Raw genomic sequence first — 109,511 nt, 5'->3', positions numbered from 1 at the left:
GTCCTCAAGACGAAGGCCGGACCGGACTGGGAACACGACGTCGAGCGCATCAAGGCGATGCACGACGCGACCGACGGGGCGTTGCAGTTCCGGATCGACCCCAATCAGGGCTGGGCCTTCGAGGAGGCAGTTCGCGCGGGTGCGACACTCGAAGACGCGGGGATCTACCTCCAGTATCTCGAACAGCCCTGTCGCATCGACAGCTTCGGCACCTACGAGCGACTCCGCGAACGGCTTCGCCAGCCAATCGCCGTCAACGAGGACACCTACTTCCCGCGGAATCTCTACTACATCTGTGAGCGGTCGGCCGCCGACGTGGCCTGTGTCGACCTGGTTCCGGCTGGCGGCCTGACCGCCGTCAGAGACCAGATTGCCGTCGCGAGCGAGGCCGGACTCTCCGTCAGCCACCACAACGGCTTCGATCTGGGCATCAAACAGGCCGCCGTGTTGCACCTCTACGCGAGTACGCCCGCGCTGAATCTCCCCCCGGATTCGGTCTACTACGGCTGGGCGGACCACATCCTGACCGACCCGCTCGAAGTCGCCGACGGAAGTATCGACGTTCCCGACGGTCCCGGACTCGGCGTCGACGTCGACCCACAGCAGGTCGAGAAATATCGTATTGGTTAATATTTTCTGTGATCTGCTCCTGTCTGTCTCCGTGAGGGAGTCCGCAGTCTATCGGTCAGAAACAAGGGACGGGACTGTCAACGATCACGGCTATCCCCCAACATATTACTTCCGTAGGCACTCACTCAGCGTATGGCTATCGAGTGGCATTACAACGTCGCGGGCTGTTTTCGGTCGCCGATGGAGGACATCGAACTCGCCGAGTACGCGGTCGATACCGGGTTCGAGGGCGTCTGGATCGGGGACCACTTCGTCCCGTGGCTGGACAATCGCCCCTACACGCATCACATCCTGCCCTGGATGGGCGCACTCATGGAACGCGTCCCCGACGTGACGGTCGGCACCTGCGTGAGTTGTCCGACGGTCCGGTATCATCCACCGGTGCTCGCACAGGCGCTCGCGACGCTCGACAACATGTACCCCGGTCGTCTGGAGTTCGGCGTCGGTACCGGCGAGGCGCTCAACGAGGCGCGGTTCTACGACGGCGAGTGGCCCGACTGGGGGACGCTCGCGGGCATGCTCATCGAGGCGCTCGGCCTGATGGACAAGTGCTGGGAGCGCGAGGAGTACTTCTCACACGACGGGGAGTACTACCAGTACGACGACCTGAAGCTATACACCAAGCCCGACTCGTCCATCCCGCTGTCCTGGGCGGCGTGGGGGCCACAGTCTGCGAATCTCGCGGGCAAGTACGCGGGCAACCTGATCACTGCCGGTGACGCCGACCTCGTCGAGAACACGCTGAACGACGCCTTCACCGACGGCCTCGACGACCATCGACGCGACCTGACGCCAGCGGGGACGGTGTCGGCACAGCTCTCGGCCCACATCGGTGACCCGGACGAACTCGTCGCACAGCTCAGAGAGCGCGGAGAGTACACCCCTCACGAGGAACTCGACACCGCCGACCCCCGGGAGATACAGGACATCGCGAACGACCACCTGACAGATGTGTCCGACGAGGAACTCAAAGAATTGAACAACGTCACCGACGATGCGACCGACCTCGTCCCGACGGTGCGGCGACTCGCGGAGGCCGGTGTCGACCGGATCATCCTCGTCTCGAAGGTCGGCGATCCGCGAGAGACAATCGACGCCATCCAAGCGGACGTGATGGGCGAGATATAGAGACAACAAGCGAGCGTTTGCGAATCAGCGAGATTACCGGACGACGGTGACCGAAACCGGCGAGCGCCTGACGACGGTTTCGGCGACGCTCCCGAGGAGCAACCTCGCCAGTCCGTCCCGACCGCTCGAACCCATCACGACGTGGTCGGAATCGTGCTCCTCGACGTACTCGACTATCGACTGCGACGGCTTCCCGCCAGTGCTTTCGGTCTCGATGACCCGGTCGTGGTCGGCGGCAATCGACGACGCCGAGTCGAGGGTCTGTTCGATGTGTTCCTCGAACCCCTCGTTCCAGACCGAGGCTTCGTCGCTTTCGTCGCCCGATTCGAGCTGTTCGACTGTCGGGTGAACGACGTACAGCGCGGTCACGGAGGTGTCGGGAAACTGCGTCAGCGCGTGTTCGAGCGCGCGACGGGACTGGGAAGAGGCGTCGTAGGGAACGAGCACCGAATCGACGGCAGCGCCATCTGCTCTGACGACAGTCACCGGAACCGGTGACCGCCGAACGACTGTCTCGGCGACGCTTCCCAGCAGGAGCCGCGCGGCCCCGTCCCGGCCGTGACTGCCCATCACGATCTGGTCGACGTCGTTTTCCTCGACGTATTCGAGAATCTCGTGAATCGGTCTGCCGTACGAGACGTCTCGCTCGACGTCGTCCGGGTCTCGGTCGATCTGTGCATCGTCGATGAGTGCGGTGATGGTGTCCGACAGACTCTCCCGCACGTTTTCGACCACCTCCTCGGAGTAGTTTGCGGCGTACCCGCCTGCACCAGTGTACTCAGCGAAGGGTTCGACCGACCGGAAGACCGTCACCGTCGCATCGGGAAACGTTTCGAGTGTGTACACGAGTGCATCGTCTGACTGTTCGGACCCGTCGTGGGGGACCAGTACGTGGCGAACCATGTGAGCGCGGATACACGGGCCGAACATATATTTCCTGTCAGCCTCGACAGCGCAGGCGTCGGTCGTAATCTACAGAACGGGCGAGCACATTTGGTGCTCGCGACCCAAGTGTGGATATGCACGTCGCCGTACTGGGCGCCGGATACGCGGGCGTCTCGCTCGTCCAGCAACTCGAATCCTCCCTGCCCGACGAGACCGAGCTCACGCTCGTCGACGAACGCGACATCCACCTCGTCCAGCATCTGCTCCACCGACTGATTCGCAAGCCACACCTCGAAGAGCGGATTACCATCCCTATCGACGATCTGCTCACGCGAGCGCAGTTCCGGCAGGCCCGCGTGACAGGTGTCGACCCCGACGCGGGCCGTGTCGAGTTGTCCGACGGGGAGCTATCCTACGACGTCGGTGCCGTCTGTCTGGGCGCACAGACTGCGTTCTACGGGCTCCCGGGCGTCACCGAGCACGCGACGCCGCTGAAGCGCGTCGAGCACGCTCGACAGATCCGAACGGGGTTCGAGGCAGTCCAGACGGAGGGCGGCCGCGCTGTCGTCTGCGGCGCCGGACTCTCGGGGATTCAGGTCGCCGGTGAACTCGCTGAACTCGCCCGGGAGGCCGAAACGAACCCCTCGGTCGTACTGCTCGAACAGAAAAGCGACATCGCGCCGTCGTTTCCTGCGCAGTTTCAGGACGCTGTTCGCGAGGAACTCCTCGACCGAGGCGTCGAGATCAGAACTGATACGAGCGTCTCGGGCGCAGACGAAGCGGCGCTCGAACTCGGCGCTGACCGACTCGCGTACGACCAGCTAATCTGGACCGGCGGGCTGACAGGGCAGGACGCACTCGGTGACAGACCGCAGGTTCGCGCGACGCTCAGGTACGGCGACCGGACGTTCGCCGTCGGTGATGCGGCCCGCGTCATCGACGCGGACGGGAACCAAACGCCTGCGACCGCACAGACAGCCGTGCGGCAGGCGTCTGTCGCGGCGACGAACATCGAACGGCTGTCTCGTCATCAGGAGAAAAGCGAGGGGTTCGAGCCACAGTTGAAGCGCTATCGGTACAGGCCGCTCGGATGGCTCGTCAGCGTCGGGGATGGGTCCGTCGCGCAGGTCGGCCCCAGCGTCGTCCGCGGCCGGGCGGCCGAAGCGCTCAAGACCACCGTCGGGGCGGGCTATCTCACGAGCGTCGGTGCCGTCAGAGACGCCGCCCAGTACGTCCGCGGCGAGTTTTCGGGGAGTGACTGACCAGTCGCGGCCGGGGCTGGCGAGCCACCGCGAACGCCGGTAGCGTCACCATTATTATCGAGATGACAGTACCGGAGTGTATGTTTGGAACCAGCGGCATCCGCGGCTCGGTCGGTGAGGAGGTGACCGGACAGGTCGCGCTGTCTGTCGGCCGCGCGCTCGGCATCGAAACCGACCGCGTCGTCGTCGGCCGTGACGCCCGCGAGAGTGGGCACGCTTTGACCGACGCGTTCGCGGCTGGACTGTGTGAATCCGGCGTCGACGTGGTCGACGTCGGGCGCGCCGCGACACCGACGGTCGCACGCGGCGTCGCCTGGACCGACGCCGACGCTGGCGTCGTCATCACGGCCTCGCACAACCCACCGACCGACAACGGGATCAAACTCTGGCAGCCGAGCGGCCAGGCCTTCGACGCTCCCCGCCGAGAGCGGATCACCGAACGCGTCCGGAGCGGCGAAACGGCACTCGCTGACTGGGACGAGATGGGAACCCGAACGCGGGACTCGCTGTCCGACCGCCACCGCCGGGAACTCGTCGAGAGCGTCACGCTCTCGGAACCGCTGGAGGTGGTCGTCGACGTGGGCAATGGCGTCGGAGGGGTCACCGCCGACGCGCTCGACGAACTCGGCTGTCACGTCCAGACGCTGAACGCCCAGCAGGACGGCTCCTTCCCCGGACGGCCGAGCGAACCGACAGCCGAGAACTGTGAGTCGCTCTCGACGCTCGTCGCCGAGACGGACGCCGACCTCGGAATCGCACACGACGGCGACGCAGACCGGATGCGCGCTGTCGCCGCCGACGGCACCTTCCTCTCGGGGGACGTGCTGCTCGCTATCTTCGCTCGCGCAACCGCAGGCGAGGGCGACGCCGTCGCGATGCCGGTCGACACGAGTCTCGCGGTTGCTGACGCACTCGCAGAACGGGGAATCGAAGCTACGTACACCCCCGTCGGCGACGTCTACGTCGCGGCAGCGGCGAGTGATCCGGGCGTCGCCTTCGGCGGCGAACCGAGCGGCGCGTGGATCTGGCCCGAGGAGACGCTGTGTCCCGACGGGCCACTCGCGGCCTGCAAACTGGCCGAACTCACCGCATCGGAACCACTCGCGGACCGGGCGGCCACAGTAGCGGCGTATCCCATCGTCCGGGACAGCGTCAGCGTCTCCGAAAAAACCGCCGTCATGGACCGCGTGCGGGAACTGGTCAGCGAGCGATACGACGACTTCTCGACGCTCGATGGCGTCCGCGTCGAGCGCGACGACGCCTGGTTCCTGCTGCGCGCGAGCGGCACCGAACCGCTCGTGCGCGTCACAGCGGAGGCGCGCGAGCGGTCGCGCGCACAGCAGGTCTTCGAGGAAGCGACCAACCTGCTCGATGAAGGGATTTGAGAGCGCAGACACGTTCGAGGCTGACGCGGTGCTAGTCGATCAGCACACGCAGAACAGAGGTAATCAACCGGAATAGACGTTACCCACGGCGGGTCGAGCGGGCTTTTCTGACGTCCGCACCGTCGCGAATCTTGTCCTCACACTGTGGACAGACTCTCGGTTTTTCGACGCCGTTCGGTGTGAATACACGTGCGTAGTCGGCGGTTACGAAGGCACCGCAGTTCTGACATTCCGGCATACAAGTTCATCTCATGTACTGACCCATCTTAATCTTTGGTGATATTACTCGGCTGTCAGGTTCTGGGGTCCGTCAGAGCGAACTCGTCAGCGAGCCGGTTTCGTCGAGTTCGAGCGTGCCGTCGAACAGGTCACGGAACTCGTCGACGACCGCGTCGTCGTGAACGCCAGCGGCGAGATGAAAGAGCCCGACTGCGTCGTATTCATCGAGCAGTTCGAGAATCTCCGCGATGGCGTCGCGGGTCTGTTCGTGGTCGGCGTAGTAGATCATCTCCGTGACCGAATCGAGACTCACGCGGCGCTTTCCGTCGGACTGGCTGAGAAATCGCTCGGTCTCGGCGATCAGGTCCGCGAAGTTGTCGGGTGCGGAGAGATACCGAACCTGGTCGCTCTGTCTGCGGGTGTATCCCCGCTCGACGGAGATTGCATCGAGGATGGTCGCCTTCTGTTCGTCGACCTCGTAGTGTTCGAGTTTCTGTCTGACCTCTCGTGCAGTCGTCCGCGTCGAGATGACCAGCAGGTGGTCGGTGTCGGTCTTCAGAAACTGGGTGTCGATGCGGTCAGTCTCGACGGTGCTCGGATGGACGAGCAAGAGTCCAGTCCCACCGGAAACGGTCTCCGGCGCATTTTCGATAGCGAGCGTATACTCCATGTGGGTGATGAGCGGCCCATGTCGCTTAAGCGTGCGGCTTTCAGGTCCGTCCCCCCCTGTGGTCACCGTTCGAGAATTTCCTCAGTACGTACGCCCTCGAATTCGAGCAACTCCACGAATTCATCCCCGTCGAGGACAGTCACGTCGAGTTCGCTCGCTCTCGTGCGGGCGGCATCAGTGAGAGACCCCGTCGTGACGAGCGCCGCTTCGTCGGCACCGTTGCTGCTTTCGCGCGCCGTCGCACAGCGGTCGATCCGCGTCGAACCGACCGCCTCATCGCCGGGAATAGCCCAGATCAGAAGTTTCTCGTCGGGATTCTCGCGCGTGGCGACGATATCGTACACGGCCGCCGCCGTCGTAAACACCGTCGTCAGCCACCCGCGGGCCTCCCAGACTCTCGCGACGAACTCGACGAACTCGTCTTCGTCGAGCGCACGGAGCGTCGAGAGTGACAGATCCGTCGGTTGCGTGCCCTCAGCGCCCTCGGCAGCGTTCCCCAGTTGGGTACTGGCACTCGTCTCGTCGGGAGACGGCGAGCGACCGGAACTCGCTGCAGTCGCCCCGCCCGCCTCCACTGTCGCCGTCGTGTCCGTCTGGTATGTCCCGTCTGCGGTAGTCTCTTTCTCCGGGCGGTCTCGAATCCGGTCCAGAACTGACCGCTCCGCGTCGTCCGGGTCTGGTCCCGGCGCTGCGTCGCTTGCGTTCAGATCTGACTCACTCGACTCCGCCTTCGACGCGTCCGCCTCTGACCCCTGCTCTGTGACTCGTTCCGACGCTGGTTCCATCCCGGCAGTGTCAGTCAATCGCTGGTCGACCGTTTCGAGTGCGCGTTCGAGTTCGTCGACGCGGTCGGGGCGTACCTCGCTCGCGAGTTCGTGCGCACGACGATACTGCTCGCGAGCGCGCTCGTACACCCGCGTCGCCTGCTCCGGTCGTCCCGCCGCGGCCAGGTCGTCGCCGGAATCGAGCCAGGACTGCCCCGCCCGAGCGTGGTCCTCGATGGCGTCGTCCGCGACGGCGGTCGTCTGCTCTCGGATCCGCGCTCTGTCGACGACGAACGACCGGGTGTCCTGTCCCCAGTCGAGGCCGAGCATGTCCCGGTATCCGTCGAGCGCTTCCGTCCAGAGCTGTGCGGCAGTTTCGGGGTCGTCGGTCTGGTCGGCCCGCCGCCGTGCCGTATTGGCGTCGACTCGGGGCCACACCCGCAAAAGCTCACGTTCGGACAGCGCCCGTCTGAGTCCACGTGCGAGGGACTCTCCGTCCGCATCCAGGTCACTGCCCGCATCAGAACCCGTCGCGTCGCGCACTGTCGCCCCCCGGATGGTATCGATCGCCTCCTCGTAGGCTGTCACGGCCGTCTCGTAAGCCGTCGCCGCCTGCTCGTATTCGCTGTCGCGCCAGTGGTGTCGCGCGTTCGCGTGTTGGGATCTGGCGCGCCGGGCCTGTATCACCCGCTCCAGGCGCTCGATCTCCGGGCGCAGTTCCTCTGCCCTGTCTCCGATCTCTGCGCCCGCGCGTTCACCGAGCGCCTCGGCGCGGTCCACAGCGTGCTCGATGATATCTCCTGTACCAGCAAGTGTCGCTGCAGCGGTTCCGTGCTCGCCCACGTCGAGGTGACTCGTCGCAGCCTCGATGTTCGTCTCGGCATCGGTGAGCAGGCGAGTCACGTTCGCCCAGGTCTGGATCGCTCTATCGGCGTACTCGACCACTGTGGAGACATCCCCCTTGAAGGGGAACTCCCACCGGCCCCCGTCGAGCATCTCGACGACCAGTGACTGCGTTCGGAATCCGGCGTCCTCCGCGCGCGCCTCGACGGCGTCGACGTACGGGAGTGATTCGTGTTCGTCGCCGTCGGGTGCCCCCGCGACTACCAGCAAGCGGACATCCGTACAGAGTGCCAGCGCGCGATATCCGTCTCCGGGTTCGATGGCTCGCGTGCCCGCAGCATCGGTGAGACTGAGTCCGGACTGCTTGTTCCACAAGAGATATCTCGGCTCCTCCCCGTCACGGAGATACGTTTCGAGCGGTCGGTCCGCGAGATACTGGCGATTGAGCAACCCGCTCGAACCCGTCTTCGAGAGAATATCGTGGTTCGCGTCTCCGTTCGTGAAATCAATTGCGTCTGGCATCCCCCATATCCCCGTTTGCTCCGAGTTCGCACCCGGTGACAGTAAAGACTTCGCCGATCTGTTGGTCGAATGGCGTCTCCAACGTGAACGCGCGGGCCAAGCGCTTAAGCGCCCGTCGTGTCTACAGGTTGGTGTGTATCGCGCCAGCGACGAGCGAAACAACCAACAGTGGCTCGCTGACCTGGATGCAGCAGCCGACCGTCTCGGTCTCGGAGCGACGGCGCGGACGCGCGCACAGGACGTGTTTCTCTCGACGGTTCCGGCCTCAGAGCGGTCGAAACAGGCCGCGCTCGCTGCCTCGCTGTACGTCGGTGCGCTAGTCGCGGGTGAGCAGCGCTCACAGGGTGCCGTGGCAGATGCTGTCGGCGTCTCACGGCTCTCCGTACAGCAACGGTGGAAGGATCAGCTAGAGGCTGCTGGGCTGCAACCGCCCGACTGGTAACTCGGTCCTGACACCTACTCGCGTCGAGGTTGTCGTCCGTCGCGGTCAGGCGTCAACTGTCCGTGTTCGTCTATCTCGCCGCGGACAATCCGCGTCGAGGAGATCTTCTCGCCGTCCGCGGCGAGGACGTGGTCGACGACCTCGATCTCGAGGGAGTCTCGTCCAGCTTCCCGACGGATCTCGTTGATGCGTTTGCCGCCAGTTTCGGTCTCCGGGGAGACGACGAGTGCGTCGAACTGCGGTTCGGTCGCGATCCCTGTCGGCTCGGTCAGTTTTCGGATCGTGTACTCCCGACCGGCGGCCGCGGCGTACTCGGCAAGTTCTGCGGCAAGTTCCTCGCGGCGGGTCGCGTAGGAACGGATCGCACGGTCCTCCTGTCGGGTTTTCGGCGCGAGTTCGTCGCTCGTGAGACCGACGGTCACATCCCCCAGTTCGAATGCACGCTCGAACAATTTGCGATGCCCATCGTGAATGGGATCGAACGTGCCCCCGAGCGCTACCTGCATACTCCACATCTGGATGTATTCATGTTTAGTGGCTTCGACTTGGCCAGAGACGTGTTCTGATTTCAGAACGTCAGAGAGAGTGACAGCGCCGTTAGCTCCCCGACTCGTCCGTGGCTCCGCTCTCGCTCTCTTCGGTGACGGTGATTGTCACAGATTCGGTGTCTGGTTCACTGGCACTGCCGAGCTGACAGTCCAGATTGAACACGGCGTTGAGTTGACTCTGGACATCGTCGACGGCATCCGACACCAGATCGCTTGGCGAGATCGCGCTGTACTCGTAGGGGTTGTTCCCCGCGCCGTCGCTCTCGCGCTTGCGGCGCGTGACCGTCCCTTCCGCGTGAAGCTGTGCGAGCGCTTCTCTGACGGTACTCGGATACAACCCCGTCTCGTCTGCGACCTCCTCGCTCGTGCTGTCCGGGTGCTGTCGCAGTGCGATATAAATTCGAGCTCGCGTCTCCGTATCGAGGATCCAGGACAGCAAGTCGACGATGCTCTCGTCGAACTGTTCGATGGCCCTGTCTGCCTCCTGTTCCAGCCGATCCCGGACGTCGCCTGTCGAGTCCTCGGAGTCGAGAGGCGCTGGCTCGTCGTTAGATGGATCGTCTGCAGACATACGTTGTTTCTAGAAGGACGAAAGCGACTGCCTATTATAAACCCTTGCCTCTCCGTGCAGGGGGCGCCCGCCCCCGTTTTAATCCCCTCATATATCCGGTGTCGTGTTACGGTATCTCCGTTCGTGCGACTGGGCCAGTTTCCCCGTCGACCGTGACGGTCACGACGACTTCATCGCCCTCGGGATCGACTCTCACGTACAGTGAATTTATTGCGCCCACGTCTGCGGTGGAGATTTCGCCGCCAGCCTCGACAGATTGCACCGCGACTCGCTCGGCCTCGAACTCCTTGACGAGATCGACGCGGACGCGTCGTTGCTCCTCGTTGTAGGAGAACTCGAACGCGCCGTCGGGGACTGCATTCTCGACTTCCGGCGGCGTCTCACCGAACTGGTCGTCGTCAGACCCGTCACCGCTTTCGGAGAACTCGATGTCGAGCACGTCCGTGCTGTAGGTTCCCGAAACAGACACACGCTGGCTGTCGAACTCGATCTCACGGTCGTCGCTTTCCGTCCCGAGCCGCGCGTCCAGCCGGTCCCGTTTTTCCCCGTCGAGGTCGGAATCCCGCAACGCGAAGTCGGCCGTCATCTCGTCGTCGTCGACAGCGAAGGTCACAGACGAACAGCAGTCGTCCTGCTGTGTGACGAGTTCGGCCCCGGGCCGGTTCCCCACGTCCCCGAAGTAGAAGTCCGCGAGATTCGCCGGGCCCGTCCATCCGACCACGAAGTGACCCGCCCCGGCCGTCTCCACCAGCCACTCGAATACGGCCAGATTGTCGGTGGCACGCCCGTGGTCACCGCGCTCTGTGTCGATCACTGTCCGAAGTGCATCGCGAGTTCGGCCGACGAGAACTGCATCCTCGCTCACCGCGATGATCGCATCGGTATCTCCCGTCGTTGGCTGGTAGATTGTGAAATCGCGGTGCTCGTCGACGACCTCGAAGGACATCTGACCGAACGCGTCTTCGGTACCGGATTTGAGCCGTTCGTCGGCGCGCTGTGTGTCGATATCACCCGTTCCGACGACGACGTCGTTCGCCACGAAGAGTTCGTCCGTACCCTGTGTCGGCCGCTCGGGATCGACGAGATACCCCAGTCCCGAGGCCGCGATGCTCAACACGGCCCCACCCATGACCCGCCCACCGACCTCCAGTGGAACCGTGAGACAGAGGTCGTCGGTCTCGTCCAGCCCGGAGACAGTCGGAACGAACTCCGCGTCGTCGCTCTGTCCCGTCGAGGGGAACATCAAGGGAAGCAGCTGGCTCGCCTCCTCCGACTCCGTCGAGATAGCGAAATCGGCGTATGCCGTGAGCAACCCGTCGTCTGCTGTCGGGATCCAGTCGGTGTAGGACCGCTTCTCGTCCGTTCCGAGACAGCCAGCGAGTGCCGTGGCTGTCGCCGCTGCGCTCAACTGGAGGAACCGTCGGCGTTCGAGCGGGGGCATGGCTGGTCTTCGATCCCGGGTAATCGCCGCTCGCTGTTTTGGTCTTCGATCGACACAGGCTGAAAGGCACGTCTCTCGAAGGAAGTGCTATCCCTCACAGTTGGCCGACAGTATCACACGTCGGGGGACTCGTCGTCCAGACGCGACTCCGGAGGTGCTTGCCGCCGGAAGAACGCGTAGGCTGTCACTGCGATCAGGACGATACCGGCCGCGAGTTTGGTTCGTGAGCGCATACGTTTAGTTCCGGGCGGTAGATGCCTAAATCGGCATCCACCGTTTCTGGCTCAGAAACACCCTGCGGTCGCTGACGCCAGCGTTTCTCTGCCGGAAACGCTCGCCCCGTCTCTTTTATCGGGACGAACGGTTGGGATCGATAATGAGCAGTTCAGACGGGACTCACGGGATGGCGCAGTCGCTCGGGAACGCCCTCGGCATCGTCACGGAGCGACAGACCTACTCGAACCTGCTGTATCTGGGTCTCGCGTTCCCGCTCGGGGTGGTGTATCAGAGTCTGGTCGTGTTCGGACTGGTCGCTGGCATTCTCCTCAGCGTCGTGCTGGTCGGAATTGGCATCCTGTTCGTGACGCTGCTTGGGGTCAGGGCAATCGCGGGCTTCGAGCGCAGACTGGCGAACAGGCTGCTCGGGACCGAGATAGCCGACCCGGACGACCTACAAACTGACCGGGCGGGGGTGTTCGGGACGGTCAAACTGTATCTCAAAGCCGCCTCGACCTGGCGGTCGGTCGGCTTTCTCATGGTGAAGTTCTGGGTCGGCGTCGTCGCGTTCGTGTTGCTCACGTTCACGCTCGGCATCGCGGTGGAGTTGCTGACAGCGCCGCTCGGTGCCGACGTCGTCGAAATCTCCATCAACTCGGACGAAGTCACCTTCGACACGGTTCCGGCGTACGTCGCGATGCCACTCGGTGCGGTGCTCGCCGTCGGTTCCCTGCACGTCAGCAACGCCTTCGCCTACGTGAACGCCCAGATCGCGGAGGGGCTGTTGAGCTAATCTTTTGCTGTGGATCCCGGAGAGGCTGTTGGGCTAGTCGTGTTCCCGACTGGAACGGAGCGACACAGACAACGAGACGTGGAACGGGTCTGAGCGTCAGAACTGACTGATAAACCCGAGTGCAAACTGCCAGAGTGAAGTCGCCTGGTCACCGAGGAAGCGGTCGTCAATTTCGCCGTCGCGGTTCTGATCCTCCGGGATCCAGATGCGACTGGTTTCGTCGGAGCCGGTGTCCGATCCGATCCGGTCGCCTGCATCGTCCGAATCAGCGTCGTTGCAGGGCGAATCCGCACCGACGACGCAGATCCCAGCGTCGGCAGACGTCTCGTCATCGCCGGTGAACCGGTCGTCGATTTCGCCGTCGCGGTTCTGATCCTCTGGGATCCAGATCTGACCACTCCCGTCCGAATCGTTCGATCCGATCCGCTCTGACCCTTTGTCTGATCTGTGGTCAGTATCATCTCCGATCCGCTCTGTGCCGTTGTCGGACGCGTCGTTACAGGGAGAATCCGCGCCGACGACGCAGACCCCCACGTCGGCGCCGTCGTCTGTCGTGTTGTCCGGTTGGTCGTCAGATATCGCAGTTCCGCTTTCGATCGCTGCCGCACCGCCGACGGCCACGAGCATCACTGCGAGGGCCGCCAGGAGGGCGAGTACAGTTCGTTGCATTACATCAAGGTCTACAAACCCACCCACAAAAAGGGCAAAACAGAGTCAAATGGTGATTTGAGTCGAGGGCGTGGTAAACATCGTGAAAGAACCGACTGGAGAGCGTTCTAACGGCTGTTCGCTACGTATCACGGAAACCGCGTTCAGTTCCCCTCGATGGCGTCGATAACCATCGCGGCAGCGAGGACTGGCTCTTTCGGCACGGTTTCCGTATCAGTTAGCTCGATCTCGTAGCGGTCTTTCATCGAGAGTTCCCCCGAGATTGTACCGACGTGACCGCCGTCAGCGTCCGTGATCTCGTACTTGTGTGGGATCAGATTCCCGAGCAGACCGGTTCGGACGAGCCCGACAAACTTTCGGGAAGTGATCTCGGCAATAAGCGCGTCCGTCTCGGCGTCGCGAATCTTCCACGTGATCCCCTTGACCTGCTCGAGCAGGGAATAGTCGTGCTCCAGAACGACGAGCGCCTCGCCGGACTGAGATTCAGAGAGGACGTACTCACCCTCGTAGTCTCTGATCTGCTGAGCCTGGACCGTGAACACTTCCTCACCGTCGGCGTTGAGAAATGGGAAGCGTTCCTTCAGCGTGAACGTCTCCTGTTTCCCCCTGAGAACGGTGTTCCCGTCGGCGTCGAGGGCCTCGTATTTGTTCCGGACCAGGTTCTGTTCGACGGTGTAGCGATCATCTGAGAGGTCGATGTTCGGGATATCGTGTGTCATCGGTCAGTTCCGTGGGTTCAGTGGTCGAACGGTCGTCAGAGTGCGGGGACGGCACCGCATGACTCACGCAGGAGTAGCAAGAGCAGAGTGAAGAACCCGAAGCCAGCGTTTCGCCCAGTGAAACACGCGGTCTGCCAGCGACGTCAGTAGTCGGTGAGCGAGCGCTGTCCGCACCCCAGTTCGTCATCGTCGCCGCCGGTCGAACTCGACACACTCTCGCTCGCATGATCCTGATCGGGTGCGGGAGACTGCTCCCCCTCGAAGGCGGTGAGCGCAGGCTGGTCGTCGCCGTCAGAGAGCTTCGAGAGACGAACGCCAAGCTTTCGGACCCGGTCGCCCGCAAATTCCGCAAAGAGGTCGAGTGCAACCTCCTCGACGAGGTCGGCGTCGGAGACCGGTCCCGGGAGCGACCGGGCGCGGGTCTGCACCTCGAAGGGCGGCGAAACGACCTTCACCCCGATGGTCTGATAGAGCAGTTCCTTACGGTTTGCGCGGTCAGCAACCGCGCTCGCGAGTTCGCGGATTCGCACTCGCTGTCGCTGCTCGTCCCGCGTCGTCTCCGAGAAGGCGGACTCCCGGGAGAGGCTCTTTGGCTGACCCATCGGCTCGACCTGTCGGTCGTCGTCGCCCCGTGCGTAGCGGTGGATCTGAACGCCGCGTTCCCCGAACCGGTCGTCGAGGTTCGCCGGGTCTGCACGAGCGAGGTCGCCAGCCGTCTCGATACCCAACTCCGCCAACTCGCGAGCGGTCACCGGGCCGACGCCGTGGACGTCCTCGACGGGGAGGTCAGCAAAGAACGACCGAACGTCTCCGGGTTCGACCACGACGTGTCCGTCGGGCTTCTCGCGGTCGCTCGCGACCTTCGCCGCGCTCATCGTCGGCGCGACGCCGACGCTCGCAATCACGCCGACCGACTCCTCGATCGCAGTCCGGATCTGACCCGTGTACGCGCGAACGTCTTCGCCCCAGGAACACCGGTCGGTCAGGTCGAGATACGCCTCGTCGATGCTCACCTCGCGGACGGTGTCTGCCCGCTCGTGCAGTATCTCTCTGATAGCCGCTGCGACCGACTCGTAGTACTCCATATCGACGGGGCGATAGAATCCTGCTTCCTCGACGGACAGGGAGTCGTCGTTTGCCGCGTCGATCTTTCGGGGTAGTTCCGTCAGTGCGGTAGAGATGGCCTGTGCGCTCTCGACACCGAACTCGCGTGCCTCGTAGCTCGCGGTTGCGACAGCACCATCGCTGCCTCCAGGTTCATAGCCCATGCCGACGACGACTGGCTCGCCGCGAAGTGCTGGCTCTCGGAGTCGCTCACAGGCCGCGTAAAAGCAGTCCATATCGACGTGCGCGATCACCTGCTCGTCGCGCGTGACGCCCGGTAATCGCCCGGAGTGACCCATCTCTCTCCCGTACGCGCCCAGAAAACTAAAAACATATGCGCCCGTCGTCTGGTGTCGTTCAGCTATCAGTTCGGATCGGGTTGTAGTTCCCGCTCACGTCCCACTCGTGGAGACAGTGCGGTGTGCCCGTCGGTGGGTCGTCGTCGCCGTCGGAGTCGGCCACGACCCAGGTCTGTTTGGTGGCGTTCCATACCTCCTCGCGCCCGCAGCGCTCGCACGACCGCTCTGTGGGCGGATCGATAGTGACCATAGTACACTGTGACGCGGCAATCGTCTTGAATTGTGCGGGTGCGCCGTATCGTCTGACCAGCTCTATTCGATTGCGTACTTTTAACCGCTCTCAGTCCGCAATAGTGGTACTATGAGCAACACGAGCCGCGACCAGCGGATCCACGAACTCGAAGTGACCGTCTGGGTCGGGAAAAACGGTATCGACGCCGTCAGCGACGAACTGTCGGATCAGTTGCAGGAACGTGAGTTCGTGAAGGTGAAGTTTCTGCGGGCGGCCCGCGGCGGAACCGATACGGAGACGCTGGCAGCAGAACTCGCTGATCTTGTCGGCGCGACTGTCGTCAGAACACGTGGCCACACGGCCGTGATGGAGCGATGAGCGTGGCTGGCGCGGTCGGTTCCGCCGTCGTCGCCCAGACTGGTCCGGTCGCCGAGTTCCTCGAAGATCTCGGGCTCAGCGCGGACTACTCGGGCGTTACCGCGTCGATCGTGATGTTCGTGGCCGCGTTCGTCCTCGTCTACCTGATCGGAAAAGTCGTCGTCAGGCCGCTGTTCAACCGAGTGCTGAACGCCCGCGGGCTGGACGAACACGCGAAAAAGCCGCTCCAGAAGATCGTCTCCTTCGTGGTCATCTTCGTCGCCATCGCCGTCGCTTTCGGCATGGCCGGGTTCGGCAGCTTTCTGACTGCACTCGCGACCATCGCCGCAGCGGCCACACTTGCAATCGGCTTTGCCCTCCAGGACGTGATCAGAAACTTCGTCGCCGGGATCTTCATCTTCACCGACAAGCCATTTCGTATTGGTGACTGGATCGAGTGGGGCGACAACGCTGGCGTCGTCGAGGACATCAGCCTCCGTGTCACCCGCGTCCGCACCTTCGACAACGAACTGCTGACCGTGCCGAACGGCCAGTTGATGGCCGACGTGATCAAGAACCCGGTCGATGCAGACAGGCTTCGACTGAAGTTCGTCTTCGGAATCGGCTACGACGACGACATCGAGAAGGCAACCGAGATCATCATCGAAGAGGCCGAAAATCACGAGGGGATCCTCTCGGACCCAGCGCCCTCGGTTCGACTCGTCGAACTCGGTGACTCCTCGGTCGGTCTCCAGTCGCGCATCTGGATCGCCGACCCGAGCCGTGCCGACTTCGTGAAAACGCGCGGTGAGTACGTCACGCGCGTCAAGGAGCGCTTCGACGAGGAGGATATCAACATCCCCTATCCGAACCGCACGATCGGCGGCGGTCTCGAACTCCAGTCGGTCGACGGACTCGTCGAACCGACCGACTAACTCGGATACTGTCAGCTGTACGTACGAATATTCGCCACCTCGGATGATGACGTATTTTCGACATGGAACAGCCGACAGTATGAACGGAGGTGTTTTTCTGCTGGGACTCGATTGCTGACCATGGAGAAACAGACGTGGTCCCGACCGCAAACGAAAGCGACAGAGTGTGCCCGGACAGTCCCAACGAGAGCGATCTGACGATGGAGCCACACGACGACCAGCCGATCCTGTCGGGCGGTACTGATCTGGACAGCGCGACCGCTGGTGGCGTGCTGGTACACGGGCGGGGAGCGACTGCCCGGAGTATCCTCCAGATGGGCGAGCAAGTCCACGCGGAGGGGATGGCCTACCTCGCACCGCAGGCCGCACGGAACACGTGGTATCCAAACTCGTTTCTCTCCTCGATCGACTCGAACGAACCCGGACTCTCGTCGGGGCTAGCGAAAGTCGAAACTGCGGTCGACCGACTCCGAGATGCGGGAATCTCCCGCGAGCGAATCCTGCTCTGTGGCTTCTCGCAGGGGGCCTGTCTCGCCAGCGAATTTCTCGCGCGCAACGCCGACCGCTACGGCGGGTTGGTCGCCTTCAGCGGCGGCGTCATCGGCCCAGACGGGACGCCGCGCGACTACGACGGGTCACTCGACGGAACACCAGTATTCATCGGCTGTAGCGACGCCGACCCGCACATCCCGCTCGAACGCGTCGAGGAGACTGCACGCGTCTTCGAGGACCTCGACGGCGACGTGGACAAGCGCATCTACGAGGGGATGGGCCACACTGTCAACGACGACGAACTCGACTATCTGCGCGAGTTGGTCACGTCGCTCGTCAGTGAATAGTTCGGGACCGAAAACGAAAAAGCGAGTCGGCGTCGTCCTTAGTTTCCGTACCGGTTGCGCATGTCGAGCGTGTCGTTGACGGTATCGAGTAGCACTTCGTCGGGGTCGTGTCCGGCCGCCCAGAACATGATCGGGTGGCCGTTCTCCCGTGCGTACTCGGCTTTGGTTGCAATTGACTCCTCGTCGTCGTAGCTGATCAACTCGTCGCCATCGAACAGATACGGGACTTTGGCCTCGTCGTCCCAGTAGCGTTCGTGGTCTGTCAAGCCCTGGCCAATCAGGTCGTCGATCTCGTTGAACGACATCGGAGTCCCAGACCCTGATGCGGGCTGGAACAGCCCGTTGTTGTCGCTGCTCTGGACGCCCTGGAACACCCGGCCGTAGAAAGCAAGCCCCATCACGACCTGACTGCGGTCCCAGCCCTGATCGAGCATGTACGTCAGCGACTTGTGGATCGATCCGTCGCGGCCCGCAGGGACGTTCGGATTCGTGTACAGCGGGGAGTTGTGGTTCGTGTTGTCGACAAAGACTGGCGAGTTGTAGTCGTAGGTCATCATCTTCGCGTAATCGAGGTGCTCGCTGAGTTCGTCGTGTTCGAGCGGTTCGAGCATCTCGATGGTGCCGTTGAGCGCCGCCGTGAGCAGATACTCTGTGTCGTCTTCGGCGGCCGCCTCGTCGAACTGGCGACGACACTCTGCGACGAGTTTCGTGAAGTTCTGCACATCGTCCGGCGGCGAGTACAGTCCGTCCGGGCCGAAATCACCGGGGAACTCCCAGTCGAGGTCGACGCCATCGATGTTGTTTTCGCGCATGATCTCGACACACTGGCTGGCGAATCGCTCGCGACTCGCCGGGTCTTCAGCAGTCTGTGGGAACCCATCGGAGTTGTTCCAGCCACCGATTGACAGGATAACCTTCGAGTTCGGCTCGGAGCTAAGACCCCACGGCGGATTGACGGTACCGTCATTGCTCACCGACGCGAAGGTTCGAATGTCGTGGGTCACCTTCTCGTTGTTGACGTTCCCGCTGCCAGCGTAGCCCATCACCGGGTGTTCGTCCCAGTCGGGCGTGTCTTTCCCCTCTTCGACTGTGACTGTCGTCGATGCGGAATCAGTCTCACCGTCTGCTCCAGACACTGTAAGAAGTACCTCGTATGTTCCCACTTCCTCGAACGAGGTAGTCGTTTCGACACCCGTGAGTTCCCTGTCACCGACAGTCCAGGTGTAGGTGTCGATGTCGCCGGTGGAGTTGCTGGCGTCCAGCGTGACCTGTTTACCGACTTCGATCTCTGTCGCATTCACGTCGACGACAGCATCTACGTCGTCCTCCGGTGGCTGTGGCTCTGAATCAGACTCACACGAGTCAATTTCCTTCCATGGGCCCCACTGGCTCGCGCCGGGTTCGTCGTCCTGTGTCCACCAGGACGCTTCCCACAGCGAGTCATCGAAGACGGCCCTGTCGCCACCGGTGTAGGTCTTCCCAGAGTCCCACTGACTGATGTCTGCACAGGGGTTGCCGTCCCTACCCTCGTCAGAGTCGCCGTCGTTGTTCCCGTCACAGGAGCCGACTTCCTCCCACGGTCCCCACTGACTCGCACCTGGCTCGTCGCCGCGTGTCCACCACGAAGCCTCGTAGAGTGTACCGTCGTAGACGACCTGATCCCCACCAGTGTAGGTTGCGCTCGCCGCCCAGTCGGACTGATCGCTACAGTCTGTGGCACTTGACAGCCCCGATACGCCTGTGATGCCTGCTATACCTGCTACCGATTTGAGTAGGTTTCTGCGTTTCATTCGTACCCCGGCACCCCACAGGGACGCGATCCCCACACCGCGACCCGTCCACAGTGCCTACCTTGTGAGTATCAATCAAGAGTATTAATTATTGGGGTCTGACAGAGCGATGCGTCTCTGGTGAACGCTACTCAGCCCAGTCGATGTCCGGCGCGCGGTAGAAGTTGATGTCCTGAGTCGCCCAACGTGGGCCCTGTGTTGCGAGTCGGTCGCTGAACTCGTCCCAGTCTCGCGACGCGGCCGACCAGCCACGCTCGGCAAGTGCCGGAAGGCGCGGGAACAGCATGAACTCCACGTCGTCCATCGTCTCCATCGTCTCTGACCACAGCGCCGACTCGACGCCCATTACCGCATCCTCCTCGACGCCATCGGCGTAGGTTCCCGGGTCCCAGTCGTACGCGTCCTGTACGGAGACAGTCCCAGCCCAGTCGAGCCCCAGTTCGGTGTCTTCGTCGTATTTCAGGTCGAAGTACGTGTGGCTCGCTGGCGAGAGGATCAACTCGTTGCCGTTCTCGACTGCTCCGACGACGTCTGTCCCCTCCCCGTCGGGGCCGGGTGCCCAGTACTGGCCGATAGTCTCTGTCGGGGGTTCTGCCTTGAGGATTTCGTGCCAGCCGACCGGCCGTTTTCCGGTCTGCTGAACCTTCGGGAGCGCGCGGTCGATAAACCGGTTGTACTCATCGGAGTCGAGAGGATCGGCCTCATCCCCACCCAGATGCAAATACGGTCCGGGAGTGAGTTCGGCGAGTTCGGCAAAGACATCCTCGATGAAGTCGTAGGTGATGTCCTTGTCGACGGCGAGTGAACTGATCCCGACCTCGATATCGGTGTGTTCCTCCGCGGCCTCGCCGTCGGGGTTGAGTTCGGCATAGGAGACGAGCGCCGCGTTCGTGTGTCCGGGCATATCGATCTCCGGAACGACCGTCACGAACCGGTCGTGTGCGTACTCGACGATATCGGTGTACTCCTCCTGTGTGTAGTAGCCCCCCTCACCGCCGCCGACTTCCGTGTTCGCGCCCAGTTCTGTCAGTTTCGGCCAGCTTTCGATCTCGATGCGCCAGCCCTGGTCGTCGGTCAAATGGAGATGGAAGTGATTGATCTTGTACTGGACGAGATAGTCGATGAACTGCTTGAGATCTGCTGCCTCGAAGAAGTGCCGGACGACATCGAAGTGAGCGCCGCGGTAGGCAAATCGCGGTGAATCGCTGATCTCCCCGCCGGGAATCGTCCACGCTTCATCCACCTGTGAGTTACTCTCGATTGCCGCGGGGAGCACCTGCCGGAGTGACTGCACCCCCCAGAATAGCCCGACCGGTTCGTTCGCTCGAACGACGACACCGCCCTCGTCGACAGTGAGTGCGTAGCCTTCCTCGCCGAGTGACTCGGATGTCCCCGACAGCAACAGCGAAATGCTGTCTGCAGCGGGTTCCGCTCCGTGTTTCACAGTCAGGTCGTAGCCAGTTGCAGGCCCAAGGAGGTCAGCAAGATATGCTGCCACGTCCGCCGCGGCGTCCCCGTCAGCCACGATCGCTGTCTCGGACGTGAGTTCGTACTCCGACGGATGTGTGGTCACGTCGACGGGCTTTGGAATCACGTCCCCGAGCGACCGCTCTGTTGTCCCCTCAGTAACACCGTAGTCATCTGTCTCAGATGCCATGGCCAACCGTTCCGAGTGGTGGAGTATAAATGCAAGGGCCCGATTATCACGCCTGTGTCTTGCGAATGTCGACAGCCCAAAACAATCAACGTGGGTAGAATTTTACCCGACTGCCCGGCTGTCCGTTCACCAGGAAGCGAACATCGGAGGAGTTATACGTGCGTCTCGCATCTGTGTATTCGTAATGGCAGAAGGTACGGTTGATTTCTTCAACGACACAGGCGGTTACGGATTCATCGAGACAGAGGATGCGGACGAGGACGTGTTCTTCCACATGGAAGACGTCGGCGGCCCGGATCTGGAAGAAGGTACAGAGATCGAATTTGACATCGAATCGGCTCCGAAGGGCCCCCGCGCGACGAACGTCGTCCGCAACTAACGGTTCCTGATACTGCCGGCTGTAAGTACGGAAGAATTCGCCACCGGTATGGCGAATATTTCCGTAATGTTACAGTCGACAGTATGACCGTCTTGTCGTGAGACGAGACGGGAGACCCGATTTTACTACCCTACTATTTCGAGAGTGACGTCACCAAGAGAGCCGTCATACTGTCGGCTGTACGTGCGTAAAAATATTCCCCACGCCGGTGGCGAAGTATTTTCGAGATGGTACAGCCGACAGTATCAGTTCCGTCGTATCGGGCGAGCGGACTCCGCAGTCTCGGCGAAGGTAAACGACCAGACGAACACACCGAGGGCAGTGACTCCGATCATGGTGACGGCAAGGCGAACGTTCGGATTGTCCGCGACGATCCCGGACCCGGGAAAGAGAAAGGAAAGAAACAGATAACCCAGCGCAGCGACCCCCGTGATCAGGGAGAGACTGAGAAGCCAGAATCGGACGAAGGGGTTCATCGGTCGCTGTTCACCCGCCGTGAGTAAATCGTTTGTCCTATCGACAGGTCCCGAAGGGCGCTGAACAGGTGAATCACCATGTTTCGATACAGTCGGTTCGGATATCTTCGACACAGCCCTGACAGTCGGGGTGGTCGGCATCGAAACAGGACGGGCGAAGGTCGCTGTCGAGTTCGACCGTGCGCTGTTCCGCGTGACGGCGACAGACGATACGGGCTTTGCCCTCCTGTGTCGGCAGGTCGAGTCCCTCGATGCGCCCGTCGTCGAAGGCCTGACGCGCCTCCGCGTACTGACGGCCCGCGCCGCGGAGTTTCGTCCGGAGCAAGCGCGATATCCGGTCCCCGTCGCTCATACCCTCCCTTTGGGTGGGACTCACAAATGTCCATCGTCCACGTCACTAACACAGAGTCAAGGCCAAGACAAACCACAGCGTCGCCTCGCCATCCCGGAGCGACCACTTTCACCCCGCTTGCGGAGGTTTTTATACGATAGAGAACCAATCGGCGTATGTCTCCCACCGAAAACCACGCGGAGACAGTGAGAACCCGATGACAGAGACAGATTTGCGTACACACGCAGTAGAGATACACGAACAGTTTTCAGACCGTCTCGACGTGTCGGTCGACGAGATAGAGGAGCGACTCCGAACGCTCACCGAAGAGTACAAAGTGCCAACGAGCGAGGCACGCCGGAGCGTCGTGAACACCTACCTCGACGAGGCCGACATGGACCGGGACGAGATTGGCGGTGGCGGGAACGACCGCGTCGAAATCGCCGACATCGACAGCCCCGAGGAGTGGGTCGACCTGACGGCCAAGGTCGTCGATCTCTGGGACGCCCAGAGCGACGCGGTGGCGCAGGTCGGTCTGCTCGGTGACGAGACGGGCACGATAAAGTTCACCAAGTGGTCGAAATCCGATCTGCAAGATCTGACAGAGGGGCAGGTCTACGACCTCCGAAACGTCGTCACCGACGAGTACCAGGGCCGGTTTTCGGTCAAACTCAACCGGACGACGACAATCGAAGAACTCGACGAGGATATCGAGGTCGGCGAAGACGCGGCCGAAATCGAGGGCGCACTCGTCGACATCCAGTCCGGGTCCGGACTGATCAAGCGCTGTCCCGAAGAGGACTGCACGCGCGTCCTGCAGAACGGGCGTTGTTCCGAACACGGCGAAGTCGAAGGCGAATTCGACCTGCGAATCAAGGGCGTCATCGACGACGGCAACGAAGTCCACGAGGTCATCTTCGACCGCGAAACCACAGAGGAAGTGACGGGCATCACGCTGGAGAAGGCCCAGGAGATGGCGATGGACGCACTCGACACGTCTGTCGTGGCCGACGAGATGCGCGAGAAGACGCTCGGGCGGTACTACCACGTCGTCGGGCCGACCTTCGGTCGGTACGTCCTCGCGGACGAGGTGACCCAACAGACTGAGCCAGCCGATCCTGAAGCAACCCTCATCAAAGCGAGGTCGATCTAGATGGCGAGTACACCGACCCGAGAAGTCGCGCGGCGCGTGTTCGCCCGCGAGTTCAACGACGCGACCTACACGTTCAAAGAAAGCGACGACGAGCGCGCGCCCAACTTCGCACTCCTGCCGACGGGAGCGAAGGCAAACCGGGTGTTCATCGTCGGGACGCTCACCGAAACCGAAGATGTCGGTGAGGACTCCGAGTACTGGCAGGGCCGGGTCGTCGACCCGAACGGCGACACCTACTACACCTACGCCGGGCAGTACCAGCCGGACGCGGCGTCGATGTTGCGCGAACTCGAACCGCCGGAGTACGTTGCGGTCGTCGGCAAGCCCCGGACCTACGAGACCGACGAGGGCGACGTGAACGTCTCCGTTCGGCCGGAATCGATCTCGGCGGTCGACGAGGCGACGCGCGACCGCTGGGTCGTCGAAACCGCGGAACGAACCATCGAGCGAATCAAGGCCTTCAACGCGGATAGCCCCGACGAGTACGTCTCACTCGCGAAGGAGACCTACGACCTGCCGGTCGAGAACTACCGGCGGGCGGCCGTCGAGGCACTCGAAACGCTCGAATCGCCGGAAGCGAGCGCCGACTAGCCCACCGGGGCGCGTTTTTTCGGGACCGGGGCCAACCCCCACTGACAGACACGCGTCTGACAAACGGTTAAATACGATGAGAACACAGTATGGAAAACGATGGGCAACAAGAACAAGACGATCTCCTTTCGCGTAAGCCAGGAGAAGTTCGAAACCCTGCGCGACATCGCGGAGGAGCGAGACATCTCGCTTTCGGCCGTCTTTCGGGATTACGTCGACATGTTGGTTGCCCACGACGGACAGATCGAGGTCGTTCCCGAACACGAGATCAGCGAATCGACCGAAACCAGCAGTACGGAGAGTTTCCCGCCGAAAGTCGAGGTGCCAAAGAGCTTCGTCCGCGAACACGAGCGACTGGAACTGGAAGCCGAACACCTGCGCGAACAGCTCGAAGAACACAAACGCTACGTGACGAAACTCCGGCAGGAACTCGACGAGGTCGACCAGGAGGACGTCGTCCAGCTAGAAGATCTAGATGGTGAGGAGGAGGAAGAATCGCCGTACCGGATCGGCGGCGAGTTCGACGACAGTACGTTCTAACCCTTATCTGACGAGATTTTCCCGAAGCTGTCGAAGCTGACTCGATTGTTCGGCTTGACCGTCGACATCCGCGAGTTGCCCGGCCGCCTCGAGGGTTCGAACGGAGCTATCCAGAAAAGAGAGGATATCGCCCGGATAGGCATAGAGGAGATAGTCGTCGCCCATCACGTCGACGATGGCGTCCGGGCCGAGTCCCTGTTCGCGAAGTTCGAGCAGATAGCGGACGAACTTCCGCTCGGGACAGCCACAGTGTGGGCTGGCCTCGCAGTCACAGTCCAGAAAGTCCTCGGCGAAATCGAGTACGCGATCACGCGTCGCGTCGTCGAGTTTGGACAGGCCCTCCCCCTGATAGAGGATGTCCATCGTCGCGCCGCTGAAGGCGCTCTTCGGGAACGACGTCTCCATCTGGGAGACGAGTTGTCGGTGGTTCTTGAGGTAGATCTTGTCGGTGATCGCCACTGCTATCGGATCTAGACTCGGCGGCCGCAAAAAGAGCGCGGTTCGGCGGGGCGTCGCGGTAGCAGATGGCACGGCACGCGGAGAGTCGTAACGTATATTTGTCCAACTGGGCTACCTTGGGATGCGTGTCCGGGCTGGGGTAGTGGTATCCTTTGGCCTTGTGGTGGCCAAGACGTGGGTTCAATTCCCGCGCCCGGACCTTCTTCCGACGTCATCGCGAACGACGTGAGCGATGGCTCAGAAGAAGACCTTCTTCCGACGAACGGACGTGAGGAGCAGAAGGTGTGACTGGAATTGAACCCTGCCAGTGGCAGCCCGCGCAACCGAGCGAAGTGAGGTGAGCAGGAACCTCTGGCACTGGTTCACATTCCCGCGCCCGGACCTTCTGGCCGTTTCGCAATATTGCCTCCACCAGACATATCTCGCTCCCGTCCCAAGAGAGAGCGTGCAACAGTCGCCATTCGATGGGAGTGGATCGGACGCTGTGTTCGGGGGTGGGGACAGTGGTCGCTCAGCCAATCACGAGGCTGTTCGGCCCATTCTCGAACGCTGGTCGCGTTCCTACGGGATGGAGCGAGTCAAAAATCGGCTCCGTGGACTGTTGGGCGCTGGGGGCGCAATCATCCTCCTGCAGTTGGTCTTCGACCCCGGGGGGATAACCGGCGCGTTGCTGACGCTGTGGTTTCTGGTCTCCCTGCCATTAGTAGCAGTGACGGTCGTGTTGCTGGCCGTCATCCGCGAACCGAGCCGGATCGACAATATCCGCTGGGACAGAACCCTTTTCGGAGCCATCGGGCTGGTCTTGCTCGCTGAACTGATTCACACAGGACGTGACAGCGCGGTGGGGCGTGCGCTCTGGCAATTGCTGTTCGGTGAGGCAAACCCCGACGGTGACACTGAGTTCGTCACCGAGGAATCGTCGGTCGACCAGACACAGGTCGACCGCATTCGGCGATACGTTCAGTTCGCAATCATCGCATCACTTGTGGTCGCCGTACTCGAACCGTTGCTGCTCGGCACGTCAATCAGTGAGAACTCAGCTCCTACCATCGACCTTCAGGGTGTCTCTGGACCGGCAGAAGTGACGGTGGTCGGACTCGTTGCGCTTTCGATCGGGTTGTTCATCGGACTCTTCCTCGCAGTCTGGAACGAATAGCAAAGCCAGGGCCAGCTTTCGCATTAGATTCGAAATATACTGCGGAAGTATGCCTGTAGATCAAAGCAACAAGGGGGTTAAACGAGGAACCCGTAGGTTCGAACACGAGATGCCCACACGCACACAGCAAATCGAGATATCGGGGATGTCTTGTGCGACGTGTTCGTCGAACATCGAGGAGGCGGTGTCGAAACTCGACGGCGTCGAGCGGGCGAGCGCCAACTTCGCCGCCGACGAGGGCACTGTCACCTACGACCCGGAAACTGTCTCGTTGAAGTCGGTATTCGAGGCTATCGAGAGCGTCGGCTACGACCCCGAACGTGCAAGCGAGACCATCTCGGTGCAGGGGATGTCGTGTGCGACCTGTGCGGAAAACATCGAGGGCGCGCTGTCTGACGTGCCAGGCGTGCTCGATTCGGACGCGAACTTCGCGACCGACGAAGTGTTCGTCTCGTACAATCCCGCAGACACGGACTTCGATGCGGTCTACGAGGCGATCGAATCGGCTGGGTACGAGCCAGTTCGGGAGGAATCGGAGGGGAAAGACCACCGCGAGCGCGCAATCGAGCGAGAGCTCACAACGCAACGCCGTCTCGTCGTCTTCGGTGGCATCCTCACAGCACCGTTTATCGTGCTGATGCTTGAGATGCTGTTTGGGATATCGGTTATCCCCGAGACGATATTCGGCGTCGAATTCGGCGTGGTCGAGTTCGTCCTCGCCACAGTGCTGATGGGGACGCTCGGTCGCGAGTTCATCGAGGGGGCCTACAGCGCGCTGGTCAACAACCGACAGGCGAACATGGACACGCTCGTCGCAGTCGGAACGAGCACGGGCTACATCTACAGTGTTGCCGTCCTCGGAGGAATTATTCCCGAGGGTGGACTGTACTTCGAGGGGGTTGCGTTCATCCTCTGGTTCATCACGGTCGGCAACTGGCTCGAAGCCCGGTCGAAAGCCCGGGCGGGGGACGCCCTCCAGAAGCTACTGGAGATGGAAGCCGAGGAGGCGACCATCGTGGTCGACGGCGAGGAGCGGACCGTTCCGCTCTCTGAGGTCGAAGTCGGTGACGTGATGAAAGTCAGGCCCGGCGAGCAGGTGCCGACAGACGGCGTCGTGGTCGACGGACAGAGCGCGGTCGACGAGTCGATGGTCACGGGCGAGTCCGTCCCCGTGGAGAAAGACGAAGGTGACGAGGTCATCGGGTCGACGATAAACGAAAACGGCGTGTTGCTGGTCGAGGCGACCAGTGTCGGTGAGGACACCGCGATCCAGCAGATCGTCAACCGAGTCAAGGAGGCCCAGAGCCGCCAACCCGAGGTACAGCGACTCGTCGACAGAGTGGCCGCGGTGTTCGTTCCCGCGGTCATCGTCAACGCCGTGACGTGGGCGACGCTGTGGTTTCTCTTCCCGAACGCGCTGAGCGGGTTCGTCGGGTGGCTTCCGCTGTGGACGCCGGTCGGCGGTGGTCCGGCAGTCGCCGTCGCAGGCGGGATTCCACTCGTCGAATTTTCGATGATCGTACTCGCGAGCGCGTTGCTCATCGCCTGTCCGTGTGCGCTCGGTCTCGCGACGCCAGCGGCGACGATGGTCGGGTCGACGATCAGCGCCCGGAACGGCGTCCTGTTCAAGGGCGGTGACGTGCTCGAACAGGCCCGAACCATCGACACCGTCGTCTTCGACAAGACCGGGACGCTCACTCACGGCGAGATGGAACTGACCGATGTCGTGTCGGCGTCCGAGTTCGACAGCGCGGCCGCTCCGGACGGCGGCACACTCGCGGAGTCCCCGGAGATGGATGTACTCGCGGCCGCAGGGAGCGCCGAGCGGGGGAGCGAGCACCCGCTCGCGCAGGCCATCGTCGAGGGTACACGCGAGCGGGGTTACGACCCTGACGAACCGGAGTCGTTCGAGAACGTCCCCGGCCACGGCGTTCGAGCGACAGTCGAGGGCCGGGAAGTGCTGGTGGGCAATCGAAAGCTCCTCCGGGACGCTGGAATCGACATCGACCGGGCCGAGTCGACGCTCGAACGCCTCGAAACCGAGGGCAAGACGGCGATTCTCGTCGCAGTCGACGGCGAACTCACTGGCGTGCTGGCGATGGCAGACCGGGTTCGCGAGAGCGCAACGGAGACGGTGGCGACGCTGCGCGAGCGCGGGTTCGAGGTGATGTTGCTGACCGGGGACAACGAACGGACGGCACGGGCAGTCGCAGACGAGATCGGGATCGACCCCGAGAACGTTCGTGCGTCGGTGTTGCCCGACGAGAAGGCCGACGCCATCGACGCGATACAGGCGGACGGAACGCACGCGATGATGGTCGGGGACGGCGTCAACGATGCACCGGCGCTGACGAACGCGGCCGTCGGCGTCGCCATCGGGAGCGGCACCGACGTGGCTATCGAGAGTGCGGACGTCACGCTGATGCGCGACGACCCAGCCGACGTGCTCAAGGCGCTGAACGTATCGGCGGCGACCATCACGAAGGTCCACCAGAACCTGTTCTGGGCGCTCGCGTACAACGTGACGCTCATCCCAATCGCCTCGCTCGGCCTGCTGAACCCCGCACTCGCCGGGCTTGCGATGGCCATATCGAGCGTCTCGGTGATGACGAACAGTCTCGCATTCATCAACTACGACCCGCGCGAGCGGTACGTGTTCTTGCCCTTCCGCCCCATCGCTGCGCTCCGGAGCGAGCGATCGAAGCCATTTAGCAACCCACGGGAGGAGTAACGGGTATGCGTATCGCCGAGGAGTTCGACGACTGGGCCGAACGCGGGAAGGACCGCGGGATGGAACAGCGCCACTGGCACACGGCCAAACACGCCCTCTCGCGGATGCCCGTCGAGGCAGGCGAGACGGTGCTCGACCTTGGGACTGGGTCGGGCTATATTCTCCGTGCGCTTCGGGACACGGCAAACATCGGGCGCGGCTACGGTCTCGATGGGTCGCCCAAGATGCTCGAAAACGCCCGCTCGTACACCGACGACGAACAGGTCGGGTTCGTCCGTGGCGACTTCGACGAACTCCCGTTTGCGACCGACAGCATCGACCACGTGTTCTCGATGGAAGCGTTCTTCTACGCGGCAGACCCCCAGCAGACGCTCACGGAAATCGCTCGCGTGCTCAGACCCGGCGGCACATTCTACTGTGGAGTGAACTTCTTCGAGGAGAGCGTCCACACCCACAAGTGGCAGGACAAGGTCGACATCGAGATGATACTGTGGAACAGACAGGAGTATCGCGACGCCTTCCGCGAGGCGGGGTTGTTCGTGGCAGAGCAGGAGATGATCCCCGACACCGAAACCGAGATCCCACCCGAATCGGAGTTTCCAACCGAGGACTGGGAGTCACGCGAGGTAATGTACGAACGATTCCGGGAACACGGGACACTCCTGACCGTGGGTGTGGCTCCGGACTGAGCGAGCACTGAATACACAGACTCGTCCGTTCCGCTATCCCTCGACGATTCGCTGTGCCGCTCTCCGGGCGGCGGCGACGTGTTCGTCAGCGGTTTCGTCGCCGGTTCCGTCCAGTTCGTCGAGCAAGTCGAGGATCTGTTCGACGCGCTCTTCGATCCGTTCCGTGTCCAGATCGGCCTCGGTGAGGTCTTCGGCAATTGCCTGTGCCTCGCCAAGGATGCGATTTGGTTCGGTTTCCAGAGGGTGCTGTTCGGTTGCTTCGAGATGGTCGTGCAGTGAACTGACCAGATCGGCAGTGCGGTCCATCGGTCAGACCCCCTCGTCGACGATGACGACTTCCCCGTCGACGACGTCAACATCGACGAGCGTCTTCGGTTCGTACGCGGTCCCAGCGAGTCGATCCTCCCCCCCGACCTTGCCGATGACGGCGATGGCGTCTGCGATCTCCGCGCCGACATCTTCGAGTGCGGTCAACAGCGCCGAGAGCGTGCCGCCAGTCGAGAGCACGTCGTCGAGCACGAGCACCCGGTCCCCCTCGTCGATGTCGTTGATGAACATCTCGTTTTCGTCGTAGCCGGTCACCTGCGAGAGCGACACCTCACCATCGAGTCCGTATTGGCGCTTGCGGACGATGACGAGCGGAATATCAGTCGCCAGCGAGACGCCCGTTCCGATGTGGATCCCCATCGCTTCGGGGACGACGATCTTGTCGGTCGTCTCGACCGGCGCCGTCTTGACGATCTGGACGACGATCTCTCTGAGCAAGGCCGGTTCCAGCATCGGGACACCGTCGCTGACGGGATGAACGAAGTAGTGATAGCCCTCCTTCTCGACGACCGGTGTCTCACGCAGGGACTGCTTGAGTCTGTCCATGCCTCGGATAGAGGCAGACGGAGTAAAAAACTGCGGTTAATCGACAGAACGAGTCAGTTGCAGACGAGTCGGTCGCGGAGTTACGCCGAGGAGAGGACGGATACGCCCGTATTCGGCCAGGATCAGACAGCGCGGACGAGAGAGTCGCTGACTGTCTCGACGATGGCGATCAACAGGTCGCCAAGACCAGCAAAGTAGTACAATCCACTGGCGACCAGAAAGAGCGTCCCGACAGCGCCGGTCAGTCCGAGTACAGCCGCAGCAAGGCGACGGCCACGCCCGTTGACTGTCGCGAGCGTGCCCGTCACAGCACAGATCAGGCACGCGAAGAGTGCAATCCGGGCGTGGAACTGGGCCGCCTCGGCCACGACGAACCGCTGGGCGATCAGATAGACGACGAACAGTTGCCCGCCGATCAGGACTCCACCCAGATACGACCACAGAACAGTCCGTGTCCGAACCAGCCCCCGAACAGCGTCGGAGCGAGCGAGCAGATACAACCCCAGTGGATACACCGGCAGCAGGTATCGCTGGGTGATCTGTGCGTGGAGCGGCAACCGCGAAAGATACAACAGCACGAACGCGACGATCATCGCTCCCGCAAGCACCGTGGGCGGACGGGGCCACGACGGGCGGCGGTCCCGGACTCCGAGCACGCCAGAAGCGACGGCAGCAGCAGCGACGCCGAATACGGGGAACGATTCGAGGATGGACAGGTTCGTTCCCGCAAACTCGAGTCGACCCTCTCGCAAGTTACCGGGAGAGCTTCTGACGACAACCTCGTAGAGCCGGTCAGGTTCGCTGAGGACAGCGAGGCTATCACCGATAAGATCACCGACCGTCGAGACGAGCCAGCCGCCGACGCCGAGGATGAGAAACGAAAGCCCGCTTGCAGCGACGCTGTCACCGAGTGCTGTCGGGGCTGGGAAATCGTGTAGCCCGCCGCCAGCGAGCGTTCGCGGTGGGTGGATGACCGATCCAGTCACGAGGTAGTTCGTCACTGCAGCGGGAACGAGCGAGATAGCAAACACACACGCGAGGACGGCGAGCGTCCGTCGGTCGGTTTGCTGTCCTGTCGGGAGGTCGACAGCGGCGAGTGCGAGAAACACGAACAACCCCTCCGCAGCGTGGATCCACGTCAGAAACCCGACGAGTGCGTAGGCTCCGCCGCGGTACGCGAGTTGCGTTTTCCGGGTTGTCGTGGACGCCTCCTGACTCCGGACGAACAGGGACAGCACGGCAACACAGACGAGCACGGAAAAGACGTGCCGTTTCGGGATTGTCGTCCAGAACCCGACAGGCGCGACGAGAACCCCCGCGAGGCCGACTATTGCGCCCAGATGGCGGTCGTACTCGAACGCGACGAGTCGGTAGAGGGCGACGGCGACGAATCCAGCGGCCACGACAGTCGTCAGTTGCAACGCGAGATGTGCGAGGCTGGGATTAGCGAGCGGCGTCAGCACCGCCACGTTGAGCGCGAACAGTCCCAAGGCGAGCGCGCACCCGCCGAGCGCAAACAGGCGACGGCGGTCGACGAGCACTCCCACCTGAACGAACAAACAGAGAACGAACAGGTGCCAGAGCGCGACGAGTCCGGTTCGCAGGTCCGCAACGAGGTCGATTGCCCAGACGAGTCCGAGTGCAGGCAGCGAGACGACGAGTTGGCCGTAGTTGCGTCCATAGACGCGCCCATCTCTGACCTCCGCGCCGGGCGAATCGAAGACGGGACCGTCGCCAACGCGTTCGATCCAGAGTCGACCGTCGGCCAGCGCGTCGAGCGTGGCGACGAGCGTCTCGTTGTCGTTGATAAACATATCCGTTCGCCAGAAGAGACTCACCACGCAGACAGTCCCGAGAAAGACGACGAACCCGAGTCGGTCCCGAAACAGCGCCCGTCCGAGTCGGATTTTCGTCCGCGAAAGCGCCCCCGATAGACGGTCGCTCATCGCGACACCTCGACGGTGACTGGGCGTTCGAAGACGGTCCGTTCGGTTTCCCCCCGCAGCGTGACCGCGAGCGTCGCGTCGTAGCTGTCACGGTCGATCCGGTCGGAGTCGAGCGTATCACGGTTGAACGAAAGCGTGAGTTGCCCCTCGCCGTGGCTGTCGAGGAAGTAGACGCTCGTTCGCTTGTATCCGAGTGCCTCGATGTCGAGCGAATATTCGAGGATCGGATTTCCGCGCAGATCCGACACCTCGATAGTCGCGTCGGGCGTCTGGAACACAAAGAGGTCCGTTCCCTGTTGACCAGCGGTGAGCGTTGCCGTATCAGATATCGTACCGACGGAGATCGTCGCGTTTCCGGTTTCTGGAGAGGTGATTTCCTCCTTGGAGAGACCAACGAGCCCGAGTGGCCCAGTCGCGAGGGCGACTGCGACGATCACAATCGCCGTCGCCACGACCACGCCGCGCTCGATATCCATTATTGGGTCAGACGGCCGCACGAACATAAGTGTCATCGGAATTGACGTGCCGCTACCGACCGTGAAAAAACGGAGAATGGATGCCGCGTTATGCGTCTGGGCCGGAGTCTTCGCTCAGGGACGCAGTGTCACCCTCGCCGCTGTCCCAAGCGACCGTGACCTCGTAATCTGAGCCGACACTATCGATAGTGATCCGGTCTCCTGCGCCAATTTCACTTCCTTCGCCCCCGAGAGCTGTGGAGTCTTCACTATACCATGTTTGCCCACTTATTCCGCCCTGACTATCTTCGCCCTCGATGTAAATGTCACCAGCGGGGACCGCTTCCCCGCTGTCGACCGAGATAGTCAACTGGTCGCTTCCTTCGTCGTAATCGAAGTTGAAGCTCGTCGTCGGTTGTACTTCGTTTGCCGAGTCCCCCAGCCCCAGGACGAACGATGCGATGACGGCTGCGAGGATGACCGTGATTGCAACCATCAGGATCACACCGATGACCGGGCTGACCGCATCGTCGTCTTTGAGTAGTTGTCTCAATCGCATGCAAACGCTCCAATTATGGAGACCTATTTAATAGTTATGTATCATTCAAAGTGGAAGTGATAGAATCGGGAGACGGCGGAGGCTTTTTCACGACGAGAAGATGCGAAAATTCGGGTTCTCGGCGAAGTCTCGCTCTAGTTCTCAAAATGGATAATGATAGCTGGAGATCGTCCAGAGCGCTAATTTGCCGATAGAAGGCATCATCTTCACAATATCGCGAATATTTTTCTGTGAATATCATATTTGATTTTTAGAGGTCAGAATACGACGGTCCGCTGGCGCGCGGCGGTGGATATTCAGAAGTGAGACGGCGTTCGAGCGTCGGATAGGACGGTACTGGCCCGACAGATGGCGAAGCAGCTTCGAGACGTACAGGAAGCAATCACCCGGGTACGCTGAACGTCGAGAGCCTCGCAGAGTCCTGACCGGTTTCGCTTTCCCACGTCACAGAGACATCATCGCCGTCGTCGGCACCGACGACAATCTGGTCACCGGCAGAGACGATACTTCCGGTGCTGTACTGGGGATCGATGGATGTATCCCCGGCAAAATTGCCTCCGGAACTCGAATCGGTCACCACGTTCAGACGCGCTGCGTCGATCGATGCCCCGCCACCGTGGGTGATCGTGACCAGATGGTCGAACCCGGATTTATCGAACGAATCGGTTCCGGTACCATCGTCCACATCGAAACTGAAACTCGCCTGCGGTGCTGTCTGTGAAACCTGTTCGCCAAGCCCGAGCACGAACGTCGCGATGACGGCTGCGAGGATGACCGTGATCGCAACCATGAGAATGACGCCGATGACCGGACTGACCGCGTCGTCGTCGTGAAAGAGTTCGTTCAGATTCATACGTTCTTGTTCCCACCGTCCGCCGGTATGTTACCGGAACGTCCGCCTGAAGAGTCGCACGTGCGATATATAAAAACTCGCGTCCAATTACAGGAAGTGAAAAAGACTGGCGTCTGTGGCCTGAACGTGTGTCAGTCGAGTTCGCGAGCGAGTCGCTCCGCGATCCGTGCGGCCAGATCGGCTTTCGCTCCCTCGATTCGCTCGCTGTCAGCGCCGTCGACGATGAGCGCCTGCGTTTCCTCGTGTCCCATGACCGACGCCGGGTTCGCAACGACGAACGCCAGGTTCGCACGGTCCTGAAGTTTCCGAGCATGCTCTGTGAGCGAGGATTCCACGTCTGCGGTTTCGGCCTTGAATCCGACGATCGGCAAGTCGGGACGAGCGTTGCGAACCGTATCGATGAGCTTCGGCGTCGGCACGAGCGAGAGGTCGAGTGACTCCTGTCCCGAGCGAATCTTTTCGGCGGCGGTCTCTACCGTGTAATCCGATATCGCCGCCGCGGAGACGAGCGCATCAGCCTCGTCGACGTGGGACTGCACCGCAGCGGTCATCTCTGCTGCGCTCTCGACGGACTCGACAGTTGCCCAGGGCAGGTCAGGACCGTCGTGAACGACCACGACGTCTGCTCCGCGAGCGTAGCACGCACGGGCGACCGCACGCCCGGTCTTGCCCGACGCTCGACTGGAGAGCGTTCGGATCGGATCGATCGATTCCGTCGTTGCGCCGCTTGTCACGATGACGCGCTCGCCAGCGAGCGAATTGTCGCCCGTTGCGCGTGCACACTCGGTGACGATGGCGTCTTCGGCTGCGATTTTCGCCTTTCCTTCCTCGATTCGCGGGTCGACGAGGCTCACATCCCAGGACTCGATTCGGTCGAGTGCGTCCAGAACCCCCGGATGGTCGTACATCGGTTCGTGCATCGCTGGCGCGAGCACCACCGGGCAGTCTGCACCGAGTGCCGTCGTCGCACACGTCGTCACGGGCGTGTCGTCGACGGCAGCGGCCATCTTTCCCACGGTGTTTGCCGTCGCCGGTGCGATAAGAAACACGTCTGCCCACCCCTCGCGCCCGCAGAGTTCGACGTGTTCGACGCTTCCCGTTATCTCGGTCACGACGGGGTTATCGGTCGCGTATTCCAGCGCCCACGAGTGGATGATACCCGTCGCGGCAGGCGTCATCACTGCACGAACCGTCGCGCCCTGCCGCCGGAGTTCGTGGGCTAACTCGACAGTTCTGACCGCCGCTATCGAACCGGTGACGCCCAGCGCAACCTGCACTCCTTCCAGCATATTCCAATTGCTGTCCCCTGCGTATATAAATCTCCGCGGAGGAACTCGTGGAAACTTCGCCCGACGAAACCGTCGCGCTCCCTGTTCAACCTTCGCATTCTGTCCCGCATCGTCCCGTTTCCGTCCGTTTGTTTCACTTTCACTTTGCTGTTAACCGGGCTTTATGTGGTGGGGGGCACAAGGGACGTGTATGTCCACAGGTGAAGAACTCGAAGACCTGCCGGGAGTGGGCCCGGCGACAGCAGAGAAGCTTCAAGAAAACGGATTCGATAGCTATCAGGGGATCGCTGTCGCTAGCCCGGGTGAACTCTCGAACACAGCCGACATCGGCGAGTCGAGTGCGGCCGACATCATCAACGCGGCGCGGGATGCGGCCGACATCGGCGGCTTCGAGAGTGGGGCGACCGTCCTCGAACGGCGCGAACAGATCGGAAAGCTCACGTGGGGTGTCGAGGAAGTCGACGAGCTACTCGGCGGCGGCGTCGAGACCCAATCTATTACCGAGGTGTACGGCGAATTCGGCGCTGGCAAATCCCAGGTGACACACCAGCTCGCAGTCAACGTTCAGCTTCCAGCCGAGTACGGCGGGCTGGAAGGGAGTGCGATTTTCATCGACTCCGAGGACACCTTCCGCCCGGAGCGAATCGACGACATGCTCGGCGGCCTCGACGACGAGATCATCGAGGCGACGATGGTGCTTCACGACATCGCCGAGGAAGACGACGCCGACGCGACCGACGAGACGCTCTACGAGGAACTGCTCGATGCGATCCTCGACAAGATCCACGTCGCGAAGGCGTTCAACTCGAACCACCAGATCCTCCTCGCCGAGAAAGCCCAGGAGATCGCAAGCCAGAGCCAGGACGGAGAGTTCCCTGTCCGACTGCTCTGTGTCGACTCGCTGACCGCACACTTCCGTGCGGAGTACGTCGGCCGTGGTCAACTCGCGGACCGTCAGCAGAAGCTCAACAAGCACCTCCACGACCTGATGCGGGTCGGCGACTTGAACAACACCGCCGTCGTCGTCACGAATCAGGTCGCGGCCAACCCGGACTCGTTTTTCGGCGACCCGACACAGCCGATCGGCGGCAACATTCTCGGCCACACCTCGACGTTTCGCATCTACCTCCGCAAGTCCAAGGGCGAAAAGCGAATCGTTCGGCTGGTCGACGCGCCGAACCTCGCAGACGGCGAAGCTGTCATGCAAGTGACCGGCGACGGGCTCGTCCCCGAATAGCGCATCCACCGGAGTGAAAGTAAAATAGCACGGTTCGGTCGGGATGCCGTATCGGGATTTCGAGGTGAAAGTAGCGGGTTACCGCCATCGAGACCTGTCGAGCAGGTCTGGTGTCGGGATCTGACTCGCGACGGTGAACTCGAGCGAGCCATACTGACGCCAGACAAGCAGGCAGAACGCTCCCGCGACGAGTCCACAGAGCGCCAGCAGACTCCCGTCGAGTCCGAAGGTTCCGCCGACGAGTGCCGTCGGGCCGTCGCGTTCGAGTGCGAGCAGTGCGGTCGACGAGTCGATTCCGCGGAACGGTGTTCCAAACACCGGGCCGACGAGGAGTGCCCAGCCCGCATGAACACCGAGCGCGCCAGCGAGTCGACCGGTGGCGGCGACCAGACAGCCGACGACGAGCGAGAACAGAAAGAGCGTAGTCAGCGTCACGCCAGCGGCGTCCGAGAGCGGGGCATGAACCACAGCAAAGAGCACAGCACTCACGAGCACGCCACTGAGAACGGCGCCCCGTTCGGTCGTCGCTCCGGCAAGCCCCTCAGCGACGTTCACGAGAACGAACCCACGGAAAACAAGTTCGTAGAAGAACACAAACAGAAGCAAAAAGAACACCCCGGCGACCGTTCCAGCGATTGGAGAAAGCCCTGCAAACAATCCAGTTTCAGCCGAGAGTGCGCTTGCATCGACCGAGAGATGGCCGGAAATCAGCCCGGCAAGAACGGTGACACCGGCCATCCCGGCCCCGATAGATAGACCCAGCAGTGCATCTGCCCGCCAGCGACTGTCGATGCCAAGCCCGTAATCCGAGAAATGGCGTCTATCGACAGCGCGCCCGATAGCGAGAATACCGAGAACGTACATCCCCATCACCGCGATAACGACGGTTCCCTCGGCGGTACCACGATCAGCTCCGAAGACAGTCTCAAACAGGGATCCTACGGCATCAACGACCAGAACGACGACGAGAAACGAAGCGGCCATCGCGGCCAGCCGAAGCGGTGCCCGCAACCGACCCTGGTCGTCGTTCCAGAGCAGTTGCCTGATCCCCCCGAGTATGATCCGCATGGCTATGACTGTCGGCTGGGCGTATATAAAACCAGTCAGATTTCACCGCGCATGACGTCGAACAGACGCTCTCGGAATTCCTCGCGAGTGAATCGTTCGCTCTCGGTGAGTAACTCCCCAGTTGCGGATCTGGTTTCGACGAACTGGTTGAGTGGGATCTGACCGCCGCCCATCCGCTCGTGACCGCCAGCGCCCGACTCGGGGATCGGATCCACAGCACGTTCAAGCGAGTTGCCCATGTGAACTCGGTCGTCCCGCGAGCGACCGGAGATGCGGAGTTTCTCGTCCTTGTCGGCGATAACGACGACGGCAGTCACGCCTTCGAGCCGAAGGAGTTCGTCTGCGGCCTCGGGCACGGCGTCACCGTTCGAGACGGTGCCGACATCGCTGATCACGAAGGCGTTTCGCATCTCGCGGTCGCTTATCGCACGCGCTTTCACGTCCAGAACCTCCGGGTCAACTTCCGGGTTGGCGATGCGGTCGAGTTTCTCCTCGTCGACACCCTGATACAGATATGATGCGGCCCTGAAATCGGCGTCCGAACAGCCACTCGTGAGTGATTTCGTGTCCGACTGGATTCCGTAGAGCAACCCGGTCGCAACCGTCGATGGGATCGCGTTATCAGAGGTGACGTCCACATCTGGGTCGACCGGCGTCCACCCCAGATCCGACAGATACCCGCTCAAGATGGTTGCACAGGCCCCACTATCGGTGCGAACGTCGGTAAACGTCGACCCCTCGCCGTCGCCGGGGTGGTGGTCGACGACTGCAACAGGATCGATCCGTCCAGCGTCAGCGAATCCGCGTGGTTCGTTGTGGTCGACGAGAATAACCGGATCACTCGCGATCGATCTGGCCTTTTCGACGCGCTCGAAGTTCGCACCGATGACGGTCTCGAACGCGCGGTTTTCCGGGCGTCTGATCTGCCCCGAGTAACACAACCTCGTCTCCGTCTCGGTCTCCTGTGCGAGTTGCCCGACAGCGAGCGCAGACGCCATCGCGTCCGGGTCCGGATTCGGATGCATCAACACGACCGCGGAATCGAGCGACCCGAGCAGACGCTCGAACCGCTGGGCAGGCGTTCGTCGAAGCCACCGGAAGAGCACCCCGACCAGCACGAACACGACCAACATGGCCAGTACAGCGGCCACCGCAAGCAGTGGATCCTCCCGGAGCGCTGACGAGAGGGCATCGGCCCGACCACCGATAGCCCCGACTACCAGCATACCCCCGACTCCTCACGGCACATATATGTATATTGCCCTCCTGGAGCGACAGATTTGACGGCAGAGACGAAAGAATGCGAGGGGAAGTGTCGGATGCGACAGTCAAGAGCGCTACGGACCAGTTCCCGCTCGAAATGACTCGATTGCCGATCGGTATCCCTCTCTGAACGTCGGATACGACAGTTCGTAGCCGAGCGACCGGAGCCGTTCGTTGTCACACCGCTTGCTGGTCAGGATTCGCCGTCTGGCGGTATCGGAGACATCCCCCGAAAGACGCTCTGCTTTCGTCTGTTTCGGCGGTCGGTCGACGCCGCAGGCATCGGCAAGCCAGTCGGCAAATTCCCACTTCGAGACTGGTTCGTCGTCCACGACCAGCACCACGTCACCACGGGCGCAGTCGTTTCGAAGGAGGAAGGCGACGGCGCCAGCCGCGTCCGCCCGATGGATCATGTTGAGATATCCCTCCGTGACCGGTCCGTCGAGGTAGCGTTCGAGTCGATACCGCCCGGGACCGTAGAGTCCTGCGAACCGAGCGACCGTCCCGTCCATCGCCTCCGCGTCGAGCGCGACCCGCTCGGCCTCGGCGAGCATCTCCGTTTTCGCCGTCGTCGGGTCGATGGGTGTCGTCTCGTCGACCCAGTCTCCATCGTGGTCGCCGTACACGCCTGTGCTCGACGTGTAGATGTATCGGTCCGGCGGGTCGGCGCGCGACTGAAAGTGCTCGATCGCAGTGCGCTGTCCGTCGACGTAGATCGCTCTGGCGGCCTCCGCGTCTCGGCCACCCGAACTCGCCGCGAAGACGACGGCGTCGGCGTCTGGAACGGCTTCGAGTGACTCCGCGTCGGTGATGTCAGCTTGCACGCCCGCAAACCCCGCTTCTTCGATCGATTCGGTACCAGACTGTGACCGCCTGACTCCGATGACCTCGTGCGTGTCACTGAGCTGTCGTCCGAGTTCGATCCCCACGTAGCCACAGCCGAGTACGACGACGGTCATCGCTTCTGGCTCTCGATGTAGCGGTGCAACAGGGCGTACTCGTCGAGCGTGATCGGATACCGCCCCTCGACTTTCTGTTGAATCTCCTTGGGGTCGAGTTCGTCGTCGATACCGGCGGCGATAGCCTCGACATCGAGGACTGCCATCGACATTCCCATGAGGAGGATATCCCGCGCTTCTGCCGTCAGCGTCTCCGCGTCGGGGAGTGTGTCATCGGTGCCGAGAATCGCCATCGCTTCTTCGAGTGAGAGGTCCGGAGATTCGCCATCGAGAAGCACATCGATCTGTTCCCTGTCGATCCCCGTCTCTGTCACGACGCGCTCGACGCCGACAGCCTCAATTGTCTCCGCGAGTCGGCTGTCGTAGGCCTCGCGCAGTTCCGACTGTGTCAACTCACCAGCGGTCTCGAACCGTCCGCGTAGCATACTCGGGATTACGGTCCTCCAGGATATATAGTGCTCTGATCGTCTTCCTCGGGACGACCCGGACGTGGCCACCCCGGCGAGGTTTCGGTCTGTCTGCCATCCACGTCCCCAACACCTCGGGGACCCGGCGGCACCGCAACCGCGATGTCCGCGCTCGTGTTGAACGTGATCCGCTCTGTCGAGCCGAGTCGCTCAGTCTGTCCGTCACCCGTGACATCAAGGCGGACAGTCGAGTTGTCTCGGACGTACACGAGGTCACCGCCCGGCCGGTCGCCCGATCCGTGCGGAGTGCGGACGGTAAATCGGGGATACTCGCCGCGAGCTTCGACGAACCAGAAGTTCACCGTAGCGACCCACGGGAGCGGCGGCGGCGCAACCGGCGCACCTTTCGGGAAGTTGCTCAGCGCGACCCCCGTCTTGTTCTTGTATGCGAGTTCGACCACGCGTTCGACACCGTCTTTGATTTCGGACGCGGTCTTTGCCCGGATCCGCTCCTGAACGTAGCTATCAGCGGAGTCGACTACCGACGCCGCTGGACGGACGTCGCCACTCGCCCGTGCCTTCTTCAGAATCCAGCCGAGTTCGAGCCGAAGCCTGCGACGGTCCCCCTCCGAGAGTTCAGTCTCCCACCGAGAGAGAATCGTCGATTTGAGCGCGTCTGCGCCCGCTTCGTTCGTCAGCGCGAGCGCGCGTCCGCTGGCCGTCTCCCACCGTGAGAGCGCAGCGGAGACCGCTGCCTCGCGGCTGTCGTCGTCACCGAGGTCGTACTCTGAAAGCAGGGATGCGACCTTCCGTTCGGTGGTCACGATACCTCGCGTCACGCGGCCTTTCAGACGTCTGTACTCGTATTCGATCCGATTCCCGTCGAACTTGGCCGGGGGGACTGTGATCGGTTTCCAAGCGCCCGTGTACGATGGATCCACCGTAGTATTGATCGTCCCGTTGTCGGCTGCCTGTTCGACGGCAGCCAGTGCGTCTGCGGCCGAATGAAGCGAGGTTCGTTGCGGGCCTGAGAGCGCCCCCAGCAGCGAACTGAGCAGCGAATCGGCAACGTCACCGTACGGTGGCTCGATAAGGTTCGTGTTCTTTACGACGAGTGGATGTTCCACCCGGCCGTCGGGAAACGCCGCGACGATAGAATCGTCGACCGCCTCGCGAGTGAGATACGAGGGGCGTGAATCGACCCGCATCGTGACGGCTGCACCAGGGGACGGCTCATCCGTGTCTTCCAGTCCCGCTCGCAGCCGATCGAACTGCCCGTCTGGCGGTTCGTCCATATGGTCGTCGAGATCCGATTTCTGGTTGTCGTGTTCGGTCGCGAGCGTCACCAGCTTGCGGTCGAGCCAGTTCAGGTACTGGATCTGGGCGGCGACGCTTGCCCGGTGCGCGACGGAACGGTACGCGTCCGGGATCGTCAGCAGGTCCGAGCGGCGTTCGTTCAATCGTTCGCGGAGTTCGGCGGGCGGATTGACCTGGAAGGTCGCAATTTTGCCGCGAGTGGTCGTGACGTTTATCTCACCGAGGTCAGCACGGAGCGCATCCAGATCCTCGAAGATCACTGCATCGAGTTCGTCCGGATACTTGCCGAATCGCTTCGCTGTGCTGGTGTTGAGCGTTCCCCTGACAGCCCGAACTGCGAGCGTGGACGGACCACCCCGATCCGCGACTAACGCATCGACTGCGGGTGGAATATCAGCGAGATTTGGCCCGTCGAGTGGGCCGCCAGGCTCGTAGACAGTTGTGACGTTGCGGGCCGGTGCCGGGCCGTTCGTGTGCCGACCAAGAACGGACAGTTCGACGGTGTAGTTCGTCTCGACGCTCTCGACAGTCGTCTGGGTCCCATCCGGTGTCTGCCAGCGACGTGTCGTCGTTTCGTTTTCGACCACGCGATAGGTAAAATACTCGTGGCGGTTCCAGTGTCCAGTAGGCGGATCGGGCTCCGAGCGGTTCTGTTCGATCGGTGTATACGCTGTCGTCTGGTCGGTTCCCAGAAGCGTCCAGTTCTCCCCAGAAGCGTCGGAACTGGTGACAGTCGAATTACGCTCGGTGACTGTCGGTTCGATCCGAATATCTTCGCTGTAGGTGTCGTTGATCGTCTGCTCGAAGTCGAGATCCAAACTCGACTCGACTCCGGGGAACAGAGAATCGGAGTCGTTCCCGGGAGCGAGGAAGTGCCTCCCTCTGACGAAATTGACGAGTTCCGTGTCGGCAACCTCGGCGAGACGGATCGTCTGTTCGTCGTCGGGGCTGGGGGCGTCCGAATCGGGTTCGAAGTTCTCGAGTGAATCTGCAGGCGTGTGTTTGAGATAGCCCGCTGCCCGCGCCTCCTTGAGATACGAGAGTTCCGCCACGTCGAGACCAGCGAGAAGATCCGTGATCCCGGTATCGACGACGGCCGCTCGGTGGGCTTCCCGTCCGAGCGGGTCGCTGTGGCCGAACACGTCCCGCTGGATGTCGAGGATGGCGCTGTTGGTGTACAGACTCACGTGTCGGTTCCCGATCACGGACTGGATCGGCGCACCACTGTACTGTGCCCAGCCGCGTGCCCACGCCGTGGGATACAGCCGTGTCGAGAGCCGCTGGCCGAGTCCCGTTTCGAACCCCTCGGAGTTGAGTCGGCGTTCGTACTCCTCGACACGGTCGTGCACCACCAGGATCGGTGTGTCCACGACCAGTTCCGGAGCGACAGTTTGGTTTGCGAGTTCGTCGTCGCCCGCGGTTGCAGTGAGCGTGACTCCCTCCACACGCACTCGGAGCATCGTCCCGTTCGGACCAGCGCGTTCGAGCGTGACGCGGTCACGCGCTGCCCGGAGTTGCGCCTGTGTGCCCGTCGGAGGGAGTGTCGCGTTCATCGCGAGTCCATCTCGCGTGTCTTCGAGTTGGTGTAGCCCCTCCCGAAACTGCAGATAGAGGCGGAGTTTGAGCGCATCCTCAAAGGTTCTGTTCTCACGCAAGACACCACCCGCCGGTGTGTCTGCGGCCGTGGTTACGGGTTCGGCCGCAGCGTGACGGCTCGCGGTCATCGTCGCCTCGCGGAGCGTGGTCTGTACCTCGACAGTGTGGCGCTCCATCTGTCGGTCCACGTCAGGTTCGCTGGATACCGTCGGCTGTACCGACGCCACGAGCGCAACACTTGTGAGCAACACCAGCACGCCGATCAGCGCAAACGGGACGTATCCGCGGTCAGTCATGTCTCCCACCGCTGTATCCGTACCCACGCACGCCCTGCTGTCAGTGCCGCTGCCGCCTCTGTCGGTGAATCGAACGTCTCTCTCATGTCTTTCCTGAGTCGTGCCGCGAGTCCGTCGGTTGCGTACTCAACCAGATACTCCATCTCGGCCTCCACAAGCGCCCGACGCGCGTCGAACTCCTCGGCGGCGAGAATCTCGTACCGATTGGCCATCGCCGCGATAATCAGCGCGTCACGGAGCGGACGCTCGCCCGCAGTCGTCGGCGCCATCGCTTCGACGAACGACGCTGCGACCGCTCGCGAGAGCGTTTTGTAGTCGCCGTCGGCGTCGACGGCCAGTTCCGGGAGCGAAACGGTCCGGATTGCGACCTGCACGTCCGCGTTTTCGGGTGGCTGTGTGCCAGCCTCGAACTCCCCGACGAGTGTCGCATTGGGATACGGTTCCCAGCGCGCGGTGACCGCCGTCCGGGCCGGAATTGTTGCCTCGATTCGCGACCGAACCGTTTGCCGAAACCCGACCGTCTCGGGTGCAATCTGCGTCTCTCCGATGACTGTTGCAGCGAGCGCCGCCCGGCCTGCAAGTCCCGTGAATGTCCCGTGTCGTTCCCGCCGATACCGGGACTCGGCGACGTCGTCTGCATCCTCGATCGGGACGGCCTGATAGGTGACCGATGCCGTCGAACTCGACAGTACCGTCGCCGTCTCGTCTGCCACGCTGTCGGTCTGTGGCTGGGACACCGGGATGGTCAGCGCCAGCACAGCAGCCGAAATCAACAGCAGACAGACCGCGACGTCGAAAACCGTACTGATCGCTCTCATCGCCAGACTGCCACCCGAAACTGGCCGGGGGCGACTCGTCCCGGCCCAAGTCGAACGCTGATGCGTTTCTTCGCTGTCCGTGCATTCGTCGGGGGCCGTGGCCCCGCTGCGAACCAGTGGTCTGTCCCCCGTATCGTGACGTTCGCCCGCCAGCCATCGGGCAGAGTCTCGTGAATTCGGTCGAGACGAGATGGGTCGACGACACCGACGTCGGCCACCGCCTCGACGCTTCTATCGAGGATCAGGTCTGGTGTCTCCCGGGAATCGCTCTTGCCGAACAGATCAGTCACGACGCCAGCGTACAGCGTGAGCGCGGCTGCGATAGCCAGTACGGCGGCAATCGCGGCGAGCGGTTCGACCTGCCCCCGTCTGCTGTCGGGCGTCCCGTGCTGCTCATCCGACGAGCGTCGCATCTGTCTCCCCCCACGAGACGCGTGTGACGACGAGTCGTTCGGGTGCCGGTCGCCAGTCGATCCGATCTGTCGCGCGGTCGATGGCAGCGGCGAAGTCCGCTTCGGTCTCGAACACCTCGCGCGGCCGCTTGCCATCGATCACAGAGCGCAGCGGCCCAGATTCGACTGGCGTGACGGGACCGTACGCCAGGGTCGCGTGTTCGCTCCCTCCGTCGGTTCGGAGGCCGATCTGATGCGGGGTGATCCGGATCTGTTCGCCCGTGAGTTCGATCGTTTCGCGTGGTTCGTGTGGACTCGACGCAACTCGGTCGACAGCATCGCCCACCGCTGCGGCGTCGGGCGGCACGCTCGACGGCAGCGAGAGAACGAGGCCGAAAACGGTGATGCTCACCAACCCGACGCCGGCCCAGGCGTACCACGCATCGAGTGATATCTCGAACACGGGGCGTCTGGTCCCTCGTTCAGATATAAACCTCGGGGTGAGAGGGTCGATGTGCTGGGCCGAACGTCCCGGTCAGGGGTGTGTGAAGTACGCTACTGCAGTGCTGTCAGCGGGCAACTGGTCGAGACGGGCAAAGCCGACGCGCTCGAACTGGAGCAGGTCGTCGGGTTCGTACTCGGCAACGCCGGGTTCGGCGTAGCCGGTCACGTCGCCATCCATCGTCCGAAGACGGAGCGGGACGTTCTCGCCGGACGGGACCCAGTGTGCGATGTCGACGTCCCCCTCCCTGACCGCGTCGAGGTCGGTTCCGGCAAACTCGAAGGCGTTACGCGTGTGCCGGACACAGCCAAAGCCTTTGAGCCACACGCGCTCGCCGCGAGGCGGAACGTCGGCGTCCTCGATGAGTATGCCGCTCCCGACCGGAATCGAGCGTCTGCCGCGCTCCTCGTGGTCGGGGTGAACGGGAGGGTTGCCTGTCTCGGGGCCGCCGATCACCTGCTTCTCGACTGCGCCGCCGCCGTGGTCCGGATCGTCTCGAACGAAGAACGCGCGGTCAGTCTCGTCGTCGACGAGCGCGCGGTTCTCGGCGTAGATGCTCGACAACGCGAGATCCACGTTCGAGGTGGACATGCCGAGTTCGATCATCGCGTTGACGATGGCCTCGCCGCGGATGCCGCGCCTGCGGAGACTGGCGACGGTCGGGGCTCGCGGGTCGTCCCAGCCGTCCAGTTCGCCCGCCTCGATCTTCTCGCGAATCGTCGACGTCGACATCGCGACGTCGTAGCCCTCGATTTCGACGTGCCCCCAGTGGAGCACTTCGGGGTACTCCCAGTCGAAGTAGTCGTACAGGAACTGCTGGCGCTTGGCCGAGTCCTGCAGATCGATGCCGCGGATGATGTGGGTCACGTCGGTGAGGTGGTCGTCGATAGCGCTCTGGAAGTCGAGCATCGGCCAGCAGCGATACGCTGCGGCCTCCTCGCGGGGGTGTGGTTCGTCGATAATGCGGAACGCGACCCAGTCGCGGAGCGCCGGATTTCTGTGTTCGATGTCGGTTTTGACCCTGAGGACCATCTCCCCTTCGTCGTAGTCGCCGTCGACCATCGCCTCGAACTCCTCGCGGACGGTCTCGACCGACTTCGAGCGGCTTGGACTCGGCTCACCGGCGTTTTTCAGTTCGGAGAACTCATCTGCGGGAAGCGAACAGGTGTAGGCACCGCCCTTCTCGATGAGGTCACGCGCGTGGTCGTAGTAGGTTTCCAGCCGGTCGCTCGCGCGGAGTACCTCGGCGGGTTCGAAGCCGAGATACTCGATTGCGTCGAGAATCGCATCGTACGCGTCGAGATCCGGCCGTTTCGTCGCCGGGTCGGTGTCGTCGAATCGACAGAGAAAGGAGCCATCGTAGCGGTCGGCGTAGGTGCCGACGACGGCAGCCATCCGGGCGTGACCGATGTGCCACGGGCCGTTGGGGTTGGGCGCGACGCGCATCCGCACCTCGTCGACGTCCTCGCCTCCCGGCAGGTCGGGGAGCGTCCATTCGTCGGCTTCGTCTTCGGATTCGAGTTCCTCGACTCGCTCGGGAGCGAGTTCCGCCAGTCGCTCGTGCTGGCTCTCCCGGTCCATCTCGTTGACCCGCTCGACGACCGGTGCGACGACGCCGGGGATCTCGTCGCCGTACTCGCGAAAGTCCGGGTTCTCGCCCATCATCGGCCCCATGATCGCGCCCACCTGCGCGTCGCTGTCGTGTTTGAGAGCGTTGTACAGTGCATCGATCTCCGCGCGCTCTCGCACGCGGTCACGGATCGTGTCGTCCATTATCGAGGAGTTGGGGACGCGGGGATGAAAACTGGGCCGGTATCGATCCAACGGTCCCTCGACGCGCGAACGGCGACGGTCAGCTATCCTCGTCTTCGGGTTCGTAGACGTTCTCCCGGGCGGGGAACTCCCCGTGTTCGACCTCCGAGACGTACTCCGAAACTGCATCACGGATGGTCTCGCCCACGTCGGCGTACTGCTTCGAGAGTTTGAACGCCTCGCCCATGCCGAGCATGTCGGTGACGACGAGCACCTGCCCGTCGACGTTCCGTCCGGCACCGATCCCGATGGTCGGCACGTCGACAGCCTCCGTGACGCGCGTGCCGGTCTCCTCGGTGACGGTTTCGAGGACGACCGCAAACACGCCAGCATCGACCAGTTTTTCCGCCGTCTCGACCAGGGCATCGACGTGTGCGGACCCAGTCTGTCCGCGCCCCTGAATGTAGGGGCCGCCGATCTGGTGCATCCGCTGTGGCGTGAAGCCGACGTGGCCCATCACCGGAATGCCGAGTTCGGTCAGGCGGTCGATGATCTCGATTGTCGTCTCGCCGTGTGGCGCGGTTTCGAGTTTGACGGCGTCGGCCCCCGCCTCCTTCATGAATCGCCCGGCGTTCTCGACGGACTGCTCCATCGACGCGCCGTACGAGAGAAAGGGCAGGTCGGCGACGACCATCGCATCGTCGACGGCGCGGTCGACCGCCGCGGCGTTCGACAGCGCCTCCTCCATCGTCAGCGGGAGCGTATCGTCGTAGCCGAGGTGATTGTCGCCCGCCGAATCACCGACGAGGATCATGTCGACGCCGCCCTCGTCGACGAGTTCTGCGATCGGAGCGTCGTAGGCAGTCAACATCGTCAGCGGTTCGCCCGCCTCGTATTTCGAGTGAATGTCCTGCACCGACGTTCGCTTCATATGCGTGAGAACACACCCCGGATAGTTAATCTCGCCGTCTGCTCGGGAGGTCTGTTCCGAGCGTTGAAGTGTGACCGGGCCAAGCCAACCGCATGCGTGTTCACTGGCACCGGCGCGACCTGCGAGCGACGGACAACCGCGCACTGACCGTAGTGGAGGGGGCGTCAGGCGAGGGGCAGGTCGTTCCGCTCTTCGTCTTCGACCCCGACGTGCTCGACCACGCTGCGCCGCCGCGCGTCGCGTTCATGCTCGATGCGCTCGCGTCGCTGCACGCGGAGTACCGTGCGCGCGGCGCTGACCTGTATTTCGCTGAAGGCGACCCGGTCAATATTCTTCCCGCAGTCTGTGACCTCGTGGATGCAGATGCAGTTTCCTGGGGTAGAGACTACTCTGGACTCGCCCATGAGCGCGACAGCGACGTGCGGCAGGCGCTCGCGGACGTCGACGTCGACCGGCGAGCGGTTCACGACAGTGTCCACCACGAACCCGGCGCGATAACGACGAACGACGGCGACCCCTACAAAGTGTTCACCTACTTCTCGAAGAAGTGGCACGACCGCGAGAAGCGAGCGTCTGTCGAACCGCCGGACTCGGAGCAATTCGTGACTGACGTGCCCGATGCCGACCTGTTTCTGGACGAACGCCCCACACTCAGTGCGCTCGGGTTCGACGAACCTGAAGCGTCCATTCCGCCTGCCGGGACCGAGCACGCCCGCGAGCGTCTCGACCAGTTCTGTGCGGAGGACATCTATCAGTACGCGGAGCGGCGCGACTATCCAGCGAGTGAGGGGACATCGCGGCTCTCGGCCGACCTGAAGTTCGGCACCATCGGGATACGGGAAGTGTACGAGCGAACAGAGGCGGCAAGCGCGGACGCAGAGAGCGACGACGAACGCGAGTCAGTCAGGGAGTTTCAGGACCAACTCGCCTGGCGGGAGTTCTACACGCAGGTGCTCTGGGACCGCCCGGACGTGGTTCGAGCGAACTACAAGTCCTACGAGAATCCGATCGAGTGGCGCGACGACCCCGACGAGTTGCAGGCCTGGAAAGACGGACGGACTGGCTATCCGATCGTCGACGCGGGGATGCGCCAACTCCGCGCGGAGGCGTTCATGCACAACCGCGTGCGGATGATCGTCGCTTCCTTTCTGACCAAGGATCTGTTGATCGACTGGCGGGAGGGGTATCGGTGGTTCCAAGAGAAACTCGTCGACCACGACACCGCAAACGACACCGGCGGCTGGCAGTGGGCGGCCTCGACCGGCACCGACGCACAGCCGTACTTCCGGATTTTCAACCCGATGACACAGGGTGAAGACTACGACCCTGAGGGCGAGTACATCAAGCGCTACGTGCCAGAACTGTCGGACGTTGATCCGTCGGTCATCCACTCGTGGAACACGCTGTCACCGACACAGCGAGCAAAGGTAGCGCCCGACTATCCCGCGCCGGTCGTCGACCACAGCAGTCGTCGTGAAGAAGCTATCGAGATGTTCGAGCGCGCCCGCGGTGACTGATACTGCTGGCTGTACGCTCGGTGACCGAGATGTCGGCACGAATCTTCCGCCTTCTCAAGCTTTAACAGGTAGCCAGTCCACATACAGAGTGGAGGACGATACTATGACAGAACACTCAGACCCAGAGCTACCACCGCTTCCATACGACTACGACGCACTCGAACCGCACATCTCAGAGCAGGTGGTCACGTGGCATCACGACACGCACCATCAGGGCTACGTAAACGGCCTCGACAGCGCCGAACAGACCCTCGCCGAGAACCGCGAGAGCGGTGACTTCGGATCGTCTGCTGGCGCGATCGGAAACGTGACCCACAACGGCTGTGGGCACTATCTCCACACGATGTTCTGGGAGAACATGCACCCAGACGGCGGCGGCGAGCCCGACGGTGACCTGCGCGAGCGCATCGAGGAGGACTTCGGATCCTACGAGGGCTGGAAAGGCGAGTTCGAGGCCGCTGCCTCGGCCGCTGGCGGCTGGGCGCTGCTGGTGTACGACCCGGTCGCGAAACAGCTCCGCAACGTCGCCGTCGACAAGCACGACCAGGGCGCGCTCTGGGGTGCACATCCGATCCTCGCGCTCGACGTGTGGGAGCACTCGTACTACTACGACTACGGCCCGGACCGTGGCTCGTTCATCGACGCCTTCTTCGAGGTCGTCAACTGGGACAGCGTCGCTGACAACTACGAGACGTCGGTCGAGCACTTCGAGTAACGACGCCACGGCAACCCGATATTTTTTCACGGAGCCGATATCGGAGCGTTTACGCCGCTGTTTCGGCAAGGACGGGTATGCCAATCGACCGAGACACGGTTTCGGACCTCCGTCCGCTCGAATTTCGCACCCCGGAGGAGGTACTCGACGGCGACAAACTGTACACGATCTACGAGATTGCCCGTCTCCTCCAGGGACTCGACGCCGACATGGAGATGGACCGACCCACGGAGAACATCCTGCTGGACTGGGCGATTCCGTGGGTGCTGTTTCACGCCGACGCCTTCGTGTTCGCCGAACCGGAAGCCGACGACGAACCGGGGTACTACGGCCTCGCGGAGCCATGAGCATTCTCGTCGTCAGCGACACCCGTATCGACGCGGGCAAGACGACATTCTCGACCGGGTTGCTCGCTCGTACCGGCGCGGTCGGATTCAAACCCCGCGCGGGCAACGACCACTGGCACCACCACGAGCAGGTTCGGTCGACCACGCGCGATGGACGACTCCACGGCAAGGACGCCTGGCGACTCGCGGCGGCGAGTCCAGATTCCCGCAAGCCCGAGGATATCAACGCGATCCATCGGCTCTGGCGACCCACGCCGGGCAGAACCGGGCTACTCGGACAGGACGACCGGGATTTCGTCCTCGACAGAGTCGGCGACCGCTACGTCCGCAACGCGACCGTGGAGCTTCCGTCGATGGTGCGGGAGAACCTCCCCGTCGAAGACGCAATCCCAGTCGAGACGACCGAAGCACTCAACGAGGCGATCCAGCGGGCGTATCTGCCGGTGCTCGAATCGCTCGCAGAATCGATCGGAACCGCTGACCGGGCGGTCGTCGAGTCGTACGCGAACGTGGCCCGCCCCATAGACGGACTCGACCCGGACGTGGTCGCCGTGCTCGACCCGGGACAGGTTCGGATCGTCGACGGCGAGCGATTCTATCAGGGCTGTTCGCTGGCGACGGGAACCGCGGGCACGTTCGAGGGGAGTCTCGAAGAGCGCGTCCCCTCGGTGATGGATCTGATCGACCCGGTCGCGACCGTCGAACTCCCGGCACTTCCCGAGCAGGTTCGGTCTGACCCGGAGCAGGTCTCGGACGCGTACGGGGATGCGTACACGAGACTGCTGGACGTCGCGGGCTGGTAAATACTACACGGGCGACGGCTATCGCATCTTGGCGGCTTGCAGCGCGAGTTCGACGTCCTGCCGCGGGTTGGTGGTGACGCTCGGGCCGTGTCCGGGGTGGAGTTCCGTGAGGGAGTCGTCGAGGGTATCGAGCAGTCGGGTGATGCTCTCGATGAGTTGCTGGCGGTTCCCCTCCTCCAGGTCGGTGCGGCCGAACCCGCCGTTTGCGAACACGAGGTCGCCAACGAAGACGATTCCCTCCTGTGGGTCGTACAGACAGACGTGGTCGTTCTTGTGCCCCGGCGTGTGAATGATCTCGTAGTCCCCGTCACCGATTGCGACGGTCTCACCGTCGACGAGTTCTCGGTCGACAGCGTCGTGAGACGGATCGTACCCCCAGACGTCCACGTCGAACGCGTCGAGGACGGTATCGAGCGTGCCAATATGGTCCGGGTGGGTGTGCGTGAGAACCACCGCGTCGATGGCGTCCACGTGGTCGTCGATCCGGCCGAGGATGTCGAAGTCGTTGCCGACGTCGACGAGCGCGGTTCGGTCACCCTCGACGAGAAAGACGTTGCTGGTGAACGCTTGCACGTCCGCGGCGAGACTGTGAATCATGCTCCGGGGTACGTGTCGGTGTGGCTTGGGGATGTCGATTGCAGACGTAGCTTGGGGATGTCGAACAAATAGCGACCGACGAGTGTCGCAGAGATAGCGAGATAATGGAAAAAACATGTACGAACGTCGGAGAGCGTGGCGCTCGATCCATCTCCGACCCACAGGGCTATGTATATCGAACCAAAACGAACAACCATCAATGACAGGGACTGACGAACCTGTCGTGCTCATCGTCGAGGACGAGCAAGAGATTGCCCAGACGTATCGTCTGTGGCTCGACGAGGAGTACGACCTGCGTATGGCAGCAGATGGGGACGAGGGGATCGAACTGCTCGACGAATCGGTGGACGTCGTGTTGCTCGACCGGAAGATGCCCGGGCTGTCGGGCGACGAGGTGCTCGAACGGATCCGCGAGCAGGGGCTCGATTGCCGGGTTGCGATGGTCACCGCAGTCGAACCCGACTTCGACATTCTGGAGATGGGTTTCGACGCGTACCTGACCAAGCCAGTCGAGGCCGACCAGCTTCGCGAGACAGTTCGAAATCTGCTCGAACGCTCCGAGTACGACTCCTTGCTGCAGGAGTACTACTCACTCGTCGAGAAGCAGGCGACACTGGAGGCGACGAAGTCCCGGTCAGAACTCGAGACGAACGAAGAGTATCAACGGCTCACCGACCGTATCGGTACGCTCCGAAATAAGCTGTCAGACACGCTCGGTGGCATCGAAGACGACGAGGACTTCATCGCAACGATCAGGGGGATCGGTAATGCAAAATAAAACTGAAGACATGTACGACCTCTCGGCAGTGTTCGATGTCGAAGAGGCCGCGTCGATCAGACCCGGGTCGAGCATCCTCGTCACCGGCCCGCCGATGACCGGTAAAGATGCTATCGCGCTCGACATCCTCGCAGACGGAACCCGACAGAAGGAGGCGGCCGTCGCGATGACGACTGACGGTGCGGCGGCGACACTCGCAGACCAGCTTCGCGAGCGCCACGACGACATCGCACCGCATCAACTCGCGGTGATGGACTGCCGGGCGGAGGGCGGGCGCGAGGAGTCCGAACTCGACAACGGAACCTTCCTCCACCGCGTGGCATCCCCGTCGGACCTCACCGGTATCGGCATCGGGATCACGAAAAGCTTCGAGCGCTTGCACAACGCTGGCCTCGACGACGGCCGACTCGCGCTCATGTCGCTCTCGACGATGATCACCTACTCGGACACGGAGACGGTGTTCAAGTTCTGTCACGTACTGTCCTCGCGACTGGATTCCGCGGGCTTTCTCGGCGTGTTCACCATCGACTCATCGGCACACGACGAACAGACGCTGCAGATCCTCAAGCAGGCCTTCGACGGGGTCATCGAACTCCGCGAGGAAGACGGGATCCGCGAGGCACGGATCGGCGGCCTGCATCCACGGCCATCCGACTGGGTCGAACTCTAACGAGCAGCGTATTCCCGAGGAAGTGACTCGACAGCTACCGATGGGCTTATTCACGACAGCGAGTACTATGACGTGTGAGTACCGACACCGGCGACTCGGAGACGTTCGAGCAGGTCTGTCAGGAGCTTATCGACCGCATCCTCGCCGGTGACATCGAACGCGACGACCTCGAAGCCGCAAAGAAGGAGGTCTGCGGAAAGTACTCCGCGCCCAAGGTCCCACAGAACTCGGATCTGCTCGATTACGCCCCAGAGTCGAAGCGTGACGAGTTGATCCCCGTGGTGCAGCGCAAGCCAGTTCGAACCGCCTCCGGCGTCTCGCCGGTTGCGATCATGACCTCGCCCGAGCGGTGTCCCCACGGGAAGTGTCTGTACTGCCCGGGCGGCCCGGATTCGGAGTTTTCCAGCGCCCAGAGTTACACGGGTCACGAGCCAGCGGCCGCACGCGGCGAACAGAACGACTACGACCCCTACGGGCAGGTTCGCCTCCGCCTCGAACAGCTCAGAGAGATCGGTCACCCTATCGACAAAGTGGAACTCATCCTGATGGGCGGAACGATGACCGCCCGGAGCCACGACTACCAGGAGTGGTTCGTCAAGCGCGCGCTCGAAGCGATGAACGACTACGACGTCGAGAAGGAACCCGAACCCGCAGAGGGCGTGAGTTTCGCACAGGACCCCGACGAGTACGAGTTCCGGTATCTCGAAGACGTCATCGCGGAAAACGAGACGGGGGATATCCGGAACATCGCCACCACCTTCGAGACGAAACCCGACTGGTGTGGTCCGGAACAGATCGACCGGATGCTTCGTCTCGGCGGAACGAAAGTCGAGGTGGGCGTCCAGACCACCTACGAGCGGATCAACCGCGAAATGCACCGCGGTCATGGGGTGCAGGAGTCTATCGACGCCAACCGACGGCTCCGCGACGCGGGGTTCAAGGTCGGCTTTCACATGATGCCGGGACAGCCGGGGATGTCCAAGGAGATGTGTCTGGAGGACTTCCGGCGCATCTTCGAGCGAAGCGAGTGGCGACCGGACTACCTGAAGATATATCCGACGCTTGTCGTCGAGGGGACGGCGACCTACGACTGGTGGCATCGCGGGGAGTTCGAGCCACTCGACAACGAGGAGGCCGCGGAACTCGTCGCCGAAATCAAATCGATGATCCCACGGTACACCCGCCTCCAGCGCGTCCAGCGTGACATCCCCGCGGATTTCATCGAAGGGGGCGTCTGGAAGTCGAACCTCAGACAACTCGCCCGCCAGCGCATGGACGACCGGGAGTGTGAGTGCATCCGCTGTCGCGAGGTGGGACACAACGACGAGGAACCGAAGACACTCGAACGGGAGGTACAGACCTACGAGGTTGCTGGCGGGACGGAGCATTTCATCAGCATCGAGGACTTCGAGCGCGACTTGCTCGTGGGCTTCTGTCGGCTTCGCTTCCCGAACGACCCAGTGCGGCCGGAACTCGACCGGGCGGCACTCGTCCGGGAACTGCACGTCTACGGCAATCAGGTCGGCGTCGGGCAGGCGGCGAGCGACACCGTCGGCCCGACCGGCGGGGAACACCAGCACCGGGGATACGGGGAGGAACTGCTCACGCACGCCGAGGAACTCGCTGTCGACGCTGGCTTCGAGAAACTCGCCGTGCTCAGCGGCATCGGCGTCCGGGAGTACTACCGTGAGAAACTCGGTTACCGTCAGGACGGCCCCTACGTCAGCAAGCGACTCTCGTGAGAACTGGCCAGCAAGCGACGCTTCTGAACGCGCTGTCGCACGGCACATCCGACGATCCGATAGCAGGGTATTTAACCGCCGGGCGAGAGTCAATTTCGTATGGAGCGAGTCGACATCGCGGTCGTCGGCGGCGGCCCTGCCGGGACGTGTGCGGGCTGGAAGGCCGCAGAACACGGTGCCAGCGCCCTCGTCCTCGAAAAGGGTGTTCCCCGCGCCGACCGGGACGAACCTGGACCGGACTCGACGGACGCGGCCGGAATCCTCGATTACTGGGTCGACCTGATGGAGTTCGAACCCGACGAGATTCCGGAGGAGATCATCCTCCGGAATCTCGACGGCGCGGATTTCATCGGCCCCTCGGAGACGCTGTCGATAGACGAAACCGGGATCGACGCGTCCTATCCACACTTCGGGTTCGCGTTCGACCGCGCGGCCTTCGACGACTGGCTGCGCGAGCGAGCAGAGGCCGCCGGAGCAACCTACCGCGTCGGTGATACCGTGGTCGGCGTCGAAACCGACCGCTCGGACGGACACACCCACACGCTGACGCTCTCGAACGGCGAGGAAATCGTGAGTGACTATCTCGTGCTCGCGGACGGGCCACAGCGAACCGTCACCAACGAGACACTCGACCAGTTCACTGCACCCGACCGGACGATTGCGGACGTGCTCGACCCATCACGGGTCAACCACATCGCCTATCAGGAACACCGGGAGATACCGGCGGATATCTACGAGCCACACCGACTGAAGTTCTGGTGGGGGATCATGCCCGGGCACACGGCCTATCCGTGGGTGTTTCCCAACGACGGCCGGGTCGCCCGCGTCGGTCTGACGATGCCAATCGGACTGGACATCGACGACTACGACCCGAAACAGTGGGCGTTGCTCTCCGAGGACGACGAACAGATCCCCCGCGGAACAGAGTATATCGAGCGCCTGCTCAAGCGAGAGTATCCCGAGTACGACCTCGAGGACTTCCCGTTGGTCGAAGACCGGGGAAAGCGCGGCGGCACAGAGACCTACGCCATCTCCTCGACGCGACCGATCGAATCGCCCACTGCGGCGGGCATCGCTGTCGTCGGCGGGGCGATGGGCGGAACCTCGGCCTTTCACGAGGGCGGCGACCACGTGGCGGTCCGGACCGGCAAACTCGCGGGCAAGCTTGCGGCGACAGGCGAACTCGACCGGTACAACGAGGCGTGGAAGGACGCGCTCGGGACGGAGTTCCGGCGAAACGTCACGATGGCGAAACTTGTCGAGGACTACGGGCCGTCGGACTGGGACCGCACGTTCGGGGCGACAGAAAAGCTGGTCAATCGCGGCGCGTACAACGTCACGAGTATGCTCCGGTCGGGACTGACCGGCGTGCGACTCGTCAGACAGTACAAGCAGACGAAACGCCAGTTCGAGGGCGATAACTACGTCCAGTTTCGGGAATCCGACTACCAGCGACTGTAGTGACCGGTCGAATCAGGGGACTCGAAGGGTTCTTGCGTCGTCACCGGGTAGAACGACTGCGTGCCTCAGTCCCCGCCCGAGCGAACCCGGATGGGTGCGATGACAGCGCGGTGAACCCGGGCACGCGACAGTGCCGACGGGCAATCCCGTCACGGTTCCATACGGAACCCGCCCGGCACGAGGGTTAGCCAGCTGACCGGAGCACGCCGCTTGGGATGATGCTGGTCGTTAGTGTTCCGGGCGTACACTTTCGTTCGCGCAGTCACTCGTGGAGCCAGTCGTACCACTCGTCGAGATCGACGAGTTCGTTCTCGATATCCGTCGAGCCGTACTGATTGAAGACCTCATCTACTGTTCGAGCAAGCCCTTCGGGGTCGTTGTCGGGGAGTTTCTGGTCGTAGTACAGCAGCATTCCCGCATGGTCGTGAGTTCGGTGAAGCGGTTCGAAATCCTTGGCGTTGTTCGTGAGCAGGACAACTGTCTCATTTGCACACCACTGGAGGAGTTCGACATCGTTCGTGTGTTCTCCGAACTGGTCTTTCGCTTGAACGAGTCGTATCCGCGTTCGGAGAGCAGTCGCTCGAAGATCCGACCGACGTGTTCGTCCAGAAGAACCCGATCCCAAGTCACTGGATAGTCTCTTTTGGCTTCAGCGAGGACTCACGGACGCGCTCGAACGCGTCTTCGTTTTCTCGTTCGAGATCGCGCATCTCATCGACGTGATCGTAGTAGTACGAGAGTGCCTCGTAGACTTCTGCGAGAGAGAGATCGGGCTGAGCAGCGACGTACGCAGGCGATTGACCACTATCTATCACTCGCGCGGCTACGTGACGGACGCCGACTCTCGTCTCGCCGATGCGGGGCTCCCCACCGAGCACGTCGTCGTCACGAGTGATCGTCATACAGTCGTGTAGGGTCGCCTTCGTTTATACGTCTTTGGCGTAGCTCCAACGCGCCCGCTTCACTTCCACCAACCCTCGGAGTACCGGCCGCGGGAAAGAAGAAATCCCCGCCAGGACATCCACATATTGATAGGGCTGTCCGCAGAATGGCAGAACATGTCCGAACGCGACGCCGTTCTCTGTCCGGACTGTGGGTGGACTGGAGCAGACGATGACCTCGTCCGCACCGACGGGGAGTACGAGTGTCCGGTGTGTGCCGAAGTGATCGAATTCGTCGAGTGATGAGGAGACGGCGATTGCGGCGGTGGGAACCGGCGGTTTCGGAAGTACTATTTGCTCTCACTCCTACGCTCCACACATATGAGCCAATCATACGACCGGGGCACCGTCGAGGATTTCGGTCGGTGGCGCGAATTCTCGGCCGGGATGTGGGCGTGGATCTTCCACAAGCTGACCGGCTGGATCCTCATCGGCTACCTCTTTACACATATCGCCGTTCTCAGTACATCGATCGGCGTCGATCCCGGAAGCGAGGCAGTGCTGTCCCAGGGAGATTTCTACACGAGTACGCTCCAGGGCCTCGAAGAACTGCTTATCGTTCGCTTCCTCGAAGTCGGGTTGCTCGCCGTCGCCGTGTTCCACATTCTCAACGGGATCAGACTCCTGTTCGTTGATCTCGGGATCGGACTGGAGGTACAGGACAAGAGCTTCTACATCTCGCTGGTGCTGACAGGTGCGATCACTGTCGCGAGCATCCCGACCTTCCTCGGAGGTGTACTCTAGTGGCTGAACACTACTCCTCGTTCAACCGGCGCGGCTGGCGGTGGCTCCTCCAGCGGGTCACGGCGGTCTTTCTCATCGGCGCACTCGCATTCCACTTCGTCCTCCTGCACTTTGTCAACCACGCCGCCGAGATATCCTTCATGGGGACCCAGGCTCGGATGGACAATATCGGCTACTTCCTCACGATGTGGCTGTTTCTGATCACGGCCACGTTCCACGGGGTCAACGGCGTCTACAACGGGCTGATCAACATGGGCCTTTCGGGCACGAAGCGAAAGGTTGTCGCTGCCGTGCTGGTCGCTGCAAGTATCGCACTGGTCGTTCAGGGAACCCGCGTCGCGGTCGCGATGTCACCGATGTTCTGAACAATGAGCACGCAACTCGAACAGCAAGACGAAACCGAAGAACAGACCGCCGAAACGAGCCCGCAGGAGCGCCGCCGCGAGGCAAAGCAGATCCGCGAGGCGGAGCGACAGGAGCGGCTCAAGGAGGAACTCAAAGCGGCCGAGGAGACGGTCACGCTGAAGATTTTCCGGTACGACCCGGAAGTCGAGGGGAAAGAAGAGCCACGCTTCGACAACTTCACCGTCCCCTTCCACGAGGGGATGACCGTCCTCGACGCGCTCATCTATTCGCGGGACACCTACGACTCCTCGCTCACTTTCCGGCACTCCTGTCGACAGGCCGTCTGTGGGTCAGACGCGCTCTTTATCAACGGGAGACAGCGTCTGGCCTGCAAGACGCAGATGATCGATCTCGACTGGCCGATCCGGGTCGAACCGCTCCCGCACCAGGACGTCGTCAAGGACCTGGTCGTCGACATGCAACACTTCTACGACCAGATGGACGCGGTCGAACCGTACTTCGACCCCGACGATCTCCCTGACGGCGAACTCGAAGAGCAGCGCCAGACCCCCGGAAATCGCGAGAAGGTCAAGCTCTCGACGCGGTGTATCTGGTGTGGCGCGTGCATGTCCTCGTGTAACATCGCGGCCGGACAGAACGAGTATCTCGGCCCGGCGGCGATAAACAAAGCCTACCGGTTTGCGATGGACGAACGCGAGGGGACTGACCGGAAGAAAGAACGGCTCCGGATCATCGATCAGGAGAACGGCGTCTGGCGGTGTCAGACCCAGTTTTCCTGTACCGAAGTCTGCCCGAAAGACATTCCACTCACAGAGCACATCCAGGAACTCAAACGCGAAGCGGTCAAGAACAACCTGAAATTCTGGTAACTGCAGGCGGTTTGCCGCGAGCGATCACAGTCGGTCGACCGCAGCAGAGAGCGCGAGACCGAGACCGACGAGCGCGAACGCGGCGGTAACGGCGATATTTCCTGCGTCGCTCGCGAGCGCTGTCGGAACGCCCCCGTCGGCAGCCATCGCGACGCCGTTTGCCACCCCTGCGGAGACGAGTGCGACGCCGAGCAGTGAGACCAGCATTCCGCCGGTGACCCCCAGTCGGCCCGATCCCTGCTCTGTCCTGTACTCGTCGAGTGCCGTCCACACCGACCCCTCGACGTTCTGCGCGACCTCCTCCTCGAGACCTTCGATCTGGGTGCCGACGTACTCCCGAAGTACGCCCTCCTTTCGTTCGAGGTCGCTCTCCCAGGATTCGAGTTCGCGCTCTTGCTCTTGGATCGCCACCTCACGGTCGTCGAGGTTCTGTTCGCGGTCGTCGAGTTCCGACTCCCACGTGTCGAGTTCGTCGCGTCGCGTGTCGAGCGCTTCGCGGCGTTCGTCGAGTTCCCGCGCGCGCTCGTCGAGGCTCTGCTCGCGCTCGTCGAGTTCGCGCGCCCTGTCGTCGAGGCCGCGCTCGCGCTGGTCCAGACGGGCCGCCTTCTGTTCGAGTTTGACACTCTGTTCGACCGCTTCCGCTGAGGCAACATCGTCACCGGAGTTGTCTGCCGGTTCTTCGGCGGCGTCGCGCTGGTCGTCCGCTCGTTCGGAGGACGCCGCTCCGTCTCTCTCGGTCTCGGACGAATCGACAACTGCTGAGCCGTCGTCGCTCCCGCCTTCATCAGTCTCTGCTTCGTCCGAATCGGTCGGCGACTCGGCCGATTGCTCGGCGTCCGTCTCTGCGTCGGACGATGACTCCGACGAACCCGCACCGACTGCGGCGAGCGGATCCCCCCCGTTGCCCTCGTCTGTTTGCTCTGTGTCCCCGTCAGTCTCGTCCGTGTGCTGGTCTGTCATTTCACTGCTATCGTATTTCCCGTCGATACATTAAGTAAGTTGGTGGATTATTAGGTGTGTTGACAGGATGAGGTGGTCGCGGAAACCGTGTGTTGCTTCGATCCATTTATTCTTGCCCGTTCCAATAGTCGGACAGAGTCGGGATCCCGTCACGGTGGCTGACTGCTGCGATTTCAGGATTCGTAACGGCTTCCCGCTGACGGCTCAGACACAAACTATGTACGAACACGATGTTATCGTGGTCGGCGCTGGCGGCGCTGGCCTCCGTGCGGCGATTGCAGCACACGAAGAGGGAGCGGACGTCGCCCTCGTGACCAAGCTCCATCCGGTTCGGAGTCACACAGGTGCCGCAGAGGGTGGGATCAACGCGGCCCTGCACGAGGAGGACTCGTGGGAACTCCACGCCTACGACACGATGAAAGGCTCGGACTACCTGGGGGACGCGCCAGCAATCGACACGTTCGCCAAGCAAGCCCCCGAGGAGGTCATCCAACTCGAACACTGGGGGATGCCGTTCTCGCGCGAGGACGACGGCACCGTCTCCCAGCGTCCATTCGGCGGGCTCTCACACCCCCGGACGACCTACGCAGGCGCGGAGACCGGCCATCACCTCCTGCACACGATGTACGAGCAGGTGGTCAAACGGGGGATCGAGGTCTACGAGGAGTGGTACGTCACTCGCGCGGCGGTGACCGACCACGACGACCCCGCAGAGCGTGAGTGCCACGGCGTCGTCGCTTACGAGATCAAGACTGGGGAAATCGCGGGCTTCCACGCGCGCGACGGCGTCATCCTCGCCACAGGCGGCAACGGACAGGCGTTCGACCACACGACCAACGCGGTCGCAAACAGCGGCGACGGGCAGGCCATCGCCTACCGCGCTGGCGTCCCACTGGAGGACATGGAGTTCGTCCAGTTCCACCCGACGACGCTTCCCTCGACGGGCGTGCTCATCTCCGAGGGCGTTCGCGGCGAGGGCGGAATCCTCTACAACGACGAGGAGGAGCGGTTCATGTTCGAGTACGGCTACGCGAACAACGAGGGGGAACTCGCCTCTCGGGACGTCGTCTCGCGAGCGGAACTGACGGAGGTGAACGAAGGACGAGGGATCAACGACGAGTACGTCCATCTCGACATGCGCCATCTCGGCGAGGAGCGCATCATCGACCGACTGGAGAACATCCTGCATCTGGCCGAGGACTTCGAGGGCGTGGACGGCCTCGAAAAGCCGATGCCGGTCAAGCCCGGCCAGCACTACCAGATGGGCGGACTCGAAGTCGACGAGCACGGCGAAACCTGCATCGACGGCCTGTACGCGGCGGGCGAATGTGCCTGTGTCTCGATGCACGGGTCGAACCGCCTTGGCGGGAACGCGCTGCCGGAACTGCTCGTGTTCGGTGCCCGTGCCGGGCGACACGCCGCTGGCGAGGACCTCGGGGAGCCGCGAATCCCGACCGGTCCGGGCGCACAACACGAGGACGGATCGGTCGAGACGCCGGTCGAACCCGGAAACGTCGACGACTCGACGGACCCAGTGGTCGCCGACGGCGGCGCAGTTGCCACACCGGAGGCAGTGCTCGAATCGGCCGTCGATGCCGAGCGCGAGCGCGTCGAGACGCTGCTCGAACGAGACGGGATCAACCACGCAGACGTTCGAGCGGAAGTGCAAGAGACGATGACCGAAAACGTCAACGTGTTCCGCGAGGAGTCGAACCTGAAGCAGGCACTGCGTGACATCCACAAGGCGCGCAAGCAGTATCGAAAGGTCGGTGTCGAAGACCCCTCCCGGACGTACAACACCGACCTGATCCACACCATCGAGACGCGCAACATCCTCGACAACGCCGAGGCGATCGCACTCGGCGCGCTCGCACGCGAGGAGTTCCGCGGCGCACACTGGCGCAAACAGTACCAGGAGCGCGACGACGAAAACTGGCTCAAACACACGATGCTCGCCTGGAACGATGGGACACCGAACCTCTATTACAAACCGGTCATCCTCGAAGGCGACGAGCAGACCTACGAGCCAAAAGAGCGGTCCTACTGACCGACCTGTTCCCTCCGTGTCGGCGTCAAGCGCCAAAACGGTTAATCTATTGCAGTGAGTAGTGGGACACATGAGCCCTGACTGGGTCATCGGGGTGCTCAGCGTCTTGCTGCTGGTTCACATCTTCGTGGTCACGTACGCACTCGTCAAGCGAGGGTGGCTCCGGTTCGATGGGGAGTACAGCGTCCGTGCTCAGGAAGCATCCGCGCCCGAGGATGGTGTTCGGTGTCCTCGCTGTAACACCGAGAACGACATCGAATACCGGTACTGCCGGAACTGCGTAAACGAACTGCCAGCCCAGCTCTCGCTGGGAAACGATTCGTCGGGCGTGCAGGGACGTCGGACACTCTAGACGAGCGCAACTGGCACACGGACGAACGTCAGAACCGAGACCCACGAGAGTATCGTCCACTTTTTCGCATATCAACCACCATTCGATCACTACCATCACGTTCAGTGGACGGGCGTACCGCAGATCGTCAAATTTTCACACGATACGTGTTCCGTGTGTTCGTATCTCACACAAGTATTTTACCCCATTATACATAATTATACAGTATGAACTCCGCTACCCCCATCGGCGGACGCAGTGTGCGACAGACGTGTAGTGCAGCGCAGCGTGCAGACACAGCCTCGATGGGGAATACATTTTCGGAGTTCACAGAGCGTGTGAAGCCGATGCAGTTCCTGTTACGGCAGTATCGGCGCCTGTCACACCACCCATCGGCCACGGGAGACGGCCACCCCTGACGCCCGATGAGTAGCTCACAACACCCAGTCGCACTCACCATCGAGGAGTGGGTCGGCTCTTCGGCGGCGCTGCTCGCCGTCGTCATGCTGTTGCCGCTGATCGACGGCGTCTTCGCCGCGCTGGTGCTCGCGGACGCCCTCGACAGTATCGCCGGAATTGTCGAAGTCGGACTGCTCGTATTCGGCGGCAGCGCGATGGTCGCGGTCATCCTCGCCGAACTGGATCATCCCCCGCGACAGCAGGCCAAAATCGTCCTCACCATCGGTGTGGTTCTGGTACTTGGCGCGGCCGTGCAGGCCGCGCTCGCTCCGACCATCGCGAGCGTGCTCGATATGGTCGTGTTCGAGCGCTTCGCCGCGCTGGTGATCCTCTCGATTGCCGCGAGTACCGCCAGCGCACGCATCGGTGAGTACATCCCCGGCCCGGGCATCATCGTCGTGTTCGGGCTGATCGCCAGCCTCTCGCCGTCGGGACTGTCGGTGTCTGTCCAGACCGACCCCGAACTGATCGCGCGTGCGGCCGCTGCAGGACTCATCGGCGTCGGCTTCGCGTTGACGGTTGCGCTGGCGAGCCCGTGGCTCCGAAACGCGGTCGATATCGACCGATTCCGGTTCGGCAGCGCCGTCGCGCTCGGTGTGCTCGCCCTGTCGGTGCTCGGTCTCTTTCCCGAAAACGCCCCAGTGGCACTCGGCGCACTGGCCGTGACGACGCTGCTCTCCTTCGACCCGGGACAGATTCGAGAACGGCACAGGCACTACCACCCTGACGACATCGACATCACGACCGCACTTTCGGGTCCCGACGACTCCGCACACGGTGATGAGCCGCTCGAAGAAGCGCCGCCCGCCGAAACGGACGGATCCGGAACCGACACCAAGGATAGACCGCCGTGGTTCTGATACTACTGGCTGTATGACCGTGACGCGCAACGCGAACGCTTAGGGAAGTCGATCCCCAAACGCCTCTATGAGCGAAAACCGCGTCGTGCAGGGGCGGATGGTCACACCAGTACGTCTCGCCGAACTCATCGAGGGCGAGGACGTGATGGACGCAGAGCCGATTACGGATGCCGACCGCGACTGCCCGGAGTGTGGCGGTGACGTACTCGAAGTTGGATACATGCCCTCCGCGCTCGCCTTTGTCACGGGCTGGAAGTGCCAGGACTGTGACTGGAGTGAGACGGACCGGGACGAGTGACAGTTCACGGGCCGCGACGCCTGATCGAAATCCATTTAGGGCGAATCGCCAAATACCCGGGTGCGGGCTCGTGGCCTAGTCCGGGAAGGCGGCTGACTCCAGAGGCAACGTGCTCGGTGACGACATCCCAGCTGATATACTGAGCGACCGGCTGATCACCGGTCGTGTTGATGACCCTCTGGGGTACCGAGGCACACACCGGAGATATCAGCCGATCGGGGGTTCAAATCCCTCCGAGCCCATACCGTTCTTAATACTATCCCATCGTTTCTTAGTTGTACGCCTGTAAAAAATGACACAAAGAGTTAAGTGTGTGAGACAATAACAAACATATGAAGTCCGACCACGCTGGGCTTCCGGCGGGAATGACCGTCGCACTGCACCTGACAATTGGCACCGCAGTTCAGGCAGCGCGTTCCGGCGATGGCTGGCCAGCACCGCCGGGACAGATTTTTCGATCTGAGAGCAATCAGTAGCGCGTTCGTCGAACAGACGAGCGTACGGCTACAGTGTCGGATACGGAACCGGGCCAGCGTCGAGAACGCCCGCGGCTACCAACATAACGACGAGTAGACTCGTCAGAACGATAGAGACAGCGGCAGGGTCGACGTGCGTGTCGCCATGGGCATAGACGACTCGCTGGGCGAGTTCACCGAGGAGTCCACCGATGACGCCGAAGACACCTCCGACAGCGATGGCAACTGCGGGATCACCTGAGAAAACGGCGAGCGCAGCGATGCTCGCCGGGAGTGCCATGTGGTGCGTGACTGGCACATCGTAGAGACCGAGCGCGAGAAAGGCAAGCGACGCCGCAGTCACGCCGAAGGCGAGAAACGGGCTTCCAGAGGCGAGCGCGATGTACCCCGAGACGAGTCCCACACCCGCACCGAGGACAGCTACGTTCGCCCACTCGTAGTGATCTGGTTGCCAGGGTTCGACGCGCTGGCGACCCTCAGTCGCCTGTGCGGTGTCGCGTTCGCCCCACCGCTCCTCATGCCGGGACATATCGAGGATGTCGCCGTCGAGTCGCCCGAGGAACTTGTAGCCGAAGGCGATTCGGTGAACGAACGCCGAGACGACGACGGCGAGAAAGATCGGATCGACGGGGAGGTCAGCCTCCGCGGCGAGACCAGCGACCCCGACGCCGAGCGCTCCGAACACGCCGCCGACGATCAACACAGCGGGGTCGCTTCCGAGCGGCTTGGCGATGCTCTTCGCGGGGTGATACCGAAAGCGCGTGTCGAACATCTCGCGGCGACCGAGATACGCCGCAGCAGCGGCACCGCCAGCGAACGCGGCGTGTGGGCCAAGCGCCGGACCGAGTCCGACCGCCGCGGTCAACCCACCAGCATCGAGCGCCGTCGCCGCGGCTGTCCCCTCGAAGTGCGTCACATCGACCAGCGCCGTCGCTTCGCCGACAATCACGACGAACCCTGCGAGACTCAACGCGGGGAGTGCACCAATCGCTGCACCGAGCATGCCGCCGCCGATGCCAGCGAGCAACACCTCGACGGTCAGCGCTACCATCGGCTCACCTCTCGGGGATCGGTTCCGCCTCGACCGATAACTCGTTCGCACTCACACATATCCGGTGTTGCGTCGAGACGGGTCATAGTACTGGCGTTGTCCGTTCGATCAGACACGCACTCCGAGTTCGTCCGCAAAGAGTCAGGCATCGCATCCAAGTCCGTATGGCTAAAAGCAGTTACCGGTGTCAGCCCGCGCCAGCGGCAAACTGTCGCTCAGTCCAGGTGAGTTGGGGCTGTGGGCCAGCCGTGCCATCGACGCTTTCGCTCTCCGAACTGGAGTCGCTTCCATCAGATCCGCTGTCACTTCCATCAGATCCGCTGTCACTTCCATCAGATCCGTTGTCGCTTCCGTCGTCACCAGTATCGATCAGGTCCGACTCCCCGATGGGTTCGAGGTCGACCGGGTCCGGTCCCGACTCCTCGCCGAGCACCTGTCCTTCGGTCACGTTCACCTCGCCGACGAAGAAGGTCTGGTTGCCCTCGTCGTTGACACCGGGTGCGGACAGCCGGTAGGGGGTTTGGGCCTCGACCGTCGAATCCGTGTACCCTTCCTCGACACCGTACTCGTCGTCTCCGGTCGTCGCGTATGGCACTGTCGTGCTGAACTGTCCGTCTTCGCCGACATCGACGCTCTGGGTGTACGTGAACTGTTGACCGTTTTCGGGTTTCAGTTCGACGGTCAACAGGACGCTTCTGTTCGCCGGGGCAGTCCCCTCGATGGTCGCACCGGGGACTCGCTCGAACGTCTTCGTCCAGGCCGGGTCAGTCCCGTACATGAAGTCCTGTGCCGCCGCCTGCGGGCTCGTTCCGTTGTACTGTGGCAACTGCTGGACGAGACGTGAACCGAGTTGGTTGTTCTGCACCGTCCGCTGGAAGTCGAATCCTTCGCCGCCCGCCAGTGCGGTCAGATTACTCATGTGAACGAGTCGGAAGTGTTCGAGTGCAGGGACTCGCTCTGCTGGATACGGCCCGAAGCCGCCGAGTTGCGCGGAACTGCTGTTTTCGACGGCCTGCTGGGCTGCACGCAGTGAGTCGTAGAACTGGATCGACGGTCCAGAGGAGGTGACGAACGTCTCATCCTCGTTGAGTTGTCGTTCAGCCCCCTGCCACTCGACGACGTACGGCCGCGGTTGCTGTGCGCTGCCGTGATACTTGTACAGTCGCGTCATCATCGAGTTGTAGTAGGGCTGTTTGTGCAGCATCGTCGACGTCGCACTGATGATGCCGCGGTCCTGTGCCAGACCCTCGTCGATGACCCGAGTGTAGAAGTCCGAGCGCTCGAACTCGTCGTGGAAGTCCGGCGGCGCGAAGAACTTCCCGTTCACGGGTCTGAACGCGTCAGTGTTTACCATCTTCCAGTCAACCATGACGTACTGCGCCTGTGCATTGTCGCTCTCGTCTATCTCCGAGAGCACGTCCATCGCCTCCGACTCGTTTTGGGCGAGCAGGAAGTCGGCTGCCGGTCGCACACCCTGCTGGAAGGGGTTCGCAGTCGGTATCCGTTCGGCATCGCTGGTGATGTAGTGGCCGTAGTCCCACCACGATAACACCCCATACGTCCCATCCGGGTAGTCGAAGTCGTCTGTCACCTTGTAGGTCCCGTCCATGTCGAACTGGTCACCGTCGGGGTTGCCGTACAGTCCGGGGTCGGGCGTGTTGCCTTCCATCCATTCCAGGCCCTCGCTCCACTGGGCACTCTCGCCGGGTCGACTTATATCGTCTGCGTACGCGATGGCAGTCGGCGAAAACAGCACCATCGGGACGAACAACAGCAGCAGGATGGCAGTGACGGTAAACACGTGGTACGACTGGATGTCCAGCGAGCGCTCCGAAGGGCGGATCAGGTCGAGGATATAGCCCACAAGCGCGGCGTTGAGGCCACCGACGATGAGTGTCATGTAGTACTCGAAGCGCATCTGGGTCAGCGTCGCCGCGAGGATGAACGCACCCCAGATGACGATCAGCAACTGTTCACCGCGTGGCTCCTCGTCGAAAAACTGCTTTGCAAGCAGAAGCGCCGCGCCAGCGACCGCGGTGTACCCGGCCAGTTTGTACGAATCCTGCAGGTCGCCCAGGTCAGCGGGCTGAGCCTCTCCGATGGTTCCAGCTGCAGTGCCGGGTGAGGTGATGAATCCAAGTACGCGGTCGACTTCGCTGATGAAGAAGTCGAGGACACCCGGCAACGCAAGCGCCATCACCCCGAACGCGAGGAGGATGGATCCGGCGACTGCGCCGGGATAGACGAACGGTGAGAGGTTCCGGCGTTCGACCAGGCGTGAGAGCCACGCCAGAAAGACAATTCCGGCGACGACACCGAGCGCCAGCCCGACCTGCACGGGCGAGCGCTGGACGGAACTGAACGAGAGCGTCTGGATGAACGGAAGCTGAAGTAAGCCAGCGGTCGTGAGTGCGACCACGCCGACGAAGGAGGCGTGTTCGGGGCTCCGCCCGCGGATGTGCTCGATGCTGAGGTGAACGACGAAAAACGCGCCAAGGATACCATAGAGGAAGACACCGGGTGGCCACACCCACAGATACAGGGCGATGGCGACGCCAGCGAGCAGCGACCAGCCGATGGTCTCCCGGAGTGCGCCGAATTCGCGTGCGACGACGAGTTCGTACACCGGCTTTTCGCGCTCGGCGACGGTCAGTGCGACCATAATTCCGAGAACGCCAAGCCCCATCAGCAGTGGTTCCGCGACTTCGTGTTGTGTGCTGCCGATGACGCTGACCTGTAGCAATCGGTCTGGGGCGAAGGCGACGACGCCAGCGCTGACGAGTCCACCGAACCGGCCGCCGAGGCGCTGCCCGATGAGATAGGCGACGATACTGATCGGGATGATGAAAACGGGTGGTGCAAAGAAAAACACCCGCCGGACGAGTTCTTCGCTCGGGCTGCCCAGTCCAATAACCAGCGCGCCGAAGGCGATTACCTGGTCGAACAGCGTGCCGAACTGGCCCGTGCTGGTGCCGTACGGGAAGTACGTCCCCGGGTCGAACGGCATCGTGAACGGAAAGTGCGAGACAGTGTACTCAGTCTGGATGAGATGGTAGTATGGGTCGTTCCCGCGGAAGAAGTAGGTTCCGTCGACGACGTAGTTGGACCAGTTGATGACTCGATTCACGAACGCGAACAGAATGAGTGCAAGCAGTACGGGATAGTGATAGTACTGCTCAACCCATTCCGCGACGGACTGCGCCTCGAACTCATCGGAGTCCCGCCAGTTGCTCATTAGGTGGAGTCAAACCCAGTGCGCGCATAAGCCTTATGTAATCCGTCAGAACCCTCACTTCTCTCAGACACCGGTGGCCGGTCTCTCTAATGTCTCCTCGATCCCGTCCTACAATCACAGTATTGTGGGATTTTGTGAAAAATATAAGCGATTCCGGGGGAGATCGAGTCATATGGCACAGACAGATCAGGGTTCGACCGCAGGAACTGACTTCTCCCAGGAGATATTCGGCGGTAAGGAACTTCCGGAAGACGAACTGTGGGATGTCCTCACGAACAATCTACGCCAAGTCATGGAATCTACCGGTACAGCGATGCGGATTCTCGATCTGAACTTCAACGTCGTTCTCGAGAACGACCAGATGAAACAGATGGGCGGTGTCGACGCAGAAGAGAGTGAGATGGTCAAGTGCTACGACCAGTTCTGTAATCCAGAAGTGTGTGGAACAGACAACTGTACACTCAACCAGATCGTCGATGAGGGTCAGGACGAAATCCGTGTCGAAGTGCGAAAAGAAAGCTACGGCGGCCGTGTTATCCCGACAGAACTCGTCGTGAGGCCGATCCACGACCGGCATGGCGATGTCGTGGCTATCAGCGAGACATTTCGTGACATCACAGCACAGAAAACAGCGAGTCAGAGCATCAAATCTGCGGTCGACGAGTTACAGTCTGCAGCGGAGGATGTCGCCCAGGGTTCACAGGAGATCAGTTCGCAGGCCAACGACCAACTGGAGTCCGTCACCGAGGTCGCCGAGGAGGTTTCATCGCTCAGCGCCACCGTCGAAGAGATCGCGGCGACCGCCGATCAGGTCAAATCGATCAGTCAGGACGCACGCGAAGAGGCGGAGATTGGCGAAGAACAAGCAGAACAGACAATCGAGATCATGGACGACCTTGAGGCAGCAGCCGAGAGTGTAACTCAAGATATCCGTAATCTCGACGAAAGTATCCAACAGATCGATGAACTGGTCGACGTGATCAACGATATCGCTGACCAGACGAATATGCTCGCGCTCAACGCCTCGATTGAGGCCGCGCGCGCAGGGGAAGCAGGGGACGGATTTGCAGTCGTCGCCGATGAGGTGAAAAGCCTCGCAGAGGAATCGCAAAAGCGCGCGTCAGAGATCGAAGAAATCGTCGAAACAGTTCGAGAAGACACGACAGAGACCGTCGAAAGCCTCGATCGAACTAATGAAGTTCTGCAAGACGGGGCTGAAAAAGTCCAGCAGTCAGGGAAAACGTTCAAAAACATCGCAACTGTCGTCGACGAGGTCTCAAACGGTGTGGCCGAAGTCGCTGATGCGACCGACGACCAGGCTGCGAGCACGGAAGAAATTGCGAGCATGGTTGACGAGACGGCAACCGACTTCGAGCAAGTCGCTACCGAAGCCGAAGCTATCGCGACCGCAAATACACAACAGACAGAGATGATTCGTCAGATCAGCGCGGAAGTTGACGAGATGAACCAACTCGATATTCAAAGTGACCTCTAAGCGAGCGTCGTTAGCACACCAGCTGGGTCGAATCTCACAGGTGGGTCGTCGATACTTCGGTCAGTTTCACAACTGCATTCGATGGTCGTACGGTGTCGAACACGGCGGCCCGTCAGCGTACTCCATCGTCGTTCCGTCCGGGCCGACCGATAGCAGGGTCGACGAGCGCGTGCCAAAGCCGTCGCCGTGAACACAGACGCCGTATTCGTGGTCAGCGATAACGGCTGCCGCGCGGTCGAGCCACTCCCTGTCAGTCTCGCCAGGTTCTGGCTGCAAGGCTGCACGCACCGCGTTCGCGTTCTCCGCTTGCTGTCTGCCCGCCGACTCGCGTTCGGGCGGGACCGTGTAGTCGCCGTCGGCACCCACGTTGACAACCACGTGAACGCCCGAGCGAAGCGGTCGGACCGTCGTCGTGCCGTCGAACTCGACGAGCAACGCGCTCGCCTTGTCTGCGACGACGAGGTTACAGCCAGCGTATGCGTCAGTTGCGAGTTCCCGCTCGACGAACCGCGTCGCCGCGTCTGCGCTCTCGTAGCAGAGCGCGTCCCTGACGAGCAGCCCTCGTGAGCGCTCGCCCTCCCTGTCCGCCCAGCGGTTCGTGAGTGCGACGAAGACGCCGTGTTCGTTGACGCCGAGCCACGTGCCCTCAGCCTCGATATCCTTCGGGGCGAGCACACGGGATTCCCAGTCGCGCACGGCTGGCGGCTCGGCGGGCCGGTCGAGCCGTTCGTCGCGGTTCGTGGCGGCCACTATCTCTGCCTCGAACACCTGATACGCGAAGACGAGCGTGCACACGGGTCCTCCTACGCGTTCGCCGGATAAAACCCGACCGGCTGTTGTCGCTACGACTCCGCGATAACCACCCGAACCGCCTCCCTGTCGACGGTGCCGGACTGCGTCCGTGGAATAGTGTCGGTCAGAACAATCACCTTTGGTCGCTTGAATCCGGCCAGCCGCTCCCGGCAGTGGTCCCGGAGGCTGTCGATGCTGACAGTGCCGTCGGTGACGACCAGTGCCGCGACGCGTTCGCCCCACTCCCGGTCGTCGACTCCCACGACGGCGGCGTCCTGCACGCTGTCGTGTGCTCCGAGCGCCTCGGCAACCTCCGCCGGAGCGACGAGTTCGCCGCCGGTCTGGATCAGCTCGTCGCGCCGCCCGAGAACGTAGAGACGCCCCACCTCGTCCCGCCAGCCGACATCGCCGGTTCGCAGACCGTGTGCACAGAACGCCTGCTCGGTTCGCCCGTCGTCGAGATAGCCGGGCGTCACCGTCGGCCCGTTGACGACGAGTTCGCCAGTCTCGGCCCCGTCGACCGGTTCGGAGCCGTCGAGAATCGTCACGTCCGTGCAGACGAGTGGCTGTCCGACTGACTCCGGGAGGTCGCGTGCAGTCTCGGGTAGCGCGGTGGCGACCTGCGAGGCGGTTTCGGTCAGCCCGTAGGTCGGACAGACCGGCACCGACCGGTCGAGCGCACGCTGGATAAGTTCCCGCGAGGCCGGTGCGCCGCCGAGCAACACCGTATCGAGCGCCGCCGCAGGCGACCAGCCAGCGTCCAGCATCCGCGTCAACTGGGTCGGGACGAGTGAGACCCCCGTCACGTCGTACTCGTCGATCACGCGTGCGGTCGTCTCGGCTCCGAAGGATGGCTGGAGGACGAGCGTCGTTCCGTAGAGCGCCGTCCGGAAGATGGGTGCCAGCCCGCCCATGTGATACGGCGGAAGACAGTCGAGCCAGCGGTCGTCGGGGTCGACACCGAGGCGAAAGGCCGAGGCGGTCGCACTCGCAAAGAGGTTCCCGAGCGTCAGCCTGACACCTTTCGGATCGCCAGTCGTTCCAGACGTGAACAGAACGAGGACGGTGTCGTCACGGCCGAGTTCGGCTGGCTCGGTCTCAGGTAGTTCGGCCGACTCAGACGAGTGGTTCGCACTCGAACGGGGGGGTTCGGTTGGGATCGAAAGCGCCAGTTCGCGCCGTGGAGTGTCGTCAGCACCGTGCCCCATGTCGGGCCGCGAGACGAGGAGTGACCGACCGTCGGCGTTCGTCTCGGGCGCTCGCGCACGGGTCAGAAGATCCAGACCGGTGCGTTCGATCCGCATCGTGCGTTTCTCCTCGGTCAGGCCAGGGTCCATCGGGACCAGCGTCGCGCCGAGACGCATCGCGGCGTGGACGACGACGACCGTTTCGATCGACTGATTCAGCAGACAACCGATCCGGGCGGATTCGGGTCGGTCAAGCCGTTCCGCTAGCTGACTGGCAACGTCGTCGACGACCACATCGAGTTGTCCGAACGTCCACCGACCCTCGTGTTGGGTGTCGACAATCGCGGTCCGGTCTGGCGTCCGCTCGGCGCGGTCTGCGAGCGGAGCGCGGGTCGGCCAGCGTCCGGTCATAGCACGTGGGACTGGTCGACCCCGAGCCCTGCGGTCTGTGGAACGCGAACCGAGCCGTTCTCGACGGGTGCAGGGTCGGGTGCGAGGTCTGTTTCGAGGAACTGTCCGGTCGCGAGTCCGCAGGGTAACACATCGGGGATTGCCGCGGCGGCGTGGACGGCCGCCGTTCGGGCAACGACGGCGTCGATAGTCGTCGAGACGACTGGCTCGACTCCCGCCGCCCTGGCGGTTCGTGCTGTCTCGACGGCCACGTCCGGCCCGCTGAGGACCATCGGCTTCAGTACGACGACGTCTGCCGCCCCGTGTTCGAGTACAGTCTCGATATCGTGAGCGACGAGCGACTCGTCGACGGCGATACCCACGCCGTGGTCGCGCAGCGCGGAGAGCCCATCGAGATTGTCGGCCGGGAGGGGCTGTTCGACGTACGCGACATCGAGCGCCGCAAGCCCGGAAATCGCCCGTTCTGCTTCCGAGCGCGCCCATGCACCGTTTGCGTCAACCCGGAGTGTCACGCCGTCGCCGACAGCATTTCGCACCGCCCGGATGCGTTCGAGATCCGTCTCCACGCCGTTCGTTCCGACCTTGAGTTTGAGACAGTCGTGGCCAGCGCCGACCAATTCCGTGGCGGCAGTTGCGGTCACGTCCGGAGATCCGTTTGCGCCGACCGTTCCGTTGACCGGGACGCGCTCGACGCGCTCGTCGCGCCCGAGCGACCGGTACAGTGGAGCGTCTTCACTTCGTGCCCGTGCCACGGAGAACGCGAGCGAGAGTCCGTGTCGTGCGGCGGGCGCGTTCGTGCGCGCGAGTGCGATCCCCCAGTCGAGATGACGAGCGACGGTCTGAGCGCGGTTCAATGCCTCTTCACACTCCGTGTAGGACTCCGTCCAGCCCCCCAGCGGCGTTGCCTCGCCGACACCCGTTTCGCCCTCGTGCTCGACGGCGACGAGAAACCCCCGTCTGCTCTCGATCGGGCCGTGAGCAGTGTCTATGGGCGTTCGAAGACGCACCTGAAACGGAGCGATATCGACCACGTCACAGCACCCCCGACAGGGCGACGCCGCCAGCAAAGAGCAGTGCATACAGCGCAAGCAACTGGCCGGTGCGCTCCAGTGCAGGGTTGAGCGCGTCGCCGTCGGTTCGTGTCAGCACCGTCCGAGCGACCAGCGCGGCAAGCGGCGCGGACAGCCAGGTCGCGAGAACGGCAGGGGAGTGATCGAAGCCGACGACGAGCGCGACTGGAACTGCGTAGGCGAGTGCGATCAGCGCGCAGAACTCGACACGGGAGAAGCGATAGCCGAGCATGACCGCGAGGGTTCGCTTGCCCGCCTCCCGGTCCGTCTCCAGGTCGCGGATGTTGTTGACCACAAGGATGGTCGTCGCGAGCGCGCCAGCACCGGCACCGGCGAGCACCGCACCTGCGGTGATTGCGTCGGGTGCCACACTGACCGAAAGCGGGTCGATGCCGAGTGCAGTCACAGCCTGGACGTAGTAGGTTCCCGTGACGGCGACGAGACCGAAGTAGACGAACACGAACAGGTCACCGAGACCGTAGTAGCCGTACGGGTACGGGCCGCCAGTGTACAGCAGGCCAGCGAGGATACTTGAGAGGCCGACGACGACGATTGGAACGCCGCCGACGTAGACCAGATAGACGCCGACGACGAGCGCGAGTGCGTAGGTGGCGGTCATCGCGGCACGGACCTGCCGTGGCTGGATGAGTCCACCGGCTGTCACGCGGGTGAACCCCTCGCGCTCGTCGGTGTCCGCGCCGTGTTTCGCATCGTAGTAGTCGTTCGCGAAGTTCGTCCCGACCTGAATCAGGAGCGCGCCGACGAGCGCGCCGACGGCTGGCAGCGGCGCGAAGACGCCGTCTGCGGCCGCGAGGCCGATCCCGATGATGACCGGCGCAGCACCCGCCGGAAGGGTCTGCGGGCGCGCCGCGATCAGCCACGCCTGCGTGCGAGAGATCTCAGCGGTGGCTGGCATTACCGTCACTTCGGTCGGAAGCCCCAAAGCGACTACGATCGGTGACCGGAGCCAATCGGGGCAGACACAAAAGGCCGCTACAGCGTCACCGACGAGCGACCGCTCAGCGATTGCGGGACGGTGAAGCGAACCGTCTTGCTCGATCTGGACTGCGCGGTCAGTTGAATGCGCACCCGTTCACCCGCCGTGAGTCCACTCGATCCGAACGCCGTTCCGGGTTCGAATCGCAGAGTGAAGCGCTGCTCTGGGCTCGTGAGCACCGGAAAGGTACCCTCGGGGTCGTCGAGCGCCGCCGTAGTGAACGTCTGGTCGCCGGGGCCGCCAGCCCTGTCGCTCAACAGGTTGTAGCTGTCGTCGGGGCCGTACCACTGGGCGGTCACGTTCGTCAGGTCGACGTCGCCGCTCCCTCCGGCCTGCGTGATGATGACGTTCACTTCCCGGATGGTGTGTGGTTCCGTCGCAGAGATGTTGTTTCCGGTGACCGCGACCACGTCGAGTCGGTCAGTCAACTGCGCGGAACTCTCCGTGCTGGTCGAGGCAGTCTGGCCCTGCAAAACGCCAGTCACGTCAAAGAGCACACCGACGGTCGCCGCCGCGATGAGGATGGCTGCGATAAACAGCACGAGCGTCCCGATTGCGACCTGTCCGCGAGACCGCGGGACGGTCCACTCACGAGATTGCGAAGCGGCCGAATCAGAAACGGGCGACGAGACGGTCTCGTCGGGGGAAGCGTGCGAACGTCGTGGGGGACGGGGGGAACAGCGACCTGCCACTGCAGGCCGTTGGGGGCCGGGGGTAATGAACGCTGTCGCCGATTATCGCTCGGGATACTGCGAGCTGTCGGGTGCAGACAATCAGGCAGTCACCATCCAGGTCGTACTCGACGAGTAGCCCCACTTCTCGACGGTGATGTCGAACTCACCCTCGGCGATGGCCGTCATGTTGGTTCCGACCTCCTTCGCGGAGAGGTCGAGTTCATCAGCGATGAGCCGTGATTTGAAGTAGGTCTGTTCGTCGGCGTGCTCGCGAAGGTACGCCAGGATCTGTTGCTGTTTGTCCGAGAGTGTGAGTTCCCCGCCTGCCGTCGCCGTTGTACTCATACGAGAGTAAAGGACGTCTACAAGTAAAGGGCGTTTGGTACAGACGGTTAACGGCGGCTACGTGGGAGTTTCAGGCCCTGAGAGCGGGGATCGTAAGACAAGTGCGATCTATTCGCCCCCGTATGGGTCGCTGGACCGGACAGGAGACGGCGAAATCGGCAAAACAGTCGTCTTCGGCCGGTCGTCGTGGTACAGCGGGGAAATGCGACCCTGACGAAACGGTCACGTCTCGGATTCGATGATCTCGCCGACGGCGAAGTTCGATTTGACCTCGACGATCTCGATTTTTACGCGCTCGCCGACATCGGTCTCCGGGACGATGATCACGTAACCCCGTTCGACGCGAGCGATCCCGTCGCCTTGCTTGCCAAGATCCTCGATTTCGACGTAGCGGATCTCGCCGGGTTCGACGGGGGGTTGGGGTTCGTCGGGTGGCGTCTGGTCGGCCGCGTCGCTTTCGGCAGAGTCGTCCTCGGTAGCGAGCAACGCGACCCGGTAGGTGTCGCCGGGCGTGACCGAACCAGTTTCGATCTCCCGTGCGGGGATTTCCACGACGTAGCGATCCTCCTGTTCGGACACGTCCGCACTGAACAGACAGAGCAATCGATTCGAGAGTTCCACAGTATCGGCCTCCGTGCGTGTCAAACGAGTCCAACCCCAAAGTAGTTATTGTCCGTTCGAACAATCGCCGCTATCCCGCAATCAGGTATCGATCGCGGTTCCGTCCGGCCGCTTCGGCCCCTCGGAATCGTAGACGACCACGCCCTCGGCGTCGACCGGTTCGTAGGTGTCACGGACCCCGATAGCTTCTTCGAGTTCACGAACGGCGCGTTCCTTGAGCGTGTCAGCCAGTTCCTCGGCGTCCGCTCGCGAGATGTCGCGTCCGAGTCCCTCGCACTCGTGTGCGCGAACGATCCCCTCCCGGTCCACCGCCTCGCCCATCGGCTGACTCGTCCCGCCGAGTGCGACACTGAAGGGATAAGTCTGGCAGATCAGCGGCCGGTCCTCGTGAACCGTGCAGGCACCTGTCCCGTCTGTCTCCTCGTAGAAGGTACAGTCGCCGCAGGCGTCGGTCTGCAACGCCCACTCGAAAGTCGTTCGGCCTGCGGTCTCAGTCCCTTCTGCGCTGGCATCGTCAGTTCGGTCGTTTTCGTCGTCCGCTGTCAGTCCGTACGGCATCGGACGCGCGACGTCACGCCAGTCGTAGCCACGTTCCTGAAGTCGTCGAATCTCGTCGGGAAACACCGTCGCCGTGTGTTCCTCGCTGTCCACGTCAGTTGCGGTGCTGTCGGTATCCTCACAGTCGGCAGCCTTGCAACAGGCCCCACAGCGCGTACACGAAAAGCCGATCTGCTCGATTGCGTCGGCAATCGCACTCACAGAGAGGTCGCGTGCGCGCTCAAGTTCGGACTCCAGAGTATCCACATCTGGTCTTGGTGTGTGGGCGCAAAAAGTCGTCGTCCGCGGCGGGCAAGTCGACCGACGGGTCGGTTCAGCGAGCAGCGACGTCAGAGTCGAAGCGCGTAGACCTGCTTTCGCGCGTCGGTGACGCTGTACCGGGACTTGACCAGTTCGGTCTCTTCGAGTCGGTTCAGCGCATACCGAACGGTTCGGTCCGGCAGCAGCGATTCCGTCGCCAGTTCACCCTGCGAGAGTGGCTGGTCCGTCTCGAGAATCTTCGCGACGAGTTTCGCACTCGGGGGCAGTTCGCGAAGTCGGTCTCGATACTCGGATTCTGACAGGCGGGTTTCTTCTTTACGCTCGTGTCGCGCTCGCGTACTCATACGTCCACTTCCCCAGCGGGAACTTGTAAGTCTTGGCTATATACAGGACTCAATACTAAATGGTGTACAAACAGATACAGACGGCCTTATACAAAGATATTTGATAAGTGCTGAGAGGAGAGATTAGTTGGGGGTTCCCGCAGTGGTCGAACCACCGACAGCGGATGGGTGAAACGGTTCCAGTATCGTTTTATCCCCGGGGCATAAGACCCTACTGTGAAAGGACAGGAATGGTATCAGGCCGACGAGGTTGCGGAGGCCTACGAGGACAAGCGGTTCTCCCGGGGCGGGAAACTCATCGACCGACGGGAGAAGGAGGCGGTACTCGACGCACTCGGTCCGGTCGAAGACAAGGAAATCCTCGAAATTGCCTGCGGAACGGGTCGGTTCACCGCCATGCTCGCAAATCGCGGGGCGGACATCATCGGACTCGACATCTCCGGGCCGATGCTCCAGCAGGGCCGGGAGAAGGCACAGTCGCTCGGCGTCGAAGACGGGCTAGAGTTCATGCGCGGTGACGCCGGACGCCTACCGTTTCCCGATAACAGCTTCGATGTCGTCTTTGCGATGCGATTTTTCCACCTCGCGGACACGCCCGAGCAGTTCCTGCAGGAGATGTGTCGCGTCTCCCGCGAGCAGATCTTCTTCGATACGTTCAACCAGTTTTCCCAGCGGTCGCTGTACAACTGGGCGCTGCCGATGGGGTCGCGGCTGTACTCCGGTAATGACGTCCGCGAACTGCTCGATGCTGCCGACCTCGAACTCGTCGGCGCCGAACACGACTGGGTGTTCCCGTACGGATTCTATCGGAAGATACCAAACAGCGTGGCGTCGGTGTTTCGAGCGGTCGACAACGGCATTCACCGGACGCCGCTTGGGAAATATCTCGCGACCGTCTCGTACTGGAACGCGCGCCTCCAATCGCCTGACACGTAGGCTATTCTCCGTCTCGAATCCGGACACGTCGTGTCCTATCAGCGGCCGGAATCGTCCATCCAGCGGTCACGTTCCCGGTTGCGATGAGAAGGCTTTTCGTTCCGCCCTTGATAGCTTGCGGATAACATGCCCGACGACCTGAACTGGGCCATCGGCGGTGAAGCCGGTGATGGAATCGACTCTACTGGAAAGATCTTTGCACAGGCGCTGTCACGTGCTGGCAGACACGTCTTTACCTCGAAAGACTTCGCTTCGCGCATCCGCGGCGGTTACACCGCGTACAAGGTGCGGACGTCCGTCGACCGCGTCGAGAGCGTCGTCGACCGACTGGACGTGCTCATCGCGCTCACGGAGCGAACCATCGACGAGAACATGGATGAACTCCACGACGGGAGCGTCATCATCTACGACGGCGAGCGGACGACGATGCAGGACGTCGAAATCCCAGGGGGGATGATCGGTCTCGACGTGCCGCTGAAGAGTCTCGCAGAGGACGCGGGCGGTGCCATCATGCGAAACGTCGTCGCACTCGGCGCGGCCTGTGAGGTGGCGCAGTTCCCCATCGAGAACCTCGACGCCTCGCTCGAAAAGCGCTTCTCCGACAAGGGAACCGCCATCGTCGAGAACAACAAGGAGGCAGCGCGCCTCGGTCAGGAGTACGTTCAGGAGAACTACGACCACGAGTACGGCTACGATCTCGAGACGACCGACAACGATTACGTCCTCCTGAACGGCGACGAAGCCATCGGGATGGGCGCTATCGCCGCAGGCTGTCGATTCTACGCTGGCTATCCGATCACCCCCGCGACGGACGTGATGGAGTATCTCACGGGCCGGATCGACCAGTACGGCGGCAAGGTCGTTCAGGCCGAGGACGAACTCGCGGCGATCAACCTCGCGCTCGGCGCTGCGCGCGCTGGCGCACGCTCGATGACGGCAACTTCTGGTCCCGGAATCGACCTGATGACCGAGACGTTCGGTCTCGTCGGCACCAGCGAGACGCCGCTTGTCATCTGTGACGTGATGCGCTCTGGCCCATCGACGGGGATGCCAACGAAGCAGGAACAGGGCGACCTGAACATGCTCCTGTACGGCGGGCACGGCGAAGTCGAGCGGTTCGTCGTCGGGCCGACGACGGTCGCGGAGTGTTTCTGGAAGACCGTCGAGGCGTTCAACCTCGCGGAGAAGTATCAGGTGCCCGTCTATCTGGTCTCGGATCTTGCGCTCGCGGTCACCGAACAGACGTTCCCGCCGGAAGCCTTCGACATGGACGAGGTGGAAATCGACCGCGGGAAGGTCGTCGACGAGGACGAAATCGACTCCTGGACCGACGAACAGGGGCGCTTTCAGCCCCACTTCCCGACCGCGGACGGCGTGAGCCCCCGCGCGTTCCCGGGCACTGAGGGCGGCGCTCACATGACCACCGGACTCGAACACAACTCACTCGGTCGACGAACCGAGGACACTGAGGTTCGCCTCGAACAGGTCGAGAAGCGAAAGCAGAAGGTCAAAACCGCTCAGGAAGAAGAGACGTGGGACTACCGCGAGTTCGGCGACCCGGACGCGGAGACGCTCGTCATCTCGTGGGGGTCGAACGAGGGTGCGCTGCGCGAGGCGTTGACCTTCCTCGACGAGGACGGCCTCGACATTCGGCTCATCTCGCTGCCGTATCTGTTCCCGCGGCCGGACCTGGACGCGGAAATCGAGGCGGCCGAGACGACCATCGTCGTCGAGTGTAACTCGAACGGACAGCTCGCGGGCGTCCTCGAACACGACGTCCTCGAACGCGTCGAGCGCATCAACAAGTTCAACGGCGTGCGATTCAAGGCCGACGAACTCGCAGAGGAGATTAGAGAGGCTGTCGGTCACCCGACGGAGGCAACCCAATGAGCTCAGACATCCGCTTTACCGACTTCAAGTCCGACAAGCAACCGACCTGGTGTCCCGGCTGTGGCGACTTCGGGACGATGAACGGCATGATGAAGGCACTCGCCGAGACCGGCAACAGCCCCGACGACACCTTCGTCGTCGCCGGGATCGGCTGTTCCGGAAAGATCGGGACCTACATGCACAGCTACGCCCTGCACGGCGTCCACGGGCGCGCGCTCCCGGTCGGCATCGGCGTCAAACTCGCCAACCCGAACCTCGAAGTGATGGTCGCTGGCGGCGACGGTGACGGCTACTCGATCGGTGCCGGGCACTTCATCCACGCCGTCCGCCGGAACGTCGATATGAGCTACGTCGTGATGGACAACCGCATCTACGGGCTGACCAAAGGGCAGGCGTCACCGACCTCGCGTGAGGACTTCGAGACGTCGACTTCGCCCGACGGGACGAACATGTCCCCCGTCAACCCGCTCGCGCTCGCGCTCGCCTCTGGAGCGAGCTTTATCGCGCAGTCCTTTTCCTCTGACAGCCAGCGCCACACCGAGATTGTCAAGAAAGCGATCGAACACGACGGGTTCGGGCTGGTCAACGTCTACTCGCCGTGTGTCACGTTCAACGACGTCGACACCTACGACTACTGGCGCGACTCCATCGTCGACCTCTCGGAGACTGACCACGACCCCTCGGATTACGACCAGGCCCGCGAGCGGATCATGTCCGGCGACCGGGAACACATCGGCGTCATCTATCAGGACGAGAACAGCGTCCCGTACGAACAGCGCGAGGGGCTCGACGAAAACATGGCAGAGATTCCGGACGGCGCGCCCGAGGACGCGATGGATCTGGTCCGCGAGTTCTACTGACTGACGCAGTTCGCTCTCGCCCGCTCGCTATTCAGTCCGGTCAGTGCCATCTGATTCTTCTAGGTCGTCAGCGTCCGGCGGCCCCTCTGAGACGACCGGCGTATCGTCCGCTCGGGACTTGTGGATTCGAAACGGGCCGTCGACGAACTGGTCGTCGTCGGGTGGCTCGCTGGTTCGCTCCGCCCGTTCGAGCAGATACGTGAAAAAGCCGAATATCGGGACCAAAAGAGCGATCAGCGTCCACTTTCGTCGCGGCATCCTCACGTCGGGGGCGTCCACGTACACAAAAATAGCGAAACAGGTCTGCAAGAGCGCGGGAAAGCTCAAAAGCACGAGGATGAATGCGATATCCATAGGGGAAACTATGACGCTACCCGAATAAAATAGTTCCTGCGCTATCGTACGACAGCGTTCAGTCGGGAGGTGGTATTAGATTCGAACTGAAATATTGGTCCTGGTTTCAGTTTGGATTCATAACCAAAATCGCATTGAACTGCCCATGCATAGATCAAACTGGCATGACGGGAGACCAGACTGACGGTGCTCGGTCACCGGAGGCAGACGACGCTGTCGTCCGGGCAACAGACGTTGCAAAGACCTACGAGTCGCGGCTTCCGTTCACCCGTTCGGTCGAGGTACTCGACGGCGCGACCCTCCACGTCGAGCGCGGACAGGTCGTCGGCATCATGGGCGAGAACGGTAGCGGCAAGTCGACGCTGATGGGCATCCTCGCAGGCGTGCTCGACCACGATTCGGGGACGGTCGAGCGGACGGGAGCCATCGGGTGGTGTCCACAGGAACCGCGACTCTACGAGCGGTTGACGGTCGACGAGACCTTCGAGTTGTTCGGAACCGCGTACGGGATGAGCGAGGAGGAGATTGCCGAGTCCCGGTCCTGGCTCACCGACGTCCTGGACTTCGAGCAGTTCCGCGACCGACAGGTCAGACGGCTGAGCGGCGGCAACCGACAGAAGGTGAACCTCTCGGTCGCCCTGATGCACGAACCCGACCTGCTCTTGCTCGATGAACCCTACACTGGCTTCGACTGGGAGACCTTCCTCGCGTTCTGGGACCTGACCGAGGAACTGAAAGCGCGTGGTGTCGGCGTTGCGATCATCTCACACATCATCAACGAGCGCGACCGGTTCGACGTAGTCTACGAACTCCACGACGGTCACCTCCACAAACAGACGGTCGGAGCGGAGGAGGAACTCGACCCAGACCCGACGGCAGCGGGCGTCGATTGCGAGCGAGTCGAGTCGTTCGTCGACGGGGCAGACGAGCAAAAGCAAGCCCCGACAGGAGGGCGAACATGAGTGACGTCCACCGGATGATGGCAGGGATGACGGCCAGCACACGCTCGTTCGTTCGAGAGCCGTTTACCGTCGTGATGCTCGTGGTCCTGCCCGTGGTGTCGATTCAGGTCTACGGCGTCAGCATGGGCCAGTTTCCGGACATCGGGGTGTTCGCGTCGGCCCATCCGCCCGCGACGACCGGCCGGATCACTGGGGCCGTCTTCGCGACCGGTGCGCTCGCTGGCGTACTCGGGTTGTTCCAGATGATCAGCGCACGAAACGCCGACCACCGGCTCACAGTCTGTGGCTTTCAGGGGACCGAACTGGTCGCGGCGCGGTTTGCGACGGTCGTTCTCGCCAGTCTGCTGGTGAGTGTCGTCGGCGCGCTCTCGCTGACCGTGCTCCTGTCAGATCCCGTCGGATCCCCGGTCGGTGTGTTCGTCGGTCTCACACTCGCTGGCGTCATCTACGGACTCCTCGGTATCCTCGTGGGCAGTATCCTACCCCGGGAACTGGAAGGGTCGCTGTTTCTCGTCATTCTCGCAGACGTGGACAACGTCTTCGCGAGCGGCCTGTTCAGGATCAGTGAGGACATCACGCGATTTGCCCCGCTGAGTCATCCCCACGAAATCGTCACGCAGGCAGTCGTAGACGGGTCGTTCGCGCTGTCGCAACTGGCTCCGGCCGCCGTTCACATCTCGGTGTTTGCCGTCGCCAGCGTCCTCGTGTACTCGTATCGGGTCGAAGCGGGGGGTGACGCCTGATGAACCAGCGCGTTTCGACGGCCGTCAGAATGGGCGCACGCGAGTTTCGACGGACACCAGTGCTGCTTGCGTTGCTCGGCTTCCTCCCGGCGTACATCATCGGCGTGTTCGTTCTGCTCGTTCCCGACACGACCGCCCCGGTAACAATCGACGGAACGAGAGCGTCTATCCCGATGACGCACTTCGCAGCGGCGTTCATGACGCCCGTCACCGTTGCGATACTGTCGGGGATCGTCGGCCTGTTTCTGATCCAGTCCTCGGAAGCCGCCGACGACCGACTCCGGTTGGCGGGATACAGCGCCGTCGACCTGATCGTCGCGCGCGTCGGGACGCTCGGACTCGGAACCGCGCTCGTGACGGCCGTGTCGGTGGTCGTCGCAGTACTCGCGTTCACCCCAGAATCACTCGGCCTGTTCGTCGTCACGACGATGCTGATCGGAGTCGTCTACGGAATCCTCGGCGTCATCGTCGGGATCGGACTCGACCGACTGAGCGGAGTGTACGTCCTCCTGTTCGCGCCGATGGTGGACATCCTCATGTTCCAGAACCCGCTCGCGACTGACTCGCCAGTCTGGACAGCGGCCCTTCCGAGTCACTTCGGGACGAACGCGCTGTTCGACGCCGCATTTACCACGAGCGTCAGCACCGCAGACCTCGTCGGCGCGACCGGCTATACACTCGCCTTGCTCGTCGTCGGGATAGCGGCCTTCTACCGGGCGACGGACGTCAGTTGACGGGCCGGAGTGGCGAGTACAGAGAAGAGTCCATCAAAGGCTGACTGCCAGGTGACGCACGACGGCGGGGTCCTCGTCGACATCGAACCGGTCCGCGAGCAGGCCAGCACTCAACCGCCGCGCGAGCGGTCGCGGATCGGAGAGGACGTCGGCGAAGGCGGATTCTCCCGGCAGCGTGTCTTCGTCTTCGAGCGCCGCGTCGATGTCGGCTTCGTCCGGGTCGTCCAGACCGCGTGCCAGGTCCCGGATCGCCAGCGCCATCGAAACGCCAGCGGTGAGCGCATCGATCGCCCGCGTCTCTGGCTCTGGAAGCGTCGGAATCGTCGAGAGATAGCGGGCAGCAGCCGAGTCCTCAACGTCGATCTCGTCGTCGACCCACTCGCGTAGGTGCTCCCGGTCCGGATTCGTCTCGAACTGCTCGAAGGCAGCCTCGACGAGCGTAGCTTCTTCCTCCGCGACATCGTGGAAGGCGTCACCGACGATGACCGCATCTGCGCCAGCATCCCGGACGGAACGGGCCTTCTCGCGGCTGTCGACGCCGCCGCCGTACCACAGGCGAGGCCACGTCGTCGCCTCGTCGATCGCTTCGAGCATCTCGACCGCCTCGTCGCCGCCGTAGGTGCCCGAATACTCGACGTAGATGACCTCACTCTCCAGTCGGTACTCTGCAGCGAGCGCGCGATGTTTCGCCTCCGTCACAGAGAGGAGGTCGTCCTCGGTGACGTTCGCCTCCCGCGCGGCGGCGCTGTCGAGGTTCATGATGATGTACGCCTCGAAGATGGCCTCTTCGAGCATGTACCCCGCAGCGAAATCCGAGAGTCGACCGCCCGCGAGGCCAGCGAGTCCAGACCCAAGCTTGTCCGCGATCATCTCGGGAGCGAGTTCTGACCGGGTGTAGTCGATGCCCCCGCCGAGCGTGCCGATGAGTGACTCGGTGTCGCCGTTGAGCACTTCAGGGATCGCGAGAAAGTCCGCAGTATCGCGTGTTTTCTCGGTGACGTGATCCGGCGCGCTCGGCTCCTGAAACGCCGGAACCTCCGCTGCGGTGATGAGATCGAGTGTCTCCTCCGTGTTGCGGTCGGTGACGTCCCGAGAGCCACCGACGGACACCCCGCCGGTTCGAGCGAGATACAGGGGATAGGCGAGCGGGAGTTTCTTCCCGTGTTCGGGGTCGACCTTGGTGATGTGATCCCACGTCGGAACCGGATTCGTATCCAGTCCGAGCAGGGTCCGCCCGCCCAGCGACGCGACGGACGCAAGCGAGTCAAGCCGTTTGGCGATGTCTACGAGCGCCATCTCTTGGCTACACGTTTCCGCTATCGAGTACAAGAATGTTCCCTTGTGGGGTTTCGCTGGCGCGACAGACCCAGTCGCCGGGTACCACCGTCGTATCGTACCGAGCACAGCACAGTTATTTCACTGCTTTCAGACCGAACGCTCTTTACAGCATGCGACGTAGTACCGTTAAACGATGTCCATCGATCGGGACACCTTCGAGAACACAAGTGAGGAGGAACTCGAGGATCTCTCTGCCCCCGATCTGGTTCTCGGGTTTCTCGCCGCCAACGAGGACCGTGCGTTCAAAGCGCGAGAAATTACTTCACAAATTGGTCTGGACACGGGCGCAATCAGTACAGCACTCTCGCGGCTAAAGGATCGCGACCTCGTCGAGCACAAGGCGGCGTACTGGGCGATTACCGACGATGTCGAACGGCGTGAAGGATATCACGGATACCAGCGGGCGACGGCTCTGTTCAACGAGCAACTCGGCGAGGAAGAAAGGGAGGCATGGGAGGAACAGGCCCCAAGTGACCCACATCCGAGCGTCGAGGACGAACAGTGACCGACGAAGGCATCCCAATCTTCGAGCGTGGAGACGTCGTCTACGGTGACGACCCGTTCAAAGGCGAGGAGCGTGCTCGTCCGTGGCTCGTGCTCTCGAATCACGAGGGGCGTCCGTTTCACGGCGAGCAATACATCACACTGACGTTGACCTCGAAATCGTGGATGGAAGGGCTCATCGAGATTCCAGAGGAGCGGTGGATCCGTGGCGGGACGCCAGCCAAGAGTCGAATCGTACCGTGGAGTGTCCAATCGATCGACCGCGAGGATATCGACTTCTGGCAGGACCGTCTGGAAACTGCGCTCGTCGACGAGGCGGTCACTGCTCTCACTGAAGAACTGCAGTAACCGCACTCCTGTGTGTCAATTCCAGCCCGGAAGAACCTCGGGCGACCCGTCGTAGTAGATGTACTCGGTTGCGATTCCCGTCAGGGGAGAATCCGCTTCCGTCGCCTGTGCGCGCGCTCTGTCGAAGTACCGCTCGCTGATATCGACGACAGAACGGGCCGCCACGCGGTCGTCGTCGTTGAGAAGATACTCGGCTGTCACGGGCGTCAACTGTCCCTCCCGAACGTCTGCGTCGTAGTCGTCGATGTCGTCGAGCCAGACCTGCGCGCCGATGATCGCCAACACGATGGCGCGGTGAAAGGCGTCGTCGACGGGCAAGTCGGCCGCCTCATACATCCGAACCATCCCGTCGTAGATGACGCCGACGCGGTCGTACTGGGTCTTGAGATACGGCAAGTCCAGTTCCTCGGCGGTGAAAATTTCAGGGGGATCGGCGAAGGTCGCGTCCCGGTACTCTGTCTGAATAGCCGAGAGCGCGCCGTCCTCGCCCGCCCGCGCTCGCTCCATCAACGCTCGAAATCGCTCGTCTTCGTCCTGGTGGCGCTCGGAGATGTCGACCGCCCAGTCGTAGATGTCCCGCACCTGGTCGGGATAGTCCGCAAAATGTGACTCGACGCGCGCCTGGAGCACCTCCTGGGCGATTTCTGCGATCTGTCGCCGGTCGTCGCTGTCGGTCGCAAAGTCCACTGCGAAATCCTCGAACTCGCTGTCGTTTATCGCGTCGCGCATGTCCCCGTCGATGAGCGCTTCGACTGCGAGGCGTGTGAGCTGTTCGGCCTCTTGATGGCGACGTTCGTCGAGGGTCCGGTAACAGTGGCCGAGCGTCAGGCGAGCGGGCAAGACGAGTTTGGTGTCGTACTCGAAGTCGGCAGCGTTTCGATCGAACGCCTCGGCAATAGCTTCCTCGACGTCCGTGAATGCAGTGGCGATCATCTCGTCGACGGTGTCGTCGACGCGGCTTTTGAGTCGAAGGCTGCCGTAGTCGAAGACGCCGCTGTGAGCGTAGTAGCCAAACACCGCTCGCATCGCTGTCGGCAACACGTCCCGTCGCGCCAGCCAGCCAGCACCAGATTCGAGCATCGCGTTCTTGGCGATGGTGGGTCCGTCGCCGTCTTTATCCTGACGGTTAGCGCCGTCGAGCACACGGAACAGTTAGAAATCCAGCAGACAGATCCCATCAGGCAGGTTTTTTACGGTAGGCTGTCGAACAGAGTGCAAATGACGACAGACACCCGCGATATAGTGGTAGTCGGCGGGGGAACGGCCGGTTGTTTCGCAGCAGCGACGGCCGCACAGAACGGTCTCGACGTTGTTTTGCTCGAGCGGAAGTCAGAAGCAGACGCTGGACACATCGCCTGTGGCGACGCCATCAAGGGCAAGAGCACGTTTCCGGACGTGATCGACCGGGACTACCTGCGCGAGGAGTCGTTCACCAACGAGAACATCCAGCGAGCGATGTTTCTGAACCCGAAAGGTGACGACATCGACATTCCCTTCAAAGGCGAATCTGGTGCAGTCGTCGACCGCAAGCGCTACGGCGAAGTGCTGCTCGAAGAAGCCGACCGCGTCGGCGCGGACGTGCTGTACGACACCGTCGTCAACGACGTTATGCAGAACGGCACGGTGTCGGGCGTGCAGGCAACCCGGAACGGCGAGGCGATCACCTACGAGGCAGACGTCGTCATCGACGCCGCGGGCGCGCTCTCCCTGTTGCAGGACAAGGTGGATTTCTCCGGGACGACCTTCGACACGAACGTCGACTACTCGCAGTTCTGTTCGGCCTATCGCGAGGTCATCGAGACGAAAGAGCCAGTAGAGTACGACGACGCAATCGTCTTCAAGCCGACCGACGAACTCGGCTATCTCTGGTACTTCCCGCGGACGGCGACGGAGATAAACGCGGGGCTGGGCTTTCAGATGAACAAGCCGCCGATGCCGCTGGTCGACGTGCTCAAACGTGACCTGGAGAACCGTCCGGAGTTCAAGGGCGCGAAAGTCAAGGACAAACTCGGCGCGGCACTGCCCACGAGACGGCCCTACGACTCCGCGGTCGCGCCGGGATTCATGTCGGTCGGCGACGCGGCTGGACACGTCAATCCAACGACCGGCGGCGGCATCCCCGGCGCGGCGAAGGCGGGCCACTGGGCCGCCGAAGTCGCCACCGAGGCCATTTCGGACGGAACGGTCGACGAGTCCGCACTCTGGGAGTACAACGAACTCGTCCAGACGGACTTCGGTCGCCGCTTCGCAGCGATGGATCTCTACAACATCTTCGGGTCGGCCCACGACGTGGACGAACTCACAGACGTCGTGACCGCGCTCCCCGGCGAGATGCTCATCGACCTGATGGGCAAGAAGGGAAGCGCATCGCTCACACTGGCCGAGAAACTCAAGACGGCCTTTGTCACCGGGATCAAGACGCGCGGCCACTGGTCGACGCTGTACGAGGCCTACCAGGTCAACGAACTGGCGACAGAACTCAAGGAGGTCTACGGGGACTACCCTTCGACGCCCGATGCCTTCGCTGACTGGCAGGAGACCCGCGATTCGGTCATGGACGACGTCTACGAAGTCACCGGCGCGGATCCCAAGTACTGAGCACTGTCGGGGACGGGTGACGTGCCAAACGTCGTCGGAGAACTGCCGCTTTCTGGCCCCTTTTCAGGCTCGTGACCCTATTCCGAGACATGGTGCCAACACCCGACGCAGTCCCGACCGCGGATGGCATGCCGATGCTCGGTCTCGGTACGTGGGAGAACGAAGACCCCGACCAGTGCGCAGAGAGCGTCCGAACGGCGCTGGAGATGGGCTATCGCCACATCGACACCGCACAGGCCTACGGTAACGAAGATGCAGTCGGTGACGGTATCGCCGCGGCTGACGTCGCCCGAGAGGACATCTTTCTCGCGACCAAGGTGTGGATCAGTAAGCTCTCGCCGGAGAACGTGCTCCGGTCGACGGAGACGAGTCTCAGCCGTCTGGGCACGGACTACCTTGATCTACTGTACATCCACTGGCCCGCTGGCGAGTACGACCCGGAGGGGACGCTATCGGCGTTCGACGAACTCTACGACGAGGGACTGATCCGAAATATGGGCGTCTCGAACTTCGAGCCAGAACACGTCGACCAGGCCCGGGATATCTTGGACGCGCCTGTGTTCGCGAATCAGGTCGAGATGCATCCGTTCCTTCAACAGGAACGCCTCCGCCAATACGCGGCCGAAACTGATCTCGATCTCGTTGCGTACTCGCCGCTCGCACGTGGAGACGTCATCGGCGACGAGACGCTCGGAGCTATTGCCGAGAAACACGACGCAAGCGAGCCACAGGTCGCGCTCGCGTGGCTTCGCGAACTCGGGGTGACGGCAATCCCGAAGGCCACCAGCGAGGCCCACATCCGGGACAACTGGGAGAGCCTCGACATCGACCTAGACGAGGATGACATGGCGCGCATCGACGCCATCGACCGGACAGACCGGAAGGTCCATCCCGGCTTCGCACCCGACGCCTGGTAGTTGGTTGGGAAACCAACAAGACGGAATCTCGGGGAGCGGTGAGAGACGAGACGGGATACGAAAACATATACTGGGGGGCGTCGAAAGACCGTCCATGTCTGCTGGGAGCGAGCAAGGGCTGACTGATGCCATCAAATACGACGTGCGCGTGATGCACGAGACGTGGATGGAGTTCGTCTACCCCCGGCAGCGCGGTGCGGAAGATACTGTACTGGGTAAGTGGCAACCAGAGGGAACCCGACAGGCTCTCTTCTACCGACTCTGGTCTGCACTCGGCGTTCCCGTCGTGAGCATCGTCTATCCGCTCGTGTTGCTCGGCTACTTCCTGCGGTTCCAGACGCGAAAGATCAACGTCACCGCAGTCCGACTGGGCTTTTTCGGCGTCGTCGGGATGTTCCTGCTCCTCTGGGGCGGACTGGCCGCAGTCATCTACTTCCAGTTCCAGGACGCCCTCACCGAAGGCGGAGCGACTGCCGTCGCCGCCGCGAGCGGCGTCGCCATTCTCTCGTCGGCGCTCTCGTATCTGTTCTGGCGACTCGACGGGCGCCCGATCACCGTCCTGTTCGCCTATCCCTTCGCGGTGACGGCAATCTTCCTGCCACCGGTCGTCGCCGCGCTGTTCTCGGCGGCGCTTGGCGACGTCATCCTCGATTCGAGCGACTCGCTCGCGACATGGTACGTCGACGAAGGCCCCGATCCGTACGGCGTCGTCGACTATCTGGTCGAGAACTTCGACCGACAGGAGGCCCACCACGTCATCATCTGGTTTGCCATCTCTGTGCCGGTCGGCTGGATTCTCGGCATTCTCGTGACGCTTGCGGATCTCATTCGTCCGACCAACTAACGCAGAAGTCGCTGACACGACACGACGAACGTTCTCGTGAACGGGTGGGTGTTCGTCTCGCTACCGCTGTAACTGGGCAGTCACGTCTTCCGGATCGATCAGCGTGTGATCCTCGACAGTCCCATCGAAGTCGTCCGCAGCGACCACGTGCGTCAAATCACCGATGAGTGGACGACCGCTTTCTACTGCGCCCGGCAGGTAGACCGTCGCGTCGGCGAGCAGGGGGGCAACGACGCCAGCGACGAACGCCCCCGGTTCCGTCACCGGCGCGGCGAGCGCGACGCGACTCGACGTGTCGATGGCCGCCGTCCGTGCAACGCCCCGGGCCACGTCGAGAATCTGCTCGTGTGTCGCGGCCCCGCCATCCAACGACAGCGCGGGGTCGTCGGACGTAACGTGGTCGGGTGGCGCGGTCGGGTTCTCGCTCCACGTTTCCGTTTCGTAATGAGCCACGTCGGCCGCGTCGGGTGGACCACCATAGGCAATTTGCGAGCAACCGGGTTCGACCGTGTAGCGGTCGAGCCACCCTGCAGGGAGAACGAACGCCCGGGTCGCGACGGGTTGTGACGGTGAGAGGTCGACGGTCGCACCGAGCGACACGCCGCCGAACACGGACAACAGCGGCTCCGGCGAGTCGACAATACCGACCGCATCTGCGTCTGCATCTGCCTCCTTCGGCCCGGCGACGACAGCGAGCGTACTGCCGGGTCGGATCCCGTAGTGTCTGAACAGATTGCCCGCCTTGTACGCGTTCGTCGCGAAGTCAGCGCTACTGTACGGTGCTGTCCGCCCCCGGGCTTCGAGTGCGATACCCTCTCGCTGACGGAGACGTGCGAGCAGTTCTTTGAGCGTCTCGGGACCAGTGCCGTCGTCTCCCCCGCCGTTCAGTTCGGTCATCTCAGAAGCTACTGCGGAGTTTGTCGAAAAAGCCCTGGTCGATGTCTATCTCTTCGCCGCCCGCCTCGGCAAACTGCTCTAGAGCCTCGCGTTGCTCCGCGTTGAGGTTCTCGGGCGTCACAACCTGCACGTTCACCAGAAGGTCACCCTGCCCCCGGCGTCGGAGTCGGGGCATCCCCTTCCCTTCGAGACGGAACGTCTCGCCGCTCTGTGTGCCTGCCGGAAGGTCCATCTCCACCGGGCCGTCGAAGGTTTCGATCTCGATGGTGTCGCCGAAGACCGCCTGCGGGAAGGAGACCGCTTCCCGCAGTTTCAGGTCGTCGCCGTCGCGCTCGAAGTCGGGGTGGTCTGCGATGCTGATCTCGACGAGCAGGTCACCGTTGCGCGCTCCGCGCTCGCCCGGCGCGCCCTCGCCGTCCATCCGGAGGCTCTGTCCGTCGCGGATGCCCGCCGGAATCTCGACCGAGAGAGTCGCCTCGTTCCGGACGACACCGTCGCCGCGACACACCGAGCACGTCTCGTCGTAGATAGTGCCCTCGCCCTCGCAGCGGCGGCAAGTCGCCGTCTGTTGCATTCGACCGAACGGCGTCTGCTGCACGCGGGTCTGCTGGCCCTGCCCGTTACACTCCGGACAGGTGTGCGAATCAGTTCCCGGTGGATGACCGCGTCCGTCGCACTCGTCGCACTCCTCGGGTCGCGTGACCGTCAGTTGTTTCTCGACACCGCGGTAGGCGTCTTCCAGATCGATTTCGAGCTGCGTCTTCAGATCCTTGCCCTGCTGTGGTCGGTTACGCGAGCGGCCGCCACCGCCGAAGAACTGGTCGAAGATGTCGCCCATCCCGCCGACGCCGCCACCGCCAAACGGGTCACCGCCTCTGCGACCGCCGCTGTCGGTCGCGCCGCGTTTCTCGGCCTCGACGAACTGCTCGTGACCCATCTGGTCGTACATCTGGCGTTTCTCGTCGTCTGTCAACACCTCCTTTGCCGTCTTTGCCTTCTTGAATTTCTCCTCGGCCTCCGGGTCGTCGCTCACGTCCGGGTGGTACTTCCGGACTGCCTCGCGGTAGGCGTCCTGGATCTCCTCATCGGATGCATCCCGCGAGACGCCGAGTGCGTCGTAGAAGTCCTCCGTCATCAGTTATGCTGGTCTACTCGATTCGGACACTAAAGCTGTCCGGGTTCGAAACCGATAGCAATCACGACGCGCTCCCCGAACGACAGGGTAGCTACTCCTCGCTTTCGTCGTCGGACTGGTCGTCGGCGCTCTCCTCGTCCTCGACGTCCTCGAAGTCGGCGTCGACGTACTCCTCGCCTGCGCCTTGGGCACCGCCTGCGCCAGCACCACCCATTCCGCCGGGACCTGCACCGCCCATCCCGCCCGGTCCAGCGCCGCCCATCCCGCCGGGGCCAGCGCCTGCCGCACCAGCGCCGCCCGCGCCGCCTTCGGCGGCCTGTTGCTGGTACATCTGCTTGCCGATCTCCTGCAGTTCGTCAGCGAGTTCCTCGGTCGCTTCTTCGAGGTCCTCCGTGGTCGCGTCCTCGTCCTCGACGACCGCCTCCAGATCCTCGATTGCCGCCTCGATATCCTCCTGAATCTCCGCGTCGAGTTCCTCCTCGTTTTCGTCGATGAGGGTCTCTGCACGCTGGATCGTCGACTCGGCCTCGTTGCGCGCCTCGATGCGCTCGCGACGCTTTTCGTCTTCCTCGGCGTGTTTCTCGGCTTCCTCCTGCATCTCCTCTATCTGGTCGTCGGAGAGACCGACGCCGCCCTCGATGGTGATGTCCTCCTTATTGCCCGAGCCTTTGTCCTCGGCCTCAACGTTCACGATGCCGTTCTCGTCGAGGGAGAACGTCACCTCGATCTGTGGCGTGCCTGCGGGCGCTGGCGGGATGCCCGAGAGCGCGAAGGCGCCGAGTAGCTCGTTTTCCTCGGCAATCTCGCGTTCGCCCTGGAAGACGCGGATCTGCACCTGCGTCTGATTGGCCTGCGCCGTGGTGAAGATCTTCGACTCCTCGGTCGGGATCGTCGTGTTTTTCTCGATGAGGCGCTCGAAGAGACCGCCCTTGACTTCGACGCCGAGTGACAGCGGCGTCACGTCGACCAGCACAATATCCTCGACGTCTCCGGAGAGGACACCGCCCTGAATGGCCGCGCCGAGCGCGACTGCCTCGTCGGGGTTGACGTTTTTCTTCGGCTCTTTGCCGGTCAGTTCCTCGACTTTCTCCTGAATCATCGGCATCCGCGTCGACCCGCCGACGAGGATGACCTCGTCGATGTCGGACTTGGTGAATCCGGCGTCTTCCAGTGCCTGCTCGGTCGGGTCGACGGTTCGTTCGACCAGATCCGAGGTGAGCGACTCGAACTTCGCTCGCGTGAGCGAGGCTTCCAGATCCTTCGGGCCGTCGTCGTCAGCAGCGATAAAGGGGAGGGTGATCGTCGTCTCCTTGCGGTTCGAGAGTTCGATCTTCGCCTCCTCGGCGGCCTCGTGGAGTCGCTGGAGCGCCTGTCGGTCCTCGCGCAGGTCGATCCCGTGTTCGTCCGCGAAGTCCTCGGCCAGCCAGTCGATGATGGCCTCGTCCCAGTCGTCGCCACCCAGGTCGTTGTCGCCGTTGGTCGCGACCACCTCGTAGACGCCGCCGCCGAGTTCGAGAATCGACACGTCGAAGGTGCCGCCCCCGAGGTCGTAGACGAGCACGGTCTGGTCGGACTCGTCGTCGAGACCGTAGGCCATCGAGGCCGCGGTCGGTTCGTTGATGATCCGCTCGACATCGAAGCCAGCAATCTCACCGGCGTCTTTCGTGGCCTGACGCTGTCGGTCGGAGAAATAGGCCGGAACCGTGATGACCGCCTTCTCGATGTCGTCGCCGAGATACTCCTCGGCGTCGCGTTTGATCTTCTGGAGGATCATCGCAGAGACCTGCTCGGGCGTGTACTCCTCACCTTCGAGTTCGACCGTGTAATCCTCCTCCCCCATGTGGCGCTTGATCGACTCGATAGTGTTCTCGGGGTTCTGGACGGCCTGATTTTTCGCAGGTTTGCCGACGATCTGTTCGCCGTCCGAGAACGCGACGACCGAGGCCGTCGTCCGGTCACCCTCGCTGTTGACGATGATCTCCGGGTCGCCACCTTCCATGACCGCAAACGCGCTGTTTGTCGTCCCCAGGTCGATACCAAGAATCTTGTTGCTCGTCATGTTGTTCATGCGTACCCGATTGTTCCGTTTAAAGGTTGCTAGACGACATAACTGGCTCGCGCGTTGCGGTTTTGCCGTCCGTCGAGTGGGTGCTTTCCGCGCCCGTCGGACGGTTTTCCATAGACTATGGACCGACAGTAAGTGACCGAGTAGCGGACCCGTGACTGCACTCCACACAGCAACCTATTTTGCCCACCGTCCGGTAGCACCGGGTAATGACAGAGAGTGTAAGCGAAGTCCGCCCACCCACGAGCAAAAGCGGGATGGGACTCATCGGCTGGCTCATGTTCCTCGGGATGGTCGTGCTCATCATTCCGCTGTTGCCGATTCTCCTTCTGATCAGACTCTACAACCTGATCGTCGGTGACGACCGGGAAGAAGAGTAGACGGAAGCCACCCCGGAGGTTTTTATCCGATCAGGCAGCCAGCGTGGCGTGATGAACGTCGGACTGTGCCAGCGTTGGCAGTCGTCAGGTCAGCGTGTCGTGGACGGTGACAGGCGTGGGTGAACGTGCCGTCGCGCTGTGCTGGCGACCTGACGGCGCCTACGAGCAGTATCGCTCACACTGGGGTGGACGGGAAGCGGTTCGCTCGGCAGTGCTTGCAGGGACGCCAGCGGAACGGCTCAGCGTGCTCGAAGCCCAGACCTGGCAAAGAGCGGGGCGGCAATCACTCGCTACAGTCCCGAACTCCCTCGATTATCTCGTCTGCGAGGTCGTCTATCTCTGCTCGCCGTGGACGGTCGGCGTGGCGCTTCCGCTGTGGTTCGGCCTGCCGAGCGCGCCAGGGACAGACGTCTCCGAGCAGGCGGCCAGCGCGACCTGTGGCGCGCTCGTCCGGGTGACCAGCCCCGACGAAGCGACTCGTCTGCTGCAGACGACGCGGACGCGCAAACTCGTCGCGAGCGATGCCGTCACAGCGGGGCTGATAACCGAGCAGACGGCGGTTCAGACGCTCGCGCGGTCGGTTGCGTCCAGAACGGTCGGGGTCGGACGCGCGCTCGCCGCAAAGTTTCGGAGGTGAGTGCAGGACAGTCGTAAACACTCGCAGTTCGCAACAGTGGTCCTTTTGTGTCCGTGCGCGCTACCGAATCACGTGACAGAGACGGGAGCGCTGACGCGACACCGACCCGACGCCGCGGACGCCTGCGAGATGGTCGAGGCTGGATTACAGCGGGAGTGGCTGGTCACACTCGTCGGCCGCTGTCGGGTGGTCTACGAGGGGCGTGCGTCCAGCACGCTCGGCCCCGGCGACCGCCTGGTCGTGTTGAAACCCGACGGCTCTGCGCTCGTTCACACTGACGAGGGTCAGAAGCCGGTCAACTGGCAACCGCCCGGATGTGACCACAGCGTCACTGTCAAGGACGGACTGGTCATCCAGAGCGAGCGAACGACCCCCGACGAGACGCTCCGGGTCACCTTCGAGCGCGTCACTCACTGCGGGGCCTTTCCGATGACCGACGAGAACGACCTCGCACTCTCTGGGACCGAGGAGGATCTGCGCGACCGGATTCTGGAGGAACCGTCGCTGCTCGAAACGGGCTTTCAGCCGCGAGCGACCGAGCGCGAGACGCCCGCCGGTGCGGTCGACATCTACGGCGAGGACGAGGCGGGAAACGCCGTCGTGGTCGAACTCAAGCGCCGCCGGGTCGGCCCGGACGCGGTCAGCCAACTCAACCGCTACGTCGACGCACTCGAACGCGACCTGCACGCAGAGCGCACAGTTCGGGGCATCCTCGTCGCACCCTCGGTGACTGACCGGGCCTCACAGTTGCTCGACGAACGCGGCCTCGAATTTGTCTCGCTCGCGCCGACGCCAGACACGTAGCGCAGTTTCGCTTGGTTCGAGTAGTTACGCCCCCGCGACCGCTTCGACACGTTCTGCAAATTCGACGACGACGGTTGCGATGGTTTCGAGTTCACCGCCGGACAGGCGAGTGAACGGAACGTCGTAGACGACGTCGGTCCCGGTGACGATGAGCGTTCCCGAAGTCTCGAGATCCATCAGTGCCGCCTGCACGTCCGGAGAGAGCAAGCGGGCGACGTTTCCCTCCCGACCGGAGATGACGAAGCGCTCGTCGAGCGATTCGTTCCCGGTCGTGAGTCCGCGGTCAGAGCCGTCGCTTTCGACGCGTTCGATTTCGACGGTGAACTCAGCGTCGACGTTCTCGACTGCCGTTCGGACCTGGAGGTGTGTGCCCGCGAGCACGCCAGGGATGGCTGTCGTCACCGTCACCGAGCGTCCGCGGTAGAGTTTCTCCAGGTCGGCGCGGCGCGTCCCGCGATGGTGCTCGAACGACGAGCGCTCGACCATCCGGTTCCAGTGTCGCCGGTCACGGAGGCCGAACGCAACCAGTCCGGCGACCCAGAGAACACTCCCAGCACCGACCCAGACCGGAAGCGACACGTCCGGGAGAAACGTGCTCAAAGGACCGACACCGAGCGCCACGGCGATGAGAACGAGCACCGTCCAGGCAGTCTGTAGCTGCTTCGTGCCGATGTAGCGTCGTCGGTCAGCCATCGCCGTCCTCCAGCCGGTTCTGTAGCTCCGAGAGCGTCGTCAGCGCCTCGACCGGCGTCATCGTCGCGATGTCGATATCGAGCAGGTGCTGACAGACCTGCGCGCGTCGGTCGGTGGGCGCTCTGTCGAGGTCTCCACCGTCCGTGCGATTCCGACCGACCGGAAGATCCGGACGCGTTTCCGCCTGCGGTTCGGCCCGGTTCGCTCGAACGTCAGTCACCGGTCGCTCGGCTTCGAGGAGGGTTCGCGCCCGGCCGACGACATCGCTCGTGACGCCAGCCATCTCGGCCACGTCGACGCCGTAGGAACCATCCGCGCCGCCCCGTCTGAGTTCGTGCTCGAAGACGATGTCGCCGTCTTCGTGGCCCGTCTCGAAGTGGAGATTCGTCGCCCGAGGGAGGTCAGCGGCGACGGCGGTCAGGTCGTGATGGTGGGTCGCAAACAGCGTCAGCGCACCGACCTCGTCGTGGAGGAACTCGGTGACTGCGCGGGCGATGGCGAATCCGTCGGTCGTGCTGGTGCCGCGGCCCACCTCGTCGAGCAGGACGAGCGAGCGCTCGGTGGCGTTGTCGAGGATGTCCGCGAGTTCGGTCATCTCGACCATGAACGTCGAGCGCCCGCCCGCGATGTCGTCGCTCGCGCCGACGCGAGTGAACACCCGGTCGAAGATTGGCAGGCGCGCGTCGCTGGCGGGGACGAAGCTTCCAGCCTGAGCGAGGACAGCGACCAGCGCGACCTGACGCATGTAGGTCGACTTTCCGCTCATGTTCGGGCCAGTGATGACCGCGAGATGGGACGACTCGTCGAGCGCCGTGTCGTTGGGGACAAACGACTCCTGGGTTCGCTCGACGACGGGGTGACGGCCATCCTCGATCCGGACGGTTCGGTCCGCCTCGAATGTGGGTCTGCAGTAGTCGTACTCGGCGGCGACGGTGCCGAAGGCGACGAGCGCGTCGAGTTCGGCAAGCGCGTCCGCGAGCGACTGGACGCGCTCGGATTCGGCCCCGACCGTCGACCGGACCGAGCAGAACAGTTCGTATTCGAGTTCGTCCGCGCGGCTCTCGGCCTGCAGAATCTCCTCCTCGCGGGCTTTCAGTTCCGGCGTGTAGTACCGCTCTGCGTTCTTGAGCGTCTGCCTGCGCTCGTAGTCGTCGGGGACGCTGTCGAGGTTCGGATCAGTCACCTCGATGTAGTAGCCGTGGACGGTGTTGTGTCCGACCTTCAGCGAGTCGATACCGGTCCGCTCTCGTTCGCTCTCTTCAAGACGGTCGACCCACGCCTTGCCCGACCGCTCGGTCTCACGAAGCACCGCCAGGTCATCGTCGTACTCCGGATTGATCACGCCGCCCTCGGTTATTTCGCGAGCGGGGTCTTCCTGTATCGCGTCGTCGATCAGCGAGCGGACCTCTTCGAGCGGGTCGAGTCGCTCGCGCAGATCCGCGAGTTTCTCACAGCCAGGGTCAGCGAGCAGGTCACGCACTTCGGGTACCACAGCGAGCGTCTCCGCCAGGGCGCGCAGGTCGCGGGCGTTCGCTCGGCCGCGAGCGATCCGAGAGATGAGGCGCTCGATGTCGTAAACCTCCGCCAAACAGTTCTGTAACTGCTCGCGCGTCCGAACCGAATCGCGCAACTGCTCGACTGCGTCGTGGCGAGCGCTGATCGCATCACGGTCGAGCAGCGGGCGGCGGAGCCACTCGTCGACGGTGCGTCGTCCGATCGCAGAGGCCGTCTCGTCGACGACGCCAGCGAGCGTCGCGTCCTCGCGGCCGTGGACCGTCCGGGGGTCGAACAGTTCCAGACTCTCCAGCGCGACCGCGTCCAGCAACATGTACTCCCGCGGGTCGTAGCGAGTGAGATGGTTCAGGTACGGAAGCGTTCCGTCCTCGCCACCGCGCGCGTACTCGGCATACGAGAGGACGGCCCCGCAGGCGCGTATCTCCGCATCACCAGCGAGCAGCGTCTCGGGCGACCCAAAGTACGACCGGAGCGTCTCGCCCGCTTCCTCTCGGTCGAACGCCGCCGGGTCGTAGGGGCTGACGGGGCAGTCCTCGGGAAAGAGACCGGTCGGCGCGTCGGGACCGACGATAGCCTCGGCGGGGTCGAACCGGCCGAGTTCGTCTGCGATCGTCTCGGCGTCGCCCGCGCTCGTCGCGTAGAACTCCCCCGTCGAGACGTCGAGGACGGCAAGCCCCAGTCGGTCGCGTCCGGCGACGGCGGCGACGAAGTTGTTCCGGTCGTCGTCGAGCAGTTCGGCCTCGGTCAGCGTCCCCGGCGTGACGATGCGGGTCACGGCTCGGTCGACGACGCCGCTCGTGGCCTCGGGTTCCTCGACCTGGTCCGCGACGGCGACCCGGTAGCCAGCATCGAGCAGGCGCTCGATGTACGATTCGGCGTTGTCGACTGGGACGCCAGCCATCGCGTACTGTCCGGTCGAGTCCTCGCGCTTCGTGAGCGTTATCTCACAGCGTCGCGCGACGGTTTCGGCGGCCTCACAGAATGCCTCGTAGAAGTCGCCGACCTGAAAGAGAACGAGTGCGTCGTCGTACTGCTCGCACAACTCGAAGTACTGGGCCATCATCGGCGTCAACTCCTCGCGTCGCTCGCGCATCTTGTCCGGTGGACCCAGCGCACTGTCCATAGATGTCACCCGGTCGTCCGGGTGCAAATAGTTTTCACATCCAGCCAGTTACGAGTGGCACGTTCGATTGCACCGGGGTCGGGGACACGGTGAAAACCATTAGGGGCACACTCGACGTACCCCCACGTAATGTACGACAGCATTCTCCTCCCGTTCGACGGCAGCGAGAGCGCAACGGCGGTCATCAATCACGCGTGTCAGATCGCAGACTGGGCCGACGCGACAATCGAGGTGCTCTTTGTCGCGGATACGACACGCGACAGCGTCACCGTCGTCGAGGGACGAACGGTCGACGCGCTCGTCCAGCACGGCGAGCGGGTGCTCGAAGAGGCGACAGACACGCTCGACACGCTCGGTGCCGCGTACACGACGAACGTCGTTCAGGGTAATCCAGCGCCGACGATTGCCGACTACGCCGAGGAGTACGATCACGACCTGGTCGTGCTATCCTCCCGCGGTCGAGAGGGGGTTACCCGGGTGCTGGGCGGAAGCGTTTCCGAGAAAGTCGTCCGACTCTCCTCCGTGCCGGTTCTCACGGCGCGGATGAAACCCGACGAACAGTTGGCCTTTCCCTACGAGCACATCTTGATCCCAACTGACGGGAGCGCCGCGGCGACATACGCAGCCGACCACGTACTGTCGCTTGCGGCCGCCCTCGGTGCGACCGTACACGTGCTCTCCGTCGTCGAGGACTCGCTGCTCGGGTTGGGTGAGGAAGCGAGCGAGGAGGAAGGCAGCCAGGCAGCGACCGAGGCAGTCGAGGACATCGTCGAGCGGGCAGCAACACACGGGGTCGACGAGACGGTCGAACACGTCACACGAGGGACGCCCGCCGAGGCGATCCTCGACTGCATCGAGGACAACGACATCGACGCCGTCGGGATGGGGACGACGGGACGGCGCGGAACCGAGCGGATCCTCCTCGGAAGCGTCGCAGAGGAAACCGTCCGCTCGGCCCCCGTTCCGGTCATCACCGTCACGAACCCGGAGGAGTGACCCCGCGCTTGCCGAACACAGCGACCAACAAGGGTGGGAACGCTTTTGCGTCGTGGCCGACAGCACCCACTTATGACCGAGGATCGGACGAACACAGAGGATGCGGTGCGAGCGCAGAAGCGCCGCGCGGCCGAAAGCGCCGTCGAGGCCGTCAGCGACGGGATGGTCGTCGGACTGGGGTCGGGGAGTACCGCGGCCCACGCGATTCGCGAACTGGGCCAGCGCGTCGACAGCGGCCTCGACATCGAAGGGATCCCGACCTCGTATCAGGCGCGCGAACTCGCCGCGGAGCACAGCATTCCGTTGACGACGCTCGACGAGGCCACGCCCGATATCGCCATCGATGGAGCGGATCAGGTGTCAGGGGCGGCGCTCGTCAAGGGCGGCGGCGCGGCCCACGCACGCGAGAAGCTCGTCGACGGCGCGGCGGACCGCCTGCTCGTCGTGGTCGACCAGCGCAAGGAATCCGCGGAACTCGACCACCCCGTCCCAGTCGAGGTGTTGCCCGACGCCAGGCGGCCGGTCACCCGGAGCCTCCGTGAACTCGGCGGCGACCCAGTGCTTCGCGACGCCGAGCGAAAGAGCGGCCCAGTCGTGACCGACAACGGCAATCTCGTCGTCGACTGCGACTTCGGAGTCGTCGAGACACCTGCGGATCTGGGGGCGACAATCGACGCGCTTCCGGGCGTACTCGCACACGGCCTGTTCGTCGAGATGGCCGACGAGATACACGTCGGAGCCGCAGACGGCGTCCGCGTCCGTGAGTGTTGAGAGATCCGCAACAGCTACCGCGAGTGAGAGACGAGCGGCTATCGGAGTATGAGTAACGGAAAAAGACCGCAGTAAGACCGGCTTACAGGTCGCGCGGCTGGACGGTCTTCCGGTCGTTCGCTTCGGCCCGTCGGGCCGCGTCTTCGAGCAACTCTTCGACTTCGTCGTCGAGGGCGGCGTAGAAGTCGGACGCAACGTTCATATCATCGAGCTCTTCCTTCACAGCGGCTTTGACGATTAGGTCTGCCATACAGCCGTTGGTTTTTCGAGGGGAAGTTATAAGCTTTCCCGTTTTGACCCGTGTCGCGGGCGTTCTCGGTAGTTTGAGGGTGGTAAGTGACGATTCGAGGGACGTTCGCAGTGGTCTGAGTGCTGCGCAGGCAGGATTCAAGCACGAGACCGACAGGTAGGAGTGTCGCGGCGGCGTCGTTCAGCCCATGCGCGACATCCTCGAGGCAGTCGCGAACGGCGATCTGAGTCCGGAGGAAGCCGAGACGCGACTCCGTGGCTACGCCACGACCGACGCCGGGCGATTCGATGCAACCAGAGAGCAACGCAGCGGCGTCCCTGAGGCGGTGCTCGGAACCGGCAAAACGACGGCCGAACTGGTAGACCTGGCGGCGACGAGCATGCAGACGACCGGACGCGCCATCCTCACGCGACTCGACGACGAGCAGCGCGCCGCTGTCCGCGAGCATCTCACAGAGCAGTTTTCCGACGCGAACATCGAGGACCACGGCCGGTCGCAGGTGCTCGTGGCACGGACAGCGGCGTTCGAGATGCCGGATCTTGCTGCGACGGTCGGCGTCGTCACAGGTGGCACCTCGGATGCTATCCCCGCAGGCGAAGCGAGCGTCATCGCTCAGGAGATGGGTGTCGATATCGAGACGTTCGAAGACGTCGGCGTAGCCTCGCTGTCACGCGTCACGGACCAACTCGATTCGCTCCGTGAGATGGACGTGCTGATCGTCGCGGCCGGACGAGAAGGCGCGCTCCCGACAGTCGTCGCTGGACTCGTCGACGTGCCGGTGATCGGTCTGCCAGTCTCGACCGGATACGGTCATGGCGGAGCGGGCGAGGCCGCACTGCTGGGGATGCTGCAGTCCTGCACCGCGATCTCCGTGGTGAACGTCGACGCTGGCTTCACCGCTGGCGCGCAGGCGGGGCTAATCGCCAGACGGATAGCTGCTTCGCGCAGTCCGTAGCCGACCATCGCGGGTGCCGGTCATCGATACCAACGCTGTTAGGTAGTGGCTCTATTGGGATGGGGTGCCGATGATCATATGTCGGCACCACACTGCCGGCCGAATTACGATGCCAAGCTGTAACCACTGCGGCGCGCACGTGTCGGATCGGTTCGCCCGCGTCTTCGGGGACGACCACGGCCGCGTTCGGGCTTGCCCGAGCTGCTCGGCCAACGCGGGAATCGCAGAAGTCACAAAGGAGCGCGCCCACGGGGATTAGCACGGACTCCGCGGACCCCACTCTGGCTGGATCACGACACCCCGTTCTCGGGGGGATGGGGTGCGGAACGGAGACAGTCTCAACTGTACCTAACGGTCGCCGTTCCACCACTATCGAACCGGGTCAGCGACCGCGCCAGCGAGCGACGAATCGAGAGGAATCGAACGTGCCGGTGACCTCGAACCCACACTGTGTCCAGAACGGACGGCGGTCGGCGTCGAACGAGACGGAAAGCTGGCATCGCCGGTTCTTCGCGGCCGCAACAAGCGCAGACCCGATCCCCTGACCGCGTCTGCGACGTCTGACAGCTACTGCGGCGATTCGTCGCCCGTCGAGCACAAGCGCGCCGACAATCCGTGTCCCGTCGACCGCAACCAGTACGTCTCCCGCGTCGATCGTCGCTGGCAGGTTCTCGACGCCGACCTGGAGCATCGCCCCATCGATGACGTTCCGAACGTCGGGGTGTTCGTCGGCACGCGCCTCTCGAACCTCGACGTCGCTGCACGCGACCATTCCGTGTCAGCCGCCCGGCGTGGCGGGGACGACACGAACCTGGTCCACGTCGTCGGGCATCTCGGCATCGAGGGCGGCCGGAAGCCCGTCGACAAGAACGATGATCTCCTGTTCGCTCACGTCGAATGGGTCGAGCAAGTCCCCGAACGTCGCCCCGTCGTCAGTTTCGACCTCCTCGATCCCCTCGTTGACGACCTCGACAGTGACGCTCATGGTCGAACGTGTCGGGCCGGAGGCTTGAGAATGTCGCTTTTCCGTCGCATGCTCGCAGCGATGGGAACTGTTTATCAGCCACGGCTGCCTTCCAGTACCTATGAGCGAGGCCGACACCGCTGGCGGGCGCGAGGAGATCTGGCTCGAAAAGTATCGCCCGCAGACGCTCGACGAAGTGCTCGGACAGGAGACGATCACCGAGCGGCTGCAAAGCTACGTCGAGCGCAACGACCTGCCGCACATGCTGTTTTCCGGACCCGCAGGCATCGGCAAGACCACGAGTGCGGTCGCCATCGCACGCGAACTCTACGGCGAGGGCTGGGAGGAACATTTCCTCGAACTCAACGCCTCGGACGAGCGCGGCATCGATGTGGTTCGCGACCGGATCAAAAGCTTCGCGCGGACTTCATTTGGCGGCGTCGACCATCGAATAATATTCCTCGACGAGGCTGACGCGCTCACGTCAGACGCCCAGTCAGCGCTTCGCCGGACGATGGAGCAGTTCTCGAACAACGTTCGCTTCATCCTCTCGTGTAACTACTCCTCGCAGATCATCGACCCGATCCAGTCACGCTGTGCGGTCTTTCGGTTCTCGCCGCTCCCGGACGAGGCCATCTCGGCACAGGTCAGAAAAATCGCAGCGGCAGAAGGAATCGAGGTGACCGACGACGGCGTCGAGGCGCTCGTCTACGTCGCGAGCGGGGACATGCGCGCGGCGATAAACGGCCTCCAGGCCGCGGCCGTCACCGGCGATATCGTCGACGAGGAGGCCGTCTTCGAGATAACGAGCACCGCCCGCCCGGAAGAGATCAAGGAGATGGTCATGGGAGCGCTCGATGGCGATTTCACCGCCGCGCGCTCGCAACTCGACCGACTCCTGACCGACGAAGGGATCGCTGGCGGCGACATCATCGACCAGCTTCACCGCTCAGTCTGGGAGTACGACCTGGAGGACGAGGCGGCCGTGCGCGTCCTCGACCGGATCGGTGAGGCGGACTACCGCATCACCGAGGGGGCAAACGAGCGGATTCAGCTCGAAGCCCTGCTCGCGTCGCTCGCGCTGGACGAGACCGGTGGGTGACATCCACCGACTCTGACGAACACGGCGTTCGCCTCGAATGATCCGTAAACAGTCTGTACCAGAGGATGAACAGGCACAAACCCCCGTGTGTTAGTGCGGGGAGGACTCAACGGTGTTGGTCGATCCACTCGCAAAACGTCTCGAAATCGTCTGCACCTGCATCCTTGGCGATATCGTGGAGGGTCCCGATACTGATCGAATCGTGAGCCGGGACGGTCACAATATGGGTGTCTGTCTGCTCGTGACTTTCTGGTGGATTCCACCGTAAAATGAGATGGTCACCGGTAGTCCGGACGTGCTGAAAGCCGCCGACGTTGACCAGCACGTTGTACACATCTTCACCGGAGAAATCCTTCGTCACCATCACTACCCCAGAATATCGGGAAGATCGTCGTCCTGTGACCGGGCAACCGCAGGATCAACGCCAAGATCACGAATTTCGTCGTCAGTTGGTGTCCGACCGCCCTCACCGTTCACTGCCTCGACAACAGCGTCGAGATTGTCGAGTGCGACATCCCGACTCGCTCCTTGTGCAGTGACGCCGAGACGAAGATCACGAGCCGTCCACTGCCCATCCGGATTCTTCAGCAAGCGAATTTCTCGCTCCGGAGTATCTGCCTCCCCCGGATCGGATCGGGCCATACTCATCAGTAGCGCGTCAAGATACAAAATGCTTCGGAGGAACCCGCGTGAGCAGTTCGTCGGGACAGCAACGGCATCACACAGTTCGTCGGTACAGCCGACGGCATCAGACGGTCGGATGACTGTTCGTCGTGCGACTAGCTCCGGAATTGTTTTACGCTGGGATGGACCACTGTACTGGCAATGAGTGACCTCGCCGAGGAGTACGACCTCGATTACTTCGCCGACAACGGCTTCCATCGGCTCACCTGCACCGAGTGTGGGGACCACTTCTGGACGCGCGACGAGTCCAGAGCAACCTGCGGGGAGCCACCCTGTGCGTCCTACGACTTCATCGACGACCCCGGCTTCGACACGGAGATGACGCTCGCGGAGATGCGCGAGACGTTTCTCTCCTTTTTCGAGGAGCACGGCCACGCGCGAATCGACCCCTACCCGGTCGCGGCGAACCGCTGGCGCGACGACGTTCTTCTGACGCAGGCCTCGATTTATGACTTTCAGCCCCACGTGACGAGCGGGCAGTCGCCACCGCCCGCCAACCCGCTCGCGGTCAGTCAGCCCTGCATTCGGATGCAGGACATCGACAACGTCGGCAAGACCGGGCGACACACGATGGCATTCGAGATGATGGGCCATCACGCGTTCAACGCCGAGGAGGGGAGCGGCTACGCCTACGAGGGCGAGGTTTACTGGAAGGACGACTGCGTGCGGTACTGCGTGGAACTGCTGGAGGAGGTCGGCGCAGACATCGACGAACTGACGCTCATCGAGGACCCGTGGGTCGGCGGCGGCAACGCCGGACCGGCCTTCGAGGTTATCTATCGGGGCCTCGAGCTCGCGACGCTCGTCTTCATGCAGTTCGAGCAGGACCCCGACGGCGAGTTCGAGATGAAAGACGGGAACACCTACAGCCGGATGGACCGGCGGGTGATAGACACCGGCTACGGTCTCGAACGCTGGACGTGGATGAGTCAGGGCACCCCCACAATCTACGAGGCGATCTACCCGGAGATGCTCGACTTCCTCAAGGACAACGCCGGAATCGACTACACCGAGGAGGAGCAGGCGATCATCCACGACGCGGCACGCCTCTCGGGCAACCTCGACATCGACGACGTCGACGACGTGGAGGCCGCCCGCGGCGATATCGCCGCACAGCTAGACGTCGACGTCGACCAGTTGCGCGATCTGGTCGAGCCGCTCGAAGACATCTACGCTATTGCCGACCACTCGCGGACGCTCGCGTACATGCTCGGTGACGGCATCGTTCCCTCGAACGTCGGCACCGGCTATCTGGCGCGGATGGTGCTGCGCCGGACGAAGCGACTCGCCGACGGCGTCGGCGTCGACGCGCCGCTCGACGAACTGGTCGACATGCAGGCAGAGCGCCTCGGCTACGAGAACCGCGATACTATCCGCGACGTGGTGCGGACGGAGGTAGAGGCGTACCGCGAGACACTCGAACGCGGCGGCCGCCGGGTCGAGGCGCTCGCCGAGGAGTACAGAAGCGAGGGTGAGCCGATTCCGGCCGACGAACTCATCGAACTGTACGACTCACACGGCATTCAGCCGGACATGGTCGAAGAGATTGCGGCCGAACACGGTGTCTCCGTCGACGTGCCCGATGATTTCTACGCGCTCGTCGCACAGCGCCACGAGGGCGAATCCGACGAGGAGGAAGACGCTGACAGCGTCGACGTCGAACAGTTCGAGGAGCTCCCAGAAACGGACAAGCTGTACTACGAGAGCCAGGACCGACTGGAGTTCGAGGCGATGGTACTCGACGTGCGCGAGCGCGAGGAGGGCTACGGCGTGGTGCTCGACCAGACGATGTTCTACCCCGAGGGCGGCGGTCAGCCCGCCGACCACGGGACGCTCTCGACGGACGACGTGACCGTCGAAGTCGAGGACGTACAGGAGTACGACGGCGTGGTCGTCCACCGCACCGACGGTGACCCCGGAAAAGGCGAGTTCGTCCGCGGAACCGTCGACGCGACGCGGCGTCGCAGACATATGCGCCACCACACTGCCACCCACCTCGTTGGTCACGCGGCCCGGCAAGTACTCGGCGAACACATCCGGCAGGCAGGCGCACAGAAGGGTGAACACAGCGCCCGTCTCGACGTCAAACACTACGAATCGATCGACCGCGAACAGGTCAAGCAAATCGAGATGCGCGCGAACGAACTCGTCATGGAGAACGCCCCTGTCGAGCAGGAGTGGCTCGAACGCAACGAGGCCGAGGCGCAGTTCGGCTTCGACATCTATCAGGGCGGGATCCCACAGGGAGAGCAGATCAGACTCATCCACGCTGGCGACGATTCACAGGCCTGTGGCGGCACACACGTCTCCCGGACGGGCGAGGTCGGCGCGATCAAGATTCTCGGCACAGAGCGCATCCAGGACGGCGTCATCAGGCTGACCTACGCGGCCGGAGACGCCGCAATCGAGGCGACTCAGCGAACCGAGGATGCACTCTACGAGGCAGGCGAGATACTCGACGTCGACCCACAGGAGGTGCCCGAGACCGCTCGCCGCTTCTTCGAGGAGTGGAAAGCACGAGGCAAGCGTATCGACGAACTCAAGGAGGAACTCGCAACCGCGCGAGCGAGCGGCGGCGGGGATGACGAGAACGAAATCGACGTGAACGGCACCACGGCGGTGATCGACCGCCTCGACGGCGACATGGACGAACTCCGCGCGACGGCAAACGCCATCGTCGACGAGGGGAAAATCGCCGTGCTCGGCTCTGGACTGGACGGCGCGCAGTTCGTCGTCGCCGTCCCCGAGGGGTCGCCCGTCGACGCGGGGAGCGTCGTCGGTGAACTCGCAGAGCGCGTCGGCGGCGGCGGCGGCGGCCCGCCCGATTTCGCACAGGGTGGTGGTCCGAACGCCGATGCGCTCGACGACGCACTGGAGGACGCGCCAGAGATTCTCAGACGACGTGTGGACGCGGACTGACACAGCCAACCACCGCGACCGAGCACTCGGTGCGTGGGGTTGTTTAGCCTCGACAGCGAATGGCTATTGTGCCGACAGTCAGAGTAGACGGCGTGGAACTGTACTACGAGCGAGCGGGGAGCGGCGAGACTGTCGTCTTTCTCGGCGATATCGGCTTTGGCGCGTGGCAGTGGAGCTTTCAGGTGGATGCGCTCGCTGGCCCCTACGAGACGGTGGTGTGGGACTACCGCGGCGTGGGCCAGTCTGAGCAGTCGAACGCGGCCTGCGATATCGAACGGATGGCGAGCGACCTCGAAGCGGTGTTGCGCGCGGCCGACGTCAGACGCGCGCATCTCGTCGGAGCAGGGCTTGGTGGGGTGGTCGCGTTACAGTACCTCAGCGACTACAACCGCGGGCGGTCGCTGACGGCATTCGGGACCACACACGACGGAAGCCGAATCGACGAACCGGCGGCGCGGCAACTGTACGCGCGACCGGACGATACCGCTCAGTCTGACGACGTAGAGGCGTGTCGCGCCTCACTCGAAGCGGGATTCTCGCCGACGTTTCTCGACGCCAATCCTGACACCGTCGAGCAGATTTGTGAGTGGCGACGGGAGGAGGACGGGGACGAGCGAACCGTCGAGCGCCAAC

General features: G+C 62.7%; 117 protein-coding genes and 2 tRNA genes (2 of these 119 cut by a window edge). 58 read left to right on the top strand and 61 right to left on the bottom strand.

Annotation, left to right across the window (positions count from 1 at the left end; genetic code table 11):
• Together ACMGFL_RS05095 and ACMGFL_RS05090 are read left to right on the top strand one after the other, a co-directional pair.
• On the top strand, nt 1-630 hold the 3' portion of the coding sequence (locus ACMGFL_RS05095; RefSeq protein ID WP_436934453.1) for a mandelate racemase/muconate lactonizing enzyme family protein. It extends 483 nt beyond the left edge of the window; only the last 630 of its 1,113 coding nucleotides appear in the window; its start codon lies beyond the left edge, outside the window; its stop codon occupies nt 628-630.
• Nucleotides 631-762: 132 nt separating this feature from the next.
• On the top strand, nt 763-1,758 hold the full coding sequence (locus ACMGFL_RS05090; RefSeq protein WP_436934452.1) for an LLM class flavin-dependent oxidoreductase: 996 nt from the start codon (nt 763-765) through the stop codon (nt 1,756-1,758).
• 33 nt (nt 1,759-1,791) lie between these two features.
• Here the strand turns inward: ACMGFL_RS05090 and ACMGFL_RS05085 are convergent, their stop codons facing one another.
• Entirely contained in the window at nt 1,792-2,661 is an 870-nt protein-coding gene (locus ACMGFL_RS05085; RefSeq protein WP_436934451.1) for a universal stress protein, read from the bottom strand.
• A 116-nt stretch (nt 2,662-2,777) separates the two neighbouring features.
• Between ACMGFL_RS05085 and ACMGFL_RS05080 the strand changes: the two genes are divergently transcribed.
• Together ACMGFL_RS05080 and glmM are read left to right on the top strand one after the other, a co-directional pair.
• Nucleotides 2,778-3,905: an NAD(P)/FAD-dependent oxidoreductase gene (locus ACMGFL_RS05080; RefSeq protein WP_436934450.1), complete on the top strand. Its 1,128-nt coding sequence runs from the start codon at nt 2,778-2,780 to the stop codon at nt 3,903-3,905.
• A gap of 80 nt (nt 3,906-3,985) precedes the next feature.
• The gene (gene glmM / locus ACMGFL_RS05075) at nt 3,986-5,290 is read left to right on the top strand and encodes a phosphoglucosamine mutase (protein WP_436934449.1); all 1,305 of its coding nucleotides are present in this window, start codon (nt 3,986-3,988) and stop codon (nt 5,288-5,290) included.
• A 79-nt stretch (nt 5,291-5,369) separates the two neighbouring features.
• On the opposite strand, the gene ACMGFL_RS05070 is transcribed toward glmM, so the two are convergent.
• The 3 genes from ACMGFL_RS05070 to ACMGFL_RS05060 form a co-directional block, all read right to left on the bottom strand.
• Nucleotides 5,370-5,528 (bottom strand): DUF7563 family protein, encoded by a 159-nt coding sequence (locus ACMGFL_RS05070; protein ID WP_436934448.1) that lies wholly within the window; start codon nt 5,526-5,528, stop codon nt 5,370-5,372.
• 72 nt (nt 5,529-5,600) lie between these two features.
• Nucleotides 5,601-6,179: a DUF7090 family protein gene (locus tag ACMGFL_RS05065; RefSeq protein WP_436934447.1), complete on the bottom strand. Its 579-nt coding sequence runs from the start codon at nt 6,177-6,179 to the stop codon at nt 5,601-5,603.
• A gap of 62 nt (nt 6,180-6,241) precedes the next feature.
• Entirely contained in the window at nt 6,242-8,308 is a 2,067-nt protein-coding gene (locus ACMGFL_RS05060; RefSeq protein WP_436934446.1) for a restriction endonuclease, read from the bottom strand.
• A gap of 133 nt (nt 8,309-8,441) precedes the next feature.
• Between ACMGFL_RS05060 and ACMGFL_RS05055 the strand changes: the two genes are divergently transcribed.
• Nucleotides 8,442-8,750 carry a transcription initiation factor IIB family protein gene (locus tag ACMGFL_RS05055; protein WP_436934445.1) on the top strand — a complete coding sequence of 103 codons (309 nt, stop codon included), beginning with the start codon at nt 8,442-8,444 and terminating at the stop codon, nt 8,748-8,750.
• Nucleotides 8,751-8,764: 14 nt separating this feature from the next.
• Here the strand turns inward: ACMGFL_RS05055 and ACMGFL_RS05050 are convergent, their stop codons facing one another.
• From ACMGFL_RS05050 to ACMGFL_RS05040, 3 genes are all read right to left on the bottom strand, one after another.
• Nucleotides 8,765-9,256 (bottom strand): phosphopantetheine adenylyltransferase, encoded by a 492-nt coding sequence (locus ACMGFL_RS05050; protein ID WP_436934444.1) that lies wholly within the window; start codon nt 9,254-9,256, stop codon nt 8,765-8,767.
• A 91-nt stretch (nt 9,257-9,347) separates the two neighbouring features.
• Nucleotides 9,348-9,869 (bottom strand): helix-turn-helix domain-containing protein, encoded by a 522-nt coding sequence (locus ACMGFL_RS05045; protein ID WP_436934443.1) that lies wholly within the window; start codon nt 9,867-9,869, stop codon nt 9,348-9,350.
• 106 nt (nt 9,870-9,975) lie between these two features.
• Entirely contained in the window at nt 9,976-11,310 is a 1,335-nt protein-coding gene (locus ACMGFL_RS05040) for a hypothetical protein (protein WP_436934442.1), read from the bottom strand.
• A gap of 376 nt (nt 11,311-11,686) precedes the next feature.
• Here ACMGFL_RS05040 and ACMGFL_RS05035 point away from each other — a divergent pair, with 376 nt between their 5' ends.
• Complete coding sequence (locus ACMGFL_RS05035; protein ID WP_436934441.1) at nt 11,687-12,319, top strand: sensor domain-containing protein; 633 nt, start codon at nt 11,687-11,689, stop codon at nt 12,317-12,319.
• Nucleotides 12,320-12,415: 96 nt separating this feature from the next.
• On the opposite strand, the gene ACMGFL_RS05030 is transcribed toward ACMGFL_RS05035, so the two are convergent.
• From ACMGFL_RS05030 to ACMGFL_RS05015, 4 genes are all read right to left on the bottom strand, one after another.
• Nucleotides 12,416-12,988 carry a hypothetical protein gene (locus tag ACMGFL_RS05030; RefSeq protein ID WP_436934440.1) on the bottom strand — a complete coding sequence of 191 codons (573 nt, stop codon included), beginning with the start codon at nt 12,986-12,988 and terminating at the stop codon, nt 12,416-12,418.
• 143 nt (nt 12,989-13,131) lie between these two features.
• Entirely contained in the window at nt 13,132-13,707 is a 576-nt protein-coding gene (locus ACMGFL_RS05025) for an LURP-one-related family protein (RefSeq protein ID WP_436934439.1), read from the bottom strand.
• Between the two features lie 143 nt (nt 13,708-13,850).
• On the bottom strand, nt 13,851-15,110 hold the full coding sequence (dinB, locus tag ACMGFL_RS05020) for a DNA polymerase IV (protein WP_436934438.1): 1,260 nt from the start codon (nt 15,108-15,110) through the stop codon (nt 13,851-13,853).
• 58 nt (nt 15,111-15,168) lie between these two features.
• Complete coding sequence (locus ACMGFL_RS05015; RefSeq protein ID WP_436934437.1) at nt 15,169-15,360, bottom strand: HEWD family protein; 192 nt, start codon at nt 15,358-15,360, stop codon at nt 15,169-15,171.
• A 111-nt stretch (nt 15,361-15,471) separates the two neighbouring features.
• Between ACMGFL_RS05015 and ACMGFL_RS05010 the strand changes: the two genes are divergently transcribed.
• The 3 genes from ACMGFL_RS05010 to ACMGFL_RS05000 all read left to right on the top strand — a co-directional run bounded on the left by ACMGFL_RS05010 (nt 15,472) and on the right by ACMGFL_RS05000 (nt 17,473).
• Nucleotides 15,472-15,720 carry a YhbY family RNA-binding protein gene (locus tag ACMGFL_RS05010; RefSeq protein WP_436934436.1) on the top strand — a complete coding sequence of 83 codons (249 nt, stop codon included), beginning with the start codon at nt 15,472-15,474 and terminating at the stop codon, nt 15,718-15,720.
• Nucleotides 15,717-16,634 (top strand): mechanosensitive ion channel family protein, encoded by a 918-nt coding sequence (locus ACMGFL_RS05005; protein WP_436934435.1) that lies wholly within the window; start codon nt 15,717-15,719, stop codon nt 16,632-16,634. The genes ACMGFL_RS05010 and ACMGFL_RS05005 overlap by 4 nt, the downstream gene beginning before the upstream one ends.
• A 200-nt stretch (nt 16,635-16,834) precedes the next feature.
• Nucleotides 16,835-17,473, top strand: coding sequence for an alpha/beta hydrolase (locus tag ACMGFL_RS05000; RefSeq protein ID WP_436936420.1), 639 nt, complete (start codon nt 16,835-16,837; stop codon nt 17,471-17,473).
• A 38-nt stretch (nt 17,474-17,511) separates the two neighbouring features.
• Here ACMGFL_RS05000 and ACMGFL_RS04995 read toward each other — a convergent pair whose 3' ends face one another.
• Together ACMGFL_RS04995 and ACMGFL_RS04990 are read right to left on the bottom strand one after the other, a co-directional pair.
• Nucleotides 17,512-19,263 carry a glycosyl hydrolase family 18 protein gene (locus ACMGFL_RS04995; protein ID WP_436934434.1) on the bottom strand — a complete coding sequence of 584 codons (1,752 nt, stop codon included), beginning with the start codon at nt 19,261-19,263 and terminating at the stop codon, nt 17,512-17,514.
• A gap of 127 nt (nt 19,264-19,390) precedes the next feature.
• The gene (locus ACMGFL_RS04990; RefSeq protein WP_436934433.1) at nt 19,391-20,920 is read right to left on the bottom strand and encodes a beta-N-acetylhexosaminidase; all 1,530 of its coding nucleotides are present in this window, start codon (nt 20,918-20,920) and stop codon (nt 19,391-19,393) included.
• Nucleotides 20,921-21,104: 184 nt separating this feature from the next.
• On the opposite strand from ACMGFL_RS04990, the gene ACMGFL_RS04985 reads away from it, so the two are divergent.
• Nucleotides 21,105-21,299, top strand: coding sequence for a cold-shock protein (locus ACMGFL_RS04985; protein WP_436934432.1), 195 nt, complete (start codon nt 21,105-21,107; stop codon nt 21,297-21,299).
• A 245-nt stretch (nt 21,300-21,544) separates the two neighbouring features.
• On the opposite strand, the gene ACMGFL_RS04980 is transcribed toward ACMGFL_RS04985, so the two are convergent.
• A complete protein-coding gene (locus ACMGFL_RS04980) occupies nt 21,545-21,775 on the bottom strand; it encodes a hypothetical protein (protein ID WP_436934431.1) in 231 nt (76 codons plus the stop codon).
• A 73-nt stretch (nt 21,776-21,848) separates the two neighbouring features.
• Nucleotides 21,849-22,127 (bottom strand): DUF7091 family protein, encoded by a 279-nt coding sequence (locus ACMGFL_RS04975; protein WP_436934430.1) that lies wholly within the window; start codon nt 22,125-22,127, stop codon nt 21,849-21,851.
• 196 nt (nt 22,128-22,323) lie between these two features.
• Here ACMGFL_RS04975 and ACMGFL_RS04970 point away from each other — a divergent pair, with 196 nt between their 5' ends.
• The 3 genes from ACMGFL_RS04970 (at nt 22,324) to ACMGFL_RS04960 (ending at nt 24,390) form a co-directional block, all read left to right on the top strand.
• Nucleotides 22,324-23,259: a replication factor A gene (locus ACMGFL_RS04970; RefSeq protein WP_436934429.1), complete on the top strand. Its 936-nt coding sequence runs from the start codon at nt 22,324-22,326 to the stop codon at nt 23,257-23,259.
• Nucleotides 23,260-23,850 carry an RPA family protein gene (locus ACMGFL_RS04965; protein ID WP_436934428.1) on the top strand — a complete coding sequence of 197 codons (591 nt, stop codon included), beginning with the start codon at nt 23,260-23,262 and terminating at the stop codon, nt 23,848-23,850.
• A gap of 99 nt (nt 23,851-23,949) precedes the next feature.
• On the top strand, nt 23,950-24,390 hold the full coding sequence (locus tag ACMGFL_RS04960; RefSeq protein ID WP_436934427.1) for a DUF8146 domain-containing protein: 441 nt from the start codon (nt 23,950-23,952) through the stop codon (nt 24,388-24,390).
• A 3-nt stretch (nt 24,391-24,393) separates the two neighbouring features.
• Here ACMGFL_RS04960 and ACMGFL_RS04955 read toward each other — a convergent pair whose 3' ends face one another.
• Nucleotides 24,394-24,849 carry a DUF5814 domain-containing protein gene (locus ACMGFL_RS04955; RefSeq protein ID WP_436936419.1) on the bottom strand — a complete coding sequence of 152 codons (456 nt, stop codon included), beginning with the start codon at nt 24,847-24,849 and terminating at the stop codon, nt 24,394-24,396.
• Between the two features lie 128 nt (nt 24,850-24,977).
• Here ACMGFL_RS04955 and ACMGFL_RS04950 point away from each other — a divergent pair.
• From ACMGFL_RS04950 to ACMGFL_RS04935, 4 genes are all read left to right on the top strand, one after another.
• Nucleotides 24,978-25,048, top strand: a tRNA-His gene (locus ACMGFL_RS04950).
• A 246-nt stretch (nt 25,049-25,294) separates the two neighbouring features.
• Nucleotides 25,295-26,005 carry a hypothetical protein gene (locus ACMGFL_RS04945; protein ID WP_436934426.1) on the top strand — a complete coding sequence of 237 codons (711 nt, stop codon included), beginning with the start codon at nt 25,295-25,297 and terminating at the stop codon, nt 26,003-26,005.
• Between the two features lie 109 nt (nt 26,006-26,114).
• The gene (locus tag ACMGFL_RS04940; protein ID WP_436934425.1) at nt 26,115-28,736 is read left to right on the top strand and encodes a heavy metal translocating P-type ATPase; all 2,622 of its coding nucleotides are present in this window, start codon (nt 26,115-26,117) and stop codon (nt 28,734-28,736) included.
• A gap of 5 nt (nt 28,737-28,741) precedes the next feature.
• Nucleotides 28,742-29,425 (top strand): class I SAM-dependent methyltransferase, encoded by a 684-nt coding sequence (locus ACMGFL_RS04935; protein WP_436934424.1) that lies wholly within the window; start codon nt 28,742-28,744, stop codon nt 29,423-29,425.
• Nucleotides 29,426-29,458: 33 nt separating this feature from the next.
• On the opposite strand, the gene ACMGFL_RS04930 is transcribed toward ACMGFL_RS04935, so the two are convergent.
• The 7 genes from ACMGFL_RS04930 to coaBC form a co-directional block, all read right to left on the bottom strand.
• Nucleotides 29,459-29,731 (bottom strand): DUF8152 family protein, encoded by a 273-nt coding sequence (locus ACMGFL_RS04930; RefSeq protein ID WP_436934423.1) that lies wholly within the window; start codon nt 29,729-29,731, stop codon nt 29,459-29,461.
• 3 nt (nt 29,732-29,734) lie between these two features.
• Nucleotides 29,735-30,298, bottom strand: a complete 564-nt coding sequence (hpt, locus tag ACMGFL_RS04925) for a hypoxanthine/guanine phosphoribosyltransferase (RefSeq protein ID WP_436934422.1) — start codon at nt 30,296-30,298, stop codon at nt 29,735-29,737.
• Between the two features lie 122 nt (nt 30,299-30,420).
• Nucleotides 30,421-32,244, bottom strand: a complete 1,824-nt coding sequence (locus ACMGFL_RS04920) for a hypothetical protein (protein ID WP_436934421.1) — start codon at nt 32,242-32,244, stop codon at nt 30,421-30,423.
• Nucleotides 32,241-32,720 (bottom strand): hypothetical protein, encoded by a 480-nt coding sequence (locus ACMGFL_RS04915; RefSeq protein ID WP_436934420.1) that lies wholly within the window; start codon nt 32,718-32,720, stop codon nt 32,241-32,243. The genes ACMGFL_RS04920 and ACMGFL_RS04915 overlap by 4 nt, the downstream gene beginning before the upstream one ends.
• Before the next feature lie 88 nt (nt 32,721-32,808).
• Nucleotides 32,809-33,258 carry a type IV pilin domain-containing protein gene (locus ACMGFL_RS04910; protein ID WP_436934419.1) on the bottom strand — a complete coding sequence of 150 codons (450 nt, stop codon included), beginning with the start codon at nt 33,256-33,258 and terminating at the stop codon, nt 32,809-32,811.
• Nucleotides 33,259-33,640: 382 nt separating this feature from the next.
• Complete coding sequence (locus ACMGFL_RS04905) at nt 33,641-34,111, bottom strand: type IV pilin domain-containing protein (RefSeq protein WP_436934418.1); 471 nt, start codon at nt 34,109-34,111, stop codon at nt 33,641-33,643.
• Between the two features lie 131 nt (nt 34,112-34,242).
• A complete protein-coding gene (gene coaBC / locus ACMGFL_RS04900) occupies nt 34,243-35,400 on the bottom strand; it encodes a bifunctional phosphopantothenoylcysteine decarboxylase/phosphopantothenate--cysteine ligase CoaBC (RefSeq protein ID WP_436934417.1) in 1,158 nt (385 codons plus the stop codon).
• 190 nt (nt 35,401-35,590) lie between these two features.
• Here coaBC and radA point away from each other — a divergent pair, with 190 nt between their 5' ends.
• Nucleotides 35,591-36,637, top strand: coding sequence for a DNA repair and recombination protein RadA (gene radA / locus ACMGFL_RS04895; RefSeq protein WP_436934416.1), 1,047 nt, complete (start codon nt 35,591-35,593; stop codon nt 36,635-36,637).
• A 78-nt stretch (nt 36,638-36,715) separates the two neighbouring features.
• Here radA and ACMGFL_RS04890 read toward each other — a convergent pair whose 3' ends face one another.
• The 10 genes from ACMGFL_RS04890 to panB all read right to left on the bottom strand — a co-directional run bounded on the left by ACMGFL_RS04890 (nt 36,716) and on the right by panB (nt 47,938).
• Entirely contained in the window at nt 36,716-37,705 is a 990-nt protein-coding gene (locus tag ACMGFL_RS04890) for a CPBP family intramembrane glutamic endopeptidase (protein WP_436934415.1), read from the bottom strand.
• Between the two features lie 35 nt (nt 37,706-37,740).
• Nucleotides 37,741-38,931, bottom strand: a complete 1,191-nt coding sequence (locus ACMGFL_RS04885; RefSeq protein WP_436934414.1) for a DHH family phosphoesterase — start codon at nt 38,929-38,931, stop codon at nt 37,741-37,743.
• Nucleotides 38,932-39,042: 111 nt separating this feature from the next.
• The gene (locus tag ACMGFL_RS04880) at nt 39,043-39,927 is read right to left on the bottom strand and encodes an SDR family oxidoreductase (protein ID WP_436934413.1); all 885 of its coding nucleotides are present in this window, start codon (nt 39,925-39,927) and stop codon (nt 39,043-39,045) included.
• The gene (locus ACMGFL_RS04875) at nt 39,924-40,352 is read right to left on the bottom strand and encodes a DUF5791 family protein (RefSeq protein WP_436934412.1); all 429 of its coding nucleotides are present in this window, start codon (nt 40,350-40,352) and stop codon (nt 39,924-39,926) included. The genes ACMGFL_RS04880 and ACMGFL_RS04875 overlap by 4 nt, the downstream gene beginning before the upstream one ends.
• An 8-nt stretch (nt 40,353-40,360) precedes the next feature.
• Nucleotides 40,361-43,543: a DUF7286 family protein gene (locus ACMGFL_RS04870; RefSeq protein WP_436934411.1), complete on the bottom strand. Its 3,183-nt coding sequence runs from the start codon at nt 43,541-43,543 to the stop codon at nt 40,361-40,363.
• The gene (locus tag ACMGFL_RS04865) at nt 43,540-44,361 is read right to left on the bottom strand and encodes a DUF7284 family protein (protein WP_436934410.1); all 822 of its coding nucleotides are present in this window, start codon (nt 44,359-44,361) and stop codon (nt 43,540-43,542) included. The genes ACMGFL_RS04870 and ACMGFL_RS04865 overlap by 4 nt, the downstream gene beginning before the upstream one ends.
• The gene (locus tag ACMGFL_RS04860) at nt 44,358-44,774 is read right to left on the bottom strand and encodes a DUF7285 family protein (protein ID WP_436934409.1); all 417 of its coding nucleotides are present in this window, start codon (nt 44,772-44,774) and stop codon (nt 44,358-44,360) included. Before ACMGFL_RS04860 ends, ACMGFL_RS04865 begins: the two co-directional genes overlap by 4 nt.
• Nucleotides 44,755-45,216, bottom strand: a complete 462-nt coding sequence (locus ACMGFL_RS04855) for a DUF7283 family protein (RefSeq protein ID WP_436934408.1) — start codon at nt 45,214-45,216, stop codon at nt 44,755-44,757. The genes ACMGFL_RS04860 and ACMGFL_RS04855 overlap by 20 nt, the downstream gene beginning before the upstream one ends.
• A gap of 72 nt (nt 45,217-45,288) precedes the next feature.
• Complete coding sequence (locus tag ACMGFL_RS04850; RefSeq protein WP_436934407.1) at nt 45,289-47,028, bottom strand: glutamate--tRNA ligase; 1,740 nt, start codon at nt 47,026-47,028, stop codon at nt 45,289-45,291.
• Nucleotides 47,029-47,107: 79 nt separating this feature from the next.
• On the bottom strand, nt 47,108-47,938 hold the full coding sequence (gene panB / locus ACMGFL_RS04845; protein WP_436934406.1) for a 3-methyl-2-oxobutanoate hydroxymethyltransferase: 831 nt from the start codon (nt 47,936-47,938) through the stop codon (nt 47,108-47,110).
• A 92-nt stretch (nt 47,939-48,030) separates the two neighbouring features.
• Between panB and ACMGFL_RS04840 the strand changes: the two genes are divergently transcribed.
• From ACMGFL_RS04840 to ACMGFL_RS04825, 4 genes are all read left to right on the top strand, one after another.
• On the top strand, nt 48,031-49,455 hold the full coding sequence (locus ACMGFL_RS04840) for a cryptochrome/photolyase family protein (RefSeq protein WP_436934405.1): 1,425 nt from the start codon (nt 48,031-48,033) through the stop codon (nt 49,453-49,455).
• A 103-nt stretch (nt 49,456-49,558) separates the two neighbouring features.
• Nucleotides 49,559-50,170 (top strand): superoxide dismutase [Mn], encoded by a 612-nt coding sequence (sod, locus tag ACMGFL_RS04835; protein WP_436934404.1) that lies wholly within the window; start codon nt 49,559-49,561, stop codon nt 50,168-50,170.
• 77 nt (nt 50,171-50,247) lie between these two features.
• Nucleotides 50,248-50,517 (top strand): DUF5827 family protein, encoded by a 270-nt coding sequence (locus ACMGFL_RS04830; RefSeq protein WP_436934403.1) that lies wholly within the window; start codon nt 50,248-50,250, stop codon nt 50,515-50,517.
• Nucleotides 50,514-51,320, top strand: coding sequence for an ATPase (locus ACMGFL_RS04825; protein WP_436934402.1), 807 nt, complete (start codon nt 50,514-50,516; stop codon nt 51,318-51,320). Before ACMGFL_RS04830 ends, ACMGFL_RS04825 begins: the two co-directional genes overlap by 4 nt.
• An 18-nt stretch (nt 51,321-51,338) precedes the next feature.
• Here the strand turns inward: ACMGFL_RS04825 and ACMGFL_RS04820 are convergent, their stop codons facing one another.
• Nucleotides 51,339-51,917, bottom strand: a complete 579-nt coding sequence (locus ACMGFL_RS04820) for an MBL fold metallo-hydrolase (RefSeq protein WP_436934401.1) — start codon at nt 51,915-51,917, stop codon at nt 51,339-51,341.
• Between the two features lie 199 nt (nt 51,918-52,116).
• Here ACMGFL_RS04820 and ACMGFL_RS04815 point away from each other — a divergent pair, with 199 nt between their 5' ends.
• From ACMGFL_RS04815 to ACMGFL_RS04800, 4 genes are all read left to right on the top strand, one after another.
• Complete coding sequence (locus tag ACMGFL_RS04815; RefSeq protein ID WP_436934400.1) at nt 52,117-52,695, top strand: HalX domain-containing protein; 579 nt, start codon at nt 52,117-52,119, stop codon at nt 52,693-52,695.
• Complete coding sequence (locus ACMGFL_RS04810) at nt 52,685-53,365, top strand: RAD55 family ATPase (RefSeq protein WP_436934399.1); 681 nt, start codon at nt 52,685-52,687, stop codon at nt 53,363-53,365. Before ACMGFL_RS04815 ends, ACMGFL_RS04810 begins: the two co-directional genes overlap by 11 nt.
• Before the next feature lie 74 nt (nt 53,366-53,439).
• Nucleotides 53,440-55,107 (top strand): tRNA uridine(34) 5-carboxymethylaminomethyl modification radical SAM/GNAT enzyme Elp3, encoded by a 1,668-nt coding sequence (locus tag ACMGFL_RS04805; protein ID WP_436934398.1) that lies wholly within the window; start codon nt 53,440-53,442, stop codon nt 55,105-55,107.
• A 99-nt stretch (nt 55,108-55,206) separates the two neighbouring features.
• The gene (locus ACMGFL_RS04800; RefSeq protein ID WP_436934397.1) at nt 55,207-56,568 is read left to right on the top strand and encodes an NAD(P)/FAD-dependent oxidoreductase; all 1,362 of its coding nucleotides are present in this window, start codon (nt 55,207-55,209) and stop codon (nt 56,566-56,568) included.
• A 262-nt stretch (nt 56,569-56,830) separates the two neighbouring features.
• Here the strand turns inward: ACMGFL_RS04800 and ACMGFL_RS04795 are convergent, their stop codons facing one another.
• Complete coding sequence (locus ACMGFL_RS04795) at nt 56,831-57,193, bottom strand: DUF5615 family PIN-like protein (RefSeq protein WP_436934396.1); 363 nt, start codon at nt 57,191-57,193, stop codon at nt 56,831-56,833.
• 1 nt (nt 57,194) lies between these two features.
• On the bottom strand, nt 57,195-57,470 hold the full coding sequence (locus ACMGFL_RS04790) for a DUF433 domain-containing protein (RefSeq protein ID WP_436934395.1): 276 nt from the start codon (nt 57,468-57,470) through the stop codon (nt 57,195-57,197).
• 156 nt (nt 57,471-57,626) lie between these two features.
• Between ACMGFL_RS04790 and ACMGFL_RS04785 the strand changes: the two genes are divergently transcribed.
• From ACMGFL_RS04785 to ACMGFL_RS04770, 4 genes are all read left to right on the top strand, one after another.
• On the top strand, nt 57,627-57,752 hold the full coding sequence (locus ACMGFL_RS04785) for a hypothetical protein (RefSeq protein ID WP_436934394.1): 126 nt from the start codon (nt 57,627-57,629) through the stop codon (nt 57,750-57,752).
• Nucleotides 57,753-57,830: 78 nt separating this feature from the next.
• Nucleotides 57,831-58,253 (top strand): succinate dehydrogenase, cytochrome b556 subunit, encoded by a 423-nt coding sequence (sdhC, locus tag ACMGFL_RS04780; RefSeq protein ID WP_436934393.1) that lies wholly within the window; start codon nt 57,831-57,833, stop codon nt 58,251-58,253.
• Nucleotides 58,253-58,618: a succinate dehydrogenase/fumarate reductase transmembrane subunit gene (locus ACMGFL_RS04775; RefSeq protein WP_436934392.1), complete on the top strand. Its 366-nt coding sequence runs from the start codon at nt 58,253-58,255 to the stop codon at nt 58,616-58,618. Before sdhC ends, ACMGFL_RS04775 begins: the two co-directional genes overlap by 1 nt.
• A 3-nt stretch (nt 58,619-58,621) precedes the next feature.
• Entirely contained in the window at nt 58,622-59,488 is an 867-nt protein-coding gene (locus tag ACMGFL_RS04770) for a succinate dehydrogenase/fumarate reductase iron-sulfur subunit (RefSeq protein WP_436934391.1), read from the top strand.
• Nucleotides 59,489-59,512: 24 nt separating this feature from the next.
• On the opposite strand, the gene ACMGFL_RS04765 is transcribed toward ACMGFL_RS04770, so the two are convergent.
• Entirely contained in the window at nt 59,513-60,448 is a 936-nt protein-coding gene (locus ACMGFL_RS04765) for a hypothetical protein (protein WP_436934390.1), read from the bottom strand.
• Nucleotides 60,449-60,665: 217 nt separating this feature from the next.
• Between ACMGFL_RS04765 and ACMGFL_RS04760 the strand changes: the two genes are divergently transcribed.
• The 6 genes from ACMGFL_RS04760 (at nt 60,666) to ACMGFL_RS04735 (ending at nt 64,919) form a co-directional block, all read left to right on the top strand.
• A complete protein-coding gene (locus ACMGFL_RS04760) occupies nt 60,666-62,495 on the top strand; it encodes an FAD-binding protein (RefSeq protein ID WP_436934389.1) in 1,830 nt (609 codons plus the stop codon).
• 70 nt (nt 62,496-62,565) lie between these two features.
• Nucleotides 62,566-62,847: a DUF7577 domain-containing protein gene (locus ACMGFL_RS04755; protein WP_436934388.1), complete on the top strand. Its 282-nt coding sequence runs from the start codon at nt 62,566-62,568 to the stop codon at nt 62,845-62,847.
• A gap of 404 nt (nt 62,848-63,251) precedes the next feature.
• On the top strand, nt 63,252-64,145 hold the full coding sequence (locus tag ACMGFL_RS04750; protein ID WP_436934387.1) for a DUF5794 domain-containing protein: 894 nt from the start codon (nt 63,252-63,254) through the stop codon (nt 64,143-64,145).
• 67 nt (nt 64,146-64,212) lie between these two features.
• Nucleotides 64,213-64,443 carry a DUF5795 family protein gene (locus tag ACMGFL_RS04745; protein WP_436934386.1) on the top strand — a complete coding sequence of 77 codons (231 nt, stop codon included), beginning with the start codon at nt 64,213-64,215 and terminating at the stop codon, nt 64,441-64,443.
• A gap of 64 nt (nt 64,444-64,507) precedes the next feature.
• Nucleotides 64,508-64,685: transfer RNA gene (locus ACMGFL_RS04740), tRNA-Trp, on the top strand.
• Nucleotides 64,686-64,775: 90 nt separating this feature from the next.
• Complete coding sequence (locus ACMGFL_RS04735; protein ID WP_436934385.1) at nt 64,776-64,919, top strand: hypothetical protein; 144 nt, start codon at nt 64,776-64,778, stop codon at nt 64,917-64,919.
• A gap of 28 nt (nt 64,920-64,947) precedes the next feature.
• Here ACMGFL_RS04735 and ACMGFL_RS04730 read toward each other — a convergent pair whose 3' ends face one another.
• Complete coding sequence (locus ACMGFL_RS04730) at nt 64,948-65,970, bottom strand: DUF7973 family transport facilitator (RefSeq protein WP_436934384.1); 1,023 nt, start codon at nt 65,968-65,970, stop codon at nt 64,948-64,950.
• Nucleotides 65,971-66,157: 187 nt separating this feature from the next.
• A complete protein-coding gene (locus ACMGFL_RS04725) occupies nt 66,158-69,205 on the bottom strand; it encodes an oligosaccharyl transferase, archaeosortase A system-associated (RefSeq protein ID WP_436934383.1) in 3,048 nt (1,015 codons plus the stop codon).
• A gap of 172 nt (nt 69,206-69,377) precedes the next feature.
• Here ACMGFL_RS04725 and ACMGFL_RS04720 point away from each other — a divergent pair, with 172 nt between their 5' ends.
• The gene (locus ACMGFL_RS04720) at nt 69,378-70,700 is read left to right on the top strand and encodes a methyl-accepting chemotaxis protein (RefSeq protein WP_436934382.1); all 1,323 of its coding nucleotides are present in this window, start codon (nt 69,378-69,380) and stop codon (nt 70,698-70,700) included.
• A gap of 66 nt (nt 70,701-70,766) precedes the next feature.
• Here ACMGFL_RS04720 and ACMGFL_RS04715 read toward each other — a convergent pair whose 3' ends face one another.
• From ACMGFL_RS04715 to ACMGFL_RS04675, 9 genes are all read right to left on the bottom strand, one after another.
• Nucleotides 70,767-71,495: an NRDE family protein gene (locus tag ACMGFL_RS04715; protein WP_436934381.1), complete on the bottom strand. Its 729-nt coding sequence runs from the start codon at nt 71,493-71,495 to the stop codon at nt 70,767-70,769.
• A gap of 47 nt (nt 71,496-71,542) precedes the next feature.
• The gene (locus ACMGFL_RS04710; protein ID WP_436934380.1) at nt 71,543-73,090 is read right to left on the bottom strand and encodes a class I adenylate-forming enzyme family protein; all 1,548 of its coding nucleotides are present in this window, start codon (nt 73,088-73,090) and stop codon (nt 71,543-71,545) included.
• On the bottom strand, nt 73,087-74,121 hold the full coding sequence (gene menC, locus ACMGFL_RS04705; protein WP_436934379.1) for an o-succinylbenzoate synthase: 1,035 nt from the start codon (nt 74,119-74,121) through the stop codon (nt 73,087-73,089). Before menC ends, ACMGFL_RS04710 begins: the two co-directional genes overlap by 4 nt.
• Nucleotide 74,122: 1 nt before the next feature.
• Complete coding sequence (locus tag ACMGFL_RS04700) at nt 74,123-75,076, bottom strand: 1,4-dihydroxy-2-naphthoate polyprenyltransferase (protein WP_436934378.1); 954 nt, start codon at nt 75,074-75,076, stop codon at nt 74,123-74,125.
• A 77-nt stretch (nt 75,077-75,153) separates the two neighbouring features.
• Nucleotides 75,154-75,849 (bottom strand): flagellin, encoded by a 696-nt coding sequence (locus tag ACMGFL_RS04695; protein ID WP_436934377.1) that lies wholly within the window; start codon nt 75,847-75,849, stop codon nt 75,154-75,156.
• 81 nt (nt 75,850-75,930) lie between these two features.
• Complete coding sequence (locus tag ACMGFL_RS04690) at nt 75,931-76,176, bottom strand: DUF7123 family protein (RefSeq protein ID WP_436934376.1); 246 nt, start codon at nt 76,174-76,176, stop codon at nt 75,931-75,933.
• A 222-nt stretch (nt 76,177-76,398) separates the two neighbouring features.
• Nucleotides 76,399-76,797 (bottom strand): TRAM domain-containing protein, encoded by a 399-nt coding sequence (locus tag ACMGFL_RS04685; protein ID WP_436936418.1) that lies wholly within the window; start codon nt 76,795-76,797, stop codon nt 76,399-76,401.
• A gap of 81 nt (nt 76,798-76,878) precedes the next feature.
• The gene (locus tag ACMGFL_RS04680; protein WP_436934375.1) at nt 76,879-77,601 is read right to left on the bottom strand and encodes a YkgJ family cysteine cluster protein; all 723 of its coding nucleotides are present in this window, start codon (nt 77,599-77,601) and stop codon (nt 76,879-76,881) included.
• 83 nt (nt 77,602-77,684) lie between these two features.
• Complete coding sequence (locus ACMGFL_RS04675; protein ID WP_436934374.1) at nt 77,685-77,960, bottom strand: MarR family transcriptional regulator; 276 nt, start codon at nt 77,958-77,960, stop codon at nt 77,685-77,687.
• A 216-nt stretch (nt 77,961-78,176) separates the two neighbouring features.
• On the opposite strand from ACMGFL_RS04675, the gene ACMGFL_RS04670 reads away from it, so the two are divergent.
• From ACMGFL_RS04670 to ACMGFL_RS04660, 3 genes are all read left to right on the top strand, one after another.
• The gene (locus ACMGFL_RS04670) at nt 78,177-78,896 is read left to right on the top strand and encodes a class I SAM-dependent methyltransferase (RefSeq protein ID WP_436934373.1); all 720 of its coding nucleotides are present in this window, start codon (nt 78,177-78,179) and stop codon (nt 78,894-78,896) included.
• Nucleotides 78,897-79,022: 126 nt separating this feature from the next.
• Nucleotides 79,023-80,786: a 2-oxoacid:acceptor oxidoreductase subunit alpha gene (locus ACMGFL_RS04665; protein ID WP_436934372.1), complete on the top strand. Its 1,764-nt coding sequence runs from the start codon at nt 79,023-79,025 to the stop codon at nt 80,784-80,786.
• Nucleotides 80,783-81,646 carry a 2-oxoacid:ferredoxin oxidoreductase subunit beta gene (locus tag ACMGFL_RS04660; protein WP_436934371.1) on the top strand — a complete coding sequence of 288 codons (864 nt, stop codon included), beginning with the start codon at nt 80,783-80,785 and terminating at the stop codon, nt 81,644-81,646. Before ACMGFL_RS04665 ends, ACMGFL_RS04660 begins: the two co-directional genes overlap by 4 nt.
• A 27-nt stretch (nt 81,647-81,673) precedes the next feature.
• Here the strand turns inward: ACMGFL_RS04660 and ACMGFL_RS04655 are convergent, their stop codons facing one another.
• Entirely contained in the window at nt 81,674-82,000 is a 327-nt protein-coding gene (locus ACMGFL_RS04655; protein WP_436934370.1) for a hypothetical protein, read from the bottom strand.
• 164 nt (nt 82,001-82,164) lie between these two features.
• Here ACMGFL_RS04655 and ACMGFL_RS04650 point away from each other — a divergent pair, with 164 nt between their 5' ends.
• Genes ACMGFL_RS04650 through ACMGFL_RS04640 form a run of 3 tightly spaced genes read left to right on the top strand, consistent with a single transcriptional unit; the run spans nt 82,165 to nt 84,439 of the window.
• Nucleotides 82,165-82,962, top strand: coding sequence for an ABC transporter ATP-binding protein (locus tag ACMGFL_RS04650; protein ID WP_436934369.1), 798 nt, complete (start codon nt 82,165-82,167; stop codon nt 82,960-82,962).
• Nucleotides 82,959-83,705: a hypothetical protein gene (locus tag ACMGFL_RS04645; protein ID WP_436934368.1), complete on the top strand. Its 747-nt coding sequence runs from the start codon at nt 82,959-82,961 to the stop codon at nt 83,703-83,705. The genes ACMGFL_RS04650 and ACMGFL_RS04645 overlap by 4 nt, the downstream gene beginning before the upstream one ends.
• A complete protein-coding gene (locus tag ACMGFL_RS04640; RefSeq protein ID WP_436934367.1) occupies nt 83,705-84,439 on the top strand; it encodes a hypothetical protein in 735 nt (244 codons plus the stop codon). Before ACMGFL_RS04645 ends, ACMGFL_RS04640 begins: the two co-directional genes overlap by 1 nt.
• A gap of 33 nt (nt 84,440-84,472) precedes the next feature.
• Here ACMGFL_RS04640 and ACMGFL_RS04635 read toward each other — a convergent pair whose 3' ends face one another.
• A complete protein-coding gene (locus tag ACMGFL_RS04635) occupies nt 84,473-85,735 on the bottom strand; it encodes a geranylgeranylglyceryl/heptaprenylglyceryl phosphate synthase (RefSeq protein ID WP_436934366.1) in 1,263 nt (420 codons plus the stop codon).
• 175 nt (nt 85,736-85,910) lie between these two features.
• Between ACMGFL_RS04635 and ACMGFL_RS04630 the strand changes: the two genes are divergently transcribed.
• Together ACMGFL_RS04630 and ACMGFL_RS04625 are read left to right on the top strand one after the other, a co-directional pair.
• A complete protein-coding gene (locus ACMGFL_RS04630; RefSeq protein ID WP_436934365.1) occupies nt 85,911-86,282 on the top strand; it encodes a MarR family transcriptional regulator in 372 nt (123 codons plus the stop codon).
• Nucleotides 86,279-86,629: a type II toxin-antitoxin system PemK/MazF family toxin gene (locus ACMGFL_RS04625; protein ID WP_436934364.1), complete on the top strand. Its 351-nt coding sequence runs from the start codon at nt 86,279-86,281 to the stop codon at nt 86,627-86,629. The genes ACMGFL_RS04630 and ACMGFL_RS04625 overlap by 4 nt, the downstream gene beginning before the upstream one ends.
• Nucleotides 86,630-86,644: 15 nt before the next feature.
• Here the strand turns inward: ACMGFL_RS04625 and ACMGFL_RS04620 are convergent, their stop codons facing one another.
• Nucleotides 86,645-87,709, bottom strand: a complete 1,065-nt coding sequence (locus ACMGFL_RS04620; RefSeq protein WP_436936417.1) for a hypothetical protein — start codon at nt 87,707-87,709, stop codon at nt 86,645-86,647.
• A 138-nt stretch (nt 87,710-87,847) separates the two neighbouring features.
• On the opposite strand from ACMGFL_RS04620, the gene ACMGFL_RS04615 reads away from it, so the two are divergent.
• The 3 genes from ACMGFL_RS04615 (at nt 87,848) to ACMGFL_RS04605 (ending at nt 90,988) form a co-directional block, all read left to right on the top strand.
• Nucleotides 87,848-89,227, top strand: coding sequence for a geranylgeranyl reductase family protein (locus ACMGFL_RS04615; protein ID WP_436934363.1), 1,380 nt, complete (start codon nt 87,848-87,850; stop codon nt 89,225-89,227).
• 128 nt (nt 89,228-89,355) lie between these two features.
• Entirely contained in the window at nt 89,356-90,144 is a 789-nt protein-coding gene (locus ACMGFL_RS04610; protein ID WP_436936416.1) for an aldo/keto reductase, read from the top strand.
• A gap of 94 nt (nt 90,145-90,238) precedes the next feature.
• Nucleotides 90,239-90,988 carry a hypothetical protein gene (locus ACMGFL_RS04605; RefSeq protein WP_436934362.1) on the top strand — a complete coding sequence of 250 codons (750 nt, stop codon included), beginning with the start codon at nt 90,239-90,241 and terminating at the stop codon, nt 90,986-90,988.
• A gap of 60 nt (nt 90,989-91,048) precedes the next feature.
• Here the strand turns inward: ACMGFL_RS04605 and ACMGFL_RS04600 are convergent, their stop codons facing one another.
• The 3 genes from ACMGFL_RS04600 to dnaK all read right to left on the bottom strand — a co-directional run bounded on the left by ACMGFL_RS04600 (nt 91,049) and on the right by dnaK (nt 95,079).
• Nucleotides 91,049-91,885: an acyl-CoA synthetase family protein gene (locus ACMGFL_RS04600; RefSeq protein WP_436934361.1), complete on the bottom strand. Its 837-nt coding sequence runs from the start codon at nt 91,883-91,885 to the stop codon at nt 91,049-91,051.
• A gap of 1 nt (nt 91,886) precedes the next feature.
• A complete protein-coding gene (gene dnaJ / locus ACMGFL_RS04595) occupies nt 91,887-93,020 on the bottom strand; it encodes a molecular chaperone DnaJ (protein ID WP_436934360.1) in 1,134 nt (377 codons plus the stop codon).
• A gap of 91 nt (nt 93,021-93,111) precedes the next feature.
• On the bottom strand, nt 93,112-95,079 hold the full coding sequence (gene dnaK, locus ACMGFL_RS04590) for a molecular chaperone DnaK (protein ID WP_436934359.1): 1,968 nt from the start codon (nt 95,077-95,079) through the stop codon (nt 93,112-93,114).
• A 215-nt stretch (nt 95,080-95,294) separates the two neighbouring features.
• Here dnaK and ACMGFL_RS04585 point away from each other — a divergent pair, with 215 nt between their 5' ends.
• The 3 genes from ACMGFL_RS04585 to nucS all read left to right on the top strand — a co-directional run bounded on the left by ACMGFL_RS04585 (nt 95,295) and on the right by nucS (nt 96,906).
• On the top strand, nt 95,295-95,465 hold the full coding sequence (locus ACMGFL_RS04585; RefSeq protein ID WP_436934358.1) for a DUF7535 family protein: 171 nt from the start codon (nt 95,295-95,297) through the stop codon (nt 95,463-95,465).
• 115 nt (nt 95,466-95,580) lie between these two features.
• The gene (locus ACMGFL_RS04580) at nt 95,581-96,102 is read left to right on the top strand and encodes a hypothetical protein (protein ID WP_436934357.1); all 522 of its coding nucleotides are present in this window, start codon (nt 95,581-95,583) and stop codon (nt 96,100-96,102) included.
• 72 nt (nt 96,103-96,174) lie between these two features.
• The gene (gene nucS, locus ACMGFL_RS04575; RefSeq protein ID WP_436934356.1) at nt 96,175-96,906 is read left to right on the top strand and encodes an endonuclease NucS; all 732 of its coding nucleotides are present in this window, start codon (nt 96,175-96,177) and stop codon (nt 96,904-96,906) included.
• 24 nt (nt 96,907-96,930) lie between these two features.
• Here the strand turns inward: nucS and ACMGFL_RS04570 are convergent, their stop codons facing one another.
• Both ACMGFL_RS04570 and mutS read right to left on the bottom strand, forming a co-directional pair.
• Nucleotides 96,931-97,599, bottom strand: coding sequence for a hypothetical protein (locus ACMGFL_RS04570; protein ID WP_436934355.1), 669 nt, complete (start codon nt 97,597-97,599; stop codon nt 96,931-96,933).
• Entirely contained in the window at nt 97,592-100,237 is a 2,646-nt protein-coding gene (gene mutS / locus ACMGFL_RS04565) for a DNA mismatch repair protein MutS (protein ID WP_436934354.1), read from the bottom strand. The genes ACMGFL_RS04570 and mutS overlap by 8 nt, the downstream gene beginning before the upstream one ends.
• A gap of 129 nt (nt 100,238-100,366) precedes the next feature.
• On the opposite strand from mutS, the gene ACMGFL_RS04560 reads away from it, so the two are divergent.
• Both ACMGFL_RS04560 and rpiA read left to right on the top strand, forming a co-directional pair.
• The gene (locus ACMGFL_RS04560) at nt 100,367-101,233 is read left to right on the top strand and encodes a universal stress protein (protein ID WP_436934353.1); all 867 of its coding nucleotides are present in this window, start codon (nt 100,367-100,369) and stop codon (nt 101,231-101,233) included.
• 72 nt (nt 101,234-101,305) lie between these two features.
• Complete coding sequence (rpiA, locus tag ACMGFL_RS04555; protein WP_436934352.1) at nt 101,306-102,004, top strand: ribose-5-phosphate isomerase RpiA; 699 nt, start codon at nt 101,306-101,308, stop codon at nt 102,002-102,004.
• A gap of 82 nt (nt 102,005-102,086) precedes the next feature.
• Here rpiA and ACMGFL_RS04550 read toward each other — a convergent pair whose 3' ends face one another.
• Nucleotides 102,087-102,254: a DUF1931 domain-containing protein gene (locus ACMGFL_RS04550; RefSeq protein ID WP_436934351.1), complete on the bottom strand. Its 168-nt coding sequence runs from the start codon at nt 102,252-102,254 to the stop codon at nt 102,087-102,089.
• A gap of 187 nt (nt 102,255-102,441) precedes the next feature.
• On the opposite strand from ACMGFL_RS04550, the gene larB reads away from it, so the two are divergent.
• On the top strand, nt 102,442-103,209 hold the full coding sequence (gene larB, locus ACMGFL_RS04545; RefSeq protein ID WP_436934350.1) for a nickel pincer cofactor biosynthesis protein LarB: 768 nt from the start codon (nt 102,442-102,444) through the stop codon (nt 103,207-103,209).
• A 109-nt stretch (nt 103,210-103,318) separates the two neighbouring features.
• Entirely contained in the window at nt 103,319-103,468 is a 150-nt protein-coding gene (locus ACMGFL_RS04540) for a DUF7563 family protein (protein WP_436934349.1), read from the top strand.
• Between the two features lie 123 nt (nt 103,469-103,591).
• On the opposite strand, the gene ACMGFL_RS04535 is transcribed toward ACMGFL_RS04540, so the two are convergent.
• Together ACMGFL_RS04535 and ACMGFL_RS04530 are read right to left on the bottom strand one after the other, a co-directional pair.
• A complete protein-coding gene (locus ACMGFL_RS04535) occupies nt 103,592-103,981 on the bottom strand; it encodes a GNAT family N-acetyltransferase (RefSeq protein WP_436934348.1) in 390 nt (129 codons plus the stop codon).
• A 6-nt stretch (nt 103,982-103,987) separates the two neighbouring features.
• On the bottom strand, nt 103,988-104,194 hold the full coding sequence (locus tag ACMGFL_RS04530; RefSeq protein ID WP_436934347.1) for a ubiquitin-like small modifier protein SAMP2: 207 nt from the start codon (nt 104,192-104,194) through the stop codon (nt 103,988-103,990).
• Between the two features lie 100 nt (nt 104,195-104,294).
• On the opposite strand from ACMGFL_RS04530, the gene ACMGFL_RS04525 reads away from it, so the two are divergent.
• On the top strand, nt 104,295-105,275 hold the full coding sequence (locus ACMGFL_RS04525) for a replication factor C small subunit (RefSeq protein ID WP_436934346.1): 981 nt from the start codon (nt 104,295-104,297) through the stop codon (nt 105,273-105,275).
• Nucleotides 105,276-105,381: 106 nt separating this feature from the next.
• Here the strand turns inward: ACMGFL_RS04525 and ACMGFL_RS04520 are convergent, their stop codons facing one another.
• Both ACMGFL_RS04520 and ACMGFL_RS04515 read right to left on the bottom strand, forming a co-directional pair.
• Complete coding sequence (locus ACMGFL_RS04520; protein ID WP_436934345.1) at nt 105,382-105,639, bottom strand: type II toxin-antitoxin system HicA family toxin; 258 nt, start codon at nt 105,637-105,639, stop codon at nt 105,382-105,384.
• A gap of 2 nt (nt 105,640-105,641) precedes the next feature.
• Nucleotides 105,642-105,917 (bottom strand): type II toxin-antitoxin system HicB family antitoxin, encoded by a 276-nt coding sequence (locus tag ACMGFL_RS04515; RefSeq protein ID WP_436934344.1) that lies wholly within the window; start codon nt 105,915-105,917, stop codon nt 105,642-105,644.
• Nucleotides 105,918-106,100: 183 nt separating this feature from the next.
• On the opposite strand from ACMGFL_RS04515, the gene alaS reads away from it, so the two are divergent.
• Together alaS and ACMGFL_RS04505 are read left to right on the top strand one after the other, a co-directional pair.
• Complete coding sequence (gene alaS / locus ACMGFL_RS04510) at nt 106,101-108,878, top strand: alanine--tRNA ligase (RefSeq protein WP_436934343.1); 2,778 nt, start codon at nt 106,101-106,103, stop codon at nt 108,876-108,878.
• Nucleotides 108,879-108,937: 59 nt separating this feature from the next.
• Nucleotides 108,938-109,511: the 5' portion of an alpha/beta fold hydrolase gene (locus tag ACMGFL_RS04505; RefSeq protein WP_436934342.1), read on the top strand. It continues 242 nt past the right edge of the window; only the first 574 of its 816 coding nucleotides appear in the window; it begins with the start codon at nt 108,938-108,940; its stop codon lies beyond the right edge, outside the window.

Source organism: Halovenus marina (genome assembly GCF_051414115.1).
GTDB classification, from domain to species: Archaea; Halobacteriota; Halobacteria; order Halobacteriales; family Haloarculaceae; genus Halovenus; species Halovenus marina.
Note: the sequence above shows the minus strand (reverse complement) of the source record. Positions and strands in the feature narration are given on the sequence as shown.

What these genes read in the sequence shown, in the direction of transcription:
- ACMGFL_RS05090 (WP_436934452.1), top strand. Translation starts at nt 763, where the DNA reads ATGGCTATCGAGTGGCATTACAACGTCGCGGGCTGTTTTCGGTCGCCG.
- ACMGFL_RS05085 (WP_436934451.1), bottom strand. Translation starts at nt 2,661, where the DNA reads ATGGTTCGCCACGTACTGGTCCCCCACGACGGGTCCGAACAGTCAGAC.
- ACMGFL_RS05080 (WP_436934450.1), top strand. Translation starts at nt 2,778, where the DNA reads ATGCACGTCGCCGTACTGGGCGCCGGATACGCGGGCGTCTCGCTCGTC.
- glmM (WP_436934449.1), top strand. Translation starts at nt 3,986, where the DNA reads ATGTTTGGAACCAGCGGCATCCGCGGCTCGGTCGGTGAGGAGGTGACC.
- ACMGFL_RS05070 (WP_436934448.1), bottom strand. Translation starts at nt 5,528, where the DNA reads ATGCCGGAATGTCAGAACTGCGGTGCCTTCGTAACCGCCGACTACGCA.
- ACMGFL_RS05065 (WP_436934447.1), bottom strand. Translation starts at nt 6,179, where the DNA reads ATGGAGTATACGCTCGCTATCGAAAATGCGCCGGAGACCGTTTCCGGT.
- ACMGFL_RS05060 (WP_436934446.1), bottom strand. Translation starts at nt 8,308, where the DNA reads ATGCCAGACGCAATTGATTTCACGAACGGAGACGCGAACCACGATATT.
- ACMGFL_RS05050 (WP_436934444.1), bottom strand. Translation starts at nt 9,256, where the DNA reads ATGCAGGTAGCGCTCGGGGGCACGTTCGATCCCATTCACGATGGGCAT.
- ACMGFL_RS05045 (WP_436934443.1), bottom strand. Translation starts at nt 9,869, where the DNA reads ATGTCTGCAGACGATCCATCTAACGACGAGCCAGCGCCTCTCGACTCC.
- ACMGFL_RS05040 (WP_436934442.1), bottom strand. Translation starts at nt 11,310, where the DNA reads ATGCCCCCGCTCGAACGCCGACGGTTCCTCCAGTTGAGCGCAGCGGCG.
- ACMGFL_RS05035 (WP_436934441.1), top strand. Translation starts at nt 11,687, where the DNA reads ATGAGCAGTTCAGACGGGACTCACGGGATGGCGCAGTCGCTCGGGAAC.
- ACMGFL_RS05030 (WP_436934440.1), bottom strand. Translation starts at nt 12,988, where the DNA reads ATGCAACGAACTGTACTCGCCCTCCTGGCGGCCCTCGCAGTGATGCTC.
- ACMGFL_RS05025 (WP_436934439.1), bottom strand. Translation starts at nt 13,707, where the DNA reads ATGACACACGATATCCCGAACATCGACCTCTCAGATGATCGCTACACC.
- dinB (WP_436934438.1), bottom strand. Translation starts at nt 15,110, where the DNA reads ATGGGTCACTCCGGGCGATTACCGGGCGTCACGCGCGACGAGCAGGTG.
- ACMGFL_RS05015 (WP_436934437.1), bottom strand. Translation starts at nt 15,360, where the DNA reads ATGGTCACTATCGATCCGCCCACAGAGCGGTCGTGCGAGCGCTGCGGG.
- ACMGFL_RS05010 (WP_436934436.1), top strand. Translation starts at nt 15,472, where the DNA reads ATGAGCAACACGAGCCGCGACCAGCGGATCCACGAACTCGAAGTGACC.
- ACMGFL_RS05005 (WP_436934435.1), top strand. Translation starts at nt 15,717, where the DNA reads ATGAGCGTGGCTGGCGCGGTCGGTTCCGCCGTCGTCGCCCAGACTGGT.
- ACMGFL_RS05000 (WP_436936420.1), top strand. Translation starts at nt 16,835, where the DNA reads ATGGAGCCACACGACGACCAGCCGATCCTGTCGGGCGGTACTGATCTG.
- ACMGFL_RS04995 (WP_436934434.1), bottom strand. Translation starts at nt 19,263, where the DNA reads ATGAAACGCAGAAACCTACTCAAATCGGTAGCAGGTATAGCAGGCATC.
- ACMGFL_RS04990 (WP_436934433.1), bottom strand. Translation starts at nt 20,920, where the DNA reads ATGGCATCTGAGACAGATGACTACGGTGTTACTGAGGGGACAACAGAG.
- ACMGFL_RS04985 (WP_436934432.1), top strand. Translation starts at nt 21,105, where the DNA reads ATGGCAGAAGGTACGGTTGATTTCTTCAACGACACAGGCGGTTACGGA.
- ACMGFL_RS04980 (WP_436934431.1), bottom strand. Translation starts at nt 21,775, where the DNA reads ATGAACCCCTTCGTCCGATTCTGGCTTCTCAGTCTCTCCCTGATCACG.
- ACMGFL_RS04975 (WP_436934430.1), bottom strand. Translation starts at nt 22,127, where the DNA reads ATGAGCGACGGGGACCGGATATCGCGCTTGCTCCGGACGAAACTCCGC.
- ACMGFL_RS04970 (WP_436934429.1), top strand. Translation starts at nt 22,324, where the DNA reads ATGACAGAGACAGATTTGCGTACACACGCAGTAGAGATACACGAACAG.
- ACMGFL_RS04965 (WP_436934428.1), top strand. Translation starts at nt 23,260, where the DNA reads ATGGCGAGTACACCGACCCGAGAAGTCGCGCGGCGCGTGTTCGCCCGC.
- ACMGFL_RS04960 (WP_436934427.1), top strand. Translation starts at nt 23,950, where the DNA reads ATGGGCAACAAGAACAAGACGATCTCCTTTCGCGTAAGCCAGGAGAAG.
- ACMGFL_RS04940 (WP_436934425.1), top strand. Translation starts at nt 26,115, where the DNA reads ATGCCCACACGCACACAGCAAATCGAGATATCGGGGATGTCTTGTGCG.
- ACMGFL_RS04935 (WP_436934424.1), top strand. Translation starts at nt 28,742, where the DNA reads ATGCGTATCGCCGAGGAGTTCGACGACTGGGCCGAACGCGGGAAGGAC.
- ACMGFL_RS04930 (WP_436934423.1), bottom strand. Translation starts at nt 29,731, where the DNA reads ATGGACCGCACTGCCGATCTGGTCAGTTCACTGCACGACCATCTCGAA.
- hpt (WP_436934422.1), bottom strand. Translation starts at nt 30,298, where the DNA reads ATGGACAGACTCAAGCAGTCCCTGCGTGAGACACCGGTCGTCGAGAAG.
- ACMGFL_RS04920 (WP_436934421.1), bottom strand. Translation starts at nt 32,244, where the DNA reads ATGAGCGACCGTCTATCGGGGGCGCTTTCGCGGACGAAAATCCGACTC.
- ACMGFL_RS04915 (WP_436934420.1), bottom strand. Translation starts at nt 32,720, where the DNA reads ATGGATATCGAGCGCGGCGTGGTCGTGGCGACGGCGATTGTGATCGTC.
- ACMGFL_RS04910 (WP_436934419.1), bottom strand. Translation starts at nt 33,258, where the DNA reads ATGCGATTGAGACAACTACTCAAAGACGACGATGCGGTCAGCCCGGTC.
- ACMGFL_RS04905 (WP_436934418.1), bottom strand. Translation starts at nt 34,111, where the DNA reads ATGAATCTGAACGAACTCTTTCACGACGACGACGCGGTCAGTCCGGTC.
- coaBC (WP_436934417.1), bottom strand. Translation starts at nt 35,400, where the DNA reads ATGCTGGAAGGAGTGCAGGTTGCGCTGGGCGTCACCGGTTCGATAGCG.
- radA (WP_436934416.1), top strand. Translation starts at nt 35,591, where the DNA reads ATGTCCACAGGTGAAGAACTCGAAGACCTGCCGGGAGTGGGCCCGGCG.
- ACMGFL_RS04890 (WP_436934415.1), bottom strand. Translation starts at nt 37,705, where the DNA reads ATGCGGATCATACTCGGGGGGATCAGGCAACTGCTCTGGAACGACGAC.
- ACMGFL_RS04885 (WP_436934414.1), bottom strand. Translation starts at nt 38,931, where the DNA reads ATGCTGGTAGTCGGGGCTATCGGTGGTCGGGCCGATGCCCTCTCGTCA.
- ACMGFL_RS04880 (WP_436934413.1), bottom strand. Translation starts at nt 39,927, where the DNA reads ATGACCGTCGTCGTACTCGGCTGTGGCTACGTGGGGATCGAACTCGGA.
- ACMGFL_RS04875 (WP_436934412.1), bottom strand. Translation starts at nt 40,352, where the DNA reads ATGCTACGCGGACGGTTCGAGACCGCTGGTGAGTTGACACAGTCGGAA.
- ACMGFL_RS04870 (WP_436934411.1), bottom strand. Translation starts at nt 43,543, where the DNA reads ATGACTGACCGCGGATACGTCCCGTTTGCGCTGATCGGCGTGCTGGTG.
- ACMGFL_RS04865 (WP_436934410.1), bottom strand. Translation starts at nt 44,361, where the DNA reads ATGAGAGCGATCAGTACGGTTTTCGACGTCGCGGTCTGTCTGCTGTTG.
- ACMGFL_RS04860 (WP_436934409.1), bottom strand. Translation starts at nt 44,774, where the DNA reads ATGCGACGCTCGTCGGATGAGCAGCACGGGACGCCCGACAGCAGACGG.
- ACMGFL_RS04850 (WP_436934407.1), bottom strand. Translation starts at nt 47,028, where the DNA reads ATGGACGACACGATCCGTGACCGCGTGCGAGAGCGCGCGGAGATCGAT.
- panB (WP_436934406.1), bottom strand. Translation starts at nt 47,938, where the DNA reads ATGAAGCGAACGTCGGTGCAGGACATTCACTCGAAATACGAGGCGGGC.
- ACMGFL_RS04840 (WP_436934405.1), top strand. Translation starts at nt 48,031, where the DNA reads ATGCGTGTTCACTGGCACCGGCGCGACCTGCGAGCGACGGACAACCGC.
- sod (WP_436934404.1), top strand. Translation starts at nt 49,559, where the DNA reads ATGACAGAACACTCAGACCCAGAGCTACCACCGCTTCCATACGACTAC.
- ACMGFL_RS04830 (WP_436934403.1), top strand. Translation starts at nt 50,248, where the DNA reads ATGCCAATCGACCGAGACACGGTTTCGGACCTCCGTCCGCTCGAATTT.
- ACMGFL_RS04825 (WP_436934402.1), top strand. Translation starts at nt 50,514, where the DNA reads ATGAGCATTCTCGTCGTCAGCGACACCCGTATCGACGCGGGCAAGACG.
- ACMGFL_RS04820 (WP_436934401.1), bottom strand. Translation starts at nt 51,917, where the DNA reads ATGATTCACAGTCTCGCCGCGGACGTGCAAGCGTTCACCAGCAACGTC.
- ACMGFL_RS04815 (WP_436934400.1), top strand. Translation starts at nt 52,117, where the DNA reads ATGACAGGGACTGACGAACCTGTCGTGCTCATCGTCGAGGACGAGCAA.
- ACMGFL_RS04810 (WP_436934399.1), top strand. Translation starts at nt 52,685, where the DNA reads ATGCAAAATAAAACTGAAGACATGTACGACCTCTCGGCAGTGTTCGAT.
- ACMGFL_RS04800 (WP_436934397.1), top strand. Translation starts at nt 55,207, where the DNA reads ATGGAGCGAGTCGACATCGCGGTCGTCGGCGGCGGCCCTGCCGGGACG.
- ACMGFL_RS04790 (WP_436934395.1), bottom strand. Translation starts at nt 57,470, where the DNA reads ATGACGATCACTCGTGACGACGACGTGCTCGGTGGGGAGCCCCGCATC.
- ACMGFL_RS04785 (WP_436934394.1), top strand. Translation starts at nt 57,627, where the DNA reads ATGTCCGAACGCGACGCCGTTCTCTGTCCGGACTGTGGGTGGACTGGA.
- sdhC (WP_436934393.1), top strand. Translation starts at nt 57,831, where the DNA reads ATGAGCCAATCATACGACCGGGGCACCGTCGAGGATTTCGGTCGGTGG.
- ACMGFL_RS04770 (WP_436934391.1), top strand. Translation starts at nt 58,622, where the DNA reads ATGAGCACGCAACTCGAACAGCAAGACGAAACCGAAGAACAGACCGCC.
- ACMGFL_RS04765 (WP_436934390.1), bottom strand. Translation starts at nt 60,448, where the DNA reads ATGACAGACCAGCACACGGACGAGACTGACGGGGACACAGAGCAAACA.
- ACMGFL_RS04760 (WP_436934389.1), top strand. Translation starts at nt 60,666, where the DNA reads ATGTACGAACACGATGTTATCGTGGTCGGCGCTGGCGGCGCTGGCCTC.
- ACMGFL_RS04755 (WP_436934388.1), top strand. Translation starts at nt 62,566, where the DNA reads ATGAGCCCTGACTGGGTCATCGGGGTGCTCAGCGTCTTGCTGCTGGTT.
- ACMGFL_RS04750 (WP_436934387.1), top strand. Translation starts at nt 63,252, where the DNA reads ATGAGTAGCTCACAACACCCAGTCGCACTCACCATCGAGGAGTGGGTC.
- ACMGFL_RS04745 (WP_436934386.1), top strand. Translation starts at nt 64,213, where the DNA reads ATGAGCGAAAACCGCGTCGTGCAGGGGCGGATGGTCACACCAGTACGT.
- ACMGFL_RS04735 (WP_436934385.1), top strand. Translation starts at nt 64,776, where the DNA reads ATGAAGTCCGACCACGCTGGGCTTCCGGCGGGAATGACCGTCGCACTG.
- ACMGFL_RS04730 (WP_436934384.1), bottom strand. Translation starts at nt 65,970, where the DNA reads ATGGTAGCGCTGACCGTCGAGGTGTTGCTCGCTGGCATCGGCGGCGGC.
- ACMGFL_RS04725 (WP_436934383.1), bottom strand. Translation starts at nt 69,205, where the DNA reads ATGAGCAACTGGCGGGACTCCGATGAGTTCGAGGCGCAGTCCGTCGCG.
- ACMGFL_RS04720 (WP_436934382.1), top strand. Translation starts at nt 69,378, where the DNA reads ATGGCACAGACAGATCAGGGTTCGACCGCAGGAACTGACTTCTCCCAG.
- ACMGFL_RS04710 (WP_436934380.1), bottom strand. Translation starts at nt 73,090, where the DNA reads ATGACCGGACGCTGGCCGACCCGCGCTCCGCTCGCAGACCGCGCCGAG.
- ACMGFL_RS04700 (WP_436934378.1), bottom strand. Translation starts at nt 75,076, where the DNA reads ATGCCAGCCACCGCTGAGATCTCTCGCACGCAGGCGTGGCTGATCGCG.
- ACMGFL_RS04690 (WP_436934376.1), bottom strand. Translation starts at nt 76,176, where the DNA reads ATGAGTACAACGGCGACGGCAGGCGGGGAACTCACACTCTCGGACAAA.
- ACMGFL_RS04675 (WP_436934374.1), bottom strand. Translation starts at nt 77,960, where the DNA reads ATGAGTACGCGAGCGCGACACGAGCGTAAAGAAGAAACCCGCCTGTCA.
- ACMGFL_RS04665 (WP_436934372.1), top strand. Translation starts at nt 79,023, where the DNA reads ATGCCCGACGACCTGAACTGGGCCATCGGCGGTGAAGCCGGTGATGGA.
- ACMGFL_RS04660 (WP_436934371.1), top strand. Translation starts at nt 80,783, where the DNA reads ATGAGCTCAGACATCCGCTTTACCGACTTCAAGTCCGACAAGCAACCG.
- ACMGFL_RS04655 (WP_436934370.1), bottom strand. Translation starts at nt 82,000, where the DNA reads ATGGATATCGCATTCATCCTCGTGCTTTTGAGCTTTCCCGCGCTCTTG.
- ACMGFL_RS04650 (WP_436934369.1), top strand. Translation starts at nt 82,165, where the DNA reads ATGACGGGAGACCAGACTGACGGTGCTCGGTCACCGGAGGCAGACGAC.
- ACMGFL_RS04645 (WP_436934368.1), top strand. Translation starts at nt 82,959, where the DNA reads ATGAGTGACGTCCACCGGATGATGGCAGGGATGACGGCCAGCACACGC.
- ACMGFL_RS04640 (WP_436934367.1), top strand. Translation starts at nt 83,705, where the DNA reads ATGAACCAGCGCGTTTCGACGGCCGTCAGAATGGGCGCACGCGAGTTT.
- ACMGFL_RS04635 (WP_436934366.1), bottom strand. Translation starts at nt 85,735, where the DNA reads ATGGCGCTCGTAGACATCGCCAAACGGCTTGACTCGCTTGCGTCCGTC.
- ACMGFL_RS04630 (WP_436934365.1), top strand. Translation starts at nt 85,911, where the DNA reads ATGTCCATCGATCGGGACACCTTCGAGAACACAAGTGAGGAGGAACTC.
- ACMGFL_RS04620 (WP_436936417.1), bottom strand. Translation starts at nt 87,709, where the DNA reads ATGCTCGAATCTGGTGCTGGCTGGCTGGCGCGACGGGACGTGTTGCCG.
- ACMGFL_RS04615 (WP_436934363.1), top strand. Translation starts at nt 87,848, where the DNA reads ATGACGACAGACACCCGCGATATAGTGGTAGTCGGCGGGGGAACGGCC.
- ACMGFL_RS04610 (WP_436936416.1), top strand. Translation starts at nt 89,356, where the DNA reads ATGCCGATGCTCGGTCTCGGTACGTGGGAGAACGAAGACCCCGACCAG.
- ACMGFL_RS04605 (WP_436934362.1), top strand. Translation starts at nt 90,239, where the DNA reads ATGTCTGCTGGGAGCGAGCAAGGGCTGACTGATGCCATCAAATACGAC.
- ACMGFL_RS04600 (WP_436934361.1), bottom strand. Translation starts at nt 91,885, where the DNA reads ATGACCGAACTGAACGGCGGGGGAGACGACGGCACTGGTCCCGAGACG.
- dnaJ (WP_436934360.1), bottom strand. Translation starts at nt 93,020, where the DNA reads ATGACGGAGGACTTCTACGACGCACTCGGCGTCTCGCGGGATGCATCC.
- dnaK (WP_436934359.1), bottom strand. Translation starts at nt 95,079, where the DNA reads ATGACGAGCAACAAGATTCTTGGTATCGACCTGGGGACGACAAACAGC.
- ACMGFL_RS04585 (WP_436934358.1), top strand. Translation starts at nt 95,295, where the DNA reads ATGACAGAGAGTGTAAGCGAAGTCCGCCCACCCACGAGCAAAAGCGGG.
- ACMGFL_RS04570 (WP_436934355.1), bottom strand. Translation starts at nt 97,599, where the DNA reads ATGGCTGACCGACGACGCTACATCGGCACGAAGCAGCTACAGACTGCC.
- mutS (WP_436934354.1), bottom strand. Translation starts at nt 100,237, where the DNA reads ATGGACAGTGCGCTGGGTCCACCGGACAAGATGCGCGAGCGACGCGAG.
- ACMGFL_RS04560 (WP_436934353.1), top strand. Translation starts at nt 100,367, where the DNA reads ATGTACGACAGCATTCTCCTCCCGTTCGACGGCAGCGAGAGCGCAACG.
- rpiA (WP_436934352.1), top strand. Translation starts at nt 101,306, where the DNA reads ATGACCGAGGATCGGACGAACACAGAGGATGCGGTGCGAGCGCAGAAG.
- ACMGFL_RS04550 (WP_436934351.1), bottom strand. Translation starts at nt 102,254, where the DNA reads ATGGCAGACCTAATCGTCAAAGCCGCTGTGAAGGAAGAGCTCGATGAT.
- larB (WP_436934350.1), top strand. Translation starts at nt 102,442, where the DNA reads ATGCGCGACATCCTCGAGGCAGTCGCGAACGGCGATCTGAGTCCGGAG.
- ACMGFL_RS04540 (WP_436934349.1), top strand. Translation starts at nt 103,319, where the DNA reads ATGCCAAGCTGTAACCACTGCGGCGCGCACGTGTCGGATCGGTTCGCC.
- ACMGFL_RS04535 (WP_436934348.1), bottom strand. Translation starts at nt 103,981, where the DNA reads ATGGTCGCGTGCAGCGACGTCGAGGTTCGAGAGGCGCGTGCCGACGAA.
- ACMGFL_RS04530 (WP_436934347.1), bottom strand. Translation starts at nt 104,194, where the DNA reads ATGAGCGTCACTGTCGAGGTCGTCAACGAGGGGATCGAGGAGGTCGAA.
- ACMGFL_RS04525 (WP_436934346.1), top strand. Translation starts at nt 104,295, where the DNA reads ATGAGCGAGGCCGACACCGCTGGCGGGCGCGAGGAGATCTGGCTCGAA.
- ACMGFL_RS04520 (WP_436934345.1), bottom strand. Translation starts at nt 105,639, where the DNA reads ATGGTGACGAAGGATTTCTCCGGTGAAGATGTGTACAACGTGCTGGTC.
- ACMGFL_RS04515 (WP_436934344.1), bottom strand. Translation starts at nt 105,917, where the DNA reads ATGGCCCGATCCGATCCGGGGGAGGCAGATACTCCGGAGCGAGAAATT.
- alaS (WP_436934343.1), top strand. Translation starts at nt 106,101, where the DNA reads ATGAGTGACCTCGCCGAGGAGTACGACCTCGATTACTTCGCCGACAAC.